Below are 115,343 nucleotides of genomic sequence, written 5' to 3' on the forward strand. Positions count from 1 at the left end.
ATCATTTCGCTTGTCATAAACCTCCCCGTTATAGTTGAGCCGGTAATAATAACGTTGGTAGAGGTTGGTGATGGTTATTTTGAGGGAGTCGGGTTGCAGGTTGGCAAGGGTGCCTGAGGATATGGCCGTGGTATAGGTACCGGTATTTGCGAAAAAGGTATCGTTGGAGGAGGTCTGGTTTTTGATAAAACCCTGCTCAATAACTTCAAAATCCTTGTTGGTCTGCAATTCGGTCTGCAACGCCTCCAGATTCCTCAGTTTCTCAGATTGGTAGGTAATGATGCTATCCAGTTGTCCAAGGTCGTTTTTGAGATCGCTAAAGAGGTTATTAAGAAATACGATCTGTTCCCTTTCGTTCTTCCTGTGCTCATTCCAATTATTTACCTGTAGGGCGATAAGAATACCGATAACGACCAGCGCGATCTCTCCCAGGGCATAGAGCACGTATTTACTGAATCGTTGTTTGTCCAGTAACTTTCGGCGAATACTTCTTAGAAATGTGATCATTGGTCCGCAGGAAGGGTTCCCGGTGGTTTCATCAATGGGTTATACGCAGAAGTCATACGTTAATTGTATGTTTCGTTCTTTACCCGCGTAGAATGCATCATATCCAGTTTCCATCCCTCTTCGGTACGGATGGCAGTGGCACTTTCCAGCCAATAGGCTTTTCTTACTACCTTACCCTCTGCACTAATTGTTGCCCGGTTATGGTAGGCTACCCAGGCGTGGTCTCCGAAAACCTTCACTTCGATGATCTTGATGTTGTTTACCCTTTCCGGAAGGGGGGATCGTTTTGAAGCCCTGTCCATATACCGTGCAATAGTGTCATTATTCCAGACCTCCCCGTGTTCCAGTAACAGAAAGTCGTCGGTCTGGTATTTTTGGATGTTTTCCGGGTTCAGGTCAGACCAGATCCCGTTAAAAACATCATTGATGAGCTGTTCAATTTTCTCTTCTTCCTGGAGGCTTGTGTTTTGCCCCAGGGCAGGAAGGGAGCACAGACATATACAAAGTAAGGTGTAAAAGATTCTCATTTTTTATAGTTTTACCCTACTAATCTATGAAAATTGCCTCAATAATTGGTTGTTAAAGCCTTGTATATGAGTAAGTATGTGTTTTCAGGCAGAAAAACTGCCAGCCCCAATCAGTTTTGCCAGGTAAACGATTACCACAGCGAGTGCTGATCGGTCCTGACCGGTTACTTTCTCCTGCTGATTTGTTCTTCCAAATGGCGCATCCTGACCAGGGTATGCATTTCGTTGTCAATACACTCCTGGTAAGCTTTGAGAAGTTCCCTGGCCTTTTCTTCAGACCCGGCAAGTTGTATCACCCCGTTCCACCATCTGGTTTCAATTTCCGCATTTTCATTTTCCAATTGGTCAGGGCCGTCCTGAAGGTGTAAATAGGCAATATGGTCCCATGGTCCCGAATCTGATTCGAAGGTAAGTACCAGCCTGCCTGAGATCTCATTGGCTTTATACAGGAAATCATGAAGTAATGCCCTGGCTTCGTTGACCTTTCCGGGTTTGAATTTTACGTATTTGGCCTGAAACCAGTCGTAATTGTCTAAGCCTTCCCCGGTCTGGGAAAAACCCTGAAAAATAAACAGAAGGAGCGCAGATAATGTAAAAATGAGTTTTCTCATCATCGGGTGGGTTAAGGATGGATTCTTTGGGATATCAATGTAAGAAAATATTGTCGTGTAGTTCCTTAGGGTAAATTTAATTTAATGGTGGCCAGGAATGCCGGCTGTATTTTACCAACTTCTCCATTTGCCGTTCCTCCGCTTTTTCCATCCCATTCGATAGCGCATAGATCCGGGCAAGAACGTACCTTCGTACCCCCGTACCCCAGACACCTACCTCGCAAAGGCAACTAACCTCTCCCCACATACCATTAACGCTTTATTTTCCCCGGAAGGGTAAACTCGTAGCGCTTTCCTAACCACCGGGTATTCATGTACCGGTCGGTGCGGCGCAGGGCCAGAAATAATTTCCATATGAATTTATCTTCCCGGTAATACTTTTCAATTTCCTTTTCGGTTATCGGTTGATGTTCCAGGAACTCTGCCCCGGTTTTGTTAACGAGATCGGTAAGGCCAGGGATGAGGTCATGGCGTTGTTCTTTATACAGGTTGGCCAGCAGGTCGGTACACACCAGGCGAAAGTTGTAGTATCGGTTCATGATATCGTCAAGGAAAAACCTGCTGAGGATCCATCGCATGGGTTTTGGAGCACTTTGTAAAAAGAGGTGAGCATTCATTTGCTCCACTCCGTTTTCGCGAATAAGCGGGGTACTGGTATCGATAAAATAAAGCCGGCTTTCTTCCGAAATGGGAGCCGCGGCATCAAAATCCCTGATAGCCCAGTTGGAGATCTGGGCATCAAGTCCCAGGAGTAGTTCCGGGTTCTGTGTGTTGAGTTTCCAGAGGTGAGCCAGCTTCCTGACCACCAACCGGAAGAGAATTTCGATTTCGGCATCGGTACGGGTGTGCAGGAGTTTATTTGCAATGGATTGGCCTTCCAGGCGTTCCTGGCTCAGGTAGGCAACATAAATACCGTTATGCCCCTTTACGCAAAAGGCATCCCCGGGGGGAGTTTCAATACCCGCGCTAATCAGTTTTTTGTTGTATTCCAGGTAGAGCCTGCAATAGTTTTCGGCTTCCTTTTCGGAAGTGAACAAAGGCAGTCTTTTAAAGGCGCGATCCCTGTATCCGGGTACATTAAAAGCGATCACCGTACTGATTTCTCCATAGCCCAACAGGGTAACGGGTACCTTGGATGTAGCTACTCGAACCGGGTCAAAACCGTTTTCGAACTCCTGCAGAAATTGCCGGGTGGTTTCAGACGTATGCTTAGGGCGGGTGGTGGGTTGTGTCATAGTACCTGAACTATTTTCCAAATATGTTCTTTAGGGATTCCCTGGCGCTGTAGGTTGCGCTGTACAACCTGAGTTTGCCTATGGCCTTGTCTGTTTTCTCAATGATCTCTTCCACCTGCTCCCTGGTAATGATCAACGGAGGCAGAAGTTGACAAACCCTTCGGTCATTATTGGCATAAAGGGAAAACATTCCGCTCTCATAGGCAGCCTTGGTAAAGAGCAATCCATGATCTTCCTTATAGAATTCAATACCGGTCATCAGTCCGAGTTGGCGAAATCCGGCGATGTATTTTTTATGCTTATTCCTTAGCATTTCATACCCTTCTGCAAGACGGCCGGCCATTTTGTTCACGTGTTCCAGGAAATGAGGGTCTGCACTAATTTCGAGGACTTTCAGCGCTACCTCGGCTCCGATCTCTGATCCGCCGAAGGTGCTCACGTGTATGAACGGATGTTCTTTGAAAAAGGCTTCAAAGGGTTCGCGAAACACCGTAGCGGTAATGGGGTAGATCCCACCGGAAAGTCCTTTCCCGAGTATAACCATATCGGGAATAATGTCGTAATGTTCAAAAGCCCATAACTTACCGGTTCTGCCCAGTCCGGTTTGAACCTCGTCGATAATGAAAAGGGTGCCGGTTTGTGTGCAGTGTTCCCGGAGGGCTTTCATATAGGCTTTGTCGGGTACCGTAATCCCCAGGGTTGCCGGAACAGTTTCCATGATAAAGGCTGCGGTACTACGGGTAATGGATTTGCGTGCCGCCTCTATATCGCCGAAAGGAACCTGTTTAAACTGAGGAACGTTATCTCCGAAAGGCTCCCTGTACTGTTCGTCCCCCGCAGCAAGGGCAAGACCCGTATGACCGTGATACCCCCCTTGGAGACTCACGATCTCCGCTCGTCCGGTATAGCCCCTGGCCAGTTTTATGGCCAGGTCTACCGCCTCTCCGCCACTAACACCAAAAACGGTGTAATTAAGGTCTCCGGGCATGAGTTCAGCAAGCCTTTTCCCGAGGCGTGCCCGCTGGGTGCTGATAAAGTGATGGTTGCCGATATCAAAGTTTTGAGTGGCATTCACCATGGCTTCAATAACCTGCGGATTGCGATGGCCGAGGTTAAAGACACCCCCATTGCTATGGCAGTTGATCAGGGTTTTCCTGCCCGTTACATCGGTTATATAAGCCCCTTCGCGCTTGCCAATAATAAAATCCATCCCGTATTTCTTAAATGTGGCAACCTTGCCGGAAGAAACGTGGTGCTTGAAATCGCTGATGATCTGTTTTTTATCTGAAGTATCCATTTCGGCCAATGTCGTTATTTTGTTGCCAGGGAATCCATTTGTTGAAGGTATTCCTGTTCTTTAGCGTAGCATGTGTTGCAATCTGCGATAAGTTCTTCCCGGGTTTTGTTCTCAAGCCCTTTATATATAATATCGAGGAACTCCCTTTGAAGGGCATCCCTTATTGTTTTATGATACGCGTGAAATTCCTTGTTGTTTCTGAGCATTTCTTCGGCCATCGCCCTGTTGCCCATGAAATATTCCAGGGAGGTTTCGAGCGATGAAAATTGCGGGAAGGCCTCCGGATACTCCGTAAGCAGCAAGGGCTTGAAAAGGGATACACACGGATTCGGGGAACTGGTTACCCATACGAGGGTATGCTTCCCGTAATAATCGACCACCATGCTCGAAGTGGTCTCCGATTTTACGATTGTTCCCGGGTGAACACAGATGGAGCCCATCCCTTTTTTAAAATTCTTGCCCGGATCGATATGAGAGCGGAGAATGTCGAAAACCCCCTCAATACCCTTATCCCTGTCCGCGATCTGCTGTTCGGTATAGCGGTGCCGCATATCGCCCCTGGAGAAAAAGGTATAAAACCGGTTTTCCATGGTCTTTTTCAGGGCAATATCCTTAAATGGGCTGCTGGCCCGGGAATGGTCGGTGTTGATGGTGTAGCAATTGCTTATGGAAGCGAAATCCGTGATGTCCTTCCGAACCCAGTTCTTTCCGGAAGTCTCTATAACAATGGCTTTTTCTGCATCCTTGATCAGAAAACTGTTGTGGTACATCAGGGTGCCCGAGTAACTTCCATTCCCTCCCTGGCCATAAGTTTCCAGGAGGTGGGTAATGATATCGAAGGCCTGTTCTGCCGAGTCGGCATTGTGCAGGGCAATACGCAGGATGTCCATCCCCAGCAATCCGTCGGCCAGGGTTTTTTCTTTGGAAAAGATGGCCTCATTTCCAATAGACACTCCTTTCTCATTAATGCCCATTTCTGCCCCCCAGATCCAGGTGGGTCTTGAAATAATGGCGCTATAGGGATGTTCAAACTCCGGAAAAACCTTTTTTAGAACTTCCAGTTGCCTTTGGTATTTTGGCAGGTGTTCCTTCAGGAATGCAGATTTAAAGTCCTGTTTTGCATCCTGTATCATTTCGATTACCTGGGGTTCTCCCGGATCCCGGTCGGAGTTCTTGGCAAAAAACGACCGTTCCCTATTTGCTGTGCTGAAAAATGTAAACGTATCACACATTACGGTACCTTATTGGCGGTTGATCTCTTTAAGGGTAGTTCTGTTTGTTGATAAAATCTATTTCTGTCCATAAGCCGGTTGCCCTTTCCTATCCAACAGGTCCGCCTTCCTGATTAATGAGAAGGTTATGCTTATATGGGCCAGGTAATACGTGGGTAAAATAAGAAAATTTAATGCGTCATATCCCAGGAACTCTTTTAACGAGATAATGGTATCTGAAAAAAGAATTAAAAAGATGCCAAAAGTATAGGCCCATCTTACTACCGGATCACTTTTCATGCCAACTGCAGCCCCCAGGGATAAACAGGAAACGGTTAGATATATCAGGGTAGCTGATAAAAGGATCTGATCGTTAATGGCAGGGTAGAGCATAAGATAGAAAAACGCCAGAAATCCAAACAGAAGTATACTGGTAAACGTTCGGTTGATCCGGCCATTAGACAAAGCAAAGACCAGGTAACCAATATGGGCGAGGAAAAACATGGCGATCCCTTTGCTGAACATTATCGTATCGCCTGCCATATTGGATAGATGCCAATCGCCTAAAATTGAAAACAAAAAGGCACTAATGATATACCAGGTTTCCCTGGATGCATGGTCATTGCTGAAATTCAGGATTAACAGTATGATCATCCCAATTCCTGCGGTTCCCGAGCCCCATATGAAATTAGAAGTGGCCAGGGCCATGATGGCCGATACAAAGGAAACTCCCAAAAGCCAATAACTTAACCTGGTTTTATTACTTAACATAGTTCCTGCAGGCTTTATTTAACGGCTTTGACAAATGTTTCCAATCCTCCCACAACCGGCAAGGTAAGGGAAGTTCCCGCAAGGTCGACCGTTAACCCGGTTCCCGGTTTCGGATGCAGGGTAAACTCCTGGTCGCTGGAAAAGATCATGAGTCCTACTTGCTGTCCGGCCTTGATGACCTGGTCGTCGGGATTCAGGTCGAAAGACACTTCATAGAATTCGCCGGGCTTCAGAGGTTCACTCTCGGTCAGGGAGCTGTGATTCTGAGGGTCTGCCCATCCTCGTGTAATGATATTATCGGTGATACTCCCTGCTTCCTTGTTCCACGGCAGGGATACCAGCCAGACGGAAAGGTTTGCGGCGGGTTTGCTGCTGGCAACTCTTATGGTTACTCTTGGGGTGCCCGAAATGTGCAGGGCTTCTTTCAGTACAGGTGTTGTATAGATCAGACGATGTTCTGACCGGGCTGCCATGGCCAGTTCGGCACCGGAAAGGGTGTAGTCGTCTGTCAGGGATTCCCGGGTATTATCGCCTTTTTCGGATGGGGTGAGTCCGCCGGCCTCATTCCCGCCGGAAGTCAGATAAAAGGTAACTTCCGCCGCATCCGGATGCGGGTAGTCAGGGTAGGCAGTAGGAGCATTCATTTTATCATTTTCCCGGACGATCCAGGCTTTGGGATCATTCTCCACGCCATTTTCAATGCCGTGAAGGTACCGGGTGAACCATCGGTTCATAAGCGTGATGGGAGGCGGACCGCCATGGCCCTGCTGGTGGTAATAGATCTGTGCCGGGATTCCCATTTCCTTGGCTTTTTTATAGATCCTGTAACTGTGTTCGGGCATCACATTCCAGTCATTGAACCCATGCGACATGAGTAAGGCTGCCTTCATGGGCTCCATTTCGTTCAGGTAATCGCGACCGGCCCAGAAGTCGTTGTAATCGCCGGTGATACGGTCCATCCCGTTCTTCATGATCGAATCTCTGATGCGGGCGTTATTAGCGGCTCTTTTGGATTCGTCTCCGCTATGGATAAAATCGTAGAGCACATCAATATCTTCCCCTAAATACCCTCCGGGAGAGCGAACCAGACCGTTAGACCGGTAATAATGGTAGTAAGAAGTATTGGGCGCAATGGGAATAATGGCTTCCAGGCCTTCCACCCCTGTGGTGGCTGCTGCCAGGGGGATGGTGCCGTTATAGGAAGTACCGGTCATCCCTACCTTCCCGGTAGACCAGAATGCTTCCACAACATCGCCTCCATAAGGTTCGGTATATCCCTTAGCGCGGCCGCATAACCAGTCGATCACGGCCTTGGGGGCCAGAGATTCGTTATCGCCGCCAACGGTAGGTGCCCCCTGGGACAATCCCGTACCTGGAGAGGAAGAGTGTACAACGATATACCCGCGCGGCACCCATTTCTCAATATGGGAATTCGATATAAATGGCCGTTCGATACGCTCCACATCCGGGTGTACCGGTCCTTCCACGCTTTCCCCGAGTTCGTGTTCTACACTCCAGAACAACTCGCGTCCGCCCTGTGCCACCCCGGCAAAATACGGGCTGGAAACATAGATCACCGGAAGTTTTAAGCCTTCCGTTTCTGTTTGTGCGGGCCGGGTAACGGCCACATGCATACGATCGGGTTTCCCGTCCTTATCACTGTCAAAGGTGGTTTCTACCCATAATTCCTGGCGGATCCAGTCTTCCGGCGAACTAAAAGCTTCGACGATCTGGGCCTGCCCGTCTTTAAATACTGGCTGGGCTTTGACTTTGGGTTGAGCGACCATAGAGGAAATGGACGTAAGCAATACCCCCATGGCGATATAAAGGGATCGGTGTTTTATCATGGTTTTGGAGTTTAGGTTGGTTATCGGTTAAAGCTAAGAATTTTTTTGAAAGGGGGAAGTGGGGAAGGAGGGAGGAGGGAATTATGAATGGTGAATTATGAATGGTGAATTGTGAATTGTGAATTGTGAATTGTGAATTGTGAATGAAATAGTGTCGGATCTTGCCATCTTGACTCGTGGCTCTTAAAAATTTATTTCTTCAAACCGCTTCACCGCATTATTCGTTCAAATACTTCAGTCCGTAATATAAGGCCGGCAAGGGTACAGAGCGGTGGTTTTCCTCTTCAAAATATTCGAGTTTCACCCGGGCTTCCCCGGCAGACTTTTCCTGTAATAACGAAAAGAAAAGGTCATGTCGCTTTTTATTGCGACCTTCTTTGGCTTCTCCCTGGTTGGCTGTCGCGATATACAATTTTTTCTGAAAGGAGGCAGGAGAGATGGTATCTACCTTCGTGCCTGTCAATTGCTCATCCCACCAGAGGCTTGGGTCCACGGCGAGATAGCTGTCGAACAGACTACCCTTATCCATATAGGCATTTATGGTGAGCAATCCGCCAAGGGAGTGCCCGGCCAGGGTCCTGTGAGAAGTGGTTCTGTAATTCGTATCGATATAGGGGATAAGTTCGTCCTGTATAAACTTCAAAAAGTCTTTGCCGCCGCCCATGGTATTGGGGCGAGCAGTTTTTATTTTGGTTACGGTAAGGTCTTTTTCCCGGTCCGGACTTTCAATGGCTACGATAATGGTTTCCGGCATTAAATGATTCCCGGCGCGAGGAGAACTCATAAAATGGGTAACCCCGATGGCGGTCTTAAAATGAACGGCACCGTCCAGCAGGATAAGCACGGGATAATCCCGGCCTTCTTCAGAAGTATCATCATAAGAATCCGGAAGGCTAACCAGGCACACCCGGTCTTCATTTAAAATGGCAGAGTGGAGGATGAGTTTTTGCTCCGATTCAGCGGCAATCTGCTTTTTACAGGAACTGAATGGTATGCAGGTAAAGAGGATGTAAAGAATTGTCAGGGTATGTTTCATGAGTGGTTTAAATGAAGGGGGTCTTTAGGAATCTTTTTTGAACTTTTTAGAATTGGTTCGAATCAGCAAATATGGAAGTCCGATGATTACAGCCAGTATCAGGGCATACATTTTTATCTTTTCTGAAGCCAACCAGTTTCCTGCCAGGTATCCTGCGAAAACCATAAAAGCCATCCCAAACATAACATTCCTGAATACAGTGGCAATACCTTCAATGTCATATTTATCTTTTTCTTCTTTGGATAGGGTATTATATCCCGCTATAAGCTGGTGCATCCTGCCATGTTTAACCATGATACCCAGGGCGATAAAAATTAAGGCTGTGATCCACATTGGGTTTTAACGCTAATAGCTAAGGTATCCAGGGCTTAAATTAAGAAAAAATCGATCAGGATAATTTTAAATGACAGGCTTTATGGCTCTATGGCCACTTCCAATACCCGGTTCGCGAACAGGTCTATCTGGTCAGAAACTTCCTTTTCGGGTTTGTCCCGGGAGATCCAGGTATGCAATTCCCCGAGGTAGTTCATGCTTAAATAGGCTGCACTGAGCTGAAAAGGGATGAAAAACCCAGGGTGCTGTGTGGCATCAGACCCGCAGGAAACGGCCAGCATATTCATGCCCCTGAGCTTTCTGCCCGTTTGTTTGTGTACTTTTAAACAGTCGGTGATCCGGTCAAAAAAGTTTTTCATGATGCCGCTCATGGAATACCAGTACACCGGGGTGATAAAGACAATGGTGTCATAGTGAACGATCTCCTCCAGCGTCGGGAGAAAATCATCATCCGTATGATGATGTTCGTAACTGTAAGGGTGGATCTTTTTTTCGGCCAGGTTGATGATAGGGGCATCAAATTTTTCCTGAAACATTTTTGCTATCTGATAGGAGTTTCCATCGACCCTGGAGCTCCCTTGTACAATTATGGTTTTCATTTCGCGGTTGGTTTGAAAGGCCAAAATAGGTTATTGACAAAGATCTGGTGGTCCGGGATGATCTTTATTTCAATACTAAAACCTTATAGGCTCATAGAATTTTTTCATATTAATCCTCCGGAAGGAAATCACCGGCCAGGTCTTTGGTAAGTATGGGTTTCGGTCTTTTCAGGATACGCGACTGGTACTCATAGGCCAGGAGGCCGGATAGCGGGATCACTGCCAACCAGATCCAGAACCCGCCGAAAACAGTATTCAGGAGGCTGGCTGTTAACAGGGCAAACAGCGGAACTCCGACCATAACACAGATAAAATTCACGGAGGCGATGAAATGCGGATCTTTAACGAGCTTCTTAAGTACGAGTTTAACGGTAATGATCCATCCGAGATTCAGGACCACTCCAAGCAGCCAGAACGGGAAGCCTGCCAGAAGCAGGAGGGTACGTAAGATTCTTTTTCGGGGTTTAGGCGTATCAGCTCCGAGGGGCTTTGAAGCTGCGAGGGTATCGACAAGCTCCTTATCGTTTAAGAACCGCCGGGTTAGTGATGGTGATACCGTTCTTTGGGTCTGCCAGGCGTATTCCAGATAGTCATAGTGCTCTTTCGGACGGATATCGATCATCAATTCGCTGAGTTGATGAGCCAGCTCTTCTCTTAACTCCTTTAAGGCGGCGGCCTCAGGTTTTTCCTGACCTTCAATGAAGCTTTTAACTGAAATCGGGCTGCCAAAATTCAATAGAAGATCGGTACGCATCCGGGTGGGATGTTCGTAATTGATGCCTACCGGAACGATCATCACATCCCGCTCTGGATGGTCTTTTAGGGCCTCTGCAGCTCTTAAGGCAATGCGTCCGATCCCCTTTTTGAGAGGGGTGCGCAATCGCTTTTGCATGCCGTGGTTACCTTCCGGAAAAATTAGAATGGATCTCCCGTCGAGAAGCACCTCCTGGCAAAATTTAAAGGTACTGTTGTTCGCTGTTTTCAGATCGACCATATCCCGTGGGCGGTATACCGGAACCATATGCATGATCTTTAACAGGGATTTTACCAAATCCCCTTTAAAAACACTGGCCCTGGTGAGGAACCACGGATCGCGATCGGTGTTAACGGCAATAACAATGGGGTCAAGGAAGGCACTCTGATGGTTGGGAGCAAAAATCACTGAAGCCCCTTTCGGAATTTTTTCTTTATGGGTTACAGCGATCTTTCGGAAATAAAAGAAAGTGGTGATACGTGCCCATATTTTCACAAACCGGTATACAATCATGGTCCTGTATTTAGGCATTCACACTTATGAGTCCCCACTTTTTGTACAATTGAGAGACAAGGAGTCCCGCAATGATGTTCCAGATACCCCACCAGGCAACCAGGAGTACGAGTCCGCCCCTGGGTTCAAAGAAGGTAAATACCAGGGCAAGGGCCAGTCCGGCATTCTGCACCCCGGTTTCTATGGAAATGGTTTTTGTGTCTTCGGTATTTCGGGAAGTAAACCGTCCCAGAAGATAACCACTTAGCAGGGCTACCAGGTTTTGAGCAAAAACAAGAAAAACGAAATGGGGCCAGTATTTCATAAAAATATGGCCGTTTCCGTAGAAGGCAAAAACGATGAAGGCGATTAGTATCAGGATACTCAGCCGTTGCAGGGGGGAGGATATCCTCTGGCTCAGTACTGGAAATCTCGAGGTAAACCAGATCCCGATTACCAGCGGAACTACAAGGATCTGAAGTACCGTCAGACTGAGATCGGTATAGTTCAGGGCTATCCCGTTAAACACAGGCTGTAAGTAGGGGAGTTTGGTGGTCCAGAACTCAAAATTTAAAGGGGTCATCAATGGGGCCAGTAAGGTGGCTATAATGGTAAGGCTTACACTCAGCGCTACATTGCCTCCGCATTGCATCGAAAAGAAATTGGAAATATTCCCTCCGGGACAGGCCGCAATAAGAAGCATCCCCACGGCTAACCCGGCCTCTGGCTTGAGCAGCCATACCAAAAGAAAACTCACAGCCGGTAAAACCAGGTATTGAGACAGCACCCCCGTGGCCACGGAGGCCGGGGTGCGCATGATCTCCTTTAAGTCACTGATCTTAACCGACAAGGCCACGCTGAACATAATGATCGACAAACAAATGTTGATCAACCAGATATTGTTATCACTAAAGGCGATACTGACGTCTTGCAGTTCTGTAGAGGGGTTATAAAGCATGGCGGCAAAGTAATAAAAAAAGCTGTGAACTCCCTTTATTTTATAATTCCCCGCGGTATCGATATGGCCAATCTGATGGTAATTGCAAGAAGTTAGGGTATGATAATGACAGCCTCCTGGCACGTAGTTCATTGATCATAAGTTATTTGTTCAGGATTAAGGGGGCATGCAGCATCCTTATAACTATTAGGCTTGCATTTGGTTGAAAATTCTGTTAGGTCCTTTTGATATGTAAATGAATACCTCACACTAATAATTGTACCGAGCTTTTTTTAATTCTTTATCATTTGGCCGCTACCCCATAAATCCTTTTTAATCCGTACGACCTTAGGGGGCACTACCCTAAGGAGAAGTGTCGCTGTTATTTAAGGACCACTTCCCGATGGAAAAAGGTTTAGAGATACGCACGTATCTCCCTTCCGGTTCCTTGAAAAATTAAACAACAGGGTATGTTCCTGAGACGATCTCAGGGATTAAAGGGTTTAATCCTGTAGCCGAATATTGGCTTTTAGCGATTGCTCCTGCAACCTGGCTCAGTCATCAGAAAGTTTCTGTTGCTCTCCTTTTTCGGTAAAAATTTTCATGAACTTTTTCGGAAGCGCATCCTTTATGCAGATGTGTTCGTTGGAAAAGGGATGTTGAAATTCCAGGGAGCAGGCGTGCAGATACAAACCTTTGCCTCTTAAAATGAATCCATCAATGGCATACTCCTTATCTCCCAATATCGGATGGCCGATCCCGTATAAATGTTTTCTTAATTGATGCCTTCGGCCGGTTTTGGGACGCAATCGAACCAGATTAAGGCTTCCGAATCTGGGTGATGCCACAGAGGCAGTTACCTGGTAATGGGTTTGTGCTTTTTTTCCATCGACAGGAGCGGTAATGAGGCCTTCGTTTTGCATTTTTCCAATGGTAATGGCGAAGTATTCCTTTGCAATGGCTTTGTCGGCAAACATTTTGTTTAAAACGCGAATGCTGTCATGCGTTTTCCCTACCAGCAGCGCCCCCGTTGTGAGGTAATCCAAGCGGTGCACAGGCTGCGGGTTTGTGGCATCCGAAAGCGTACCCGGTTTGAGGTTCTGTGCCAAAGCATTAGCAATGGTTCTGTGTTTATTGCCACTTACAACGATCCCGGATGGTTTATGGATCACTGCCAGGTAATCATCCTCGAACAGCGTTTTAAGAGGGAAATCCAACCGGGTTTGCTTCCTGTTTTTTTCCGGGACCGTAAGTGCGATGGTCTCTCCTCCTTGAAGCAGTTTCCCAGTACCTGCTACTTCCCCGTTTACAGTGATGTACCGTTTTTTAATAGCCTTCTTTAGCGCCGATTTGGTAGCGGTAGCCCTGAAAATTCCCACCCCATAATCCTGTAAGCGGATGATGGATGGTAAATTGGGAACAATATGGATTTCAGTTTCCGGAATGCTTAGGTAAAATTTAAATCAATTGGTCTCAGACAATAAAGGTACGCTTGTTATTGAATTAAAGGTGTATTTCAGGTATTAAGAGTTGTTATGCGAAAAAGAAGGCATGTAGGTTTGTTAGAGCATGAGCGGGCCATAACAGGGTTTGTGCCCTGACACGTGCTTCAGACTACAAGACGTTCTTGCTGCCCGTGTGGCTCATCTTTTCATTTTAGGAGACTATTGCCGTTCGTCCATCGTTACCTTGTCTCTTAATAACCAGGTTCCGTTCTCCCGGGTCATGATATAAGTCGTGTTGATCTTCCGTACAGGGGTTACCTTATCATTGATCTTTTGGCCTTCCCTTTCGTGATATTGATGCACCACAGCCACATCCGGTCTTAAGAACCGGATCTCGGGAGCACCTGCGTTGATTCGTTTCGATACCCGGTATCCCGGATCGGCATGGAGCTTTTTGATAAAATTGTTTATGGTATCCCTTCCGTGAAAAACGCGACCAAAAGCCTGCAGCCAACGTCCGTCTTCTGCCCAGATGCTTTTACGTTCTTCAGGAGTTCCCATGGTTTGTATGTTTACAATATTAAAAATGGCAAGGGTATCCCTTGCTGTAACGGTGGGAGCAGCTTCGGCAATACTATCCGGACGGGCCTGATTTTCCTCAGGTTTACAACCCAAAAGGAGTAGGGCGATTAAGACAAGTGTTACTCTCATGTCAGGAATTTTATGTTAAGATATGGAAAACGGGAACAGACATTTTAAAAATAATTTTTCGCCGGGTGTTGTATCATAGGGGAAGGCCGACAGGAGGGCCGGTCTTTTTGGAGAGCGATCGCAGTCTTTAATTTGATTTACGGCCTGATCCTGCCTTAAGCGCATCTACCCGGTTCTGGATCCCGGGTGACCACTTTAGACTGTAATTTGGGTTAATTTCTCTGCGCTTTATTTTTGATCAATTCCAGTATTCTGGCATGTTTTTCATTGAGGTCTTCCAGCTTGTCAGGGTATTTAATCCTGGCCAGTTTGATACTGTTTTCGATAGCGGTAAGGGCCATATCATATTTTTCTAATTCAATACAGGCATCCGAGAGACTGTCCCAGGCATTGGCCGAGGTTGGATACAGCCGGGTGGCAAGTTCAAAGGCAGCCAGGGCATCATCCGGCGATTCGAAAAGGAGCATATAACCCAGATCGTTCAATACGGCTTCCGGTATCTTTTCGGGGGCCCCGATTTCTCCTTTTACAGAATCATAATGTTGAATAACGGCATCCAGTCCATCAAACATGACTGCTTCAGAGACCTTGTATCCATTGTACAGGGAGCGCAGGGCCCTTATGCTACCCATCATGGGAATGCTGGCATGGGTTTCGTCCGGCAGTGGATCGTAGACCCATCGAAGGTGATTTGGGGCGTGGTTTTCCAACATGGAGGCCATACTTCCAAAAAAGTTCTGACCGGGGTCGATGGCCGTACGGAGGTAACTGCTGTTGAAATACAGAAAACTTTTCCCGGAAGCTCCGGAAGTCAGGAATTTTTGCAACAAGCGTTCACTTACCTGGTCATCCCAGTCAAGGGAACCGTCGTTTACCAGGTGGGCATCGAAAAGGCCCGGAGCGGCATACAGGGTATACATCGCAAACAGGCCTGCGGCGGAGTGCCCCCAAATAATCCGGGTTGTATTTTTTACCCGGTATGTCTTTTCTAAATGCGGTAATAATTCGGTTTTAAGGAACTCCAGAAATTCTTTTCCCCCACCATCGCCCTCCCAGTATGGGGAGTCTGTCGGGGAGTAATCCCGCAGGCGATTCCCGGAGTCCAGGGCCACAATAAGGTGTTCAGGAATTTCATCAATCCCGGAGAGAAAGGTAGCATTGGTAGCCACCAGGTCCCCATACCTTTGTCCGTCCAGAAGCAGTAATAAAGGATACTGCTTTTCGGGAGTTTCGCTATACCCGGATGGGAGCATAACCCGATAGGGACGAGGTTCATCTAAAATTTCAGATGCATAAGCCATTGGGATTTGCCATTTAAGGGTACTTTGTGCAGCAATTCCAATAGAAAAAAGACAAAGAAGCAGGGAACTGAAAAGTGTTCTGATCATTTTATATGGGTAGTCGATGTAACTTTTAATTCGCAGGTTAAGGCTGCTGCAATTTATTAATTAAAAAGGATGAACTGAATTTTACCGATCACTTACCAACTCGTTAAGCTTGCTTTGTGAGGTAGTATACCCCAATTCGATAGCTTTTTTATAACTGGAGATGGCTTCTTCCGTCATATTGTTCGACTTGTATCCGTCTCCAAGGGAGTCCCATAGGTTCCCGTCTTGAGGATAAATTTCAACATTTTTTTTAAACAGCTCCAGTGCCCAATCTATGTGTTGATCTCTGCCAAGCAGGAAATTGCCAATAGTATTTAAAAGGCTGGAATTCGAAAATTCTTCCGGGTACTCTTCCCTGAGCAAGCTGAAAAGCTCGTCTCTATGGTCTGCCGGGTATTGCTTTATGTAGTCTATGGTAAAGGCATAGACATTATTTTTTATAGGGGCAGGGACGTAACTGTCGTCCAAAACCATTTTTTCTACCTCATAACCAAGACCTTCGACCCTGGAGCTGTTGGCATTGGTAGCATACACGATATAGAGGTCCTCTTCCGGGTACCAGATCATAGTATGGGAGAAGGTCCCGTTGGAACCGTTGTGGGAAATTCTTAAGGTATTTTCATTGGTGGTTCTCACCACCCATCCATAGCCGTAACTGTAGTTGCCTTCGGGTGCGGAAATATAAGGTGTGGTTAACTTTTTAAACGATTCGGGAGTCAGGATGGTATTACCCTTTAATGCTTTATACCAAAGTAACAGATCTTTTTGTGAAGCATTGATCCCTCCATTTGCGTTGAGATGCCAGCTTATATCCCCGGAGGCTCTGTACCGGGTAACGGGTGAGCCAGTCTCGAGTACATTCCTGTTGTAACCATGGGCCAGTTTTGTTGTGTCCCAGTCGGGAAGGAGGTACCCGGTTTGTTTCATTCCGGCCGGGGTAAAGAGATATTGGTTCAGAAAGGCCTCGTAGGGTTGTTCAGATGTGATTTCTATGATCCGTCCTAAAACGCTGTACCCGATGTTGGAGTAGGAGTATTTCGTGCCGGGTTCATGTAATAATTCGGTTGCGAATAGCTGCTTAAAGAATTCCTCCCGGGTGATCTCATCAAAGTCATTACCTATCGCGTCCGGCAGGCCGGCCGTATGAGTAAGCAATTGATGGATGGTGATATTTTGTTTGTCGGCAGGAAGGTTTTTGAAATACTTACTGACAGGATCATCAAGGTTGAGTTTTCCTTGTTCTGCAAGTTTTAAGATGGCCGTAGCGGTAAATTGCTTGGTGTTCGAACCAATATCAAAAATGGTGTTGGGGGTATTTGCGGTCTGGGTGTCCTTATTCGCAAGTCCGTACCCCTTGTTAATGATGGTCTCTCCGTTTTTAACCACGGCAATGGCCCCGGAAAATCCATTTTCTGATCCGGCTGACAGGTAGGAATCTATTCTTGAATTCAGGGGAGCAGCGGCAGATGGTTGTTGGGCGAAGGTGTTTACCACAGTAAAAGTAATGGCAAGAAAAAGGCCTAAAGGGTGGTTCATCTTTTGGTTTGTTTACACAGTAAGACGAACAGAAACCATTAAAAGTTACATTTTTATGTGAGTTTTATTTTGGGTTTTAAATTCAATTGAAGATTAGTGTTCTCCCACCGGGCACCTGCTGAATTCTGTCTTTTAAACCACGTATTTGGAGCGGTATTCCAAGAGGAAGTATACTTCTCAATCGCCTAATCCCTGTATCCCCGTTTCCCTGCATCCCTGTCTCCCTGCATCCCCGTTTCCCTGCATCCCCGTTTCCCTGAATCCCCGTTTCCCTGCATCCCCGCATAAAACCCTATTCCTATACCAACCCCGAGTAGGGCGACAGAACAATTGGGTAGTCTTCAAGTGTTCCTCTGTGTGCATATCAAATTGGATTTGATTTTAAGGTTAAGTGATTTTCTGATCAGAATCTGTCCCGTATTACCCTGATTGTGCTGCTATTTTCTTATTTATATTGACTTTTAAAGGAAAGGCTAAAGGGAGGTATGGCTTGTTTAAGCCAAGGATGTAAATCCCGAAGGAATACCCACTTACGTTCTCTTGTAATTGTCGGCTTGCATATTTTTATGTATTTCCCGTCCTTCAAATGGTTTTCCTCAGGTGGAGTTCGGCAGGGTTGATGACATAAAGAAAAAGGCAGAATTAAAAACCGGGATTAACTCCCCTTTAAAATGTGCTATACTTCTGATTTTGTGTACATTATATTAATCGTATTCTTATCTTTAGGGTACACTTTTACAAACTACTATGATGTTACGCTGGCTTTTATGTACAGGGTTGTTGATATTATTTCTGCCTGGAAGAGCATCCGACGGAATTCCCGAAGCGACTCCTGTCTGGGTATATCCCGAACACAGGGAGATCACGGCCCTGGCCATTAATAATTTAGATCCCGACCAGAGAACTATCCTTGAGCAGATGTGGGCCGAGGTTCGTATTGGGTATGAGACCCGGTTGTCTGCTTCAGCTGTTGATCCCGAACATGGGTTAGATTCGGAAGTACTGGACCTGGCTTCCTGGCCGGCTATCGCCGGCGACCATAGTTGTTCTCCGGTGCAATTAATGGATATTATACTTTTGAGCGACTGGATATTGAACGTAGACCGGATCGCTACACGATTGCGGAATGATCTCGACGAGGCAGAACGGGAGGATCAGATCATCAATGCGATACGAAATTCTGATATACGATTGCAACGGGCAGATCTGGACTATGCGACAAGGGCAGGGGCTAACAACGTGCACTTTCTTTTAGAAAGGAATGCTGTTGACGAGACGGCTGAAGATTATATGAAACGGTCGCTGCAGGCAGGGGCTCCCCTCAATGCCCTGGGGGCCTATGCGTTTTTCCATACCAAGGCATTGGAAAAAGTTACTCAATCTAAATTACCCAACCTGAGACAGGAGCAACGATCGGCCATCCTGAGGGCGGCATTGGCCAATGAAGCCTTTGCCCTCCACTTTATCGAGGACGTGTTTGCTGCCGGGCATACGGCGGGAACCTGGGGTGTTGCGGCGCAGCGAAAAGGAACACACGATCACTATAATGAGGCCGGACTAGAGGTGGAAACCTGGGATAATGAGCCCCTGGTGCTTACCGGAGACGCTTATATGCGGCCGGAGGATGCCATGGTAGCTGCCAAAGCGGTTCAAATAAGCCTGGAGCAGTTGGTATCAGCAATGACAGCAGGAGCAGGCCACCTCCCTGTACCCTCAGGAAATCTCGAATTCTCTCCCGAAACATTCGATGTATGCACAAATAGCGAGATGCCCAAAGTCGAATTTGACCTGGAGCTGCTCGACACGGTGTTGATGAGTACCCCAAAACCAGGGCTCTCTGAGGGATTGGGGCAATTGAATCGTTTTCGCACCGAATTAGGCCCTTTCATTGGCGTATCATCATCATTGGAGACCAGCTCCCTCGATGGGGGGTTCGGTACCGATCAAAATGAAGCCGCCCTGATCGGAACTATTGAAGCCAACCTGATCTTTGGTCTCGGCCTGGACGGGGTGATGAACCAGGCGGGAGACGGACTGACATTCTTCCAGGTGGGCTGGCGACAGGATTCGGCGACCACCAGCCAGTTTACCGATCCGGAGTCCACCTACCAGGGGAGCTCCATAACCTCTACCATCCCGGGGCGTTCTGCCTTCAACCTGCGCATGCGCATGCCTTTCTGGCTTATCCCCGGCGATCTCATCCTGGTGGCACCTATTCTTTCATGGGCCTCGCCCAAAACCTTCCAGCGCATGGCCGTTACTGCAGGTAATGGAGGGGTTATTCCATGGCAATCGGGTATATCCACCCCGATCGGGCGCTTCCAGTTCGTCCTGGGCAGGGAAGTAGGGGTAACCCTGTACGGAAGGGGTCGGATCAGGGAATCCCTGATTATTCCCACCAATAATTTTAGCGATCCCTACCTGGTAACTTATAGGTCCACCAAATGGGACTTTCCGTTTTTAGAGTATCAGCCCACGAGAATTTTCTCCAACACCCAAAGTGCGATATTGAAGCTTCAGTTTTCTGTAGGGGTGGACGTGCCCTCCAGGGAGCAGGTCCTGGCGCCGGAAGCCGCAACCGATATTGAGCTTGGAAATGTGTGGTATTTGGGCATAAGAACAGTATTTCACTGGAGGCGTTATCTCTGATCCTTTTCGCGACCGGAATCTTGCATGCAGCATAGCATTCAGCAGGAAATGCGGTGCCGTCACAGGAACGGGTTCCCAGATCATGTCAGGATATACCGTGTAATAAAAATATAAATCAGGATCAAGACGATTTGGAATCTATGGACTTAAATTCTTATAAACTTTCACGTCATGTCACGGTGCGGTAGACCACCATAAGGAGTCCGACAAAAAAAATGGTAGTAAAGATGACCTTATTATGTTTAGCCAGCCAATTGGGTAAAAAAATATCAAAATTATCTTTCTGAGAGTCCGAATAGTTACGTGCAACAACGGTTAACGGACAGGACATCTTAAACAATACTAAAATAAGCCCTTCCGCAATGATAAGACCTATACCTATCCAGGTGTAAATCGTTACAGTGTTGGTAATTCCCGCGTACAAAATGTAAAAGATAACCGCTACGAAAAACCCCCAGATGAGGGTATGAAGAACCTTAATAGCAAGGAGTTTATGAGTTGGTTTCATACGATGTTTTTCCTGTAGGGTACACCAGGGTAAGACGATGCTCCCCCCGGGATTGGTTCAGATGTTTCATCTGTTGGTTACCTAAGCCCCTGTTGAGACATTAAATTAATGGATTTTAAGTAAAGAAGCCAGCACAATTGTCTGTCATCCTGGTTGTGAGCATGCATCTATTATTTTAGCGGATGATGTAGTTGGGTACCTGTCGGCCGGTTAATACCAGGTAGGAAGGTCATAACCAGGGTTGTGCTTTTGTTATTTCTTTTTGATACCGGAGCAGGACTTTTAACAGTTCGCTGCATTCATCAGATACATTTTCTACAGATCTTAATCTTCCATTCGCAAAATTTTTTCTGATGGTATTAGCCACTTTGGGTTCCCTTAACAATAGTTTTATTTCCTCACCGGAGGAAGAGTTAATGTTTTTCAGTCTTTCTTTAGCCATAGTAAATATTTCACGTGTCGCTTCCCTGTACAAATTCTCATCCTGTAGAAAGAGGTCATAGGTGTAATAGATACCTACTATTTTTTTTCTGAGAACATCATCTTTAATGATATCCAGATTGCTACTGCTTTTCATTTCGTCAATAGTAGAAGTGCTTGGAGAAAAAATTTTGTAGGGATTCCATTGGTATAGAAAATACCTGGGAAGGGAATCCATTGAAAGTTCAGGATGGTTTAATAATTTAACTATGGAATCTTTGGCATTGGAAGTTAGGGTAGCCTCTGCATAAACACTTTGAAGATTCGTAGAATCTTTTCTCAGATCACTTATGATATCGGTAATGTATCTAACCTCAAGATTTCTGTTTTGAATTTCATGCTGCCGGTTATTAATGGAAAGTGCAATGAGAATACCTATGACCACGAGAAAAATTTCTCCAAAGGCATATTTTAAATAGTTTACGATCTTACCTTCCTTTAAATTCGTCTTGCGAATATTTCTGAAAAATTTTATCATCGGTTATAAGTTGGTCATGTGGGAGTTCATAGGTAAGGCTTTGCGCTCTTGCTATCCTTGACCGAGGTAGGCGTGGAGGCCGGTAACCCGTAAAGAAGCCTTTTCTTTTTGTAATTAGTTCTCCATGAAGATAAAGAAAATAGTCTGATTCTTACAGAATTGGAGCGCTACGATATTGTAAAGGTTTCAGGCTGATCTTAGACCAGCCTGAAACCTGTCGCAGCCCTGATTTCCCGCAGATCACTCCGTTTAGTTATGTATAACCTCTTCTTTACAGTATTCTTATATGCTTTTCCTCTTCACCACTTGAATTGCCAAGGTGATTCATGGCTATCGTAAAGAGTGAAATCCCACATAGTCTTTGTTGTAAAAAGGATAGCCTATTGCACTTTGGCAACCTTATGATTAACAAATTTCTTAGTGCTGAGAACGCCCCGGAACAACACAATACTCCCTGTTACCAGCATGAATAACAGCACAAGGGTATTCAGGGTGTTCGCCTCTCGCAGTACGTCCGGGGAAAAATACAACAGTAAAAAGCTAATCATATCTACCAGGAAATGAGCCATAATAACCACCCCTGTAGATCTTAAGTGGTCTGCAACATAACTAAACAGAACAGAAACCAACAGGTAGGGTATCAAGAGTGGCAAGGGTAGAAAGTGAAGCGCAGCGAAGATAAGTCCGGTCAGGGCAAAACCTATCCACCTTCCATAACTTCTCACCAATACATTTTGAATATGGGCCCGGTACACTATTTCTTCTATTAACCCTGCTGAAAAGGCCAGCACAATGAGCATAGGCACTGCAGTGGTGGCTTTTAAAGCCGTAAAGCTTTGTATGTAGACCAATTGCTCGGTACTCTGTATATCAAATGCATAAGAAAAAAGAGTGATGATGGATGGGAGAATCAGGATAATGGCCAGAATAAATGACCAGTTTAAAGGGCTTTTATAATCAAAACAAAATGATAACCGGACATCCGATTCCTTATCAAATTGTGTATATCGTTTATTGAGTTTATAGAAGAAATACAAGAAGAGGGAGACCAGGGGAACAGACCACGGCCATTCATTTCCATATTGGGCATTGATACCGATCAAACCCTGAATAGCAATAATTATCGGGTAAAGCAGCACAATGTTCAGAAGGATGGCTTTTACCCAGGCAGGCATTTTTTTCCAAAGTGTTTTCATTGTTATAGATTTTAATTACAATGCAAACATGTTCAAATAAAGCCGTTTAGACGTCCATTTAAGATTAAACGGACTTATTTATGTGTACTTCTGTACTGTTTAGGGGTAAGGCCGGTTTTTTCCTTGAAAATTTTATTAAAGGTAGATTTACTTTTAAAGCCATTTTGGTAGGCCAGGACGATGATCTGTTCCTCGGTTTCGATCAACTCTTTTTTTACGCCTTCTATTCTGTAGTGGTTGACCAGGTCATAAAAATTATCGAATTCACTCCACTTGATCAGGTCGGTTAATTGAGCCGATTTTATATCCATATGCCGGGCTAATTTCTTTAAGGTTAATTCTTCATCCAGATAGTATTTTTCTTTTTGTAGCCCTTCTTTTAATTTTTTCAGGAGATCAACCTGGCTTTCGTCCGGATGTGTTTTTTGAGGATTTGCCGACTTTGATTTTCTGCCCAATGATTTTGTGGGTACATACGTCTGGTTTAATAATTTAAAACTAAAGAATACACTAAATCCAACCAATGCAATGAGCACAGCCCCGGCTATATAAAATGAGGGGAAAAAGGGATAGATATATAAAATGAAATAGATTAGAACAGGAATAAAAAACAGTCCGACCCATAAACGGTGAAAAGTGATGATCCAGGTGGCTGTTCGATTGTCGATGGAGGAATAATGGTCAAATAAACGTTGATTGTACAATCTAGCGATCCTCGCGGCTTTATAAATGTAAACCAGGCTTATTCCAAGTACGATAAGAATGTATACACTATCATAAATATCAGCCATGGCCTTACCGTCGAGCATATTACGGACGGCGGATTGATATTCCGCCATGATCGCATTGGGAGCATACATCAATAAATAGGTGGAATAAACAAAAAGTAGCAGGAATGGAACAAAGTGTAACCAATCGGTTCTTTTAAATCCTTTTGGATCCACCAGTGATCGGGTATACAACCAAAACAGGGGGCCGTCCAGTAAGAGCAGGGTTTGATCATAAATGATGTAAAAAGCCGGAGGGGTTTGGTTCACATCAAGTTTTACGTAGATCAGCAAAAACCGTATCAGCCAGAGCAATAACAGCAAAAGGCCAAATTTCTTGGAACTTTTATTGAGTACATCCTTATTGATAATTTGTACACCAACAAATACCAAAATTCCAATAATGCCGGCAATTAAAAGTCTCATTAGTTGATATTAGCTGTTTTTGATGGGGGAATTAGTGAGGTGTAAATTTAGATAAATGGAACAGATTAACAGACCGTTACCAATCAGGCTATGTGCTTTTATACGCGTCCGCTACCCCGGGTACCGGGAATCCAGATAGTTGCGTTATAGCCATTGCCAGGTATAGTTATTCCAGTTTCAAAAATCTGGCGGCATTGTTATAGAAAATATCTTCCCTTTCTTTCTCAGTAAGGAAATCCAGCCCATTAAGAAAATCAATCGATTTTTCAATGGCATACGGCCAAACCATTTGGTCAGAACCAAACATCACCCTATCCAGGTAGCCGGCCTCTTTAATGTCTTTTAGAAATTGCTTTACATATCGCTGTGTGTTGGGCTCTACCCAAAGCAAAACAGCGATATCCGTATAGAGCTGAGGGTAATAGGCCATAAGCCGAATGGCGTGTTCCGGCCAATCTTCTCCACCGGCATGCATCAAATAAATCCTGAGTTTAGGATATTTTACCAATACATCTTCTATCAGATAGGGATCTCCAAGAGCGAGCCTTGCTTTCGGCGCCCAGGAGTAGGTGCCTCCGGGATCTCCTCCACCGGTATGTACGGCTACGGGAATGTCATATTTTTCGCAGATCCGGAGGTACGGCTGCCAGATGTCATCACTTAACGTAGTCCCCCCATAATAGGGACCCAATTCACCAAAGATCGTGATCTTCTTTTCCCTGACCAGTTGTTCAAATTTGATGCTATCCATTTCATAATCCTTCGGATCAAACATAAGAATACCCCTGATAATACGGTTGTCCTGATCTTCCCGGGCCCAATGCGCTACGCTTTCAGGACTTCCGCTCACTGCAGCTTTAACAATGTTAAACTTTTTAAATGCAGCAAAGCATTCCTGCATATGGGTTTGAGCATCGGGGGATCCTTTTACCCCGTAAAAATCGGTTGCAGGCTCCCTTACCCCAAAGTCATCCTCTGAATAGGAGTGGACATGCATGTCAATGATCCGGGTTTGCGCACTTACCAACCAAGATTGGGTAAGAATAATTAATGTAACTAAAAGAATTCTTTTCATATCATGCCATTTAATTGTACCTGATGGTAAGGCCATGCACACCCGACATCCCTTTTCGGCAGGAAATCCAACAGGGGTTAAGGCAGGCAGGGTATGCGGCAATTTTAACGCTGTTCCCGGCGGAAACCGAAAGCCTGGTTGTGTTTATGAATTTATAACATTTTGTGGTAAGAAACCAGCTATTTGTCTGCCTGTTGTAAGCAGGTAGATGCACTACCCGCAGTAAGGTAAATAGTTTTGTTATTATCCGGTTATTTCGACAAGTACGGTGTCTTTATGTATTGTTTTTCCGAGCGCATACCGCGATAGATCACTCCCTGTAAAAAACAGCAAGCGGAGTTATAGCCGGGAATAGTGCATATCCAACTAAAAATTTCCTTAGGACCAGGAAACTAATCCAACACATCCTTGATTTGATCCATCTGTTGCAGCAGCTCGTTGTACCTGTCGTAGGCATCCTTACCTGGCAGCTGATCTGCCCTGTTGAGCATACTGTACAAATAGGATATCTGGTCAGTCAGTTGGGGCTGCATATAAATGCCTTCCGCGGTTTGCAGTTTATTCAGTACCTCCTGCAATTCTTTTGATTTCGTCTTGTCTTCAGTGTTTTTTATTTCTTTTTCCAGGGAATCTTCCAATTTTCTTGATGTTTCCAATAGAGACAACACCTTTTCCTGTAACCTGGCTTGCTCGGTTATATCCTCTAAAGAAACACCCACATCTTTTAATCTTGGATCGATCCATAGTTCGAATTCCCGGGTAGCCTTCCATGATCCGGCGGTGAGGGTTACTGTGTACGTTCCGGGGGGTACTATCGGTCCGTTTTTGTATCGTCTGTTGGGCTCTTTATGCCAGGCTCCTGTACTTACAAAATCCCATTCAAAACGGTTCATGCCTTTATTCGTCGACAAACTTTTATTTGTGATAAACCTGATATCTTCCGTAGACATATCTCTTACAGTTGTTGGTTTCTCTTTTAGTTGCGTAGTATCGCTCACTATGTAATACACCACCTTTCCCTTTTCGTCTTTAATTTCAAGGCTAATAGGTTGTTCCGGTTGTTCCGGGAAATGGTAATCAATTTTAACCGAGGGCCTCGGATATTCCGGGCTCGAACTGTTCGATGCACCTGAAGGCATGCGATACTTAAAGGTGTTTTTCGGTTTGAATAAAATATTTTCACCCGTTTTTTCAGGCGTATATTGTCTAAGGGTGGTAATATTATCCAGGATCCAGAAGCCTCTTCCCATGGTGCTCAATACAATATCATCCCGATGAATCTTGAGGTCGGTTACGGTAGTAACGGGTAAATTTTGCTGAAAAGGTTTCCATGTCTTTCCATCATCGAAAGAGACAAACACACCATATTCAGTGCCTGCGTACAGCAAACCTTCTTTTTTAGGGTCTTCACGGATAACCCTGGTAGGGTAATCCATTGGGATGCCATTTTCTCCATCGGTAAGGAGTTCCCATGATTTCCCGTAGTTCGACGTTTTAAAAATATAGGGTTTGGGATCCCCTAACTGCTGCCTTATTACGCTTACATATGCTTTTGCCGGGTTATGTGGTGAAGGTTCCACCGCATCCACCCTTCCTCCGGAAGGCAGTTTTTTAGGAGTTACTTTAGCCCATGTTTTACCTCCATCCTGAGTAACGTGAACCGGCCCATCGTTAGCTCCAACCCAAATTACCCCTTGTTTTACGGGCGATTCCCGAATGGCATAGATGGTACTGTAAAATTCCTCTCCGGTAATATCCCGGGTAATCGGGGCCCCTGATATCACTTGTTTATCGGCTTCAAAGGCAGTTAAGTCAGGTGAGATCGTCTCCCAGGTTTTGCCTTCATCGGTTGTTTTGTGAACGAACTGGCTGCAATGATACACCACAGAAGGATCGTGAGGAGATACGTGAATGGGGGATACCCGTTGAAACCTGTACTCAAGGTCCTTCGGATTATGCCCATACATGAAGGAAGCACCCACATAATACTGCATTTCCATGCCGGTTTCTTTATTAAACACGCCAAACCTGCCCTTGCAATTGGAATAAACAATATTGGGGTTCCCAGGCTTAGGTACTGCCGGACCGGTCTCACAGCCCCCTGTATTGATGATATACCCCGTTCCGGGGGTTTGTACGGCGTAGGGCGCCTGGGTGGGTACAGCAATGGTACTGTAGTTATCCTGCTGTCCGCCATATACCCAGTACGGATACTGGTCGTCTGCTTCTACCTGGTAAATTTCGGCAGTAGGCTGGTTAAACTGGCTTGACCACGAGGCACCGCCATTTAGGGTTACATTGGCCCCACCATCATTGGACTGAATAAAAATGTCCGGATTGTCGGGGTTCATCCACATATCATGATTATCTCCGTGAGGAGAGGAGATCTCCTTCCAGGTTTTACCTCCGTCTACCGATTTATAATAATTGGTAGCCAGGGAATACACTACCTCAGGATTTTTCGGATCTACTCTTAGATTGGTGTAATAAAAGGGTCGTGTTCGTATGCCTTCATCGCTGGAAACCTGCTTGAACGATTGCCCTTGGTCAACCGATTTGTACAATCCACCCTCATCCCCGGGGGCCTCAACCAATGCATAGACGAGTTTTTAATCGGCCTGAGTTACCGCCAGGTCGATCTTGCCGACCAGCTCCTCTGGCAGGCCTTTAGTGATTTTGTCCCAACTCTTTCCACCATCAACTGATTTGTAAATACCCCCTTCCGAAGGAGTTCCTCCACTAATGATGGACCAGGGTTTACGTTCGGCTTTCCACGCTGTGGCAAACAGTATTTCCGGATTTGATGGTAAAAATTCAATATCATAAACCCCGGTCTCTTCAGAGATCGACAACACTTTCTCCCAGGTTTTACCTCCGTTCGTCGTTTTGTAAACCCCACGTTCCGGATTGGACCTGAAGGCCTTTCCAATTGCCGCTACATATACGATATTATGGTTATCCGGGTGAATTCTCACCGCCCCGATTTGTCCGACGTCCGGCAATCCAATAAAATCCCAGGTGGTACCCCCATCAATGGATTTATACATTCCGCGGCCTTCAATGACGTTGCTTCTTAATCCATCGCTACCCGTGCCCACATATACGATATTCGGATCGTTTTGCACCACTGCTATGGCGCCAATGGAAGGTGTTGAAAAGAATCCATCAGAAACGTTCTTCCAATTCTTCCCATAGTCATCGGTTTTCCATACCCCACCTCCTGTTGCTCCCAGATAAAAGGTGGATGGAGCCACCCGGACACCGGCAACGGCAGTAACCCTGCCACCCCGATAGGGGCCTAGGTTTCGGTATTGCAATGCATCGAAGTCTTGTGCAATGGTAGCGCTCGTCATGAGCAGCGCAGCAAAAAAGAATAGAAATCGTAACATGGAATTGATTTTGGTTGGCAAAATATATTTTTAGTGCTCAATAACTTACATCGGTCCTGCTAAACAGCCCTGCCATTCCTTCGGGAGGGGCCAGCAGCGATACTCCTGCCGCTTCAGAAGCAAGGACCGGCACAGCAAGTCATCTGCATTGGTTTTTAATCCTGATCAAGATAAAGAAAATAGTCTGATTCTTACAGTAAAGTAAGCGCTCCTGCCATTCCTTTGGGAGGAAATCCTGCCCGAAGACAGGTGGGTACAGGCAGTGTTAGGATTAGTTGATGATCCATTGAATTGCATTTTCAGACATCTTCCTGTAGTCGTGACCAATATTATTAATTGTGTCGATTTCCCATTTAAATGGCCATTCATTTTGTCCTGCTAGCGTCTTGTTTCTTTGATAGTAATTGGTTCCCCGTTCAAGCCTGTGAGCTCCCTGTTGCATCGCCAATTCTGTAGTTCTAAATGTTCCTAAGGCAGGATCGTTATCTAATGCGCCGAGTAAGATGATTAGTTTTTTATCGTATGCATTTTGTAATTTGTGTTTTTGACTGACTTCAGTATTCTTAAGTCCATAGGGGTATTTAAGATTTTCATCCGGCAGTGTATAAAGTCCGGCATTTGCAGCTATGGCTGTGGTAATCCGGGATTCAGGCATTAGCATGATCATTCTATGAACGAACTGGGCTCCTGCCGAATGACCGAAAATGTAGTAATGGCTATTTGTAATTTCGTTGACGGATTTTATGTGATCGAAGATATTTTCAACTACAGAAAAGGCCCATTCATGTTTTGGGTTATTAGTTCCGAAAAAGGTGAATAAATTACCCTCTTGGTAATCGTTAGTGGTGATATTTGAAAAATTGTTTTCGAATTCCGGGGCAACAATTAACAGGTTATGTGTGTCCGCTAATTCAATCCAGGCATCCAGGTAGTCGGCTGCATTTCTTCCGCCTCCGTGCATTACAAAAACTATTTTGTTTTGGTCTTTCCAATGTTCAGGCTTGTAAGTCCATACCTTAATAGATTTTCTCTCACTATTATTATAAGCATGCATAACAAAAGAGTCTGTTCCAATGTTCAATGTTTTGACCGCGGTAATTTCAGGTCCCTTGGGAAGTACATAGAGATAGGTGTAACCGGCAATAGTTAGTAGAACGAAGAAGGTGAACGCATAGAAAAATACCTTCTTTATTGTGCTAAATGTTTTTTTCATTTTAATTCCAGATTGCATACTTAAATTGATCCTGAATATCAATGTATGACTTGTTTCGGTTAAGCAGGTCAGGCTTATTCACCCTTGCTTTTGGCACTGACAGAGCCATAGTCGCTATGACGGGTTGATTCATCCAGGTTTTGAAACCTAATCTAAGAAAATATTCTAAATGAAGTAGGATGAATTCAATGGCTTGATACACATTGTTGAAGCCGTTAATTTATTATTTCGTTCAGTTTCATGAATTGCATTTTTTGTTCTTTAGAAAGTTTAAGCAACTCAATTATTTTTTCTTTCCTGGGGAATAATAATACCATTGCTATTAATGGTATGATTGCACACATTAAGAATAGTGGATTTGAACTATCTGGGTTAGTTATGATACAATAAAATGCAGCTCCTTCTAAAATCGCAAACCTTATTAGGTAACTCGTAAATAGTTGTCCCATTTTTTCTTTAAGACTGTTTGTGCGATCGTATTTACTGATATACTGTTTAAATAGAATTTCTGAGGCTATTAAACTTCCAGTGCTTATTAATACTGGTATTAAATGACTAATCTCAAAATTTTCAGAAAATTGAAAACTCCATTCCTCTGGAACTTCTAATAAAAATATCATGCTTATTACAGGACCTGCAATTAATGCAAGATGAATAATTGTGAATGTCTGCAGGTAGCTTTTTGGTGTTGCTTGGGATTGTTCTGATTGGTTCATATGGGTGTTATTAATGGGCTACAACGTTAAGGATATGCACCGTGGGGGGGGGGAAGCTGAATCCGACGGAGAAGGAGAGCCTGGTTGTGTTCATGAATTTATTGTTTTTTGGAGTAAGAACCTGGCCACTTGTCTGCCTGTTAAAAACAGGTAGGTAAGTAATAGGCAATGTCGGATACCGGTTTTATCCGTTTAATTCGTTTATTAATTTTCTGGAAACCACGGTGTCGTAAATAATTTTCAGCGTCTTTATTTTGTTTTCAACGTCAAGTTCAATAATATCCACAACATCGAACGCTACTTTCTGATTATTTTTTAAAGTCCACTTATAAGTAAAATAAAGCGCCAGACTATTCGAATCATGCTGTTCAAAAATTCCTTTAAGAATAAGTTCTGAATTTGAGGTGTCATTATTTAATTCCCGGTAAAACACATCGGCTTTTTTAATTCCATAGATAGGCGATTCAACAGTTCCATCATCATTAAACAGATCAATTACCTTTTCCATAGCTCCATTTTCGAGATACCTCAAATATGTTTTTGCGATTTCAGTTTTATTCATCACTTTATTTTTAAAAGTTTACGTACCACATTCAGGCGATGCAATCCCACCTGACACCAGGCACGCAGAAGCAAACCGGACAGTTTTTTTGTTCTGGAATTCAATATAAGAAAATAGGGGCAACATGTAGTAAAAGAATGGTAGATGAAGGCCCGAACCCCTGACGTGTGTCTTTGTTCTTTTCTCTGATACCGTCGTACGGGATATGGAAATGGCAGGTATTTCCCGGAGCGGTTCCTTTGCAGATGTTCAGAAAAAAGCAAGTGGCTTAAAGTGCAGCCCGGGTTAAACCCTTATTCATTATGAACATCGTGCAGGGAGGAATCGGTTGGATGATAAATTTGGGGATTAGTTGTTCTGACCAAACCTGTAGTTTAATGAAAATACGACCTTGCTATTAGATTGGTAGTCCGGAATATACGGGTCATCTTCTTTAAAAATATACATGACATTAATTCCAAGTTGTGGAGTTATCAGGGCTTCGGCAGAAATATAATTTGTATCCAGGTTCAAAATACGGCCATATCTCAAACTATAGTTGTCACTGATGCCGAAACCGCTACCAATGCTCGCGCGTGCAAACACCGTAGGAAATGCAGAAGGGTGGAGGAACCCGTAATTAAAATCGGCATCCAGGTATTTCTTTGGACCTAATCTTAAGTACAGTTCAGGAAGAAAAGTGTTGGTATTTACAGCGTTTTCAAAGTTACTTGCCTCAATTCTTTCTTCATTATTAGAGGGTATCTGACCCAACTGAAATCCAATACCCGCACCGTACCATTTTCTATCGGCTTTCACAAATGGATTCACCGCAAAAATAAATTTGGAACCACTGAACTCTGTGGTTAATCCGCTGCTGCTAACTTGTCCGGCTGAAATATTTGCACCATAGGTGAATTTGGTTTTTTCTTTTTCCACGATTTGGGAATATCCTCCTCCTGCAACCCAATAGGTTGACTCAAAATATTGACCGCTATAGCTGGTTCCGCATTCTGTTGACCTGGGATTATACAATACCTCGTTACTGAAATTCCCAAAGGAACCCCCAACATCGACGCGATGGTATTTATTAATCACCTGTTTTTGGTCGGGAATGGTTTGTGCCAGCACATAGAATGGCAGTAATACGATCATACTTGTAACCCAGCGGTAGGGCTGTAACCGTTTGTCTGTATAAAAATAGTAGAGCGAAAGGAGGATCGCAGGAAGGAATTTGATCCAGATAACGATATTTTCATAGAATGAGAAAAGATCCTTAAATGCAAATAATAAGGCGGAAATAAAAACTATATATATAGCGTCGGCGTGAAGATATGGACCGTTCTGCCGGCCTTTAATCCAGTCTATTTGAAGAAACTTTTCATAAAACAGGAAGACAGCTGTCATTAGAATCCCGCCGCCTAACATACTCCATTGATACAGGTTCAAACCGAAGTAATAGACCTGATTGAATTGCAGACTATCGGGATCTCTAAAGAACATAAGGCTAAAGCGCATGATCAGGAACAAAACAGTCACCAGAAGAATGGAACTGAGGTTTTTGTTCCAGTGTTTATGCGTTCGGAAAATGATAAAGCCAATGAAAAAAAGTGCCATGCTTTCATAAAGCTGAACAGGGTGAACGGGTACCGACATGGCCATACCCGGTTCCATTACACCTTCAGACCAATGATTAAAATGTGCAGGCGTCCCCGTAGGATATCGAACACCCCAAAGTGCCTCGGTACCCCTTCCGTAACAACATCCATTAAGGAAGCATCCTAATTTTATGATTCCCAATACAATGGGGCCTAACCAGGCATACAGGTCAAGTATTGGCCGGTTAAATCCAAATATGCGCTGGGATATGATTAATCCGGTAACAGCAAGGATCAAAGCCCCTACGGCAGATCGGTTAGTGAATACATGTGAATTTGCCTGAAGCGCATAGACCCATTCGGTAACCGGGATGGTAAATAATTTTGAGCCGAGTACGGTGCACAAGGTTGTGGTGGTTAACATTAAAAGCACTGATCTCAAATGGAATCCCCATCTGATGCTTTTATAGATAACCATCACATAGACAAAAGCAAAGGCGAGTACATAAAACAAGCTGAAGAAGGACCCCGGATTTTCAATAGCTATATCCATGATGGAAGTTCCGAATTACAATAATTATTTTCGGGTGGGTGCTATAAATCAAGTGTTTATATCGGGGAGAGTCTTTTAAAGATACGTAATTATTTCGAAATGATCTGCAAGATAACAGGAGCCACTTTCTGTAACAGGTAAAGAAACATTCCCGGGTTTTGTGTTACCAGGTGAATTTAGTTTCGACAGCAATGGTAAGCCTATGGATCCCTGCCATTCTTTTCCCGGAGGAACTCCTGAATGGCGCCAGGAAGGCTATCGGGTGTTTTAAAGTTGTTTCCGGCAGTGAAGGAAAGTCTGGTTAGGCTTATAAATTTTTATTTTATGTAGCAGTACCCAGAACACTTGTCTGCATGTTGAAAACTGGTAGATTAGTTAGCGCCGTAAAGGGTGTCCGAGCTGTTCATAACCAACGATACCATTTCAGATTTGCCCTTAATCATTTTTGTTTTCAGAAGACTCCTGAACTATTTTCTCATAAGCTGCGTTTGTGTAACTGCCCTGTGATCTGGTAATAAGCCCGTTTTCGATTTGCATTACTTCGTAACCTGTCATTTTTATTTTAACACCTCTTGTGTTAGTTCCTTTAAGTGTCCAGTGGAACTCAATACCATTAGCTGTATCTGCCATGCTGTCAAGACTCACAATCATATCTGGAATTTCCTCATGAAATATTTTCGAAATGTATGCAATGGAATCCCTTCCGGTAACAGATATTCCGTCACCATCGAGTAAAATCCCGTTTGTTGAATAAAAATTAGCCAGGTCCATAGGATCTTTACTTGACCAGGCACCTGCATACATTTTTCCAAAATTTGTGAGACTGTCTTGTACAATATTCTGATTGGTTTGGACACTTTCGTCTGGTGGAGTAACAGCAGATTTTTCATGCTTACAACCCATTAAAATGACTAATGCCAGGGTACAAATAAGGCAGGTAAAAGGGTATTGCTTATGTTTCATATCGTTTATTTTTTACCACATATGAAGTTATTTGATTTTTTGACATCCTTTTAAATAATTGCCTGGTTTTCAGTTGATTCATTTCAATTCAGACTGGGGCCCGGTACATTCCTTGTTCAAGGTGCGGCTGCCATGTCATGCCAAATAAGAAAGGTGGCCTGCAGTTTCAATATTGCTCCCCAAAGAGAGCAGAAAGCTGGGGAGCGTTTATGAATGTAATGTTTTTGGGGTAAGAAACTGGGCCCATGTTTGCCTGTTCTATACAGGAAGATGAGTTATAGGCCATGAAATACATTTGTTATTAATAGAATTCTACTATAATTCATTTAAATTTTCATGAGTGCTGTAGTGGAAATTTTTTAAATAACTTATTTGTATGCCAAAATGGTTTCGTCAAGTATAGGAAGAATCTCTTGAATCTCCCTGGCCCCAGTCTTCAAGGCTTCTAATGTGCTTTCTGAGTTTTTGACGTTTAGCATTAAACAGGTAAGAAAATATTTATCAGACTTTAGTTGTTCATAATCTGCAGGTACGCCTCGTTTACTAAAATCCCAATCGAGAAAATGGTTGCGAACATAGGGAAGGAAGACCGTTATGAATTCGTGTTCGTCATCTGCGGTATCATCCATTATATTTTTTACCGAATGGGTATAGTAGTTTATCAGTTCATTTCTTAGTTCTTGATTCTTTAAACGCTCTAATCCGAATTTTTTCATCAATTGATACCCATTGTCGACAAAAACGATTCGTCTTGCGATCATGACCCTCCCAAGATGATACTCGATAGAGTCGTAAGGAATATTGCGATTTTTTAATGCATGGATCACCGTGGACTGGATTTCGATATCCTCCGATTTATCCAAACGAGTTTGACGAATATTTAAACTATCGCTGATTAGATTACTGCGAATCTCGGTCAGGGCTTTCACGATTTCTCCGTCAACTTTCCTTTGTTCATTCCAATTATTTATTTGAAGAGCAATTAAAATCCCCAAAACTACCAGGATAATCTCGCCAATGGCATATTTGATATAGTTTGTCGTTTTACCTTCCATTAATAATTTTTTGCGGACATTTCTAAAAATTTTTATCATGTGTATTCTTGTATATCAATGCAGTACAACGGTAAGAAAATAACTTATGTACGTGGGGAACAATTTATTTCCCTACAGCAATGGAAGGCCTGGTTGGGTTCATGAATTTATTATTTTCTTTGGAGGTGTTGTTCTTGGCTAGTTTATTCCTTCTCCAGTTCAATTATTAGTTTACCAATGCTTAGTCTCATTTTGTTGTTTTGATCGGTTCGGAAATAATAAGTTCGTAATAAAGCTAGTGCCCTATTGTTAAACAATCTGTATTGTTCCGATTTTAAATCAAACCTCCAGTCATTTAGGTTTTTATATTCACTCGTAGGGTGATCTATAAAAGAGAGCATATCAGAAACCTTTTCAAATTCAAGATCACTTAAAACCCATTTTTGCACCACCTCAGCCCTGTTTATATCATAAAATTCCTGAATGGCCTTAAATTCTAAAATGGCATGTTTGATCTCTTTATTAAATAGTTCCAGGTTTCCCGTATTAATAATATCATCAATGGTATAGGCAATACTTTGAAAGAAGTCACCATAATAATTTACCTTATCCATTTCATGAATTACTTCCCCAATTTCCTTATCCGGCTTTTTGAAAATGGAGAGATAATTATTAATGTCTTCCTGCTTTTTATGGCATAGAGTATCTAACTGATTTAATCTTATTAAATCAGCTTTAAGCTCAGTAATTAAGGTGTTTTTATAGTTTTTTACTTTTTGTTCCTGTTTTGAGATTTCATTCGCATTGTTGATTTGCAGTGCAATCAGGATTCCAATAACAACCAGTATAATCTCACCAATTACATAAATCAGATATTTAGAGAATTTGTTTTCGGTGAGTAAACCTAGCCGAATTTTTCTGAAGAATTTTATCATTGGTTAGTATTTTGACTTAATGCAGCACAAAGGTAGGGCTAGCCAAACCTGAAATCCCTTTTCGGAAGGCAATCCTGCCTGGCGCCAGGGTGGCAGGGGTAGCTGGCCTGGTCCCGCCTGCCCCTTGAGCCGTTTTAGGGTCATATTAGGGTGGCGCCGGCCGTTATCCCGACGCTTCGGGAGCAAGTGACAGGGGATCGCTTTGGGTTTTAATGCTGTTCAAGATAAAGAAAATAGTCTGATTCTTACAGAATGATGGTGCTACTAAACAGGTTATTTTTCACTTATTTTTTCATAATCTACGCTGGCCTTTGCTTTTCCTTGTGCAATGGGATCAGGGTATAATTCATACCCTTTTAACGGTTTTATAGTTTTCAATTTCTTTTCTCAAATGGTCATTTATTTTCTTGTAACTATCGAGGTTCCTAAATATGAAATCACTTTGCTTAAGCATTCGGGTTAAAATATTAATTGCCCATTTGGAACGCACTAATTCATTATAATTCGTTTGAAATTTTTTGTTGGTTATACCCCAATTGGGAATTGCATTGTTTCTGTTTAGTTGGATAAGCCCGTCTTGAGCATTGTAAAATTCACTATGGTTGTAATCTATGGATTCTAAGATGTTTTCGTAGATTTCTGTTGACCAGGTAAGATATGGACTTTCGTAATATCTTATTATCTCATTCACTAAGTCTTTATTGTTCACCTTATTTATGAACCCATCATTTATCAGGGAAAGATAGTTGCTTTTTTTATTTGAAAATTTTTTGTACTCAAGTACTGAGTTAAACATTTTTCCTAATTCATCATTCGATACATTGGTGTTCTGATCACTGGAGGTAAGTAAATGTTGAATGGAATTGGTTTTGTTTGAATAGAAAGCATACAGGCTATCCATTCGCTCGTAGTCCTGGTATAATTCAGAATATAGACCATCCATATATTTCATCACTTCAGCATGCTCTTCAGCTTCTGTTTTCCATGCGTTGAGTTGTATGGCTATCAAAATTCCAATGACTACGAGGAAAATTTCTCCCATGGCATAAAGAAGGTAGTTTCTGAATCTATTTTCAGAGAGCATTTTTTGTCTAATTCTTCTAAAGAATTTTATCATTGGTTTTTGTTTGTTTAATGAAGGTCAACTGTAAGGCGATGCATCCCTGTTATCCTTTTCCGGGAGGAAATCCAGCCTGACGGCAGGCTGGGGCTGTTATCCCAAAACTTGGCGAGGCAGGATCAGGACCGCGGGATACCTGAAATTGATTTGGTTATTGAAATGAAGATATACAAGATAGTCAATACTGGCAGGATATAGCCATGGAGGTTTAGCCGCTGTTCGTTTGTGTTTTTTTAATCACTTATGCTGCCTGAATAACCAATTCATCATCATCGGATCGCTGTATGCCGCGATCCACGCGAAATGCCCTGTTTCAGGGTACTGGGTAAATCCAGGATGCGCCCCAAGGTTGGTTAAGGCTTTAAACATGTCCTGAACATATTCCGGACTTACGGCCGAGTCCAATGCTCCATGAAAAATCCAGAGGGGAATATGAGCGATGGTCTGTGAAGACGAAATGTTTGCTGCTCCGCAAACAGGTACTGCAGCAGCAAATCTGTTTGGAAACAAGGATATCGCTTCAAAAGTTCCGATACCACCCATCGATAGCCCCGTAATATAAATTCGATCCGGGTCAATAGGCAAGTCTGCAATTAAGTTGTCGATTAATTCCATTACAAGTTTTAAGGGCTTTGTGGGCTTCGAGTTTGATTCCGACAATCCTGCCTTGTCCAAATTAAAATTGCCCCAACGCATATCTTTCGGACATTGTGGTGCAATAACTATGGGCCGATAAGTTTTCATAATGTCATCCTTGGCAAAATTCATTACCCCCCATTTTAATTGAGCTTCATTGTCATCGCCGCGTTCGCCAGAACCGTGTAAAAAAACCACAAGCGGATGTAGGCTAATCGTATCGGCATCAGAAACAAGTAGTCTGTAATTTAGGGTCTCGCCATTTGCATTAATGTATTTTTCATGACTGAATAATGAGGATTGTGCTAATAACCTGTTTACTCCTCCGGGGAAATAAAGCGCCATCATTACCATGACCAAATTAATATGTAATGTCTTCATAGTTGTTTATTAGTGGCAACGGCCAGGCTATGTATGCCTGCCTTTCGGCAGGGGCAGAGGCCAGCAACCTGGGCGGGACCTTTTTTATTATTCAGTACTGAATATCAAGATAAAGAAAATAGTCTGATTATTGTAGAAGGGGAGTGCTCCTGCCATCCCCTTCCGGGAGGAAATCCTGCCGGCAGGCAGGTGGGTACAGGCAGTTTGACGGCCAGTGTTTTTTATTTTTCTTTTATCGATTTCAAATTGTAGTAGATTATCGGAAGTAGTGGTGTTATTAAAATCAGGATCATTAACCATGAACCGAATCCTTTTGAATTTTCTTCTGTATAATTTATTGTCTTTATTGCTATAATTAAGAAGGTAGCCAGAATGATCAAATTTAATACCCGGATCATTCTTGTCATTAATGCATATTGTTTCCGGGCGTTATCCGGAGTTATCTTTTTCGGGTAGTTTAAGATATGAGGAAATCTATTCAAAAGGAATAGACCCAGGTACAAAAAGGTTGCAATAACTGGAATTATGAATATGCTGTTCTTACTGCCAAAAGCGTCTGCTTCTCCATGAAAATTGTAATGTGTTGGTATTTTATCCGGAAGCTCTTGATAGTTAATTAAAATATACACCCACATCCCAAAAAGAAGAATTAAAGAACTTAGTTCAATAAGCTTATCGGTTAATTTAAGCTCGGGTTTTATTTTGGGTTTAACGGGCATTTAATTTTACCTGGTTATTTTTCGACATGGGCTACGGTTGGGCTATGAGCAGAAAGGCTTTAGAAGCGCTTTCCTGTATGCATTGACCGAAGTTAGTTAATAGTTTTAATATCTCGTTTTATCACTGTCCATCGGGTTGCTTATAGGTTTTGTTACCTACAGTTGTTTTTCTTTATTTCCTTTTTTATACTTCAATTCCATAAGCTTGTTCAAAAGTTGAATCAATGTATTAATTAGATTTTTGTTGACCCTGATTTTTTCTTTCACGAATTCTTCCTATCATACCTAATATTATAAAACTATTCGCTACCATTCGAAGCCAAAATCCTAAATCCATTTCATCTGAATTGAAAGTGAGATCCAGAATTATTAAGATCAAACAAATGGTGATTAATATGAATGGTAGGTGTTCTTTTTTCATCAAGTTAGTTTTTATCAATTGTAGGTAACGGTAAGGCTATGCACAGGCGCGGCTAGGGCCGCTGGCCGACCTTTTGGCCTTTGGCGTTGGCGGAGGCCAGCAACCTGGGCGGGACCTTTTTTGGTTATTTAGTATTGGAGTTCAATATAAGAAAATAGTCTAATTCCTACAGAAATGTAGCGCTTGGGTATAGCCAGTGTTAGCATACGTACCTTTTTTATTTTAATACTGATTTCCATTTTTCAGTTTCAGCAAATTCTTTGATTACCTCATTCCTCTTCTCTAATAAATCTTTCATGTATCTCTTTAAGAATATAGAATTAGCTAATTGCCCAAGAATACCCATTGGAGATTGGAATTCAAAGATATCTGTCATTAGTACCCCATCATCTTTACTCTCAAATATATGCTGATGCTTAAATGATTTAAAAGCCCCTTCAACCATTTCGTCGGTAAAGGAATTTGGAGGATTGAATTCAGTGATTTTAGAGGTGAGTAATTGTGTTATTCCAAGATGTTTGGCTTTCCAGGTTACTGACTCATTTAAATTTATCAAACCTTCAGTTTTACCAGCAATAGCTTCCTCTTTTGTGTGTTCAGTTGAAATTTTGTGTAGATCAATACTTCGAGCGAGATCAAATACGACTTTAATCTCTGATTTGATGTAGGTTGTTAATTCTATTACGGGCATTTTTTGGTATGTATGCTAACGGTCAGTGTATGAACCGTTGCGGTTGAGCGGATCAGGCTGCGCGTGGGCCGTTACCTTTTGGCAAAAGCCTGAGCCGCTGTGACGGGCTGGTTCATTTTAGTTCTGAAGTCTAATCTAAGAAAATATTCTAAATGAAGTAGGAAGGGAGCAATGGCTTTATACACATATGTTATACGGCGTTTACTGCTGGACTCCCCGGGAAATTGCAAGTACACCCCCGCAAGGCGTGGAGATTGTTAAGGTTGTAAGGGAGAGGAAGCCTTGCGGCTTTTAACCTGGTAAGCTTTGCCCAAGCAATGGCTATTTTATTTTTTGAGTGACCAAAGAAGTGCTTGCCATTTTCCAAACACACCAAGGTTTTAAGACAGTGGCTTTTTTTTAGTAAATGACGTATAACGGTCAGGCTATGGCTCGTGGCGGACGGTTTTAATGCTGGTTCCGACAGCGATGGAAAGCCTGGTTGAGTTCATGAATTTATTAGTTTTTGAGGTAAGAAACTAGCCATGAGCTATAGCCAATGTTATGCGTATTTGTTAAATAAAATTGCAAGAATAATGGGAGCAACAAAAAATCCTAGGACCATCGGAAGTATATGTACCGTAACATCTAGCCAGTTTTGTTTGCGGCCCTCCTCTTTGTCATACCATGAAAATCTATTATAGGTGGGTTCAACTTTATATAATTTTTTATACAACATTCTCAAAAGCGAATAGGACGATAAATACACAAAGGGAGCAATTAGAAATTCTGCCCCGTTACCATTAATCGTTTCAGTTTTTACACCACTTATAAGCATTCCCCAAAGACCAACTACGAGTGATATAGGAGTTAGAATTAGCAAAATTCTATTTGAGCGCAACAACTTCATAAAACCTAATACTACGAGTATTCCTGTTAGGACAAGACTTAATATTAATATTTGTTTTTCTGTTAGTGTCATTTTCAATTACGCATAACGGTCGGGCTATGCACAGGCGTGGGTGGCTGGCCTGGCTGACCTTTGGGCCTTTTGCTTTGGAGGAGGCCAGGGCAGCGAGCACATAGCTTTGGGTTTGTTCTGGTTTTGAAGATAAGTAATATAGTCGAAACTTGTAAGAATGTTAGCGCTTGGGTATAGCCTCATGTTGTGTTTAGTGTCTTTTGTTTTTTAAGATGAAATTAGTTTTGATTCCTGTGTAAATAAGTAATAGAAACAGGGTTATTTCTATAGCCCAAAGGATGTAGTAGGTGTTTTTCCATGCTCGGATGTTGATGAAATTTTTAGTTGTTTCTCCTTTTATACTATGTCTAATTTCAAATGGAACTTCAAAAAAGGTATTAATCCTAGCAATTAGAATCGCAATTACAACGCCCAAGATTAAATTCGCAATTATAAAAATTAGGTTTGTTGTTAAGTTTTTAAAGTTCTGTACTAGCTCCCTTATAAAATAAATAGAAAACAGTACGACCCCAGTATGAAGTAGTATTCGAAGCCATTTTTCAATGAAAATGGTTTTGTCAAAGATTTGAATTACAGAATAGGTATGATTAGCCAGATCACTTGTTAGAAGCGGGTAATTAATCATTACAGTTAAAATGATAGCGAGGATTAACCAGATTAATTCTTTTCTATTCAATTGACGCTTCTTTAGACATTAAACACAACGGTAAGGCTATGGCTCGTGGCGGGCGGTTGCAATGCTGTGTCCGACGGAGATGGAAGGCCTGGTTGAGTTCATGAATTTATTATTTTTTGGAGTAAGAAACTAGCCATGAGATATAGCCAGTGTTGTACGCTGGCTTTTATTAGATTTTTTTAATGAAAAATATAAGTACCGGGAGGCACAGTGAAAATGATGTGTATGTAAAAGCCAAAAATCCAGTATACAAAGAGTAAAAACATGAACAGGAAGCTTTTGAAATTTATAAACACTCTTTCCTTCCTATTTAAAGAATAGAATTTGGCTTCGTAATATTTTGAAATACCCTTAATCTCTCTAATGTAGTAATCGAGTCCAATAAGAATGGCAACGATAAATAATTTTAAATAAATGGAAGTGTCTAGAAAGGTTAGTCCAGTTAATACATCAATTAGTGCGTAAGTGCTGAAAAAAGTTCCGAAAATTAGCACAATAAAAATTCCTGAAGAATATATTTCAAAATAGTAAGAACTTAGATTCGTCCGATTGTAATTTTTCAAATTCTCAATAGAACTTTTGTCTTCAACCTTATTAAAATCTGCACTCCAAAAGGCATAATTAGCAAGAAACCAACGGACAGAAATGTGGATGTATATATAAGTAGCGAATAGTTTCTTTAACATTTTTAGAATTTGATCTAGATTTTAGCTTGCGTACAACGGTCCGGCTATGCACAGGCGTGGTTGGCTGGCCTGGCTGACCTTTGGGCCTTTTGCTTTGGCGGAGGCCAGGACAGCGAGTCACATAGCATTTGGTTTGTTCTGGTTTTGAAGATAAGTAATATAGTCGAAACTTGTAGGAATGATAGCGCTTGGGTATAGCCTAATGTTATGTGCTGTCTGCTTTTATTTTTTCTTTTTAAAGCTAATTATGAAGCTGATTGTTATCGTTATTATTCCGATTGCAATTAAGACTATTGCTTCAATTATTTCACCAAGGCCTCCAAGACCAGAGTCATTTTTTCTTAAAAATTCAAGCCCATTGTGATAACCATATTTATAGACCCCGATCATTAAAATTACTAGGCCGATCGTTCTTAAAGAATTTATTAATAGAGATCTAGTTTTTATCAATTGATTTCTTTTTTAAGAATTAAGAGATGCTCCAGATTGCACATAACGGTCAGGCTATGGCTCGTGGCGGGCGGTTTTAATGCTGGATCCGACGGAGATGGGAAGCCTGGTTGAGTTCATGAATTTATTATTTTTTGAAGTAAGAAACGAGCCATGAGATATAGCCAGTGTTAGCAAAAGTATTTTAAATTCAATTGTTTATATGCGAAAATTAAAATCGGTCCATAAATCATTAGATGATACATAAATGATACTCTAAAGTATTTTTCAATTTTAATTCTATAAACGTCTAATTTATTTAATTCAAAATAATCCGCTTTATGAGTTTTAAATTCTTTCGTGTCAATATTTGAGTGATTTTCGTGTTGTCTTAATACTATATCATATTTTTCTGATATTTCTTTAATTGACTCTTCTTCTTGTTGTTTGCTAATTAAAGTTGAAGTTTTAACCATTCTTAATTGGTTATATAGTTCAGCTATTTCTAATGAGCATTGATGAAATTTTTCCCCTTTAATTGAAAAGTTTTTTGCACTCTCAAATTGACTGTAAACCAAAATCAATATTGATAATGCAGTTGTCCAAAAACCTAATTCATTCTCAGGTAATTGTTTAAGAAAGGGGATTTTGTAAATATTTATAAGGTTAATTATTATTAAATATGCGGATAAATAACCAACTGTTTTGGAGGATAATTCGTTTAGTTTTTTATTCCTTTCGCTAGCAGAAAACCGAGCTCCTTTAGTAATCCATAATTTATAGTTTAATTCAACTCCAAAATCTTTTTTTAGATATGGAGGTTGTTTTCTTTTTAAACGTTTAATTCTTTTTGCACGCTTTACTTTTTTCAAGTAAAGCTTAATTTTTTCTAGCATTCTTGTTAATATTTTTGCTAACGGTCAGTGTATGAACCGTTGCGGCTGGGCGGATCAAGCTTTTGCGCGTTGGCCTTTGGCGCTGGCAAAGCTTGAGCCGCTGTGACGGGCTGGTTCATTTTGGTTCTGCAGACTAATCTAAGAAAATATTCTAAATGATGTAGGACGTGAGCAATGGCTTTATACACATATGTTATACGGCGTTTACTGCTGGACTCCCCGGAAAATGGCAAGTACACCCCCGCAAGGCGAGGAGATTTTTAAGCTTGTGATGGAGTGGAAGCCTTACGGTTTTAACCTGGTAAGCTTTGCCCAAGCAATGGCCATTTTTATTTTTTGAGTGACCAAAGAAGCGCTTGCCATTTTCCAAACAAACCCGACTTTTCTAGGAGAACTTTTTTCTGTAAATGACGTATAACGGTCGGGCTATGCACAGGCGCGGTTGGGGCCGCTGGCCGACCTTTTGGCCTTTGGCGTTGGCGGAGGCCAGCAACCTGGACGGGGTGCATTTTTTTCTTTTTTTGTTCTGGAGATTAAGATAAAGAAAATAGTCTAATTCTTGTAGGATCCCGCGCTTGGGTATAGCCTCATGTTGTGCATAGTGTTTTGCTTTTTTCTGTTCTTATTTCATTAAGTTTTATTTGATCCTTTTTTTATTATAAATGGCATTCCAATCCCAATTAGAATTATTAATGTCGAGTATAATAGAAATGGTTCACTTATAAAATATTGGGCTACTAGCGGGCTAGGTTTTCCAATATAAGTCAATATGTATAATCCTAGAAGCAATGAAAAGGTTACGAAAAGGAGTACGATTAAAATATCTTTTATCAAATCGGTTATTTTAAACTCTTTACGCTTTGAGTTTAAAAGCATTCCAAATACGGGAATAGATGAAATAATGAAATAGTCGAGGTTTGCAAAGGCGAGGCCAAAAAAGTATCCCGTTATCTGATGCACTGAATTATTAAGACCAAATGGATTAATTCTTCCAGAGAAGAACAGGATGAAAATTAGTGCAGAAATTGCCCAAATCACATATTTAATCTGATTAGGTATTTTATTCACTTGTTTGGGATTACGGGTTTTTTAAACATTATGCACAACGGTAGGGCTATGGCTCGTGGCGGGCGGGTTGGTTAATGCGTCCGATGGAAACGAATAGCCTGGTTGAGTTCATGAATATTTATTCTTTTTTAGAAGTACTACACTAGCCATGAGATATAGCCGATGTTGTGCTTTCGTTATTTTTAAAATTCATTATTACATACTTTACATATTATTTCGTTTTTACCTTAAACTAGTAATGTATCCTATTACATTTATGGCAGGAATACTTATTTTCCATTATTATTGAACATATACCTGTAAATCTTTAAATCCCCATTTTGATCGGGTTTTAATATCAGCAATCCTTTCACTTCAAAGTTTCCACTTTCAGCCGTCTTTGGATCTTTCCAGCTTCCTATATTTCTAGTTCGGGCGATACTATATTCACCTGCCGTGATTACTTCTTCAATGATGAACTGTTCAGCAAAGTCAAGGGATTCAAACCATTTGAAACTTTCTATGATTTCTTTACGGCCTTTAACAATTGGTTTCCCCTCCGGTAGGATCATCGCATCGTCGTGGAAGCAGTCTGCCATCTTTGAGAATGATTTACTGCCCACAGCACTCCCGTATTGATCAAGCACTTCCCTAACATCCTTTCCTAAGCTGCTTTCTTGCGCATGGGTTAAAGTTATTGATAAGAGGGAAAAAAAAGTTAAAAGTGTAAGTAGTTTTGTTTTCATGTTGAAAAATTTTGTGGTTTATTAAAACTATTCGAATTCTTTCTCAATGTAAGTTAAAAGCTCTCGGCTTATTGTTATTAAATGGCTCCAAAACATGATTTGGTTGATTGTAATGAAGCACAACGGTAAGGCTATGGCTCCCTGCCTACCTGCCGCTAGGCAGGCAGGGTGGCGGGCGGTTTTAGTGCTGTTGCCGACAGCGATGGAAAGCCTGGTTGCGTTCATGAATTTATTATTTTTTGGAGTAAGAAACTAGCCATGAGATATAGCCAGTGTTAGCACCTGTTTCTTATAGTTTTCTTGTTGATTTTACTTTTTCATTTTTAATGTCAAATACTATTTTCTTAGGGTTATTTCTTGGGCTGTTAATGGCTTTTAATTTTTCATTTTTAAACCCAGTGAATTGTAGTAGGTTAAAAGTTCTCTTGTATTGAATTACTTCTTTTTTCTTGACGTCTAAAATGGTAATGATCTGAACTGTACCTTTTAAAAATTTCTTAGTCCATTTTGGAATGGCGGCCATGGTGCCATCTTCATTCCATATTGCAGGACCACCAAAGTTGTCACCTAAGAAAGTTTTAATTTCATTTTCATCGATCCATTGACAGCTTCCTATTAAAGGTGAGCCCATTGCAATTTCTTTCAATCCAAAGTATTTAATTCTGTTATCCGTTGAATTCAATTCTTTAATACCGTTATGAAAATCCCATGGGTTTGGATAAGTTGTCATTGGGTTGCGATTTTTCAGAAATTGGTGCTAACGGTAAGGCTATGCACAGGCGTGGGTGGCTGGCCTGGCCCCGTGGCGTTGGCCGTTACCTCTGGCAAGGGCCAGGGCAGCAGGTACAATAGCTTTGGTTTTTAATGCTGATCAAGATAAAGAAAATAGTCTAATTCTTACAGAAATGTAGCGCTTGGGTATAGCCAGTGTTAGCAAACGGTTTTTTATTTTATTTGAGTCCATTGTCCTATCAGAATAAGAAATTCAGATAGCTCATAAAAAGCTAGAACTGTCAAAACAGAAAGTCCGTTTTCCGTTTTCCATTTTTTGATTAAAGTCCAGATGTAAATTCCTATTGGAAGGAGCATTAAGAATCTCAATTCTCCAATGAAAGGATATTGAAATAAGGGCCAAAAAAAAAGTAAAAATGAAAAAAGTCCAATTGCAAAATTTGGCCATTTTAGTTTTGTAGCTTGGTGGACTGAAAAGATTAAAGTTAGAATTCCAAAGCTGAAAAAAGATAAGTTGGTTAACAATTGATTCTTAAAAAGAGTCAGTACAAAACTAACTGTAAGACCTATCAAGATAACTTTGAGTAATTTCGGTTTCGTTTTTGGGTAAAGTAGTAGCCCAGCAAAAATTCCAATTCCGATTATAATTATGTGTTCTGTCATTCAACTGTTTGCTAACGGTAAGGCTATGGCTCGTGGCGGACTGGTTGTATGCTGCGTCCGATGGAAACGAATAGCCTGGTTGGGTTCATGAATATTTTTCTTTTTTAGAAGTACTACACTAGCCATGAGATATAGCCGATGTTAGCCACTGTTGTTTTTTTATTTTCTTTTTTTAGGCTTTAGAAACTTATTACTTCAATCCATTTTAGGAGCAGAATTATTAATGCTGTTATGCCCGTGCTCACGAAAATTGATCCCTGCCAGTAATATGTTTTCGTTACCCAATTATTGAAAAGCTTTTTGCCATATTCATTTTGGAAATGAACGTGCGTTAGTTTCCAAAAAAGGAAATTGGTAATCAAAAAGATTACAATTGCTATGATGATAGTTGTCTTCATTATTTCCTTTTTTTAACGGTTGTGTTTTACAATTGTGGCTAACGGTCAGGCTATGGCTCGTGGCGGGCGGTTTTAATGCTGTGTCCGACGGAGACGGAAAGCCTGGTTGAGTTCATGAATTTATTATTTTTTGGAGTAAGAAACTAGCCATGAGATATAGCCAGTGTTACCTGCTGGCTTTACTTTTTCAACATTAAATTTAACCCTTCCTTTTCAAATAAAATTCGGCCAACTTTTATATCTGACCAACCTTTTTTTAGTTGATAAGTAAAAGTTGGCTTATTTTCAATCAATTCACAATTGATGTCATAGTTTTCTATTTTCCCGTTTGAAACTTGTTTCAGGTCTTGAATATGAGTAGAAATGAAGAAGTATGAATTGTCGAATTTGGTCAATCCGTTTATTGTTGTTTTACAAATTTCAAAACCATCCTCTATATTAGTCCCACTAAAAAGCTCATCAAAAACAGCAAAGCATCTTTTTTCTCTTGATGCTTGTTCAACTACCCTTTTCAAGTTCAGAATTTCAGTCATAAAATGACTGTAACCATTTAAAATATCATCTCTTCTGTTTATCTCAATGGAAAAGCAATCACAAAAGGGGATCTCTCCTTTTGATGCAGGTATACCAATTCCTAAATGACCAAAATAGATACATAAAGCAACAGCCTTAAGAAAGGTTGATTTTCCAGACATATTCGGGCCGTTCAATACAATTACGTTACTACTCGTTTCAAGGTTATTTTTGACGGGATTCTCCAATAATGGATGATAGAATTTATGGAGCTTGATCTGTCCTTGTATAAAGGTTGGATATGAGAAATTGTGTTTTTTTATACCGACATTAATTGACAAGTAGGCTTCGAACAGAAAGAAATCTTCCCAAAAAGGTATTAGCAATTCCTTTTCCCTTATCGTATTGATTATTTGAGTTAGTTCAATTATGTGTCTGTCCTTTAATCCATTATCTCGGACAAGAGCCTCATATTTATGAAGTTTGAAATGAGATAAGAACTGCAATATTGCTTTAATACTTGAAGCGTATTCATTTGGGAAAGCCTCTAATTTTAACCTGGTAAAATACTTTGATTCCAGGCGATGGAAAAAAAGAATCAATTGATTGAACTTACTTACATATCTTGTTTTTGCTTGTTTTGATCCAAACAATATGTAACTAAGTTTTTTTTGCGAAAGATCATCTATTTCTTCCTCATTGAGGAAATAATAAACTTCATTTAAATATAAAACCGTGTAAGAGTAGTCCTTTAAGATTTCACTATTTAGGGCATACCCTTGTAATATATTTTGACGTTCAGTTATTTCTTCTGTCGACTTTAATGGTGTTTGAAGTATCTCAAGAATTTTATTTTTCGCAAATACGTTCAACGAAAAATCGAATAAGGGCAAAATTTCCTGGTTAATATTTAAGTCATTAAGATTATTCATTTCTTATTCGGGATGGTGTTTTCAAGCTTGCAGGTAACGGTAAGGCTATGACTCGTGGCGGTCGGTTTTAATGCTGGATCCGACAGCGATTGTGAGCCTGGTTGCGTTCATGAATTTATTATTTTTTGGAGTAGGAACCTAGCCATGAGTTATAGGCAGTGTTGGCAATATGTTTTACTACATTAATTCTGCAAGTGTTTCATTTTTAAATGCTTCAACATATTTTTTCATTTGACGATTTAATTTGAGATTATTTGATTTCTCAGAACAATATTCTATTAAGATCCCTGCAGCACCTAATTGAATTTCTTTGACATCTTTTTGTTCTCTAAAAACTTCACCAGGTATAGGTTTACAAGTTAAGAGCCGGTTGTGATTAAATTTTTGATTTAAAGCATAATTTACCAATGCGACACGGTAATAATATTTTTGATATTCCTTGTTGCTTAAATCTTCATAAAATGGACCAAATAAAGGAAACCCAAAATCGGTGGTATCATTCATCCATTTCCCTATTAATTTATTTGCATAAAAGTATTTCTCGGATTTATAATCAACAGGATTTTCGAATACGTAGTTAGAAGCCTCAAAAACGACTTTATCATATTTGGAATAGTCCACACTATCAGACGAAGTTATATTTTGAAAGGCTTCTTTAAATTGAGAAAAGGTAGAAGTTGAAAAGATTAAAAATCCAATAAGGAATAAGGTTTTTTTCATTTTATAAGGATGAGTAGATTAAAATAAAATTATTGCCAACGGTCAGGCTATGGCTCGTGGCGGGCGGTTTGTGAAAAGCGTCCGATGGAAACGAGTAGCCTGGTTGAGTTCATGAATATTTTTTCTTTTTTAGAAGTACTGCACTAGCCATGAGCTATAGCCGATGTTGGCAGCTGGTTTTATTTCTTGACTTCTATAGCTAGTCAATTCCAAGTCGTTTTTCCATTTCCTGCCATTGTTTTCCAAATTCGATACTTTCTAATGCAGCTTTTCTTTTTTCTTCTGGCAAACATTGAATACATGTTGGATATTGAATTCCTTTATACTCTTTTTTGCATTTTGGACATAATTCCAAGTTGTGCATGTCAAAATTAGTTGCACATTTTTTACAAGCCGTTATGGTATCTTCAAAGGAGAGATATTTAATATTGTCGTCTAGATAAAGTAAAAACGCCTCTTTTTCAATGGTTTCAGTGTCTTTGTTTTTTACTAATTCTCTTTGAAACCAATACTTGATGTTAGATAGGTTATGCTTATTTCTATATTGATCCTTCGAAACGAAGCATTTATCCCGAACTTCATAAGCATCCTCATTTTCGAAAAAGATAGAAATAAGTTCGTCTGCCTCCCTATAATTTGCTTCTTCAAATTCATGCTTACAATCAACGCAACGATATTTTGGAATTTTTCTTTTCCTTTCGTTGGGGTTTTTACTCATACATTTTGGGCACAAAGGAATCGCCTTATAAACATATTTATTTAATACATGATCCCTAAAAATTGGTTTTTTAAATTCAGAATTGTCATTTATGTATTCCCTGGTGTAAGCACTTGTAACCTCGCGTAAAAAATCTCCATATTTCCTTGGATGAGAAAGATGCTGAATAGTTAATGTTTTTTTACTCGAACATATTTCACATTTGTCTTTAATGATTTTTGCCCTTCTTTCTTTCCAGTCCTTTGTATGCCAAGACCGTTTGTCCTCATTGAAGTTTTTCCAATATTGTTCTTTGGCAATTTCTAATTCAATCTCATCATTTACGAGTTTGTCTCTTAATTCTATGATCTCATTATATGTTAACATCTCGATTTTTGATTTATCTATTTGCAAAAGGGTGTTTGTCAAACTTGCTGCCAACGGCAGGGCTATGCACTGGCGCGGGTGGGGGCAGCTGGCCGAGCTTTTGGCCTTTGGCGTTGGCGGAGGCCAGCAACCGAGACGTGGTGCATTTTTTTCTTTTTGTTCTGGATTTGAAGATAGAAAAAATACTCTAATTCTTACAAGAATCTAGCGCTTGTGTATAGCCGAAGTTGTACTGCGTTTATTTATTTTTTTCGTATTCATTAATTATCTTATGTATTAATTGATTTAGATGCACAATCGGTTGTTTTATGTTTCGATTGTGATATTGATTTTCTTCATCGAAATAAAAATCATAAAACTCTAAATTTTGACTCCCTTCTAAGGAGATTAGTTCGATTTTGTAGAAAGAATGATGAACTGCGTAATATTCAGTCATGAATTTTGAAGAAAAATAGTTGTCTTTGTTTGCATTTAATTCGTTCCAAAATTCGCTAATATCGATAGATTCAGGTTTGTGAGATTTACAACAATCAATTTTTAAAATTTCAGAATTGTTTATTGTTTTCCAGATGATATAAACAGATTTATAGCCTGAACTACATTCACATTCATCGGGGTCAATCGTTTCACAACCAATACAACCATGTGTATATATTAAGACTGAATCTACTTCAAGGCTGCTTAAAATTTCTAATGCTTTTTTGTTTGCAGTAGAATCAATTTTGTCAAAGGTGAATTCTTGAGCTTTTATTCCAGGAATAAAATATCCAATATTAAAAAGTAGGATATATAGAAAGTAGCGGTTTTTCATAAATGCAGTACAACGGTAAGTGTATGACCCGTTGTGGCTGGGCGTGCTCAAGCTGAGCGTTGGCCATTACCTCTGGCAGAGCTTGAGCCGCCAGGACGGATTGTTCACTTTTGTTCAGGAGTCTAATCTATGGAAATATTCGAAATTTAGTAGGATTTGAGCAATGGGTTATACACATTGTTGGCAATAGTTATTTATTTAGATATTTTTTTACAAATTTCAGATCCGATTGATTATCAATTTGGGTATTCGAAACGCATACACTTGTCCACAATTTTCCGTTTTCATCTAATCTTCCAAAGACTAAATATTTTTTGTTTTTTTCAAAAAAATAGTCACAAATGTTTTTCTCCTCCTTTTCCTCTATCAGTTTTTTATTTGGTAGTATATTAATTCCGCGATAAAATTTTATGGGTTCAAATTTCCCATGTCCAATATATTTCCCGTAAAAGATTACAGTCGAATTTTCGAAACTGTCTTCCAATTTTAGTTCCGATTGACTTTTGTCCTTAGTAATCGGATACGTTTTGCATTCACAAGCAAAGGATTGATTGAAAAAGGTCAAAAAAATGATGATTACTATCGATTTCATAATGTTTTAAATAATTATTGCCAACTTGTTTATATCGATTGCTTTATGGTTTATATGCCGTCATATTGGTGGGTAAACCGCAGGCAATTCGGTTGTATCGAATATAGGCTATAGATGGAGATCGTCAAAAGGATTTCGGATCTTTTGTAAACTCCGGGTGGTGCCATGGGTGTATAACATGGTGGTCTTCGGGTCGTTGTGGCCCAGTAGTTCCTGGATGTACCTGATGTCCGTACCGTTCTCCAGTAAATGAGTGGCATAACTGTGCCTTAAGGTATGGAGGGTGACTTTCTTGGTGATTCCCAATTCTTCCAGTAAACTTTTGAAAATACTCCTGGCACTGGATTGCGTATACTGTCCGCCTTTTTGACCTTCAAATAAATAATATTTTGGATGGTAAGTTCTGAGATATTCGTTCAGCTTCTCCAGGGTCTTGTCGCTTATAGGGATAAACCGGTCCTTAGCGCCCTTGGGATGCCTTATATGCATGAATTGACGATGAGTATCGATATCGGAAATTCTTAAATTCAAAGCCTCCCCGATACGTAAACCACAGGAGTAAATAAGACTGAAGAGGAAGCGATGCTTTATATTCTTCACAGCCGACAGGATACGGAACACTTCTTCCTTTGATAAAACCTCCGGTAGCTTCCTTTCTCTACGCGGACGTTCCAGGTTATAGGTGTCCAGTTTGCGATCGTGAAAACGCATGTAAAATAATTTTAAAGCACTGATGATCTGGTTCTGAAATACCCTGCTGTATCCCTTGGCAATAATATAAGCTTCGTTAAACCTTTCTACATCTGCCCGGTCGATGTCAATGGGATCCTTATCGCAGAAAAAATCAAAAAATACCCGTAATAGCCCTGTGTAGGTGTTAATGGTATTTTTACTGTAGCGCATCTGTTCCATCCAATGGCGATAATCCTCAAGTTCTATGGCCACCTTCCTTGCTATGGTCTCATCGGGGATCCTGTCCTTAGTATCATCAGCATCAGATAGTTCGGATTCAGATTCGAATCTCAATTTACTGTAATCTACATACCAGCCTTCCGAACGGAAATGCTGGAAAATAGCGTTTAAATGAAAACGGGAGTAGGGCATAAGATAGGCCCGTTGTTCATGTGACCAATGCAGCCCGTTGTATGCGCGGATGAGTGTCCTGAAATCCGGATCGTCTATTACTTCAATTCGTATGTGATGCTGCCCTTCATGCATAAACGGCAGTAAGGTGACTGTTTTCATGATGTAAGTAAAACACAAATATAGAAAATAATCTACATAGTTGCTCCTTTAGGAAAACTTTGATAGCGACCATTGCACTCGTTCAAAGCTTACAATTTCTTTGCTTATCATGAGAATACTTCCTAGCCGGTTTCATCCGTATGCTCTCCGGATAACCTCGCAGAATACCCAATATGCGGTGAATCAAAAATTACTCAACTATAGGGAAGTGGGGAGGTAGGGAAATGGGGAGACAGGGAAGTGGGGATATAGGGATATTGGGTAATGGAGGGTAATTATATTATACTATGTTAGATTCTTAGTCTTTTCTCCTTCGTCCCGGGTCTTTAATTCCGGGGCTATCCTATCCCAAAAAAAACCGCCCGGTTTCCCGGACGGCTTATCAACAAACAACTAAATTCTAAAACCCTATGTCAAGAGTAAAAAAAGGGAATTAAAAGCAATACTTATTCTCTGCCGTTACTTTCTCGGCAATCATATCTCTTAGTGCAATAACGTTTGGCAGGTTGGTGTACTTGGTGAAACGTTTAAGTCCCATTAGCATCATACGCTGCTCGTCTCCTTCGCTGATGGCTGCAATACCTTCTTTCCCGCTGGTATTGATCTTTTCCACCGCGTTGTAGAGGTAGAGTTTCGCCATGGCGATCTGCTCTTTCTGGCTTTCCTCACCAAAACGTTTTGCATTCTTTTCTGTTCTCAGAATGGCCGACTCTGCCATGTAGATCTCAATAAGGATATCGGCAGCCGCCATTAACAATTGCTGGTGCTCTTCCAGTTGTGGTCCGTACTTCTGCACCGCAGCTCCGGCTACCATAAGGAATACTTTCTTGAGTTTCCCCAGCATTTCTTTTTCTTCAGCAAACAGCTCGGAATAATCCGGAGTATCAAAAGATGGAATGCTCATCAACTCATCCTTAACCTTCATGGCAGGTCCAAGAAGATCTACCTGGCCTTTCATGGCTTTTTTGATCAGCATACCCACCGAAAGCATTCTGTTGATCTCGTTGGTTCCTTCGTAGATCCTTGAGATCCTTGCGTCTCTCCATGCCGATTCCATAGGAGTATCGGCAGAGAAGCCCATACCTCCGAAGATCTGTATCCCTTCGTCGGTTACGAACTGGCAATCTTCAGAAACGGCTACTTTTAAAATCGAACACTCAATGGCGTATTCCTCGACACCTTTTAGTTCTGCCTCCGAATGGGAAGCACCTTCCGCTTTTCTAATAGCGATGCGGTCTTCAATATCCTTGGCAGCCCTGTAGCTTGCACTTTCGTCTACATAAGCACTGGTGGCCATTTCGGCGATCTTGGCCTTGATTGCTCCAAACTTGGCGATCGGTGTCTTGAACTGGATACGCTCGTTCGCATATTTTACCGCTTCCGTAATCACTCTTCGCTCTGCATCCAGACAGGCAGCAGCCAGCTTGATACGTCCTACGTTCAGGGCGTTCATTGCGATCTTAAAGCCCATTCCACGCTCGGCCAGCATGTTCTCAACTGGAACCTTGGTTTCGTTAAAGAAAACCTGTCGGGTGGAGGAGGAGTGGATACCCAGCTTCTTCTCTTCATCCCCGAGGGTGATCCCGTTCTCAGGATCCATTTCTACGATAAACCCGGTGATGTTCTTATCGTCTTCTATACGGGCAAAAACGATAAACAGGTTGGCAAATCCCGCATTGGAGATCCACATTTTTTGTCCGCTGATCAGGTAGTGCTTTCCGTCTTCAGAAAGAACCGCTTTGGTTTTTCCGCTGTTGGCATCAGACCCTGCTCCGGGCTCCGTCAAACAGTAGGCCCCGAACCACTCTCCGGTAGCCAGCCTGGGCACATACTTCTTTTTCTGCTCTTCGGTTCCATACATTACAATAGGCATGGTTCCAATCCCGGTGTGGGCACCGAAAGCGGTAGCCAAACTACCGGTGGCTCCTGAAATATAATCGCATACCAGCATGGTGGTTACGAAATCCATTCCCAGTCCGTCGTATTCTTCCGGTACCGCAATCCCCAGTAATCCGAGCTCTCCTGCCTTGCGCATGATCTCTTCGGTAAGGGCGTAATTTTTCTTTTCGAATTCCTCTTTTTTAGGCCACACTTCTCTGTCGACAAATTCCTTTACCGACTCCTTCATCATTTGCTGCTCCTCAGTAAAATCCTCCGGGGTAAATACATCCTCCGCCTTGGTCTCTTTTACCAGAAACTGCCCGCCACGGGTAAGTTCTCTCTTTATAGTTTCCATTTCAATTTCTTTTGGGTTAATGCTTTCTTTTTATTCGTATGTTGTATACGGTTTGTTCTTCACAGGTAACTCATCACGCATCACGCATCACGCATCACGCTTCACGCTTCACGCTTAACTAAGGAATTCATAAACTCCCGCAGCTCCCTGGCCGGTACCTACACACATGGTTACCATCCCGTATTTGCTGTTTCTTCTTCGCATCTCGTCAAAGAGCTGAACCGAAAGCTTGGCTCCTGTACATCCCAGAGGGTGGCCAAGGGCGATAGCACCTCCGTTTACGTTTACGATCTCAGGGTTGAGTCCGAGTTCGCGAATCACAGCCAGCGATTGGGATGCGAAGGCTTCGTTCAGCTCTACCAGGTCAAGCTGATCCTGCTTTAATCCGGCTTGTGCCAATGCCTTCGGAATGGCCTTTACCGGGCCTATTCCCATAATTCGGGGTTCTACCCCTACAGCGGCATAAGAAACAAGTCGTGCAATAGGCTCCAGGTTGAGCTCTTTTACCATTTCCTCGCTCATCACAAGGGCAAAGGCTGCACCATCACTCATTTGTGAAGAGTTTCCGGCTGTAACGCTGCCTCCCTGGGCAAATACAGGGCGTAATCTGGCAAGCGCCTCTACGTTGGTGTCGGCTCTTGGGCCCTCATCCTGCTTTACTGTATAATTGCGGGTTTCCTTCTTGCTTTTTGCGTTTACAAAAGTTTCTTCTATGTCTATGGGAACGATCTGGTCACTAAACTTGCCTTCCTCCAGAGCCTTCAGGGCCTTCATGTGGGAGTTGTAGGCAAATTCGTCCTGGTCGTCACGGGAAACCTTGAATTGGTTCGCTACCGCTTCTGCAGTAAGTCCCATACCCCAGTAATAATCTTCATTGCCTTCTTTGGCTACCTTGTAATCGGGTACCGGTTTGTAACCTCCCATTGGGATGAAACTCATACTCTCGGCTCCCCCGGCTATGATACAATCGGCCATTCCCGACTGGATCTTGGCAGTTGCCATGGCAATGGTTTCCAAACCGGAAGCACAGTAACGGTTTACCGTTACCCCCGGTACTTCTTCGGTCTTAAGTCCCATCAGGGAGATAAGCCGCCCCATGTTCAGGCCCTGTTCGGCCTCCGGCATGGCATTCCCCACGATCACGTCATCAATGCGGTTCTTATCCAGCTGCGGAACCTGCTGCATCAGGTACTCAATGGTCTCTGCTGCCAGTTCATCCGGTCTTTTAAATCGGAACAGGCCTCTCGGGGCTTTCCCAACAGCCGTTCTGTATGCTTTTACTATATATGCGGTTCTCGTTTTCATTTTAATTGATGTTAGAGTCAAGAGCCAGGAATAAAGACTTGTTATTCTGAGCTCTTTGGTTGAATTATTTTCTTTTTAAATCCGAATATCATTTTCTGAAGGTCCAATAATCGATTGTGGAAAGAATGGTATGAACTCTCGTCGATATAACCTTCCTTTCTGGCAATTTCGAGCTGCGTTTCCAGTTCGAATGCTGATCCTAAACTGTGCTCCAGGTAACGGTGAAAGTCTTTGTCAGAACTTTTACTGGTTCCCTCTGCGATATTTGACGGTATAGAAACAGCAGATCTGTTCATTTGCGAAACAAGCCCATAACGTTCAAATTCAGGAAACCCTTTGGTCAATCGATAGGTACTGGAGGTAATCTCCATACCATCTATCCAAATATTTAGCTTTCTGAAATTGTGCATCTTTTGATTTTTAAGTATTCAAAAACTATGGTCTTTGCTCTTGGTTCTTGATTCGTCTTTTTTACTTAGTTACGAAGCGGCTTCCCCGTCTTCAACATATGCTGTATCCTCTCCAGGGTCTTTCGCTCTGTACACAACGAGAGGAAAGCTTCTCTCTCGATATCCAGGAGGTATTGCTCACTTACGTAATTAGGCTCCGAAAGGTCGCCTCCGGCCATTACCCAGGCCAGTTTGTTGGCGATCTTTTTGTCGTGCTCCGAGATGTAATTTCCGGCTTCCATAGAATCTGTTCCCACCAGGAACATACCCAGGGCCTGCTTTCCGAGTACCTTGATATCCTTGCGTTTTGGTGGCTGGGTGTATCCGGCCTCTGCGATAAGCAAGGCGTGCTTTTTAGCCTCTGCCAGCTGACGGTCCTTGTTGACCACCACAACATCTTTTCCTTTTTGCAGTAATCCCAGGTCAAAGGCTTCATAGGCTGAGGTCGATACCTTGGCCATACCAATGTTCAGGAAGTATTCCCGGAGTACATTCAGCTCTACATCGTCTTTTCTGAAGGTGTCAGCAGCTCTCAGCGCCATTTCCTTGGATCCTCCACCGCCGGGGATCACCCCAACGCCGAATTCAACCAGTCCCATGTAGGTCTCTGCCGCAGCAACTACCTTATCGGCGTGGAGCGATAGCTCGCAACCTCCACCGAGGGTCATGCCGTGTGGGGCAGAAATGGTTGGGATGGCCGAATAACGCATCCGCATCATGGTGTCCTGGAACATCTTGATGGCCATGTTCAGTTCGTCGTATTCCTGCTCTACAGCCATCATAAAGATCATTCCGATATTGGCTCCCACGGAGAAATTTGCCCCCTGGTTACCTACGATAAGCCCCTGGAAGTCTTTTTCTGCCAGGTCGATACCTTTATTGATACCGGCCAGTACGTCTCCTCCAATGGTGTTCATCTTAGAGCGGAACTCCACATTGAGAATACCATCTCCAAGATCTTCAATTACTACCCCGCTGTTCTTCCATACCTCTTTCGATTTCCTGATATTGTCAAGAATGATAAAGGCATCCTGTCCGGGTTTTTTGATATGTTTTTTCTGTGGAATGTCATAGTAGAACGTGGCGCCGTCCTTTACCGTGTAGAAGGAGGTAATTCCGGCATCCAGCATTTCCTTAACCCAGGCTGCAGGCTCGTGGCCCTCGGCCTTCATCATCTCGATCGCCTTTTGTACCCCAATGGCATCCCAGATCTCGAACGGACCGTTCTCCCATCCAAATCCTGCCTTCATGGCGTCGTCAATACGGTACAATTCGTCTGAGATCTCAGGGATCCTGTTCTGTACATACGCAAAGAGAGCGGCAAAGTTCTTTCTGTAAAATGCACCTGCCTTGTCTTTTCCGCCAACAAGAACGGGGAAACGCTCGATCACATTGTCGATGGTCTTGGTGAGCTCCAGGGTGGCGAAAGACGCCTTTTTCGACTTGCGGTATTCCATGGTGTCCAGGTCTAATGCCAGGATCTCACTTTTACCATTGTCGCCTGTTACTTTCTTATAAAATCCCTGACCGGTCTTGCTTCCCAGCCATTTGTTGTCCATCATGGTCTGGATAAAATCCGGCAGCTTGAACAACTCATGCGCCTCATCGTCAGGGCAATTGTCATAAATTCCATTGGCTACGTGTACCAGGGTGTCTAACCCTACCACGTCTACGGTTCTGAAGGTAGCCGATTTTGGACGGCCAATAACCGGGCCGGTAAGTTTATCAACCTCTTCAACGGTAAGTCCCAGTTCCTTTACCTGGTGGAAAAGACTCTGGATCCCGAAGATCCCGATACGGTTTCCGATAAAGGCAGGCGTATCTTTGGCCATTACCGAAGTTTTGCCAAGAAACTTATCGCCGTATTCCATCAGGAAATCGGTAACTTCCTGCTTACAGTTAGGTCCGGGGATCACCTCGAATAATTTCAGGTATCGCGGTGGATTAAAAAAGTGGGTAATGGCAAAATGCTGCTGGAAATCCTCACTTCGGCCTTCGTTCATAAAAGCGATCGGGATACCCGAAGTATTCGACGTGATCAGGGTTCCCGGAGTACGGTACTTCTCGATCTTTTCAAATACCTGCTTTTTGATGTCAAGGCGCTCTACCACCACCTCAATGATCCAGTCTACATCAGACAGTTTAGAAAGATCATCCTCCATGTTCCCGGTGGAGATCCTGTCTGCAAATTTTTGATTGTAAATAGGGGAAGGCTTGGATTTCAGGGCCGACTTCAGGTTGTCGTTTACGATCCTGTTTCTAACAGCCGGACTGTCCAGGGTTAATCCTTTTGCCTTTTCGGTATCATTGAGTTCTCTCGGTGCAATATCAAGTAAGAGCACTTCGGCACCGATGTTGGCAAAATGGCATGCGATCCCGCTTCCCATGATACCCGATCCGATAACTGCTACTTTTCTAATACGTCGTTTCATATGGTTGTTAATGAATTTTATTTTTAGTCTTTGTTCAGATAAATCTTTCGCTCTGCAATGAGTTCGTGAATGGTTTGCGCAACATTGTAAAATCCTTTCAGATCCTGCTCGCTGACATTGGCGCGTATGGTATCGTTAAACCGCAATACCACCTCCCTGGAAACATCCCGTTTCTCTTTTCCTAAAGGAGTGAGTTTAATGATCACCCCACGGCCATCATCCGGATTCGGGGTCCGAAAGATCAGTCCCTTACTCTCCATGCTCTTTAAGATCCGCGATAAACTGGTGGCCTCCATCCCCATTCTCGGACCCAGGGTGGTGGAAGGAGATCCTTTCTCCGGGTCGATACTCAAAAGGGTGAAGCCTGTGGCCATCGTACTGTCAAATTTGTTTGCCTCCTCATTATACATACGAGTAACAGCCTGCCAGGTAGATCTCAAAACATAATCAATGGTCTTATCTTTCATACTTTTTGGAGTGATGCGATCAAATATATAAAAATTTTACTATGCATGCATAATAAAAAGTGGTGAAATCCCTGAATTAGATAAACTGCTGATTTTTGGGCATAAAAAAAGCTCCCGTAAACAGGAGCTTTATAGAACAGGTTGGTTGGTTATCAGGACCTGTCGTAGATCTTATTGTATAAGTCCATGTATTTTTCCTTGATCACCTTGCGCTTTAATTTCATAGTAGGCGTAAGGTGCCCCTCATCGATACTCCAGGTATCCGGGGTAAGTTCGAATTTTTTAATGCGTTCCCATTTCCCGAAACGCTCGTTATACATGTCAATTTCTTCCTGTATACGATCGATCACCTTTTGATTGGTAACCAGGCTGTTGTTATCACCATTTAATTGTACCTGGTGACGACGGGCCCATTCTCTTACGAAATCAAAGTTTGGCTGTATAAGCGCTGCCGGCATTTTTTCGCCTTCTCCTACCACCATGATCTGCTCGATGAAGCGGGATTGCTTCATGTCGTTTTCTATAAGCTGAGGTGCCACGTATTTTCCGCCCGAGGTTTTGAACATTTCCTTTTTACGGTCGGTGATCTTCAGGAAGCCGTCACTGTCGATCTCCCCGATATCCCCGGTGTGAAAATAGTCTCCGGTCATGACCTCGGCAGTACGCTCCTTATCCTTGAAATACCCCATCATTACATTTGGTCCCTTACAAAGTATTTCTCCGTCTTCTGCGATCTTTACTTCAATTCCGGGCATAACCCTTCCTACAGTTCCGATCTTCCACCCTCTGTTATTCTGGTCGTTCACCGCGATTACAGGAGAGGTTTCTGTGAGACCGTAACCCTCCATTACAGGCATTCCCGCTGCTCCGAAAACACGGGCAAGGGTGGGTTGCAAGGCAGCACTCCCCGATACCAGTATCTTCAGGTTACCACCAAGGCCCTCCTGCCATTTGCTGAAAATGAGTTTTCGCGCAATATTAAGCTGGAATTCATACCAGGCCCCGTTGGCATTATACGGCTCGAATTTTTTACCGAGCTCAATAGCCCAGAAAAATAATTTCTTTTTAACTCCTGTAAGCTCTGCTCCCTTTGCGTAGATCTTGTCGTATACCTTTTCCAGCAGTCGGGGTACTACGGTCATTACCTCCGGTTTTACTTCCTTGAGGTTGTCGCTGATCTTTTCTATAGATTCGGCAAAATAAATGCTGATGCCGCAATACTGGTACAGGTAGGTAACCATGCGTTCAAAAATATGGCATATGGGCAGAAAGCTCAGGGCAGAATCTCCGTGACTAAGCGGTACCCGCTCTTCACTGGAGATCACGTTAGACACGATGTTATGATGCGAAAGCATCACTCCTTTAGGCCTTCCTGTGGTACCTGAAGTATAAATGATCGTGGCCAGGTCTTCCGGTTTTACCTTCTCCTTGGTTTCTTCCAGTGCCTTCTGATTGCTCTCGTTCTTCCCGCTTTCCAGAATTTCCTTATAATTCCGGGCTCCTTCGATCTCATCAAAGGTGTAGATTTCTTTCAGGGTGGGAACCTGGTCCCGAATGCTGCTTACCTTATCGAGTAACTCCTTATCTGATACAAAACAATAGGTACTCTCAGAGTGGTTCAGGATGTAAGCGTAATCTTCTTCTGAAATGGTAGGGTAGATGGGAACGTTAACAGCTCCGGTTTGTAAAACGCCTATATCTGCGATATGCCACTCGGTTCGGTTGTTGGTGGATATCAGGGCGATCTTATCATTTGGTTTTACCCCCATGTTCAGCAATCCGCGACTAAACTGATCGGTAAGTCTTATGAATTCTTTGGTGGATGTTTTCACCCACTTATCTCCGTATTTAGTGCAAAATGCGGTATCCAGGTTAAATTTATCCAGTTGGTACTGTGGAAAATCAAATAAACGGGTAACGTTGGTCATTAGTAGTGCTTTTTTCAGTCTTGCAAATTATAAAAATTTGGGGATAAAAAATCAAATTCATAAAAAAAGGAGTTGCCGTTTAGCAACTCCTTAATATTAAGCGTGTTTTCTTGCTGATTATTTTTTCTCCAGCCATTTTCTGGCATTGACAAAGGCCTCGATCCATGGCGAAACTTCGTCTTTGCGCCCTTCCGGGTAGTATCCCCAGTTCCATGGGAAGGTGGAGCGTTCCAGGTGCGGCATCATAACCAGGTGCCTGCCCGTGTCGTCAGTGAGCATGGCCGTATTGAAGTCAGATCCGTTCGGATTCGCAGGATACCCTTCATAACCATATTTTCCTACGATGTTGTATCGCTGCTCTGCATAAGGGAAACTGAACTTCCCTTCTCCGTGTGCTGCCCAGATACCCAGGGTGGTTCCGGCAAGACTGGAAAGCATGACCGAGTGGTTCTCCTCAATTTTTACCGAGGTAAAATTACATTCGAACTTATGTGAATCGTTATGAAGCATCTTGGGTTTGTCTTCATGGTCCGGATTGATCAGTCCCAGTTCTATGAACAACTGACATCCGTTACATACTCCGAGTGACAGGGTATCTTCTCTTTCAAAGAAGTTTTTAAGGCTCGTGTTGGCCTGTTCGTTATACAGGAAGGCACCTGCCCATCCCTTTGCACTTCCCAGTACATCAGAATTCGAGAAACCACCCACGGCTGCTATAAAACGGATGTCCTCGAGGGTTTCCCTTCCGCTGATCAGGTCGGTCATGTGAACGTCCTTAACGTCAAAACCGGCCAGGTACATGGCGTTTGCCATCTCCCGTTCAGAATTACTTCCCTTTTCCCTTATAATAGCAGCTTTGATGCGTTTGTTTGCTGCAACAGGTTCCGGTTTTTTTCCGGTGAATTGTGCCGGGAAGGTATATTCAAGAGGTTGATTCTTGTAATTGATATAACGCTCTTCCGCTTTGCTCTTACCACTTTGTTTCTGGTCGAGCAGGTACGAGGTTTTGTACCAGATGTCTCTGAGCTGGGGTATGTTAAAGTTGAATTCCTCCTCGCCGTTGGTGATGTGAAGTTCTTCTCCGGCGGTTACCGCTCCGATCTTTACAAAGTCCACGCCTCGGGAACTCAGAAGAGCCTCAACTTCCTTATCATCCTTAGCCTGGATAACCACGGCAACATTTTCATTGAACAATGCTTTAACAGAATCGGCCGCTCCCAGGGCTGTAAGGTTGAGGTCAGCTCCGACAGCGTTGTCTGCAAAACACATCTCAAGAAGGGTGGTAATTAGTCCGCCGCTGGCCACGTCGTGTCCTGCCAGTACCTGCTCGTTTCTTATCAGGTCCTGTATGGCGTTAAAGGCGGTTTCCAGGTAGGCAGCCTCATGCACGCCGGCACCCTGGTTGCCTACGGTGTTCAGGATCTGGGCAAAGGACGTACCTCCCAGTTCCAGGGAAGCTCCCGAAAGGTTCAGGTAGTACATACTGCCTCCGTCTTTCTGAAGTACCGGGGTTACCACCTTGGTGATGTCGTTGCAGTTTCCTGCTGCAGAAATGATCACTGTACCCGGTGCGATCACCTCGTCATCAGGATATTTTTGTTTCATGGATAGCGAATCCTTACCGGTAGGAATGTTGATCCCGAGGTCTATGGCAAACTGGGAACACCCTTCCACGGCCTCGTAAAGACGGGCATCTTCTCCTTCGTTCTTACAGGGCCACATCCAGTTGGCAGACAAAGACACCGATTTGAGACCGTCTTTCATAGGCGCCCAGACAATGTTGGTAAGCGCCTCTGCAATGGCTACACGGCTTCCGGCAACCGGATCAATAAGGGCCAGTACTGGAGCGTGACCGATGGAGGTGGCGATACCTTCCTTACCCTGGTAATCCAGGGCCATAACCCCGCAGTTGCTCAATGGCAATTGCAGTGGGCCTACACATTGCTGGCGGGCCACCTTTCCGGTTACACAGCGGTCTACTTTATTGGTGAGCCAGTCTTTACAGGCTACTGCTTCCAGTTGAAGAACCCGCTCCAGGTAGGCAGGGATCTCTTCAGTTTTATAATCCGGAGACTGGTAGTTTCTTTCTATTTTGCGATCGTTCATGATCGTCTTAGGAGAGCTTCCGAACATATCGGCCATGTCCAGGTCCATAGGTTTGGCTCCGGTTTTTCCCGACGCGAAGGTAAAGCGATGATCACCGGTCACTTCTCCAACCTCATACATGGGCGAGCGTTCCCGCTCGGCGATCCTTCTTAGTTTCTCCTTATGTTCCTCGGCGATCACCAGTCCCATTCGCTCCTGGCTTTCGTTTCCGATAAGTTCTTTGAGCGATAGGGTAGGGTCTCCTATAGGTAATTTGTCAGTATCAATGGTGCCTCCGGTCTCTTCTACGAGCTCAGAAAGACAATTCAGGTGGCCTCCGGCCCCGTGATCGTGTATAGAGACGATCTCGTTGATATCGCTTTCTACCATACCCCGCACCGCGTTGGCAACCCTTTTCTGCATTTCAGGGTTCGATCGCTGGATGGCGTTAAGTTCGATACCGCTGGAAAATTCTCCGGTATCAGCAGAAGAAACCGCAGCTCCTCCCATCCCGATACGGTAGTTATCTCCGCCAAGTACCACGATCTTGTCACTCTTCTTCGGCGTTTCTTTTTTGGCTTGCGATTCCTTGCCGTATCCGATTCCACCGGCGAGCATGATCACCTTGTCAAAACCGAGTTTTCGCGCCTCTTCTTCATGTTCGAAGGTAAGTACAGAACCCGCAATAAGGGGTTGCCCGAACTTATTACCAAAGTCAGAAGCTCCGTTGGAGGCCTTGATCAGGATGTCCATAGGGGTCTGGTAAAGCCATTCCCTTTCCTTCATTTTCTGCTCCCATGGACGGTTTTCTTCCAGCCTGGAGTACGAGGTCATGTAAACGGCAGTTCCGGCCATCGGAATTGAACCCTGTCCTCCCGCGAGACGGTCTCTGATCTCTCCTCCCGACCCGGTGGCAGCCCCGTTAAAAGGTTCTACCGTTGTAGGGAAATTGTGAGTTTCGGCTTTCAGGGAGATCACAGAATCAAAATCCTTGATCTCGTAATAATCGGGTTTTTCCGGACTTTTAGGAGCAAACTGCTGCACCCTTGGCCCCTTAAGAAAAGCTACATTATCCTTGTAGGCCGAAACGATCCCGTTGGGATGAGCCTCTGAGGTCTTACGGATCATTTTGAACAGGGAAACCGGTTTCTCTTCTCCGTCAATAACAAAGGTGCCGTTAAAGATCTTGTGCCTGCAGTGTTCAGAATTGATCTGTGCAAATCCGTAAACCTCGGCATCCGTTAGTTTTCTGCCCAGTCGGCTGGAAAGGTTCTCGAGATAAGTGATCTCTTCTTCGCTTAAGGCTAACCCTTCCTTTTGGTTATACCCTGAGATATCGTCGATCGCTTCAATGGGTTTGGGGTCGAGGTGAATATCAAAGATATCCTGATCAAGCCGCGTGTATTTCTGGCTTAACATAGGGTCGTAGTCCTTATCGTCTGCAGAAGAGGCTACAAATTCCTCGATTCGCACCAAACCTTCAATACCCATGTTCTGGGTGATCTCTACGGCGTTGGTGCTCCATGGGGTTACCATGGCTGCTCTGGGGCCTATGAAATAATGGTTGATGGTTTCCAGCCCGGTTTCGGGTTGATTTCCAAACAGCCATGTGAGTTTTGAAATATCTTCTTTAGAGAGTGGGTGGGTGGTTTCTACTGCAAAAACCTTCTCTTTTGGATTCCCGAAGAAAACGATCATAAACGCTTTTTTAAGGTCCGTTCTTAATGACGGACAAGTGAATGATTTTGAAAGCGCAAAAATACAATTTTCCGTACAATTAATCAGACTAATTTTGGCATATCCTCAGGGTCTGAAAAAGCATAAAAACCGGAGGTTTGTAAGGAATACAATCTCTTGGTGCTCAGATGGGATTATGCCAGGTCAATGTGGAAGGGGAGGGTAGGGTGGGAGAAGGATATGCTGTTCTGCTGTGGTTTCTCAGCAGCATCGTCATCCTTGGTGTTTTCGCAATACGCCATAAGCAGGGCTAAAATTATGCCCAGTAATACTGCCAGCTTTATAGTTCTGGGTTTCATGTTGGTGAAATTAGTAGTCTAAGGAATAAACGAGATTCCCCGAAGTTTATTGTACTGTAAAATACAATAAATAATTGATAGTTAACCCATTAGAAGTTGAACGACAGGTATGTACGACTACTTTTTATTTTCAAGCAGGGCCAGGTAAAATCCGTCAAAGCCTGATCCGGAAGCCAGGATCTTACGATCTTTAACCAGCGAAAAGTTTTTGCCTTCTTCGCTATCCAGGAATTTGGCAACCTGTTCCTGGTTTTCTGATGGCAGAACAGAACAGGTAGCATAGACCAGTTTTCCGCCTTCTTTCACCATTTTGGAATACTCCCTCAGGATTTCTTGCTGGGTTTTCCGGATCTCATCCAGGAATTCCGGCTGTAGCTTCCATTTGGCGTCCGGGTTCCTTCTTAGAACGCCCAAACCGCTACAGGGCGCGTCGATGAGTACCCGGTCTGCTTTTCCATGCAGTTTCTTAAGAGCTTTGGAAGAATCGATCACCCGGGTTTCCACATTGTGGGCGCCGTTTCTACGGGCTCTCCTCTTGAGTTCCTTTAGTTTATTGCCGTAGATGTCCATGGCAATGATCTGCCCCTTGTTCTCCATCAGGCTTGCCAGGTGAAGTGTTTTTCCTCCTGCGCCTGCGCAGGCATCAACCACGCGCATCCCCGGTTCTACCTGCAGAAAGGGTGCCACCAGTTGAGAGGAGGCATCCTGAACTTCGAACCATCCTTTTTGAAAGGCTTCGGTTTTGAATACATTGGCGCGTTCTTCCAGAACCAGGGCGTCCGGATATCCCTTGAGGTCCAGGCAGTGGATGTGGTCTTCCTCCAGCGCCTTTTTAAGAGCGTTCTTGGTGGTGTTCAGCGTGTTTACCCGAAGGATCACTGCGGCCTGCTCGTTAAGAGCAGCAAGTTCTTTTTCCCAAACGGCCTCGCCCAGTTCTTTAACCCCGAGCTCATCCAGCCAGTCCGGAACCGATTCCCGGTACTTGCGAATCTGACTCAGTTCATCAAATTTTCCTTTGATCCTGCGTACAGGAGTCCCCTCAAGTTGCTTCCAGTCAGGGAGTCTGATACCGCGAAGCACCGCCCAAACCGCAAAGACCCGCCAGAGATTTTCCCTGCTGTAAGGAGGGTTTACCCCGGCAATAACCGTGTAGAGTCGTTTCCAGCGAACGATCTCGTACAGCGTTTCAGCAATGAATGCACGATCCCTGGCTCCCCAGCGCTTATCGCGCTTGAGAAGTTGTTCCACTACTTTGTCAGCATATTCCTTATCGTTGAAGATCTTATCCAGTCCGTCTATAACAGCGTAAACCAGGTTTCTGTGTAGTCTCATTGCTTAAAATAAATTGTTTGCAAAGGTATTGCTTTGTAAGCGATTAAACTTAATTTTAGCCTCAAATTAATGGTATGATCCGATATTTCTTTCTCTTGCTGCTGCTGGCTTCCTGTGCTGCAGAACCCGAGTTTATCCCCAGAAATTTTAACCGGGTAGAGGTCCGGGAAGTGTTTTCAGATTCTGTAAGTATCAGGGCGATAACGCTTATGGGGCAGAATCTGGCTTTTTCCGGTTCGAACAACACCTATGGGTTCTACAACAGTGCAACCGGTGCAGCCCGATCTTCAAGGATCAGGATCGACAGTGTGAATACCGAATTCAGAGCTGTGGCCGCCACTTCTGCCGATTTCTTTATGCTTAGCACAGGGAATCCTGCGCTGATGTTCAAAACGGGTAATAGTGGTGAAATGGAACTGGCATATATGGAAGAACACGAGCAGGTGTTCTACGATGCCATGGCCTTTTGGAACGACCAGGAAGGGATCGCCATGGGAGACCCTACAGAAGGATGTATTTCTGTGATCATTACCCGTAACGGCGGACGAAGCTGGAAGAAATTATCCTGTGATGAGCTTCCGTCTGCTGCTGCCGGAGAGGCGGCATTCGCAGCAAGTGACACCAATATTGCGATCATTGGCGATCATACCTGGATCGCTACCGGAGGTGCGCGTTCCAGAATACTCTATTCTCCTGATAAGGGAATGACCTGGGAAGTTTTTGATACCCCCGTAATTCAGGGGACGTCTACCCAGGGGATCTATTCCATTGACTTTTATGATGAAAAGACCGGTTTTGCCATCGGAGGCGATTATACCCAACCGGAACAAAATGCAGCGAACAAGGCGGTCACCACCGATGGGGGTAAAACCTGGTCCCTGGTAGGTGTCGGGAAAGCTCCGGGATACCTTTCATGCGTGCAGTACATTCCGGGGAGAAAGGGAAAAGAACTGGTGGCAGTAGGTTTTCAGGGTATATGGTTTTCCAGTGACGGCGGAGCAAACTTCTCCAAAATCTCGGACGAGCCTTTTTACACCCTGAGATTCAACAGTGATTCCACGGCCTTTGCGGCAGGTAAGAATCGTATTGCTGTACTTACTTTTGAAGAGAACCCTTAGTGGTCGTTCCGGGCTGCTCTTCTCGCCTGCAGCCTTTTCAGGAGTTCCTTTTTGAACAATTCTTCATGAATGTCCAGAAGAAGCGCCTTCCTGGCGCCAAGTAGCTCGGGAGTTTCTTTGCGGAAAAGCGATTCCGTTCTGGCGATCTCATCCTTTAGACCGGAGATTTCTTCCAGGGTCGAAAGGGCTTCGGCCTTGGACATCGTATTCATATCACCCCTCACAACCGTTTGCTGTAAGGTGTTTAAAGTAGATTTTAGCTCGAAAAGTGTATCGTCATACTGGTTGTATCGGGGCCAGAAAATGGCAGCTTCATCCGGAAGTAATTCGAGTTTTTCCGTGAGGTAGGCCACTTTGAGCGATTTTATGCGTTCTCTTCTGCTCTCCTGGGCATTTACCTGAAAAGAGAAGAACACTAAGGCAGTTAAAATAAAAATTCGTTTCATCGTAAGGAGGATTGTTGTATTTCTTATTCTGTTAAATCGTAAATATCCAGTTCGTCCAGGAGGTAGGACTCCAGGGCGTTGGGCTCTATGGTGTTTCCGCTAAAGTTGATCGCGGAGATATCGGCCATAACCGGGTTTTCCATCAGGTAGCTTTCGGGAATCTCCAGCATCCCGCTGTCGAGCAGCCATTCAATATCAGAGGTTTTCAATTCAGAAAAAACCGGGGTGGAGCGGACATCTAATGTGAAAAGGGTGCTGATCAGGATTAAGCACACCGCAGCTGCAGCATAATACCCATACTTGCGGTACGTTTGCAGAAAGTGCAGTACTGGCGTTTGGCCCCTCATTCTTTTACGAAGGTGAACTTCGAAACCTGCAAAATACTGTTCAGGAACCTCAAACCCTTCTTCATCTGGTATCGCTTCCTTAAAAGCAGCAGCGGACTTTGCGCGGGCTTCGAGCCCTTCAAAATACCCCTGAGGGAACTTAAATCCTTCGTCTTTGCTGTTATGTGAGTGTTTGCTTTTCATGGGTTACCCGTTTTGTTTAAGGTATTCCTGTATCTTTTTTACGGCATGATGGTAGGAGGCCTTTAACGCCCCTACAGAGGTATCTGTAACAGCGGAGATCTCTTCGTACTTCATCTCCTCATAATACCTCATGTTAAATACAGCCAGTTGTTTTTCCGGGAGCGTAGCCAATGCCTTTTGCAGTTTTAACTGTATGGCATCTCCATCAAAATAGGGGTCAGAAACCAGGTTATTAACCAGCTGTGCTCTTAATTCTTCGTTCGATATCCGGTACTTATTGGCCTGCTTTTGCAGGAAGTTGATCGCTTCATTGGTTGCAATACGGTACATCCATGAATAAACTGCGCTGTCTCCCCTGAAGGTGTCTATATTCTTATACACCTTGATAAAGGTGTTCTGAAGAACATCGTCCGTATCGTCGTGGTTTAACACCATACGCCTGATGTGCCAGTAGAGTCTTTCCTGGTAATCCCTGACCAGCTCGCTGAAAGCGCGTTCCCGGGTTTCAGGGTGCTGTAGTTCTTTAAGTAGGGTTTCCTTTTCCAATCAGGCGGGTTTTCCTTTTTGACAGGAATAAATATAGAAGGTTTAATCTGATGCAAAAAAAATCCCGGTTTCCCGGGATGTGCTCTAATCGAAAGATTGCATGTCGACCAGTTTTTTATACATGTTCCTGGCATCGAGGAGCTCCTCATGTGTTCCTTGCTCTACGATCTTCCCTTTTTGCATCACCACGATCTTGTCTGCATTCTGAATGGTGGATAACCGGTGGGCGATCACTATGGAGGTTCTGTTCTTCATCATGTTTTCCAGGGCGGTCTGTACCAGTTTCTCACTTTCGGTATCCAGGGCAGAGGTGGCCTCATCCAGGATCATAATGGGTGGGTTTTTAAGCACAGCCCTCGCAATGGAAAGGCGTTGTTTTTGTCCACCGCTTAATTTGCCACCGGCATCCCCGATATTGGTTTCAAACTGCTTTGGAAGCTCCATAATAAAATCATAGGCATTGGCGATTTTAGCCGCTTCCACGACCTCTTCCATGGAGGCATCAGGCTTGCCCAGTTTGATGTTATTGGCTACGGTATCGTTAAAGAGAATGCTCTCCTGGGTTACGATACCCATAAGTGATCTCAGGCTTTTCAGACTCAGTTCCCGGATATCGGTACCATCGATCAGAATGGAGCCCTCGTTCACATCGTAGAACCGGGTAACCAGATTGGCGATGGTGCTTTTTCCGCTTCCCGATTGCCCTACAAGAGCTACAGTAGTGCCTTTAGGGATGTCCAGGGTGAAATTGGTGAGTACCGGATCGTCTTCGTACTGGAAATTCACGCCTTCCAGGTGAATGGAATGATCAAAGCTTTCCTTTTTAACTGCGTTCGGAGCGTCCTTGATGATGTTTTCGGTCTCCAGGATCTCCAGTACCCTTTCGGCAGCAGCATTTCCTTTCTTTACCCCGTAAGAAGCCTTGCTTATGGCTTTTGCAGGGGTTAGGATATTGTAGGCCAATCCCATATAGGCAATAAAAGAGGAGGCATCAAGGGTCTTGTCTACCAGTACCATCTTCCCTCCGAACCAGAGCAGGATCCCGATCACCAGGATCCCCAGGAATTCACTGGTGGGGGAGGCCAGGTTTTGCCGGTTGAGCAGGCTGTTGGAATAGCGGAAAAAACGGTCTGTCGATTCGTTAAACCGCTCGTTGAACTTGCCTTCTGCATTAAAGGCCTTTATGACCCGTAATCCACCCAGGGTTTCTTCGATGATCGATAGAAAATGGCCCTGTTCCTTTTGTACCTTGTCTGATTTTTTCTTCAGAGATTTCCCAATCCTCGAAATAAGCATGCCCGAAATAGGGATGAATACAAATACAAAGAGGGTGAGTTTTGTACTGATACCGAACATGACAATGATGGTAAAAACGATCGTAAGGGGTTCTCTGACGATGAGTTCCAGGATAGAGAGGAAAGAATGCTGTATCTCCAGAACGTCTGAGGTGATACGCGCGATAACATCTCCCTTTCGCTTTTCGGTAAAGAATGATATGGGCAGGTCGGTGATCTTTTTGTACATGGCATCCCGTACATCCCGAAGTACCCCGTTTCTGAGATATGCGATAAAATACATGGCCGCATAATTGAAAAAGTTCTTCATCAGGAAAAGGGCGATCACCAGGGAGATCACCAGGATAAGGGCGATCATTTGGTCGTCTCCGGCCACCTGGGTGACCTGGTAATTCAGATAGTCTTGCAGGTAGTCCTTGGCATTGCTGATTCCGGTGTATTCCGGTTTCGTATACACCCTGTCGCTCTCCTTGAATAAAACATCGAGCATCGGGATCAGGGCCACAAAAGACAGGGCACTGAACAAGGCATACAGGATATTAAAGAAAATGTTTAAGAATCCGTACTTCTTGTACGGTTTGGCAAAGCGTAATATTTTTTTGAAATAGTTCATTAGCAGTTATAGCTCTATTGAAAAAGACCCGCCGGAAAGGCGGGTAGCTTATTTTTATGCGAGGTCCAGTTGCCGGATAATGGTGTCCAGTTTTTGATCCAGTTCCGATTCTTTTTTCCGGAAATCTTCCGGGGATGCAATGGAAGTGTTCGCACTAAAGTAAAATTTGATCTTTGGTTCCGTGCCACTTGGCCGGGCAGCCATTTTGGTACCCTTGTCGGTGTAGTATATCAGGACATTGGACTTTGGAATGTCCATTTTTTCCTCTTTGCCGTTGCTGAGATTACGGGCTACTGAAGTGGCGTAGTCTTCGATGCGAATTACCTTCTCGCCCCCAAGTTCTGCAATAGGTTGTTCCCTCAGGTCGATCATGATCTGTTTTATTTCTGCCGCACCACTGATCCCTTTTTTGGTTAAGGAAACCAGTTTCTCTTTAAAGAGTCCGAATTCGGTGTAGCACTTTAGTAACTCTTCGTAAAAGGAGCTTCCGGAGGCTTTGGCCTCAGCGGCGATCTCACATGCCAGTAAAGAAGCGGTTACCGCATCTTTGTCCCGTACAAAATCGCCTACCATATATCCGAAGCTTTCCTCTCCGCCACCGATAAATTCCAGGTCAGGAAAATCCTTGATCATTTTGGCGATCCATTTAAATCCGGTGAGTCCTTCCTTGTACGTTACCCCGTATCCTTTTGCCAGCTCTGCCATCATCGGTGTGGAAACAATGGTGGAGGCGATAAACTGATTACCGTTCAGTTTTCCCTGAGTTTTCCACAACTCCAGTAAAAAACGGGTCATAAGCACCATGGTCTGATTTCCGTTTAAAAGGGTCATCTTCCCATCGGTATCCCGAACTGCGATCCCCAGCCGATCACTGTCAGGGTCCGTGCCTATCACAATATCAGCCTGTAATTCCTCAGCCTTTTGCATGGCCAGGGTTAGGGCCTCCGGCTCTTCAGGATTTGGCGATTTTACGGTTGGGAAATCCCCGTCTGGGGTGGCTTGTTCCTCCACAATAAAAACCTGGGTATAACCTGCCCGTTTCAACACCTCCGGAATGGCCTTAATGGAAGTTCCGTGAAGGGAGGTGAAAACTATTTTCAGGGCTTCCCTGCCTTTTGCATCGATGCTTCCGTTTGCCACAGAAGCTTTAAAAAAGGCTTCGTCCACTGCCTCGTCTATGAGTTCAATAAGGGAATCCTGCGCCTGGAAATTGATGTCTTTGAAGTCCAGGGCGTTGATCTCTTCGATGATCTCCTTGTCCTCTGGCGGAACGATCTGTCCGCCATCGGTCCAGTAGACCTTGTATCCGTTGTATTCCGGTGGATTGTGGGAGGCAGTAAGTACCACCCCGCAATGGCAGTTGAGGTGTTTTACCGCAAAGGACAGTTCCGGGGTAGGCCGCAGCTCCGAAAAAAGAAACACCCTGATGCCGTTTGCAGAAAATACCTCGGCCACTACCCGGGCAAGCGTGTCGCTGTTATGGCGGCAATCATAGGCGATCGCTACCCTGAGGTCTTCTCCGGGATAGGTTTTTTTTAAGTAATTGCTTAAACCCTGGGTGTTCTTGCCAAGGGTGTACCTGTTGATCCGGTTAGTGCCAACACCCATGGTGCCGCGCATGCCTCCGGTTCCGAATTCCAGGTCTTTATAAAAGGATTCTTTTAATTCTTCGGTGTTGTTGTCCAGCAAGTTCTGGACTTTGTTGCGGGTGGTTTCGTCAAAAAAGGCATCTTTCCATGCCCCTGCTTTCTCCCTGATTTTTTCGATGGTGATCTCCATGAATAAAAATTTTTTCAAAGGTAGTAAGAATGGTGGCTATGTACTATTTTTTTCGACCTATTCAAGGTTGATACGCTGAGCGATCTTGTAACGGGCCTCTTCCCTGCGGTACCGCAGGATGAGTTCTCCCAGGAATCCAGCAATAAAAAGCTGTGTTCCTATGATCATGGCTGTTAGCGCAATAAAGAATTGCGGTCGCTGGGTGATCAGTCTGCCATAGGGGTTAATAAAGAGTTTGTCGATACCCAGATAAGCGGCAAAACCCGATCCGATGATAAACATCAAAACGCCCAGAGCCCCGAATAAATGCATTGGCTGCCGTCCGAATTTAGAGATGAACCAAATCGTGATAAGGTCCAGAAACCCATTGATAAACCTCTCCATTCCAAATTTGGTCTTTCCGTATTTCCGGGCCTGGTGTTGCACCACTTTCTCGGTAATTTTCGGAAACCCGGCGTTTTTAGCCAGTACCGGAATGTAGCGGTGCATCTCCCCGTGAACATCTATGTTTTTAATGACTTCCTGCTTGTAGGCCTTGAGTCCGCAATTAAAGTCGTGAAGCTTTACTCCGGAGGTTTTCCGGGCCGCCCAGTTAAATAATTTCGAAGGGAGGTTCTTGGAGATCACCGAATCGTAACGCTTTTTCTTCCAGCCGGAAACCAGGTCGTAATGCTGATGAACGATCAGGTCAAAAAGCTCCGGGATCTCTTCCGGGTTGTCCTGAAGGTCGGCATCCATGGTGATCACCACCTGCCCGTTCGCCTCAGCAAATCCTGCGTGCAGGGCCTGTGATTTTCCGTAGTTGCGTAGAAACCGAATCCCTTTAACTTCATTGTGTTTTGAAGAGAGCTCCGAAATGACCTGCCAGGAATCATCGGTGCTGCCGTCGTCTATAAAAAGAACTTCATATGAAAAATGATTGGACCGCATAACGCCTGCGATCCAATCGTATAATTCGTTTAAAGATTCCTTTTCGTTAAGTAGTGGTATAACTACTGAAATGTCCATAATCAGGGTAGGTGTAAGGCCCAAAGATAGGAATTAGTAATCACTTTGTTCTTTTCTCATGATCAGGCCAATAACCAGGGAAACGATGAACCCGACGAACAGGTTGAAGATGATCAGGATAGGGTAGGTTACCCAGAAAAAATCCCTTTGGCTCTGTACCGCATTCTCGATCTGTTCCGTAGTCAGGTCGGGATTGTCATTACGCAGGGTGCTGCGCATCATCTCTCCGGAACGTTCCAGGAAGTCGGGCTCAATAACATTGGCATATAGCATGGTGTATAATGCAGAAATGATTCCGCCTACAAGAGCAGCGCCAATACCCACCTTTAAGGCATCGGTAAGCGAGAGGTAGCCGCCATTTGCTTTTTTATATTGGTAGATCGCCGTAATGAGAATGCCCAGGATAATGGCAATTCCCACTACAGAATTGGCTGCGCTTTGGGTGTACTGCAAGTCCATGAAATGGAGCATGAGGCTGAAGGTTATCCCCAGCGCGCCCATGAGCAGTCCGAATCTTAAGGCAAATTGCCCTGTTTTTGGTTTTTGTTGTTCCATAATTGAATAATTGCTTAATTTTGCAGAGTTAGTAAGTGTAACGGCGTATTTGTTACATCAGCGAATTTAGGAATTACTTTTAAATTTTTGCCGGGATATAGTTGGTATTCTAAAATTAATATCTAAATTTGCACCTCGAAAAAATTCTGAAGTTTAAAGTACACGACGATGAAAAAAGGTATACATCCGGAAAATTATAGATTGGTAGCATTTAAAGATATGTCTAATGAAGATGTCTTCATTACGAAGTCTACTGCCGAGACCAGAGAAACGATTGAGGTTGATGGTGTTGAGTACCCATTGATTAAGCTTGAGATCTCGAGATCGTCGCACCCATATTATACTGGAAAATCGAAACTGGTGGATACTGCCGGACGTATCGATAAGTTTAAAAACAAATATGCCAAGTTCAAGAAGAACTAATTGCGGTATTTACCATATTGAAAAACCTCTGATTCGCTTCAGGGGTTTTTTTGTGCCTGCATATCAGAAACGATTCGTCGTTCAGAACATTAACTATATCTTATTGAATGGCTTACGTTTCTGAAATAGGTTATCTTTAGTTTACTAAACCAACTGCAAATGAATTTCATTCTCTTTGATGGCCCGGTAAGAAACAGTTTGTTGCCATTTACCTTTACCCGTCCCGTGGCAGATATCCGCATCGGTATTCTCACCATTCGCGAGAAGTGGGAGCACTACCTGGGGTATACCACCACCACGGTAACAGAAGATTACCTTACAGATCTTTTTCCCATGGTGGAAATGGAGGAAAATATCCTGATCAATGCTTCCTTTTTACCGAATGAAGAGCTGGTTGCCCTGATCTCTGATCTGAAGGAGGGTGAGGCGATATTCTCAGGAGAGGAGGTCGTGGCATTCTTTACCTCAGATACCCAGGAAGAGGTGGATCTGGATTCCTATAAGGCCATCGAATACGAGGGTGATTGTATCCGGGTGAAAAATACCTGGGATATCTTCTCTAAAAACGGGGAGGCTATCGAGGAAGATTTTAACCTGATCACCCGGAATCGGAAAAGTATGCCCATCCCGGGAAGCAACCGGGTTATTGCCCCCGAAAATATATTCATAGAAGAAGGTGCTGTAGTGGAATGCTGTATCCTGAATGCTACTCATGGGCCGATCTATATAGGAAGGGATGCCCTGGTGATGGAGGGTAGTGCCATTCGCGGAGGTTTTGCACTCGGTGAAAACGGGGTGGTTAAAATGGGCGCAAAGATCTACGGTCCTACCACAGCGGGCCCGTCCTCTAAAATTGGGGGGGAGATCAGTAACGTGGTGATCTTCGGTTACTCCAACAAGGGCCATGATGGCTACCTGGGAAATGCAGTGATCGGGGAATGGTGTAATATCGGAGCCGATTCCAATAACTCCAACCTGAAGAATAATTATGCCCCGGTGCGTATATGGGATTATGAATCCGAACGGTTCGCGCATACCGGATTGCAGTTTTGTGGACTCATGATGGGCGATCATAGTAAGTGTGGTATTAATACCATGTTTAACACCGGTACGGTGGTGGGAGTGAGTGCCAATATTTTCGGGAGTGGGTTTCCGAGAAATTTTATCCCCAGTTTCTCCTGGGGTGGTGCAGCCGGTTTCACCTCCTTTAAACCGGAGAAAGCCTTTGAAATGGCCGATGCGATGATGAACAGAAAGGGACTCAAACTGTCGGAGAAGGAAAAGGCAGTTCTTCAGGAAGTTTTTGAACAAACCTCGAAGTGGCGAAAGGGATAAGACTCCTGCAGCTTCTTTGGTTTACAGGTTGCATATTTAGTTAGAGAAAAATTTTCTTACAATTTTATCGGTTGTTTCATAGCCGATAATCGAAAAATCGAACAGCCTTTACAGCTGTCTGCCTTGTCTTTGTATCTTTAAAAGATACTCTTTATTAGCAACCTCAATGCAAACCTTTCTGCAATCGTCCAAATGGTTTACTGCAGTTTTTGTGGTGATCCTTTTCTTCGATATTATTCTAAGTAATATGGAAGGATTGTTGTATTTCAGTCTGGTCACCAAGATACTGCTGCTTGGGGTGTTACTTAATTATTTTATGCTGCGCAGCCGGGGGCAAAATGCTGCAGAACGGGTGTTCGTTATTCTGGCTATCGTCTCTTTTAGTCTTGGGGAATTGTTTATGATGATCACCAATAACCTCAATATAATCGTAGCGGGTTTCCTGTTGCTGCTGGCGGCAAAATTGCTTTACAGTTGCGCCTTTGTTTTTAAGGTTAAGCTCGACATCGACCGGCTGTTGCCTTATCTTGTATTTGTTACCCTTTACTCCCTGACCATCATTTATTTTCTGTATGAAGTTCCCGAACACGTGCCGGCCTATATCTTTTTGGTGATCACGCTTATCATGTTGAAACTGGCATATCTGAGATATGAGCGGGTAGACTGGAATAGTTTTATTACCGTTCTGGCGGGGGCAGGGCTCATTTTAGCTTCGGAGACCATCCTGGTTTTTGATCGTTCCTTTAGTACGAGTCAGTTAAGCGGGGTGATGATCGTACTGCTTTACGGCTTGTCTCAATACCTTATGGTTCAGGGACTCATCCTGGAACCCGGTGCCAGGAATGCAGCCTAGCTGTTGTTTTTCTGTTTTCTAACAGCCTGAAAATCATAAAGACTCATACAGGTGAGATTTTACAGGAGTATACCTGCGTATAAGCTGTTGTTTTAAAAGGATTTAAAGGAGGTTTCCTATTTCTTCAGGAAAGAATAAGTTGGTATATTTGTACGCTTTTTTAAAATGCGGGTGAAGGCAAGGGCTCGATCGCTTTATCCTTCATCGGTAAAAAGGGAATACAGGATACTGTTTATGAGAGAAAATAAAAAGGTAGCGTTCTATACACTGGGGTGTAAACTGAATTTTTCGGAGACTTCCACCATTGCCAGATCCTTCGAATCGGAAGGGTTTGACAGGGTCGAATTTGATCAGGAAGCAGATATTTATGTGATCAATACCTGCTCGGTAACCGAGAATGCAGATAAGCGCTTCAAATCCATAGTTAAGCAGGCCCGTAAGGTTAATGAAGATGCCTTTATTGCGGCGGTGGGATGTTATGCCCAGTTAAAGCCTGAGGAGCTCGCTTCAGTTGAAGGGGTGGACCTGGTGCTTGGTGCTACTGAAAAATTCAAGATAACCGATTACCTGAACGACCTCAGTAAAAATGATTTCGGGGAAGTGCACAGCTGCGAGATCCAGGAGGCAGACTTCTATGTGGGGAGTTACTCCATTGGCGACAGAACCCGGGCATTTCTAAAGGTTCAGGACGGATGCGATTATAAATGTACCTACTGCACCATTCCTCTTGCCAGGGGGATCTCTCGAAGTGATACCCTGGAAAATGTCCTTAAGAACGCAGCAGAGATCGCTGCCCAGGATATTAAAGAGATCGTTCTCACCGGAGTAAATATCGGGGACTACGGAAAGGGTGAATTCGGTAATAAAAAACACGAGCACACATTCTTTGAGCTGGTAGAGGCTTTAGATCGGGTAGAAGGTATTGAGCGCTTGCGAATTTCTTCTATTGAACCTAACCTGCTTAAAAACGAAACCATTGATTTTGTGGCCCAAAGCAAGGCTTTTGTTCCGCATTTTCACATTCCCCTTCAGAGTGGCAGTAATGAGATCCTTGGATTGATGCGCAGACGATACCGAAGGGAGTTATACACAGACAGGGTTGCACGCATCAAATCAGCCATGCCTCATGCTTGTATCGGTGTCGATGTCATCGTTGGTTTTCCCGGTGAAACCGAAGAGCACTTTTTGGAAACCTATCATTTCCTGAACGAGCTCGATATTTCCTATTTGCATGTATTTACCTATTCAGAGCGCGATAACACCCTTGCTGCTGATATGGAAGGGATTGTTCCGAAACGCGTGCGGGCAAAGCGCAGCAAGATGCTGCGCGGACTTTCAGCCAAAAAGCGACGTGCTTTTTACGAAGGGGAGATCGGGCAGCTGCGAACGGTATTGTTTGAAGGTGAGAATAAAGAGGGGTATATCCATGGCTTTACGGAAAATTATGTAAAGGTGAAGGCTCCCTGGGATCCCGCACTGGTAAATACCCTTCATCAGGTACGGCTTACCCGGATTGACGAGGATGGGATGGTGCGCTTTGAATTTACAGGAGAAAAGGCGTTAACAGCATAAAAAAATACCCCGCAAATGCGAGGCTATTTTTTTTTAGATTCTAATCCCAACCGGAAGCAGATCCTTAAATTCCTTGTGTTTTCTCAGGAATCGTGCAATGTGCGGACTGGTGGGAACCACACTCAGGTTGCGCTCTTCGATCTGCTTTAATACTGCGGTGATGAACTGGTCTTTGAAAGCAGGGTCGTCTACCTCTTCCGGAATCGTAAGCTTCGTCAGGAAAACTTTCCGCTCCTGGGAGGCGTATTCGATTTTGGCCAGTTTCCCGTTAACCTGGGTTTCGAACTGACGCAAGAACTCATTGTCATTAATAACTACTTCATCCATTACTTCTTGATTTAACGCACTATTTTTATTCTCGGAACTATCTTTGTTGGTCAGCATATAACAGGGAGGTTTAAGCTGAATTTGTCTTGCAGGACATTTCAGGGTATTCCCTCGAATTGAAATTTTTTGTTTGATTAATTTTTTGTAATATCAAAGTTACGAAAAATAAGCTAAACCCTTAGATTACAATGCCTGAATCTGCCTCAGGGAAATCTCTGATCCCAGTCTATATGATGCCGGGTATGGCGGCCAATCCATCCATTTTTGAACACGTTAAACTGCCGGAAGACAGGTATGAGGTGATCTGGTTGCACTGGAAGCTTCCGCGGGAGAAGGAAACCCTGGTGCATTATGCGCAACGCATGTGTAAGGAGGTGAAACATAAGAATCCCGTGCTTATGGGCGTGTCCTTCGGGGGTATACTCGTGCAGGAAATGTCAAAATTAATCCCGGTGCGTAAGCTCATTGTGATCTCCAGTGTAAAATGCCGGGATGAATTGCCCTATTCCATGCGGGTGGCTAGAAAGACCTATTTGCATAAACTCCTGCCCACCTCCCTGGTCAATAATGTGGAAGTCCTGGCGAAATATGCCTTTGGAGAATCCGTAGTAAAGCGCTTAAAGCTTTACGAGCGCTATTTGTCGGTAAGAGATAAGCGCTACCTGGACTGGGCCATAGACCAGGTCGTTAACTGGGAGCAGGAAAAACCCATTCCCGGGACCATCCATATACAGGGCGACCGGGATCCCGTATTCCCGGCAGATCGCATTAAAGATTGTATCTGGATCAAGGGTGGCACCCATATTATGATCATTAATCGGTTCAAGTGGTTTAACGAACATTTGCCGGAATTAATTTCAGGCAAGTAATCCCCGATTTTGTATATTTAACCAAACTTATGTAATGTAATGATGAAGAACATGAAGAACTATTTATTTGCTGGTGGTGTGGCGGTACTGGCCGCTGTTTTTATTAATGCGGTCCAGGCGGATGGAGCAACTGCAAAGGTGGAAAGGCCTGTTGCGGAAAAGGGAATGATTACCGATCCTTACGAAGTGAAAGCACTGGACATTCCGGAGAAGATCAATTTCGCGGGAGAAGATGTGCCACTGGAAGATCCCGATGTACTGGAGCGTCTCGATCGTGAATTGCTTGTGAATACCTACTGGCAGTCCAATGCCTTATTGATAATCAAGCGCGCGAATAAATATTTTCCGGTGATCGAACCTATTTTAAAAGAGCAGGGCGTGCCGGATGATTTTAAATACCTGGCTGTGATCGAGAGTGGACTTACCAATGCCGTTTCTCCTGCAGGGGCACGCGGATTCTGGCAGATCCTACAGGGGACAGCCCGCGAATATGGCCTTGAAGTTAACGATAACGTAGACGAGAGATATCACCTGGAAAAAGCGACCCTCGCCGCCTGTGAATACCTTAAAAAATCGAAAGAGCGTTTCGGGTCATGGACCATGGCTGCAGCAGCATACAACGCAGGTCAGTACGGGATGCACAAGCAGTTGGAGCGTCAGAAGGTGGAAAGCTATTACGATGTTTTGCTCGGAGAGGAAACAGGGCGTTATGTTTTCCGTATCCTCGCCCTTAAAGAGATCCTGTCTGATCCGGACAAATATGGATTTAAATTTGACCAGGACGATCTCTATCAAAACATTCCAACCAGGAAACTCCCTGTTGATACCGCAGTCACTGACTTTGCAGATTTCGCGAAAAGCTTCAACATCAATTATAAGATCCTGAAGATTCACAACCCATGGTTGCGTGAAGCCCACCTGAATAATAAATCCAGGAAGCAATATTATATCGAGATCCCCGAAGAGGGATATTATCCGCAATCAAAGTAAATGTGGGATTTTATTTCTGAAAATTTATGGAAGCTGCTCATAGGGCTCAATTACATTCTGGCCCTGGGAGCAGCTTTTACTATAGCCCTTCGCAATACCAATCCCAACAGAACCCTTTCCTATGTGCTGGCCCTGGTGCTCGTGCCCTTTGTAGGCTTACTGTTTTACGTATTCTTTGGCCAGGAATACCGCAGGTCCAGGATATTCCGAAAGAAGAATGTGCTGAACCAGACCAATATTCAAAAGTGGCAGCAGTCTCTTGTTCTGGATGAAAACCAGGTAAACCTTTTAAAAGACCGGTCGGTTGAGAATAAGGAGAAGTTGGTACGGCTTATGCGGGACAATGAGAAATCGCCCCTCACCCTTCACAATAAGGTGGAAATCCTCATCAACGGGGAAGAGAAATTTAAACGCCTTTTTGAAGATATTCGGGCCGCAAAAAGTTCCATCCACCTGGAGTATTATATCTTTCGCGATGACACGATCGGAACCGAGCTCGTAGACCTCTTGTGCCAAAAGGCAGATCAGGGTGTCGATATCCGGATCAATTACGATTACGTGGCCAGTAGTATCAGCAATGAAGGCCGGCAAAAATTAAAAAGGGCCGGGGTGGAGTTCTATCCTTTCCTGCCGGTTTATTTTCCGCGATTTGCCAGTAAACTCAATTACCGGAACCACAGAAAGATAGCCGTTATCGACGGAAAGTTCGGGTACGTTGGCGGGATCAACGTGGGAGATGAATATGTAAATGCCCATGGAAAACGCTACTGGCGCGATACCCACCTGCGTATCGAGGGAGAGTCTGTTGGGGTGCTCCAGCTGTTTTTTATGCTGAACTGGGATTTTGTGAGCGAGGAGGATGTACAAATAAAAGATGAATGGTTCCTCCCCTCCGAGGTCAAAACAGAAACCCCGGTGCAAATGGTACTCTCCGGTCCGGATACCGATTGGGCACGGATTATGGAAGCCATGTTCGTTGCTATTAATTCTGCCGAGAAATACCTCTACCTGACCACCCCTTATTTTATTCCGAACGACGAGATCATGATGTCCCTTGTAGCGGCTGCAAGAAGCGGGGTAGAGGTCAAGGTACTCATCCCGGGTCAAAGTGACTCCTGGGCCGCTAAATATGCGAGTTTCTCCTATATAGAACGTATGCTGAGGGCAGGCATTGAGGTCTATCTCTATCAGAAAGGAGTTATTCATGCCAAGACGATGGTCGTTGACGGGGTGTTTTCTACCGTGGGAACCTCCAATATCGATTACCGGAGCTTTAATATCAATTTTGAGATCAATGCTCTCATCTATGATGAAAAAATAGCAGCGAAGATGGAAAACAGCTTTTTTAATGACCTTCAGGAAAGTAAACGCCTGGATCCGGAAACATGGTATGATCGCCCGCTGAAACAAAAAATCAAAGAATCTTTTTGTCGCCTTTGGGCACCGTTGTTATAAGTTACGAGGGTACGTAGCTCAGGTTTTCACGACTCTTCAATCCTTACCTCTTCTGATTTACCTGGGTTAAACCTTTTTCAATAAAAAAGCCGGATCTCCTCCGGCTCTTTCTTATGCTGTTCTGTTTGGATTTTCGGGTGATCAGTATGTCCACGGTTTACTTATTTTCAGGTAATGCATAGCGTAATAATTACTCCGTACCTCCGTACCTCCGTACCTCTATACCTACGTACCTGCGTACCTACGTACCTCTGTACCTCCTTACCCCCGTACCTTTTAAATCCGCTTCATTTGCTGTTGCATCATCTTGATCTGATCCTTCAGCATGTTCTGCTTGTCAAGTTTCTTGGCTTCATTTAGCAGGGTGGTAGCCTCTCGTTTTCTCCTTTTCTGCATGGCGATACCGGCCAGGCTCAATTTAGCCATGGCAACGTCATAATCCATAGTAAGCCCCAGCTTCAGTGCTTTTTTGAAGTACTTCTCGGCTTCGGTCAGATTGGTCTGAGACGACATGATCCCGTGCAGGTAGTTGTAATACCCCTGTTGTTTGGTGGTCAGGGCCGCCTCAGGGTTTTTGATCTTGGTCAACCATTTCTTAGTGCCTTCAAAATCCTGTTTCCTCATCCTTAGAAAGGCCATCAGGATCATCTCGTTTCGGAAATAAAGGAAGACAAAGATCAGGGACAGCAGTACCAGGAAAATGCCATTTCCAATTTCTCCTTCTACAAATTGATATACTGCAAGGGCAAAAACCACTACAGCCAGAATAATTTTTATATTTTTGTTGAACATTACAGGTGTTTTGAATTGCTGGGCAAAGGTAATAAAAACAATGAAAAATATTTTTCACAGCTTATTTGCCAAAGTGAAAACTCTTTGTATATTTGCCCCGCGATTTTGTGAAGCAAATTACAACGCCTTAGTTATAGATTTACCAAGTAGATAAAGATATTTTAAAATGAAAAGAACGTTTCAGCCCTCAAAAAGAAAAAGGAAGAATAAGCACGGTTTCAGACAGCGTATGGCTACTGCTAATGGTAGAAAGGTGCTTGCTAGCAGAAGAGCTAAAGGAAGGAAGAAATTATCTGTTTCCTCAGAACCAAGACATAAAAAATAATGTTTTTAGGAATATAAAAATATTAGGTGTTACTTTTATCGGTAGCACCTTTTTTTTGCCCTCTTGTATCATCAATACCCTTCATTATAAAGAATAAAAATGCCGAAAAGAAACGACTTAAAATGCATCTTAATTATCGGGTCAGGACCCATCGTAATTGGTCAGGCCTGTGAATTCGATTATTCAGGTTCTCAATCGCTCAGATCTCTGCGGGAAGACGGGATAGAAACCGTGCTTATCAACAGCAACCCTGCTACGATCATGACCGACCCCTCTATGGCCGATCATGTGTACCTGAAGCCGCTTACCACTAAATCGATCATTGAGATACTTAAGAAACACCCGAACATTGATGCAGTACTTCCTACCATGGGTGGGCAAACGGCATTAAACCTGGCTATTGAGGCTGACGAAAAGGGAATTTGGGAAGAATACGGAGTCGAACTCATCGGGGTGGATATTGATGCTATCAATATTACGGAAGACCGCGAGCAATTCCGCGAACTGATGACCAAGATCGGTGTGCCGATGGCACCGCAGGCCACAGCTACTTCCTTCCTGAAAGGAAAAGAGATCGCTCAGAAATTTGGTTTTCCGCTGGTAATCCGTGCCTCCTACACCCTTGGTGGAGCCGGGGCATCCATCGTTTATAAGAAGGAAGATTTTGATGAGCATTTGAGCCGCGGTCTAGAAATATCACCTATCCATGAGGTGATGATCGATAAGGCGATGATGGGATGGAAGGAATACGAGCTGGAATTGCTCAGGGACAAGAATGATAACGTGGTTATTATCTGTACCATCGAAAATATGGACCCTATGGGGATCCATACCGGAGATTCCATTACGGTAGCACCGGCAATGACACTTTCAGACAGGACCTTCCAGAAAATGAGGGATATGGCCATCAAAATGATGCGCAGTATCGGAGATTTTGCTGGAGGATGTAATGTGCAGTTTGCTGTGAGTCCCGATGAGAAGGAGGAGATCATAGCCATTGAGATCAACCCAAGGGTTTCCCGTTCTTCGGCCCTGGCATCAAAAGCTACCGGGTATCCAATCGCAAAGATCGCCACCAAGCTGGCCATGGGGTATACCCTTGACGAACTGGATAACCAGATCACCAAGTCTACTTCAGCCCTTTTTGAGCCTACCCTGGATTACGTGATCGTAAAGATCCCGCGCTGGAACTTCGATAAATTCGAGGGGGCCGACCGCGAACTTGGACTTGCGATGAAGAGTGTAGGGGAAGTGATGGGTATCGGGCGTTCTTTCCAGGAAGCCCTGCATAAAGCCACCCAATCCCTCGAGATCAAACGCAACGGTTTGGGAGCAGACGGGAAAGGCTATAAAGATTACGATGTGATCATTAGCAAGCTTACCCATGCGAGCTGGGACAGGGTCTTTGTGATCTATGACGCCATCCAGATGGGGATCCCGCTAAGCAGAATTCACGAGATCACCAAGATCGATATGTGGTTCCTCAAGCAATACGAAGAGCTGTATCACCTGGAAAAGGAGATCTCTACTTATAACATAGAAACCATTCAGAAAGACCTGCTTCTGGAAGCCAAGCAAAAAGGATATGGAGATCGTCAGATCGCACATATGCTTGGATGCTGGGAGAGTGAGGTATATAAAAAGCGGGAAGAGCTGGGGGTAAAAAGAGTTTACAAGCTCGTGGACACCTGTGCTGCAGAATTTCAGGCGGTAACCCCGTACTACTATTCCACCTTTGAGGATGTGATGGAAACCGCAGACGGAACCCAGATCTCTGCCAATGAGAGTGTGGTTACTGAAAAGAAGAAAATTGTGGTACTCGGGTCAGGACCTAACCGGATCGGACAGGGAATTGAATTTGATTACAGCTGTGTGCACGGGGTGCTGGCAGCAGCCGAGTGCGGTTATGAGACCATCATGATCAACTGTAACCCGGAAACGGTATCCACAGATTTTGATACGGCAGATAAGCTTTATTTCGAGCCGGTATTCTGGGAGCATATCTATGATATCATCCAGCATGAGCAGCCGGAAGGCGTCATCGTTCAGCTAGGGGGACAAACAGCCCTTAAGCTTGCGGAAAAACTGGATAAGTACGGTATTAAGATCATAGGAACAAGTTTTGAATCCCTGGATCTGGCAGAAGACAGGGGTAGCTTCTCCAAACTGCTTAAAGAGAACAACATCCCTTATCCTGAATTCGGGGTCGCAGAAACAGCAGAAGAAGCACTTGAGCTGGCCGATGAGCTCGACTTCCCGATCTTGGTGCGTCCGTCCTATGTACTGGGAGGGCAAGGGATGAAGATCGTGATCAATAAGGAAGAACTGGAAGAGCACGTGGTAGACCTGCTCCGAAAGATTCCAAACAACAAACTGCTGCTGGACCATTACCTGGACGGGGCTATTGAAGCCGAGGCTGATGCGATCTGCGATGGGGAAGATGTATACATCATCGGAATCATGGAGCATATTGAACCCTGTGGTATCCACTCGGGCGACTCGAATGCTACCCTGCCTCCGTTTAACCTGGGAGATCTGATCCTTGAGCAGATCAAGGACCATACGAAAAAGATCGCCCTGGCACTGAATACCGTAGGGCTTATCAATATCCAGTTTGCCATTAAAGATGATAAAGTATTTATCATTGAGGCAAACCCAAGAGCCTCGAGAACCGTTCCTTTCATTGCTAAAGCGTATAAGGAGCCCTATGTAAATTATGCGACCAAGGTGATGCTCGGCCATAACAAAGTAAAAGACTTTACTTTTAATCCGCAGTTGGAAGGGTATGCGATCAAACAGCCAGTATTCTCTTTTAATAAATTCCCGAAGGTGAATAAGAACCTTGGCCCGGAAATGAAGAGTACCGGAGAGAGTATCCTGTTTATTGACAGCCTTAAGGATGATGCATTCTATGAGCTGTACCACAGAAGAAGCATGTACCTGAGCAAGTAATTGCAATAGATACTATATAAGCACAGCGGAGAGGAACATATCGTTCTTCTCCGCTTTTTTTTGCGTCACAACTAATTTAATGCATTGATTAGCAGGTAGTTGTATAGTTGTGTTTAACTTTAAGAGAAAAGCATGGCAAGATTTTTACTTATACTCGCACTCGGTTTGTTATTTACCCCGGGTTGGTCCCAGCACGATACCCAAAAAGATAAGGATACGGAAGGTACGCTGATGTGGAAACCTGTAAAACCCGAGAAACTTAAATCTTCTGAATTAATGATCCTGCCCTCTTCCAGGTTTCTGAGACTAAATCTTGAGGAAGACCTGGGATTTACAAAGGTGATCATCCAGGACCTTAACGGAATTACGCTGATTGAAAACCCTTTCGATCCGAACAGGGATATCGACATTTCCATACTTAAACCAGGTAACTATCTCATAAAGGTGATCTCTGCCAACAAGGTGTTGCAAGGTAAGTTTGGAAAGAGGAGGTTGTAATATAGAGAGGAAAAGATTATCAGGTTGCAGGGTTGTGAGTGATGAGCAGTACAATCTATCATCCATCATTCATAATTCATCATTCACCATTGATAATGATCCCGTACCCATATAATTTCAACCGATGACACCGCCGCTTCTCTCAAGATGAAATTCGCAAGGAGGTTCCGTTTACCCATACTTAATACCTCAGTACCTTCGTACCTTTAAAGGAGAGATCGCTACCGTATGCTCTGTAAACTTCGCGAAGTCAAACCACTTACTATTCTCCACTCTCCACTCTTCACTCTACTCCCCACTTTCAATCTCCTCCAGTTGTTCTTCACTGGCTCTTTTCAGCCATTTCTCATCGATCTGTTTGCTGGCCTTCGCGCCCAGCTTTTTTAGTTTCTCTACCCGGGTCAGCAAATTGCCTTTCCCGGTAAGTTTCGTCATAGAAGAGGAATAGGTATTCTGTACCGTCTGGAGCTGTTTCCCTACTTTTTCCAGATCGTCCAGCAATCCTTTAAACTGGTCGTAAAGTCGGCCGGCATGCGTGGCAATGTCTATGGCGTACTTGTGTTGCTTGTCATTTTGCCACATGCTGTCTATGGTGCGCAGGGTAGCTAAAAGGGTTGTGGGGGTAACGATAACGATATTCTTTTCGAAAGCGCTGTTATAAAGTTGCGGATTGTGAGCACTGGCCAAGGCAAAGGCCGGTTCCAGTGGAATGAACAGCAATACAAAATCCGGGCTTTCCATCTCGTAGATCTGATGATAGCTCTTGGCAGATAATTGTTCCACATGCCTGTTAATGGCGTTGATGTGTTCTTTTAGCAATACAGCCTGCTCTTCCTCATTTTCGGCGTTTACATAACGCTCATAGGCTACCAGAGATACCTTGGAGTCAATGATCATCTTTTTGTTGTCGGGAAGATTGATGATCACATCCGGCATAACACGCTTTCCGTCTTCTTTGGTAAAACTGTTCTGCACAAAGTATTCACTGTCTTTCTGTAAACCCGATTTTTCAAGTACCCTTTCCAGTACCAGCTCTCCCCAGTTACCCTGCATCTTGGTGTCTCCCTTGAGGGCGCGGGTAAGATTCGAGGCCTCCCTGGTGATCTTCTCGTTTAATTCCCTCAGGTTTTTAAGCTGCTCTGTAAGGGAGGAATGACGCATAAGGCTTTTCTCATTGCTCTCTTCCACTTTTTTCTCAAAATGCTTGATCTTTTCCTGTAAGGGTTCTAAAATATTTTTCAGGTTTTCCTGGTTCTGTGTGGTAAATTTCTGTGACTTCTCTTCCAGGATTTTGTTCGCCAGTACCTGGAACTCTTTATTGAATTTCTCCTGTAACTGATTTAATTCATCTTTTTGCTCTTCGTGTTTGCGCAGGAGATTGTCCATATCGGCCTCCCTGCGAGAGAGTCTTACCGCATAGTTCTCCTTTTCCGATCGAAGTGTTTCATTTTGCTCTCTTTCATTGTGGAAATTCTTTTTAAGATCCTCCAGTTGATTTCTGAACTCCTGTTCTCTTGCTTCTGAAGCACTTTTGAGGCTTTGGTATTTCAATCGCTGTATATAATTGCCAAGGAAGAATCCGAGGATCAGGGTAATGGCACTGACAATGATCAAAAGAAGCGTCTCATTCATGAGTCTGACAATTTGAGGATTAAAAATAGAAGATACCATTTCGTGGTATGGGGATAAAGATAGTATTATTTGTATTATTTTAATACGAACGAAACCCTTATGACGTTCTTAACAGATGTCTTCTTATTTTTAAAATGAATCTCTTAATGTGAAACCTTATGCGATCTGTTCTTCTTTTTATCCTCACCTTATTTTGCGGACATCTGCTCTCTGCTCAGAAAATTCTGAAAGACCCTGTTTACAATAATATCAACAGGTTAACCATGACCTATGCAGATACGCTCAAGACCGATATTTATTACGCCCCCGGTTCGCGGTCGGTGCACAAATCCCCTTTGGTGTTGCTGGTACATGGGGGTGGGTTTTACACCGGGAAACGCAATGGCGAACTGGAAACGGCATTTGCGATGGATCTTGCCGGCAGGGGATATGTAGTGGCTTCCATGGAATACCATCTCAGCAGGAAGGGTAAAAAGGAAGGTTTTGGTTGCAACTGTCCGGCAGGAGAAAAGCGGGAAACTTTCAGGCAGGCTGTGGTGAACATCGATGAGGCCCTGGATTACCTGTTGAAATTTTCAAAGGAGTTTAATTTTGATCCTGAGAAGGTGATCCTTGCAGGAAGTTCTGCCGGTGCGGAGGCTATTCTGCATGCGGCCTATGCGGGGAATCATGAATCGTTCAAGGACATAATGGATAACCACAACAGTATAGCTGCGGTGATCTCCTTCGCGGGTGCTTTGATCAGCGAGGTAGAGATTGATAAAGTGCATTCGGTACCCGCATTTCTTGTGCATGGAACAGACGATAAATTGGTGCCTTATCACACCGCTCCCCATCATTATTGCGGAGAGGATGCCCCCGGTTATCTTTCCCTGGATGGATCTGCTTCCATTGCAGAGGAGCTAAAAGAACATAATACGCCATACGTATTTATCACTGCCGAAGGCGGGGGACATGAATGGGCGAACAAAGGCTATGCCCTTACCGACGAGATCAGCGCATTTTTGTATGACCTGCTCATCAGGGAAAATGCGGGGCAGGTGAACCAGACCATTCCTTCCCAGCCCTGAATCCCGGGTGATCACTTTTGGATCCTGAAACTTCCGGTTTGGGTATCAAAGGTGATCAGGTCTGAAGGGAATAGCGATTTGAAACTGCCTTTTTCGATAAGCGTACATGGGTCTCCAAAGTCGCAATGATCTTGTTGCATGACCAGAATTTTATCGCAAAGCTGTATGGCGAGGTCGATTTCATGGGAAGAGAATAAGATGGCTTTGGAGGTTTCGTGGGCTATGGTTCGAAGCAATTTGAAAATGGAAGCCTTATGGTAAATGTCCAGATGACTGGTGGGCTCGTCCAGGATAATGAGCTCTGTGTCCTGTGCCAGGGCCCTTCCGATCATGACCCGTTGTAGTTGCCCGTCACTCATCTCATAACAGGACTTGTCTTTTATGGATTCCAGATCAAGGCTTTTGATAACATCGGAGATCACGGTGAGATCGTTGTCCGAGAGGGTGCCGATCCAGTTGGTATAGGGCTGTCTGCCAAGAGCGATCAGTTCACTGGCGGTCAGGTTACCGGCTGGTATCTTTTCTGTAAGCACGATGCTCAGGTGCGATGCAAGTGCTTTTGCAGAGAGGGAATTCAGTTTCTTCTGGTTGAGTAAGATGGTTCCTGAAAGAGGAGATTGTACTCCGGCCAGGGTTCTTAATAAGGTGGATTTGCCCACCCCGTTAGGTCCGATAACCGCAACGAGTTCCCCCGTGTTCAGCTCGAAATCAACAAGACCTGACACCACTGCGGTTCCTTTTTTAGACTGGTAACCCAGTTGTAATTCCTGGGTTTTTAGTACAGGGAAGGTGCCTTGTTTCATAACCGGATCATTAATCTTTTGTCAAAGATATTAAAACATCATTCGTTTTTTGCGTACCAGGAGCCAGATCACAACAGGGGCTCCAACAATAGAGGTGATTGCATTTACAGGAAGGGAAAATGCATACCCTGGCAATTGCGCAAGGGTATCACAAATTAGCATGAGAATGGCGCCGCAAAGTAAAACTGCAGGTACCAGGATTCGGTGATTGGGCGTCCTGAAAACCTGCCGGGTAAGGTGCGGGACCGCAAGTCCGATAAAGGCAATGGGACCGGCAAAAGCAGTGACACTCCCGGCGAGAATACTGGTAATAAATATGAGTGCATACCGGATTCTCGTAACATTCATTCCAAGACTTTTGGCGTAATTCTCCCCCAAAAGCAGGGTATTTAAGGATTTGATGGCTATGATACTCATTATAATCCCAATGGAAATGATAATGATGAATATTCTCAGTTCCTCCCAACTCAGGTCGCCCATGCTTCCGAATGACCAGAAAATGTATTGCTGAAGGCTTTCCATTCTTGCGAAATACGATAAAACACTTACCGTGGCAGAGGTAATGCTGCCAAACATCAGCCCGATGATGAGCAGCGCCATGGTGTCTCTCACCCGGGTTGCTACCACCATGATGGAGAGCAGGACAAGGAAGCTACCGGTGCTTGCCGCGATTGCAAGACTGGCCCCGGAGGTAACCGCGCTTATTCCCCCGATTACACTCCCGCCTAAAAGCAGCAGCGCTACCCCAAGGCTGGCTCCGGAACTGATCCCCAAAACAAAGGGGCCGGCCAGGGGGTTTCGGAAAAAGGTTTGCATGATGAGTCCGCTAAGTGACAGGGCCGCACCTACAAGGATGGCGGTAAGGGCCTTAGGAAGCCGGTATTGGGTTATGATGTATTCCTGGGTGGGATTATCGGTTGCTCCCCCGCTGAGGATCGAGAGGATATTTTCAAAAGGAATATGCACAGACCCCAGGCTTACATTAAGGGTTAGTGCTCCCAGGAACAGCATAGAAAGTATAGCGAAGTATATCGGGTATGAAGTGTTATTTTTCAAATGGGTCCAATGGTTTATAGAATACCGGATCGTGATCAGGTAACAGTTCAGGGTGCAAAATATGGATCATATCTTTAAGGACGATATCGGGCCTGTTCGGGGCCAGTTCGTAAAACAGAACCCCACCTTCTTCCCCGGTGGTTTTACTGATGGTGAAAATCTTTCGCTCGTTAAAGGCCTTGAACTTTTGATAGTGCTTATTTGAACCTAGCAGCTGGTCGTAAGCAGTGAATTGAGCGGCGCCCAACCAGATATCAGCTTCGGCAGCTTTGGCCAGTACACTTTCAAAACTAAGACTCAGGCTTCCTGTACCCCTTGTATCGTTCCATAAATACTCGCCGTTGGCATCCTTAATAAATTGTGCCGCCCAGCTTTCTCCTGCCGGCAAGTACCATACATCCCGGTACATGGCCCCGCTCAGAACCGTAGGGCGACTGCCAGCTTTTGACGCCAGCGATCTGGCACTTTCATATGCTCCGGCAATTTGGTGGTAGATGCTGTCTGCAAGTTCCTCTTTCTGGAAAAGCACACCAAAAAAGCGGATCCACTCTGCCTTGCCAAGCGGGTGACGCTCCACCCAATCCCCGTTATAGACAATGGGAATACCTGCTCTTTCCAGTACATCGTAGGAGGCGTTCTGGTCGTTTATGCTAAAACCAATGATGAGCTCCGGATGTAATTCGAGTACACTTTCGGTGTTCATCGCCTCGTTAACTCCAACATCCTTGATATGGCCCTTTGCAATCATGGTCCTGGCCTTGGGAGAAGAAATATACCGGGTATCCGGAAATCCCTTCAGTGTGTTTAATTCCCCAAGTGCTTCCAGGGCCGGAATATGAGTGGTGGAAGTCGCAATAATCGACGCTACCGGGGTTAGAATGATCGCATCATAGGCATCGCGGTCCAGGGTGGTTCTGGCAGCTGCCTCCCGATCCAGAAATGCATACCTGAAAGGAGTCCTGGCATCGGGCCAGGGGGTATGAACCACTACCTCTGTAAGGTTCGGGGAAACTTTGTGGATACTAAATCCCGTTGCCGTACCTGTTGGGGTGGAAGGGGAAGATTGTGAAGGGGTCTCCCGGCAACCCGTTACAAATGACAGCCCGCAAATAAAGAACAGGATCCTAAAATAGTAAACACCAATTCGTGGTCTCATGAAGAATAAATGAATTCCTGACAAAATTAAGATTATTTATTTTTTAGTTGGCCAAGCCATCGCTTTGTTTATTTTTGTCTCAGATTTTGGTTTCAAAGCTGTTATCACAGCGGCGAATTAAAAGGGAATCCGGTATAGTCATTCAGGATGAATCCGGAGCTGTTCCCGCAACTGTATGCTTAGCCTGACAAAGGTGCAGAGTTACTTCAAAGCCACTGTTCGTTTAGAATGGGAAGGCCAACTCTGAAAAAAGCGAGCCAGGAGACCTGCCCGGATCTGCAAGTTAATGTCAAACTTTCGGGATAAGAGTTTGCGTATGGGTAAGCTCATACTTTTTTCCCTTTTTAAACCAATTTAATGAAAAAGCAAACCTGGCTTTTAAGCCTGTGCGTGCTCTCTGCCGTTTCATTGACGGCACAGCAAAAGGAAACTAGTGTTCAAAAGGACAAAGTGCTTGACCTCGAGGAGGTCGTTGTAAGTGACAGCCGCTTTGCACTGAAACGAGAACAATCGGGTAAAACGGTCATCAGTATTACCAGGGAGGACCTGGAAAAACAACCCGGAAATTCTCTGGCTTCCATCATCAATAATTACAGCGGTATAGAGATTAACGGGAGCAGGAGCAATGCTGGTCAAAACCTGAATTATTATATCCGTGGAGGAAGTAACCGACAGGTACTTATCATGGTAGACGGCATACAGATGAACGATCCTTCCCAGATCTCCGGAGATTACGATCTGCGTTTAATAGATGTATCCCAGGTAGAATCTGTAGAGATCATTAAAGGGGCAGCCAGTACACTTTATGGGAATGCTGCTGCAACCGCGGTGATCCGCATCTCCACCAGGAAGGAAACCCAAAGAAAACTCGCTGCTACCCTGAATTCTGCAATAGGGACAAACCAGAACAGTGAAGACCAGAATTATGGATTACGTGATTTTAACAACAATCTGAGCCTCGGGGGAGTTCTGGGAAACCTGGATTACACTGTTGCCCTGGGTCATAGTTATACCGACGGGCTGTCTTCGGTAGAAGGGGATGAAAGGGATCCTTTCGAGCGCCTGAATTCACGGGTGCAGCTGGGATACCGGTTTTCCGAAAAGTTTAAGGTAAAACTGGGGGCTTCCTATGATGATTTCAAGGCCGATTTTGACAGCGCTTTCCCTTTGGAAGACGCCGATTATTTTTCGGAAAGCCGGCAGCGAAGAATCCAATTGTCCCCGGAGTATAACTATGGTAAAGGACAGATTTTTATGAATGCTTCCTATTACGCCATCGACAGGGATTTTCAAAGTGCTTTTCCATCGTCATATAAGGCCGAAAACCTGGTGGCAGACATCTATCACAAGTACATACTCAATGAACGCTTCTATACCATTCTCGGGTTTAACCATATTAGCAGTAAGGCCGATCTTGGGCTGGGGATGTATGAAAGCTTTTCTATAAACGACCCCTATGCCAATGTGGTTTATGTATCAGATTTCGGGTTCCATTTGAATACCGGGGTTCGATGGAACAATCACAGTACTTACGGGTCCAATTTTACCTATAGTTTTAACCCCAGTTATACCATTCGGTTTGAGGAGGATTACCTGAAGTTCATGTCGTCATACGCCAGTTCTTTTATAGCCCCTACCTTATCCCAATTGTACGGGGCTTTTGGTGCCAACCCAGACCTGGAACCGGAAGAGAATCAAACCTTTGAGGCAGGTGTGGAGTATAAGGCAGGTTTTTTCAGGGTTAGCGCTTTGTATTTCAACCGGTCGGAAAAGAATTTTATTGATTACCGTACGATCGACTTTGATACTTTTGAAGGGGAGTATTATAACGTGGATGAATCGTTCAGGGTAGAGGGGGTAGAGCTCGAATTTAAATCGAACATTAGCAAGACCCTTTTACTTAACGGGAATTATACCTTTACAGAGATCCGGGGACGTCAGGCTCTGAGAATTCCCAGGCACAAGATCAATGCTAACCTTAACTACGTGTTGGCAAGTTCGACTTCCATTGACCTTCATTATCAGTTTACAGGAGAAAGGGAGGATATCAATTTCGCAACATTTGAAAATGAAGTGTTAAAAGCATTTAATGTGGTTGATCTCGGGGTATCCCATGGTTTTAATTCGCATTTGAGGGCCACACTCAGTGTAAATAATATATTTAATGAGGATTACCGTGAGCTCATTGGTTACCCAACTCGGGGGCGCAATATTACAGCAGGTATCAAAGTGATGTTATAACGTTTACGGTAAAATATAAAAGCCTGTCTGCAAAGACAGGCTTTTTGTTTTATTGGGGCAGCTCCTGGTACATATTGTCTTTTAATATGGTGTTCCAACCGCTGCCCGGAATTTCTGATCCCGGAATGGGTGTTCCCGGGAGCAATTTGGCGGCGTAAGACGGATCTATCTGCGCGAGCGCACTCCTGAGTAATGGTTCTTCGGGATTCCCCAGTTCGCCAAGATTTCCGTAATCTTCCTTTATGGAAACCTCAGGTGTGAACCCTGCGGTATAGTCAGAAAAGCCATCTGCATTTTCATTTCTCGAGATCAGCGGCTGCATTGCCCAGGTATGATTGGGATTAAGGCCTTCATCGTCAAAGCGAAAGGATGGAGAATCGTAAAGGGTTACCGAAGCCTCGTTCTTTCCTGTGGTGGTATCTCCTACCTGTATGACTGCTATATAGGGGTCCAGGCCGTTAATAATGAGTTCACTCGCAGAAGCAGTGCTCTGAGTGGTAATAACGAACACCCTGTCAAGTCTTAGGTGATTTATGGAATTTCCTGAAATGGTGCTCCTGAAATTGTAATCGGTAGTAGATTGTCCTAAAATAGCTTCCAGTTTACTGTTGTAGCGTAGTTTGGTGAATAACTGATTGCCGAATTGACCGGTGATCATACTGGCCAGGTTAGCCGCCGAATTTACCGAACCTCCCGGGTTATACCTCAGGTCCAGGATTAGATCAGTGATCCCCGAAGCGCGTAACTGCCCCACCGCTGCGTTGAGTTCCGGGTCAAAGTTCGCTGTGAATCGATTATACATCAGGTAGCCAACCCTGCTGCCATTGTTAAGGTCCAGCACCCTGGAAATGAAAACAGGGTTTTCTGTTATAGGAGATTTTATGAGTTCAACACTATTGCCATTGGGGATAAATGCGCCGGAGGCGTCCAAAGAAGCCATATTCAGGGTGTACTGGCCGGAGGCCGGACCGTAAAGCAGGTCGAAGTAGTTATCCCGGTCCAGGGAAGTACCGTTAACGCCTGTGAACAAGTCTCCCCGTTTAATACCCTTCAGGTCTGCATCAGATCCTTCGAGAACATACCTCACATAGCCATTCACTTTGTTGTTGCTGCTATACCCGATGAGCCCGAAGGCCATCCCGTTAGAATCGAAGTTTCCTTCTCTGGCATCCTGAAGTTCTATGTAATTGTCTGTGATATAGCTAAAGCGATCTTCCGGAGACAAGAGGGCGTAAAAAAGATCTGCCGGGTCTGTATAGTTCCCCAGGAATTCTTCATAGGCGGCCTGGGTACTGAACCTGTTATCCTGAAGGTCGGCAACATCATCCTGCCAGAAATAATAAAGGTTAAGTCCCTTCCAGATGAAGTCCTGAATTTCGAGGCTTGGGTCGGGAACAAAAATGTTGTCGTCCTGATCTGTACAGGCAACCAGAAAAAGAACTATAAGTGTCAAAAGGTAGGGAGCCTTTTTTTTCATGGTTTGAGGTTTTAGTGATATCTAAAATACAAAAAAAACGCCCCTGGAAAGGGGCGCTTGTTTGAATGCTTTTTATTTTAAATTTTTAAAGGGAGTGAGCTCTCCTGGTAAAATGTACATTTCCTTTTGGAAAGGCCTCTCCTGAGGTGTTGCCACCTTAAAGGCTGCTGTGCCGGAGTCTAAGGCGGCAGACTTCGCACTAAGCCCTGTGATGTAATTAAGTGCGGTTCTTAACTGCTGGTCGTTAGGATCCCCAAAGGGTTTTATCCCTTCCAGGTTGCTGTATTCAAGGAATTCCACATCTGGCGGGAAGCCATCTCCATAGTTACTCTGTCCCTGTCCGTTAAAAGTCCTGCTCACAATGGGCTGAAGCCCTACATTATGACCGGGGTTCCGGTTTTCTACATCGGTCCAGGCCTCTTCCGGGTTCGTATCCGGGGCATCCACCAAGGTAATGGAAGCTTCATTTTTTCCTGTGGTTTTGTCTCCAACAGTAACCACTTCCATTCCTACACCGCGCAATCCGTTAATGATAAGTTCGCTGGCAGAGGCCGTTCTTGAGGTGGTAAGCACTATCAGTCTCGAAAGGTTGTCAAGACGGTTCATGGGTTCTTCCTGGCCTTCCAGGTAACTCCCGGTGATTTTATCGTAAAGGTATACCTCATCAAAGAAAGGGAACTCCAATCCGTTTTCCGGATTTCTCTTTTCATTATATCGCAGGTCTGCGAAGATGGCATTGGACTGCAGGGCAGGCTGACTTCCATCGATCATACTTCCTAATAGAGCAGAGGTGAGCACACTTCCTCCACCATTGTATCTTAGGTCCAGAATAAGCTCGTCGATGCCTGCAGCTTTGAACTCCCCGAATACCGCGTTGAGCTCGCTGTGATAGGTTCCTCTGAAGCCATTGTAGACCAGGTACCCGATTTTCTTTCCGGCCTCTTCGATCACACTGGAGTAATGAACCGGGTTTTCGCTAAGCTGGATCGAAGAAATAGTTACATCTTCGGGTTTTGCAGTGAAAGCGCCATTTTCTATGGTTCCTAAACCAAGAGAAATAGTTTGCTGTTGGAATAACTTGTTTATGATACGGTAATTGCTGTCGTTCATGACTTCTCCGTCAACCTTATAGATGAGGTCTCCCCTTGAAATGCCGGCATCGGCAGCTGGTGATCCAGGAACGGTGTAGGCTACAATAGCATATATTCCGTCATTATAACGAACCAGGGTGGAGATCTCAATACCATAGGAAGTGGTGATGCCTCTGAATGCATTCAACTGGGTGTCGATATCATCAATATACCATGAGAAATCGTCGGCGCCGAATTTCAGAGAATTGAAAAGACTCTCAGGAGAGCTGAAACCATTGAGGTAATTCACATAGGCCTCCCGGTCGTCATCCCTGGTGTCTGCCAGGCTGTTAACACTGGACTGCCAAAAATACCAGTTGTTCATGGCTTTCCATACAAAATCGCTGATCTCGTTTTCGGGTTCCAGGGCTGATACATCTGCAGGATTATCCTGGGTTACTTCAACATCGTCGCTACTACATCCAATGGCCAGGACCGAAAGGGTTACTAATGTTAATTTTTTTAAGTAATTCTTCATAGTTTTTTTATCTGATCTTTCCTTTTAGTGCAAGATTCACAATATTACTTACATTTTACTAAATATAAAATTTCTTGTAACAAAATGTAACCTGCTTCGTCTTCCTAGTACAAAGCCGTTATTAAGCAGGTTTTGAAACCAACCAAAACAAATGCGACAGAGTGAATTTTTAAATATTGTGACTCCTTTTAAGGATAAGCTTTTCAGACTGGCTAAACGTTTGTTGGTTTCAACGGAAGAAGCGGAAGATGCCACCCAGGAGATCCTGATGAAATTGTGGAGTAATAATGAAAAGATTGCCTCCTATAACAACGTGGAAGCTTTTGCCATGACAATGACTAAAAATTATTGTCTTGACAGGTTGAAATCAAAACAGGCCGGTAACCTGAAACTGGTGCACAGTAATTACACGGATGAGAATACCTCCTTACAGCGACAGATCGAGGTTAAAGACAGTCTGAACTGGATGACCAGGATACTGAATACCCTTCCGGAACAACAGCGAATGGTGTTGCAACTGAGGGATGTGGAACAATACGAATACGATGAGATCGCGGAGATGCTCGATATGAAGCCCACCGCCATAAGGGTGGCCTTGTCAAGAGCAAGAAAAGCGGTAAGAGAAGAACTTATAAAAAAACACAACTATGGAATCGGTTAAAAATATAGAAAAATTACTGGAAAGGTATCTCGAGGCAGAGACCACCGTGGCTGAGGAAGCCAGACTTCAGGAATACTTTTTACAAGAAGATATCCCTGCACACCTGGAGTCCTACAGGCCCATGTTCCAGTACTTTAAAGTTGCCAAACAAGAAAGGTATACCAAAGAGGTCCCATTAAAACCTGGAAGAAATACATCTTATTATTTGCGATGGGTATCCGTAGCGGCGGTAGCAGTTTTGTTGGTTGGCGTTTATTTCAATCAACAGCCTTTGACATCTTCTACAGATCAGTTTGCTTCTCTTGAAGAGGAGTATACCCCTGAAGAGATCGAATCGGCTCAAATGGCCCTGGCCATGTTTTCAAAGAACTTCAATAAGGGTACCGAAGGAGTAGCCTACCTGAAGGAATTTGAAAAGACTACCAATAAATTTTTAGTGAACGAGTAAAATTCAAAAACAATCATGAAAAAGTTAATCTTAATTTTAGCCTTAGCGGTATTACCCTTTACCGGTTTCTCACAGACGATCTTTGATAAGTATGAGAACAGTGGAGATGTGTCATTTGTAACTATGCAGCCCAAAATGTTTCAGTTGCTGGCAAAGATGAGTGTAAATGCCGAAGACCCTGAAGCCCAGGAATTCTTTAACCTGGTAAAAAGCATAGAAAGCTTTAAAGTACTCACCACCGACAAGGAGAGTATCTCCAATGACATCAGTAAGTGGGTAACCGACCACCTGAAGTCGTCTTCCATGGAAGAGCTGATGCGGGTGAGAGATGGAGATACCAATGTAAAGTTCTATGTAAAAGAAGGTAAGGACGCCAATCACGTTAGAGAGCTGTTGATGTTCGTAACCGGAATCGATGAGCAGGATGTAGAGGTGAATGGGAAAAAGCTCGAAACCGTACTGCTTTCCCTTACAGGAAACATCGACCTTACCCAGATATCCAAGCTTACAGATAAGATGGACCTCCCGGGAGGAGATCAGCTTGGAAAAGCAGAGCAGAAAAAGACCAATAAATAAATCCAAAACCTGACACCCTTTCAAGGGGTGTCGGGTTAATTGAAATACCATATTATGAAAACCATCAGAAATTTTATAGCACTGTTCGTTGCTGCATTTGCGTTGTATTCGTGTAATACTTCGCCTTCCTTGCAACAGTACTATGTGGATAATGCGGAGAACCCGAATTTTATAAGTGTCGATATCCCGGCTAGTATTCTTAAAGTGTCGGAAATAGACATGACTCCTGAGCAGAAGTCGGCATATGAATCTTTGAAAAAATTCAATGTGCTGGCCTTCAGGTTAACCGAGGAAAACAAATCGGAGTTTGACGGAGAAAAGGAAAAGGTGAGCCAGATCCTTAAAAATGACGTCTATGAAGAGCTAATGCGTATCAATACAGGGAATTCCAGAGGAGTGGTTAAAATCCTTGGAGATGAAGAAAGTATTGATGAGGTGATCCTTTACGGGAATGATGACGAAATGGGCTTTGCCCTGGTCAGGGTTCTTGGAGAAGATATGCGTCCGGAAAACATCATGCAATTGATGGAAGTCATTCAGAAGGGAAACCTGGATGAAAACGGACTGGAACCGTTAAAAGGCTTTTTCAATAAATAACAGCAATTGCTGACATTCATCAATCATCATAAAAAAAGCGCTGAGATCTTCTCAGCGCTTTTTTTTTGTGTATCCAAAATTAAATTCCGGTGTAATTTGAAGGTGTTATCTGCTTGAGCTCCTCTTTGATAGCTTCAGAAACATCCAGCGTATCTATAAATTCTGCTATACTGTTCTGGTTGATCTTTGTATTGGTCCGTGTTAACCCTTTGAGGGCTTCATAAGGATTAGGGTAGGCTTCCCTTCTGAGAATAGTTTGGATGGCCTCGGCTACCACGGCCCAGTTATTATCAAGGTCCAGTTCAAATTTTTCTTTATTGAGCAATAACTTGCTCAGTCCCTTCAGGGTAGCTTTTAAACCGATTATGGTGTGTCCGAAAGGAACGCCGACATTTCTTAAAACCGTACTGTCGGTAAGGTCACGCTGCATTCTGGATATAGGGAGTTTAGAGGAAAGATGCTCAAAGATGGCATTGGCGATCCCCAGGTTTCCTTCCGAATTTTCAAAATCAATAGGGTTTACCTTATGCGGCATGGCAGAGGAACCTACCTCGCCTTTTTTTATCTTTTGCTTGAAATAATCCATGGAAATATAGGTCCAGATATCCCGGTCCAGATCAATCAGAATGGTGTTGATCCTTTTCATGGCGTCGAACAAGGCCGCCATATGATCGTAATGTTCGATCTGGGTGGTTGGGAAGGAGTGGGTAAGCCCTAATTTGTCTTCCACGAAATCTTCTCCAAACTTTCTCCAGTCGGTATTGGGGTAGGCTACTTTATGAGCGTTGTAATTTCCGGTTGCTCCGCCAAATTTTGCCGCATGGGGTACGATCTCCAGTACTTTTAATTGTTCCTCAATACGTTTGACGAAAACTTCGATCTCCTTACCCAGCCTGGTTGGAGAAGCTGGTTGTCCATGTGTTCTGGCCAGCATGGCTATGTCTTTCCAGTCTATAGACAATTCCCTGAGCTTTTGAACCACTTCAATAAGAGAAGGCAGGTAAACGGCATTCACTGCTTCCTTGATGGAAAGCGGGATGGAGGTGTTGTTAATATCCTGGGAAGTGAGCCCGAAATGGATGAACTCCTTGTATTTTTCAAGGCCAAGGGTATCAAACTTTTTCTTTATAAAATATTCAACAGCCTTTACATCGTGGTTGGTTACCTTTTCAATTTCTTTAACCGCTTCGGCATCTTCACTGCTGAAATCCTCGTAGATCCCTCGAAGGGTTCCGAAATTGTTCTGGTCAAAACTTTTCAGTTGCGGAAGCGGAAGCTCACACAGGGCGATGAAATATTCGATCTCTACCAATACCCTGTAACGGATAAGGGCTTCTTCAGAAAAATATCCGGAAAGGGCTTCAACTTTGTTTCTGTATCTGCCGTCTATTGGCGAAATGGCATTTAGCGGAGTTAGCTGCATGTTGTTTTATTTAGAAGCAACAAATTTAACCCTGTTTCATGAAATAACTAAAACAGATCCTGTTTTTTTGGATAAGTTAGCCCCGAATAGGTGGCAATAGTGTTATTGTCACAGAGAATTATCCCAGAATACCCAGGATCTTCCTTGCCCGGGCCCTGAATGCGGGACTGGAAACTGGATACATCCTGACCAGTTGGTCCTTGAGCTCCCGGTGAACCCATGTTTGTTCCCTGCCAAGGTGCAGTAGTGCTTCCATGCTGAAAACCTTTATGGCTACCGGATGATCTGCCAGCAGCCAGTTGAAGCAGAGACTAACCAATATGTCTGCCTCGTCTTTGGTAATAGTAGGGGTAGATTCTGTTCCCTTAGACAGGAAAGATTCGCTCCAGAAAGCGATGATCTTTGCAAGGGGGCGTATCGCAGAAGCATCAGTTGTTTCCTGGAAAACCCTGAATAATTCTTCCCTGTCGGTCCTGAGCAGCTCCGGGGTGTTTAGGATAACCGTTTCAAGCACCCAGCAGGCTTTTTTCGAAATTTCGGGGTCCTTGGCTAATGCACATTGTAAAAGTGCAGCATACCTTTCGGCATTTGACCCTATATATTGTGCAGTTCTGTCCCTGTCCGCTCGCAGGGCTGAGGTTTTATCTAAAAGATGCTGAATCCGGGATGCCACAGAAGAGAATTTATTATTTTAGCCGTATTAAAAATACAATCCCTGATGAAAATACTTAAGACTTCCCTGGTAATTCTGCTGTTTATCTTAATTGGAATGCAGTTTTTCAGACCTGAAAAAAACACTTCAGACCAGGTTCCGGAAACCGATCTTATTGTTTCTGAGAATCCCGGTGAAGAAATAGCCCTTACCCTGAAGAATGCGTGTTACGACTGTCATTCCAATAATACCAAATATCCATGGTATGCAGAGGTGGCACCGCTTTCTTACTGGATCGCAGATCATGTGGAAGAAGGAACAGAGCATTTGGATTTTTCCCAATGGATGGCCTATTCTCCTAAGAAGAAAGCGCATAAGATGGAGGAACTTATAGAGGAGGTGGAAGAGCATGAAATGCCGTTGGAATCCTATACCTGGCTGCACGGAGAAGCCCGGCTGTCTGAAGATCAGATTACGGCACTAACCGATTGGGCCAAAATGCTAAGGGCTAAGTACGAGTTAGACGCTCAAGTGCAATAGGCACTCCCGTAGTTGCATTTTCACTGATAATCTCAAGACCCGATCTCAGGCTATGCCCGAGGTTGGGTTTTGGATCTACAAAGAATACCCGGCAGTGCGACGGGGCATATTGCATGAGGCTTGCTGCCGGATAAACGGTCATACTGGTTCCCACAATGAGCAGGTGATCTGTATCCATAACCATACGTATGGCCTCTTCCATTAATGGTACCGGTTCTCCAAACCATACCACATCTGGACGTAACTGATGATTATCTTCACAAAGGTCTCCCGGTTTAATATCATCCTCCCAGGCATACACCAGATCGGGATTTCCTGAGCTGCGCGCCTTCATGAGTTCCCCGTGGATATGGATCACCCTGGAACTTCCGGCCCTTTCGTGGAGGTCGTCAATGTTCTGGGTGATCACGACCACCTCGTAGTGCGCTTCAGCTTCAGCAATGGCAAGGTGCGCCTTATTCGGGGAGGCCGTTTTTAACTGCCTGCGCCTTTCATTGTAAAATTGCAGAACGAGTTCCTGGTCTGCATTCCATCCCTCAGGGGAGGCCACTTGCATGACGTCATGTCCTTCCCACAGTCCTCCGGCATCCCTGAACGTTTTTAGACCGCTTTCGGCACTTACTCCTGCTCCGGTTAGTACAACGAGTTTCTGCATGGTTAAATTGATTTTTTAGTGTTTTCAAGATGGAGGGTATAGCCTGAGCTAAAAGTCTGAATTTATTTAAAATTATTTAGATTAGTCCTCAAATTTTCGATTATGTCACAGGAATTGATGCAATATCTTGAAGGTTTCGTTACTCCCGAGCGGTTGGAGCGCTTTGAAGAGATCCTTCGGTACCGTACCCGTTATTTTACGGTGGCCATCGAAGATGTATTCCAGGTGCATAATACCAGTGCAGTAATCAGAAGCTGTGATATTTTCGGAATCCAGGATGCCCATGTCATAGAGGAGCGGTATGGAAAACGGCTCGACAAGAACATTGCCATGGGCGCTCAGAAATGGGTGGATGTACACCGCTATAACAGTACCCGGGAGTGTATAGCTGCGCTTCGGGATAAGGGGTACAGGATCGTGGCTACCACCCCCCATGATGCAACATGTGACCTTTTTGACCTGGATATTGATACCCCTTCTGCCTTCTTTTTCGGAACGGAAAAAGAGGGGTTGAGCCAGGAGGTGATCAAGCAGGCAGATCAGCGTGTTCGTATTCCCATGTATGGATTTACGGAGAGTCTTAATATTTCAGTCTCTGCGGCCATTATTCTTCAGCATATTACTACAAGGCTGCGAACCTCCGGGATCGATTGGAGGTTGAAGGAAGAGGAGCTCTTTGAAAAGCGCCTGGACTGGACTAAAAAATCGATCAGAAGTATCGAATCGGTGCTGCAAAGGTTTCCCCGGAAGGATGTATAGAAAACAATCGGATTTTTTAGTAAATTCACTGTAAACCAATCAGTAAATACCAGTATGGAAATTGTGTTTTATATCCTGTTGGGCATTGCTTTGCTTATCATGGTGCTCAATTTTATGGCTCCTAAAACGTATCATGTCAGCAGAAGCATTGACATACGCAGGCCTGCCGATGAGGTTTTTACCTATATCAAATATTTGAAAAATCAGGAGGAATGGTCGCCCTGGGCAGAAAAAGACCCTGAGATGGAAACCTCCTTTTTCGGTACAGACGGAGAAGTTGGGGCTAAAAGTACATGGAAAGGGAATAAACAGGTGGGAGAAGGCGAGCAGGAAATTACCAGGATCTCAGACGGTGAGATCATGGAATCCAGGCTTCGGTTTTATAAACCTTTTAAATCGGAATCGGATGCTTATATTAAGGTGACCTCTGTAAACGAGAACCGAAGCAGGGTGACCTGGGGCTTTTCAGGAGAGAATGGTTTCCCGGTCCGCATTTTTATGTTATTTATGAATATGGATAAGGCCATCGGGAAGGATTTCGAGTACGGTCTCCAAAATCTGAAAAATCAACTTGAAATAAAATAATTATGGTAGCCTGGTTTGAGATTCCCGTGACCCAGATGGAACGGGCACAACAATTTTATGAAACGGTTTTGGAGATCAGCATCAACTTGTACAATATCAATGGGTTAAAGATGGGCTGGTTTCCCGGTGATGGGGAGGGAGCGCCTCCGTCCGGAGCCTTGATCCAGCACGAGTCGTACATACCGTCAAAGGAAGGAGTGCTCATTTATTTCAGTTGTCCGGATATAGAAAAGGCCCTTTCCAAAGTGGAAAAGGCCGGGGGTGAAATTTATCAACCCAAAACCATGATCTCAGATGAATATGGTTTTATGGGGGTGTTTATCGATTCGGAAGGCAACAGGGTTGCTCTTCATTCTTCTTCCTGATTCTTAATACAATAGCACCAGGGTGTAAGGGGTGTCAATGCGAACCATGCCGTGCTCTACCTTCGCCTTTTTTCCGGAATAGTGATCGGTAACAACAGTTCCCTGTTCAAAGGCATTCCCAATAGTAAGGGTTTTCAGCCCCGGTTTAAGGTCGAGACCGATGACTACTCTTTCCTTGAAACTATCTGTTTTGAGGGTTCTTGAAAAGATATAGGGAGTTGTTGAGATCATTTGATGTTTTCCGGCTCCTACTGCGGGGTGATCCCTTCTGAAGGTGCCTAGTTTTTGCCAGTGCGCATGCAGCTTCTGAACTTCCTTGTTGTTTTGCAATTCGTTCCAGTTCATGAACGAACGCAGATGTGCGTCGCCGCTTGCACCGTCAATTTGTAATTTACGCGCAGTTTCATCCCCGTAATACACCTGTGAGGCCCCTGGGCTCAGCAATAACTTGGTTGCAGATTCGAAGGTTCTTTTTCGCGCTTTATCAAAAGGTGCGCCATCATCATGGGAGGTGAGATAGTTTAGCACACTTTTGTTTTTAAGTTTGGTACTTAACAGGGAGTCATATTTGGTAAAAATGTCCTCATAGTCCTTATTGGCGTCGTGTTTGAACTCAAAATTGATCAGGCTTTTAAAGCCGTGGTCAAAAAAGTCAACTTTCCTGTCTCCATAATCGAACCATCTGCCGGAGGAGATGTTGTAATTGTATACTTCTCCTACCATGTAAAAGGGGGTGTCGTCCAGTACCGATTCCGGATGTTTCTTTTTCCAGGTCTCAAATGCCGACGAGGCTATGGCATAGAGCTCCGACCAAACATATCCCTCGGTATGCTTTACCGTATCGGCCCTGAACCCATCGACACCGTATTTTTTAACAAAATCGGTGATCCATTTCATGATGTAAAATCGCGGAGCTCTGGGGTGTCCCGTAGCTTCAAAAAAAGCGTTGAGCTCTTCTGTTTCCTCTTCATACCTGCCTTCCTGCTTCCATTTGTCGGTCAGAAATTGGGGTAGGGCAACCTCTTTATTACTGTCGGTCAGGATATCCGGAAGATTGTCGACCAGGGTACAGCTTGTGGTACCCTCGTAGTCCTTGAAATTACAGGTAGGGCCGGTTCTAACCCAGTCTGATCCCCATACAGGATCTTTTTCGGTAACGGGGCCGGTATGATTCACCACTACGTCAAGAAGGACACGGATTCCCTTGCTGTGAGCAAGTTCAATCAGGTAGGCCAGGTCTTCTTCGGTTCCGAAGTTCGGGTCAAGGGCCGTCCAGTCCTTGGCCCAATACCCGTGATAGGCATAGGTGGGTCCGGTACCCTCATCCACGATCCCGTGAATTTGCTCAACCACCGGGGTAAACCAAATGGCGTTGATGCCGAGTTTTTCGAAATAACCTGCTTCAAGTTTCTGAATGATCCCTTTGATATCTCCTCCCTCGAAACCTCTATGAGTTGCTGTCTCCTCAGTTCTTTCAAAATTAACGTCGTTGGAAGGGTCTCCGTTGTTGAAGCGGTCGGTTAACAGGAAGTAAATGTTAGCTGCCTCCCATAAGAATGGGGTTTTCTCTTTCTCCGGAGAAACGGAATTTTTATGTTCTGGTTTACAGCTCAAACTTAGAATGGAGATTAATGAGAGGGCGAAATTCTTGAGGCTCATAATTAAGATTGGAAATATGAGGCAATAACGTGCCGGGTTATTCTAATTATTTCGGTTTAATACTTTGTATTCTTCGTAACACTGGCTGATGGCATCGAGGATCTGAAGGTCGTTTGCCGTCTTGATAAAACTGTCGGAATAACTGCAGTTTCTCAGGATGTCTTCAATTTCATTGGTATCGACCTGAAGCAATGCTGCCAGGGTTTGTCGGTCAAACTTGGAAGCGAGAAGATTTCGGATCTCATCATCTTCCTTCATTTTACGCAGCTTCTTCATTTGCTGGGGTTTATTGCCGAAAAGATTGTAGAGCAGGTCTGCGGGATTAAATATCGATCCCATTGCCTTGGCAAAGGCCCCCGGGTTATTATCTCCGGCTTCGTATCCGAGGTCCAGTCCCGAGATGCTGTATCGTCTTGAGGTGTTTACCGGAATGTTCTTGGAGTCGATCTCCAGGTATCCCGTAAGTTGGAACGGACTTACCACCACCTGTTCCAGGGCATAGGCAAGCTCGGTTAGCTGTACCTCTGTGTTCTGAAACTTAAGCATGTCGTTGGTTACACGAATTTGAATGGTCTTAAAGCCGATAAAAGAGAAATACAAGGTATCGTTAGGTTGGGCGGAAATCTCGAAATTTCCTCCCTCATTGGTGATGGTTCCCACCACCTGGTTCAGGTTTACAATGTGAACATTATTGAGGGGTACGCCATTCTCTGCGTTAACCACCTTACCCTTCAGGGTTTCCGGAAGCGGCTCTGTTTCCTGGGCAGTGGTTAATCCGAAGAGGAGAATTGCGAATACAAAAAGATATCTTTTCATTAAAACCTGGTTTACACTTTCATCGCCTTTCAGCAGCTTCAGCTTAGCATAGCTGCTGATGGTAAGATCTGGTACGAAAATAAAAAAAGAAAGCCATACCCAATGGAAATGCCTTCAGACAATTTGATTTTTCCATTGTGCAGGCTTTCTTAAGGAGCCTAAAAGTAATAAACTCCTTCAGATCTGAAAGAGGTTTAAGAGCAATTTAAGTTATTATGCCCTTTGGAAATTTACCAACGACTTTTTTTTTGACGTTGTTTCCCTCCTTTATTTTTGGAGCCGAAGCCTTTTGGATTTTTTCTCTCGAAACTGTTTCCTGATCTTCTGGAACCTTCCCGTCTTTTCTTGCGTTCTTTTCCGCGGCCACCGGCGTTACTGGAAACCTCCACATTGATAAAGCGACCGTCCATTTTAAATTCAGAGAAAATTTGAAGGATCTCTTCGGCATGGGTCGTGTCGGTATTGAAGAAGGAGAAACTATCCTTAACATCTACCTTATACACATCATCTCGTTCCAGTCCGGTCTGTGCCTTCAGGAAATCTTTCAGGGATTTCCAGTCATATCCGTCCTTGGCTCCGACATTGATAAAATATCTTGTACTGCCGTCATTTCCGCTGCTTTGACCATTGGCCGAAGGCTGATCCAGATCACTGGTTCGGTTGTAGTAGTTTGCGAATCTGCTGAATTCTACAGAAACCATTTTTTTGATGAGTTCTTCCCTGTCCAGTCCTTCCAGAACATCCATCACCGCAGGCAGATAGCCCTCAACTTCTTTGTGCACGGTAGTGTTTTTGATATTACTGGCAAGATGGTAAAGTTGGATCTCGCAGATCTCTTCAGCGTTGGGTATCTTCTTAGGCTCAAATTCCTGTTGTATGATACGCTCGAGTGACTTGATCTTTTTAAGTTCGCTCTTGGTGATGATCACCATGGAGATCCCGGATTTCCCGGCTCTTCCCGTACGTCCGCTTCGGTGCGTATACGTTTCGGTCTCATCGGGTAACTGGTAGTTGATCACGTGGGTTACATCATCCACATCGATACCTCTGGCGGCCACATCAGTGGCAACAAGCATCTGGATCTGTCGGTTTCTGAAAGACTTCATCACGATATCACGCTGATTCTGGCTCAGGTCTCCGTGCAGGGCTCCGGCATTATAGCCATCCTCGATAAGTTTTTCGGCCACCTTCTGCGTATCTCTCTTGGTTCGGCAAAATACCACCGAAAAGATATCCGGATTGGCATCTGCAAGACGTTTCAGTGCAGGATAACGGTCACGTCCCGATACCAGGTAATATTCATGTTGTACATTTTGAGCGCCGGAATTCTTGCTGCCAACGGTTATTTCAACCGGGGAAGTCATGAATTTCTTTGCGATTCTTGCTACTTCTTTTGGCATGGTAGCAGAGAAGAGCCAGGTGGATTTTTCCTCTGGCGTGTGAGACAGAATGTCTGTGATATCCTCGTAAAAACCCATGTTAAGCATCTCATCCGCCTCATCAAGTACGCAATACTCAATGTTGGTAATGTCTACCATTCCGCGACTGATCATGTCTTTCATACGCCCTGGAGTGGCCACTACAATCTGTGCCCCTCTTTTGATTTCTGAAGCCTGGCTGCTAATGCTGGCCCCTCCGTAGATGGCCGCTACATTAATCCGCTTCATATATTTGGAATACAATTTCAGTTCCTGTGCGATCTGCAGGCATAATTCCCGGGTGGGAGAAAGTATGAGGCCCTGTGTCCTCTTGCTTTGAACATCGATCTTTTGGATCATAGGAAAGCCGAAAGCTGCGGTTTTTCCTGTTCCGGTCTGTGCCAGGGCCACCATGTCGGTGTCCTGCTCTAATAGGACCGGGATAGCCTTTTCCTGTACTTCTGAGGGGTCAACAAACCCCATGTCGGCTATGGCATTTAACAGCGCTTCGTTCAGTCCTAATTGTTCGAATTTATTCATACGGTAATTTAAAATTGGCCGCAAAGGTAGTCTTTAAATATGGATAATGGGGTTTAATTCAAAATTAAATTACACTGATTATGAGTTGGTTATGAATCTGATAGTGTTCAGGGCAGGGGGGGTGAAGCTAAAAAAAGTTAAATTCTCCATTGTTGGCACCTATTTAAAGTAGTCTATAAGTTGTTGCATGGCCTTCGCACGGTGGGAGATCTTGTTTTTTTCCGAAAGGGGTAATTCGGCAAAGGTCTGGTCGTATTGTGAAGGCTTAAAGACAGGGTCGTAACCGAAACCGCTGTCTCCGCGGGGGGTTTCAACGATCGTGCCCTCTGCGATCCCCTGGAATAAGATCTTTTCATTTTCCAGGTTCAGGGCAATAACGGTTTTAAAACGTGCACTCCGGTCTTTCTTTCCATCCAATTCGTTCAGCAGTTTTTCTATATTCTTAAGATCGCTCTTCTCGGCTCCGGCATACCTGGCGGAATATACCCCGGGGGCCCCGTTCAGGGCAGTGACTTCCAGCCCGGTGTCGTCTGCAAAACAATCGTATCCGTAGGTGTTCTTTACATAATTGGCCTTGCCAATAGCATTTTCTTCAATGGTATCCGCCTCCTCCGGAATTTCTTCGGTGCATCCGATATCATCCAGGCTTAGCAGTTCAATGTGCTTTGGCAGTAACGCCTTGACCTCTTTAAGCTTATTCAAGTTGTGGGTGGCAAATACCAGTTTCATATGTTTAGTTTTTGTGCAGGTGTTATCGGTGATGATAGGGTTCGTTTCTCAGGATGGTAAATGCCCTGTACAGCTGTTCTATGAAAAATACCCGAACCATCTGGTGAGAAAATGTCATTTTACTCAGGGCAAGCTTTCCCTGGGCCTTTTGGTAAACTTCTGCCGAGAAGCCATATGGCCCTCCGATTACAAATACCAATTGTTTTAATCCGGAGTTCATTTCTTTCTGCAGGTAGGAGGAGAATCCCTCAGAGGTATATTCCTTGCCCTTTTCATCAAGAAGTACCAGTTTATCTGTGGGTTGAACTTCCTTCAGAATAAGCTGTCCTTCCTTTTCTTTTTGCAGTTCTTCGGTAAGCTTTCGTGTGTTCTTGATATCAGGTATGATCACCTCGCTAAAATTGATGTAATGGCCAAGCCTTTTGATGTACACCTCTTTGATCTCCTTTAGCGCAGGATGGTCTGTTTTACCTATGGCAATAAGCTTGATATTCATGGTAACAAAGGTATTAAGTAATAAAGGAAAAATGCATATTCGTTGTAGGTAAAAAGTTGTGGGAAACCTTTGGAAGGTTCGCATCAAATTTTAATAACTTAGCAAAAAAGTTCCTGTATGATTTCAAAAGAACAATTTGAAAAGGAAATCGAACTCATTATCACTAATGCCCTGAGGGAGGATGTAGGAGATGGAGATCACAGTTCGCTGGCCTGTATTCCTGATGATGCCAAAGGGGTGGCTAAGCTATTGGTGAAGGATAAAGGGGTTATTGCAGGAGTTGAATTTGCAAGGCAGGTTTTTTATGCTGTTGATAAGGAGCTGGTAATGAAAACCCTGATTACGGATGGGCAGGAGGTCAAGTTTGGCGATATAGTATTTTATGTAGAAGGCAGATCGCAGTCCATTCTTAAAGCAGAACGTCTGGTATTAAATGCCATGCAGCGCATGAGTGCTATTGCAACCAAGACCGCCAGGTACGTTAAATTATTGGAGGGTACCCAGACCAGGATTCTCGATACCCGTAAAACCACTCCCGGAATACGAGCTCTTGAAAAATGGGCGGTTAAGATAGGGGGAGGGGAGAATCACCGTTTTGCGCTTTATGACATGATCATGTTAAAAGATAATCATATCGATTTTGCCGGCGGAATTACACAGGCCATTGCAAAAACACAAGAATATCTCAAGCGCAATAATAAAGACCTGAAAATTATTGTGGAGGCCAGAAACATGGAGGAGGTGAGGGAAATTTTACGTTCCGATGGCGTGCACAGAATTTTACTGGATAATTTCAGTTTTGAGGAAACCCGCACGGCTGTGGCTCTTATTGGAGACCGTTGCCAGACAGAGTCTTCCGGCGGGATTAATGAACAAACGCTCAGGAAATATGCAGAGTGTGGGGTTGGGTTTATTTCTTCCGGAGCACTAACGCATTCCGTATATAATATAGACCTGAGTCTAAAAGCAGTCTGATATGTCGGGTAAACTAGAGGAAAAGTTCCTGGAGCTGCCCGTGGTAAGCTGGGTTGTTGATCTGTTTCAGCGGATCGAGTTGCCCGGTTTTGAAGGCCTCACCTTATTTGACCTGATGGAGATGTATATCAGGGGTATTGTTAAGGGAGCGGTAACCTACAGGGCCAGTGCTATTTCTTTTAGCTTTTTCATGGCACTATTTCCATTCCTGCTCTTTATTCTTAATCTATTACCCTATGTGCCTATCGATAATTTTCAGGCCGATTTTTTAAATCTGATAGAGAGCCTTCTCCCGCCAAAAACCGTAAATTATTTTGATAATATTATTGAGGATATAGTTAACAACCAAAGAGGTGGTTTGCTGTCTTCCGTTTTCTTCCTTTCTGTCTTTTTAATGGCTAATGGTATAAATGCCATATTTGATGGATTTGAATCGTCTTATCATGTGGATATCAACAGAAAGATGGTGAGGCAGTACCTGGTTTCCATGGGGGTGGCTGTGTTGTTGTCTTTTATCATCCTCATCGCGGTTGTTGTTTTTATTTACTTGCAGTATCTCCGGATCGTGGAAGTCGAAGATACCGATGGAGGAGTGGTGGGTATCCAGTTAGGTAAGGCTTTTTTCTTTGTTTTTATCTCCTATATAATTACGGCAACCCTGTATTATTTTGGTACGGCAGAGGGTAAAAAGACCCGGTTTTTCTCTCCGGGAGCCTTACTGACAACGGTCTTGCTGGTGATTACCACCTACCTGTTTGGAATTTACATAGAGAACTTCGCCCTTTACAATGAATTGTACGGTTCTATCGGGGGCTTACTTATTTTAATGCTATATATTTGGTTAAATTCGAATCTGCTTTTGCTGGGCTTTGAGCTTAATGCTGCCCTGAGAAGTTTGAAGCGAAAGAATTAAAAAAAATGTCAATCATGAAAAGAACAATTTTTTCAAGTTTTTTATTCCTGTTACTATTTGTTGGTGGAACTTCGGAGGTGTTTTCACAGTCGGTGTTCGGAAAGTGGCGAACCATTGATGATGAAACCGGAGAGCCCAAGTCTATTGTAGAGATCTATGAGGCGAACGGAAAAATTTACGGAAAGATCGTGGAGATCCTGAACAAAAACAAACAGGATGCCAAGTGTACCGAATGTGAAGGGGAAAGGAAAGATGAACCCATATTGGGGATGGTGATCATCGAAGGCCTGGAGCAGGAAGATGATGTATATGAGGGAGGTACTATTCTCGATCCTAATAAGGGTAAGGAATACCGATGTAAGATCTGGGTAGACGAGGATAATAGTAATAAGCTGAATGTAAGAGGATACATCGCATTTCTTTTCCGCACCCAGGAATGGTTCCGTGCAGAATAAAATTATAGAACAGCCCCCGCGCTGATCCCAAACACTATCGTTCAAATGAATTCCTGGTATACCGATGTTATCCTTCCGATTCCTTTAGCGCATACCTTTACTTATGAACTCACCTCAGATCAGGCTACTTTACTAAAGCCGGGGTTCAGGGTTGCCGTGCCTTTTGGGAAAAATAAGATCTATACCGGGTTGGTGTATAAAGTGCACCGGAAAATGCCTGTGCGTTATGAGGCCAAACCTATAGACCAGGTTCTGGACGATGGTCCTGTGGTTACGGGGGAGCAACTAAAGCACTGGGAATGGATCGCAGATTATTATATGTGTAGTCTGGGAGAAGTTTTCAGGGCTGCCATTCCTCCGGCATTGTTGCTGGAAAGTGAAACCCTGGTGGTTAGAAATGACAGCTTTGATGGCGATGAATCAACTTTGAAGGATGAAGACTGGCTGGTATATGAGGCGTTACAATATCAGTCTGTGCTCAAGGTCCATGAGGTCGCATCCATTATAGATCGTAAGCATGTTTTACCCGTGTTAAAACGACTCATAAGTCAGGGGGTTATCAAGGTGCAGGAAGAGGTTTTTGAGCAATATAAGCCAAAACTTGTGCGCTATGTAAAGCTTAAGGAAGCGTACAATTCTGATGAGGCTTTGCAGGCACTGCTGGAAACGCTCCATCGCGCCCACAAGCAGAAAAAAGTCGTGCTTACCTTGTTTCAGCTGCTGGCCGGGGCAGAGGAACAGGTAGCCTTGAAAACCCTTGAAGAGAAATCAGGGGTTTCTCCTTCTGTAGTAAAATCCTTGCTTGATAAGGGAATTCTGGAGGATTATTATCTTAAGGAAGACCGTATCGGGTTTGATGGTGGAACTACTGAATCTTCCAAACAATTAAACCCATACCAGGAGCAGGCTCTTGAAGAAATAAAAGATCATTTCAGGTCGAAGGATGTAGTGTTGCTTCACGGGGTGACTGCCTCCGGGAAAACAGAGGTGTATGTGAAACTTATAGAGGACGCACTGCAAAGGAACGAGCAGGTACTCTACCTCCTTCCGGAGATCGCCCTGACTACGCAACTCATATCCAGGCTCAGGATGTATTTCGGAGAACAGGTGGCTGTTTACCATTCCAGGTATAACGCCAATGAGCGTGTCGAGGTGTGGCAGCACATCCTGGATGCCGGAGAAAAAGCACAGGTGGTTTTAGGCGCGCGCTCAGCGATGCTTTTGCCTTTTTCCAGGCTTGGGCTTATTATTGTGGATGAAGAACATGAAAGTTCCTTCAAGCAGTTTGATCCTGCCCCGAGGTATCACGCCAGGGATGCGGCTATTGTCCTGGGAATGATGCATGGGGCGAAGGTTTTACTTGGGTCTGCCACCCCGGCCCTGGAAAGCTATTACAATGCAAAAACGGGAAAATACGGTTTGGTAGAGATTACCCGAAGACATGGTAACGTGCTTATGCCCGATATCGAACTTGTGGATATCAAGGAGAAGCATCGCAAGAAACGAATGAAAGGTCATTTTTCTGACCGGTTACTGGAAGAGATCGAAGCGTGTCTTGAAGAACAGGGGCAGGTGATCCTGTTTCAGAACAGAAGAGGATTTGCTCCCATCCTGGAATGTCAAACCTGCG

107 protein-coding genes and 1 riboswitch (2 of these 108 running past the window's edge) are annotated in these 115,343 nt (G+C 44.0%); of the genes, 26 read left to right on the forward strand and 81 right to left on the reverse strand.

Annotated features, from left to right (window positions below; all coding sequences use genetic code 11):
• The 18 genes from K7R11_RS11705 to K7R11_RS11790 all read right to left on the reverse strand — a co-directional run.
• Positions 1 to 507 carry the 5' portion of a DUF6090 family protein gene (locus tag K7R11_RS11705; RefSeq protein ID WP_224490926.1) on the reverse strand. 201 nt of this gene lie to the left of the window's left edge, so 507 of the gene's 708 nt are visible here — the first part of the coding sequence; the start codon lies at positions 505 to 507; its stop codon lies beyond the left edge, outside the window.
• Positions 508 to 566: 59 nt separating this feature from the next.
• Positions 567 to 1,034 carry a nuclear transport factor 2 family protein gene (locus tag K7R11_RS11710; RefSeq protein WP_224490927.1) on the reverse strand — a complete coding sequence of 156 codons (468 nt, stop codon included), beginning with the start codon at positions 1,032 to 1,034 and terminating at the stop codon, positions 567 to 569.
• Positions 1,035 to 1,198: 164 nt separating this feature from the next.
• On the reverse strand, positions 1,199 to 1,645 hold the full coding sequence (locus K7R11_RS11715; protein WP_224490928.1) for a hypothetical protein: 447 nt from the start codon (positions 1,643 to 1,645) through the stop codon (positions 1,199 to 1,201).
• 76 nt (positions 1,646 to 1,721) lie between these two features.
• Positions 1,722 to 1,892: a hypothetical protein gene (locus K7R11_RS11720; RefSeq protein ID WP_224490929.1), complete on the reverse strand. Its 171-nt coding sequence runs from the start codon at positions 1,890 to 1,892 to the stop codon at positions 1,722 to 1,724.
• Between the two features lie 4 nt (positions 1,893 to 1,896).
• Positions 1,897 to 2,880 (reverse strand): DUF6206 family protein, encoded by a 984-nt coding sequence (locus K7R11_RS11725; protein ID WP_224490930.1) that lies wholly within the window; start codon positions 2,878 to 2,880, stop codon positions 1,897 to 1,899.
• Between the two features lie 10 nt (positions 2,881 to 2,890).
• Positions 2,891 to 4,177: an aspartate aminotransferase family protein gene (locus K7R11_RS11730; RefSeq protein ID WP_224490931.1), complete on the reverse strand. Its 1,287-nt coding sequence runs from the start codon at positions 4,175 to 4,177 to the stop codon at positions 2,891 to 2,893.
• A 14-nt stretch (positions 4,178 to 4,191) separates the two neighbouring features.
• Positions 4,192 to 5,409 carry a carcinine hydrolase/isopenicillin-N N-acyltransferase family protein gene (locus tag K7R11_RS11735; protein ID WP_224490932.1) on the reverse strand — a complete coding sequence of 406 codons (1,218 nt, stop codon included), beginning with the start codon at positions 5,407 to 5,409 and terminating at the stop codon, positions 4,192 to 4,194.
• 57 nt (positions 5,410 to 5,466) lie between these two features.
• Entirely contained in the window at positions 5,467 to 6,159 is a 693-nt protein-coding gene (locus tag K7R11_RS11740; protein WP_224490933.1) for a lysoplasmalogenase, read from the reverse strand.
• A 14-nt stretch (positions 6,160 to 6,173) separates the two neighbouring features.
• Complete coding sequence (locus tag K7R11_RS11745) at positions 6,174 to 7,976, reverse strand: Xaa-Pro dipeptidyl-peptidase (protein WP_410528199.1); 1,803 nt, start codon at positions 7,974 to 7,976, stop codon at positions 6,174 to 6,176.
• 247 nt (positions 7,977 to 8,223) lie between these two features.
• A complete protein-coding gene (locus K7R11_RS11750) occupies positions 8,224 to 9,042 on the reverse strand; it encodes an alpha/beta hydrolase (protein ID WP_224490935.1) in 819 nt (272 codons plus the stop codon).
• Positions 9,043 to 9,066: 24 nt separating this feature from the next.
• On the reverse strand, positions 9,067 to 9,375 hold the full coding sequence (locus tag K7R11_RS11755) for a DUF3784 domain-containing protein (protein ID WP_224490936.1): 309 nt from the start codon (positions 9,373 to 9,375) through the stop codon (positions 9,067 to 9,069).
• Positions 9,376 to 9,455: 80 nt separating this feature from the next.
• Positions 9,456 to 9,974, reverse strand: a complete 519-nt coding sequence (locus K7R11_RS11760) for a flavodoxin family protein (protein WP_224490937.1) — start codon at positions 9,972 to 9,974, stop codon at positions 9,456 to 9,458.
• A 109-nt stretch (positions 9,975 to 10,083) separates the two neighbouring features.
• Positions 10,084 to 11,241, reverse strand: coding sequence for a lysophospholipid acyltransferase family protein (locus K7R11_RS11765; protein WP_224490938.1), 1,158 nt, complete (start codon positions 11,239 to 11,241; stop codon positions 10,084 to 10,086).
• Between the two features lie 10 nt (positions 11,242 to 11,251).
• Complete coding sequence (locus tag K7R11_RS11770) at positions 11,252 to 12,310, reverse strand: bile acid:sodium symporter family protein (RefSeq protein WP_224490939.1); 1,059 nt, start codon at positions 12,308 to 12,310, stop codon at positions 11,252 to 11,254.
• A gap of 401 nt (positions 12,311 to 12,711) precedes the next feature.
• Positions 12,712 to 13,536 carry an RluA family pseudouridine synthase gene (locus K7R11_RS11775; protein WP_224490940.1) on the reverse strand — a complete coding sequence of 275 codons (825 nt, stop codon included), beginning with the start codon at positions 13,534 to 13,536 and terminating at the stop codon, positions 12,712 to 12,714.
• A gap of 285 nt (positions 13,537 to 13,821) precedes the next feature.
• Positions 13,822 to 14,313, reverse strand: a complete 492-nt coding sequence (locus K7R11_RS11780) for a DUF4440 domain-containing protein (RefSeq protein ID WP_224490941.1) — start codon at positions 14,311 to 14,313, stop codon at positions 13,822 to 13,824.
• Between the two features lie 212 nt (positions 14,314 to 14,525).
• Positions 14,526 to 15,701 carry an alpha/beta hydrolase gene (locus K7R11_RS11785; RefSeq protein ID WP_224490942.1) on the reverse strand — a complete coding sequence of 392 codons (1,176 nt, stop codon included), beginning with the start codon at positions 15,699 to 15,701 and terminating at the stop codon, positions 14,526 to 14,528.
• Between the two features lie 81 nt (positions 15,702 to 15,782).
• The gene (locus K7R11_RS11790) at positions 15,783 to 17,237 is read right to left on the reverse strand and encodes a serine hydrolase domain-containing protein (RefSeq protein WP_224490943.1); all 1,455 of its coding nucleotides are present in this window, start codon (positions 17,235 to 17,237) and stop codon (positions 15,783 to 15,785) included.
• Positions 17,238 to 17,987: 750 nt separating this feature from the next.
• Here K7R11_RS11790 and K7R11_RS11795 point away from each other — a divergent pair.
• Complete coding sequence (locus K7R11_RS11795) at positions 17,988 to 19,886, forward strand: hypothetical protein (protein WP_224490944.1); 1,899 nt, start codon at positions 17,988 to 17,990, stop codon at positions 19,884 to 19,886.
• 169 nt (positions 19,887 to 20,055) lie between these two features.
• Here K7R11_RS11795 and K7R11_RS11800 read toward each other — a convergent pair whose 3' ends face one another.
• The 40 genes from K7R11_RS11800 to K7R11_RS11995 all read right to left on the reverse strand — a co-directional run bounded on the left by K7R11_RS11800 (position 20,056) and on the right by K7R11_RS11995 (position 67,127).
• Positions 20,056 to 20,394, reverse strand: a complete 339-nt coding sequence (locus K7R11_RS11800) for a hypothetical protein (RefSeq protein WP_224490945.1) — start codon at positions 20,392 to 20,394, stop codon at positions 20,056 to 20,058.
• Between the two features lie 229 nt (positions 20,395 to 20,623).
• Positions 20,624 to 21,352 (reverse strand): hypothetical protein, encoded by a 729-nt coding sequence (locus K7R11_RS11805; RefSeq protein ID WP_224490946.1) that lies wholly within the window; start codon positions 21,350 to 21,352, stop codon positions 20,624 to 20,626.
• Positions 21,353 to 21,732: 380 nt separating this feature from the next.
• A complete protein-coding gene (locus K7R11_RS11810) occupies positions 21,733 to 22,548 on the reverse strand; it encodes a CPBP family intramembrane glutamic endopeptidase (protein WP_224490947.1) in 816 nt (271 codons plus the stop codon).
• A 74-nt stretch (positions 22,549 to 22,622) separates the two neighbouring features.
• Positions 22,623 to 23,741 carry a helix-turn-helix domain-containing protein gene (locus tag K7R11_RS11815; RefSeq protein WP_224490948.1) on the reverse strand — a complete coding sequence of 373 codons (1,119 nt, stop codon included), beginning with the start codon at positions 23,739 to 23,741 and terminating at the stop codon, positions 22,623 to 22,625.
• Positions 23,742 to 23,907: 166 nt separating this feature from the next.
• Positions 23,908 to 24,816, reverse strand: coding sequence for an amidohydrolase family protein (locus K7R11_RS11820; protein WP_224490949.1), 909 nt, complete (start codon positions 24,814 to 24,816; stop codon positions 23,908 to 23,910).
• A gap of 392 nt (positions 24,817 to 25,208) precedes the next feature.
• Positions 25,209 to 27,410 (reverse strand): hypothetical protein, encoded by a 2,202-nt coding sequence (locus K7R11_RS11825; protein ID WP_224490950.1) that lies wholly within the window; start codon positions 27,408 to 27,410, stop codon positions 25,209 to 25,211.
• A gap of 15 nt (positions 27,411 to 27,425) precedes the next feature.
• Positions 27,426 to 28,205, reverse strand: a complete 780-nt coding sequence (locus tag K7R11_RS11830; protein ID WP_224490951.1) for a WD40/YVTN/BNR-like repeat-containing protein — start codon at positions 28,203 to 28,205, stop codon at positions 27,426 to 27,428.
• Between the two features lie 271 nt (positions 28,206 to 28,476).
• Positions 28,477 to 29,418: an alpha/beta hydrolase family protein gene (locus K7R11_RS11835; protein ID WP_224490952.1), complete on the reverse strand. Its 942-nt coding sequence runs from the start codon at positions 29,416 to 29,418 to the stop codon at positions 28,477 to 28,479.
• A gap of 215 nt (positions 29,419 to 29,633) precedes the next feature.
• On the reverse strand, positions 29,634 to 30,134 hold the full coding sequence (locus K7R11_RS11840; RefSeq protein ID WP_224490953.1) for a hypothetical protein: 501 nt from the start codon (positions 30,132 to 30,134) through the stop codon (positions 29,634 to 29,636).
• A gap of 184 nt (positions 30,135 to 30,318) precedes the next feature.
• A complete protein-coding gene (locus K7R11_RS11845) occupies positions 30,319 to 30,696 on the reverse strand; it encodes a nuclear transport factor 2 family protein (RefSeq protein ID WP_224490954.1) in 378 nt (125 codons plus the stop codon).
• Positions 30,697 to 31,044: 348 nt separating this feature from the next.
• Positions 31,045 to 32,826: a prolipoprotein diacylglyceryl transferase gene (locus K7R11_RS11850; protein WP_224490955.1), complete on the reverse strand. Its 1,782-nt coding sequence runs from the start codon at positions 32,824 to 32,826 to the stop codon at positions 31,045 to 31,047.
• Between the two features lie 435 nt (positions 32,827 to 33,261).
• A complete protein-coding gene (locus tag K7R11_RS11855; RefSeq protein ID WP_224490956.1) occupies positions 33,262 to 33,789 on the reverse strand; it encodes a nuclear transport factor 2 family protein in 528 nt (175 codons plus the stop codon).
• A 368-nt stretch (positions 33,790 to 34,157) separates the two neighbouring features.
• Complete coding sequence (locus tag K7R11_RS11860) at positions 34,158 to 34,883, reverse strand: DUF6090 family protein (RefSeq protein WP_224490957.1); 726 nt, start codon at positions 34,881 to 34,883, stop codon at positions 34,158 to 34,160.
• Positions 34,884 to 35,026: 143 nt separating this feature from the next.
• Positions 35,027 to 35,758, reverse strand: coding sequence for a DUF6090 family protein (locus tag K7R11_RS11865; RefSeq protein ID WP_224490958.1), 732 nt, complete (start codon positions 35,756 to 35,758; stop codon positions 35,027 to 35,029).
• A 346-nt stretch (positions 35,759 to 36,104) separates the two neighbouring features.
• Entirely contained in the window at positions 36,105 to 36,875 is a 771-nt protein-coding gene (locus tag K7R11_RS11870) for a DUF6090 family protein (RefSeq protein ID WP_224490959.1), read from the reverse strand.
• 240 nt (positions 36,876 to 37,115) lie between these two features.
• Positions 37,116 to 37,895: a carboxylesterase family protein gene (locus tag K7R11_RS11875; protein WP_224490960.1), complete on the reverse strand. Its 780-nt coding sequence runs from the start codon at positions 37,893 to 37,895 to the stop codon at positions 37,116 to 37,118.
• A gap of 221 nt (positions 37,896 to 38,116) precedes the next feature.
• On the reverse strand, positions 38,117 to 38,614 hold the full coding sequence (locus tag K7R11_RS11880; RefSeq protein WP_224490961.1) for a DUF1648 domain-containing protein: 498 nt from the start codon (positions 38,612 to 38,614) through the stop codon (positions 38,117 to 38,119).
• A gap of 229 nt (positions 38,615 to 38,843) precedes the next feature.
• The gene (locus K7R11_RS11885; protein WP_224490962.1) at positions 38,844 to 39,035 is read right to left on the reverse strand and encodes a hypothetical protein; all 192 of its coding nucleotides are present in this window, start codon (positions 39,033 to 39,035) and stop codon (positions 38,844 to 38,846) included.
• 217 nt (positions 39,036 to 39,252) lie between these two features.
• Positions 39,253 to 39,726, reverse strand: a complete 474-nt coding sequence (locus tag K7R11_RS11890) for an SRPBCC family protein (protein ID WP_224490963.1) — start codon at positions 39,724 to 39,726, stop codon at positions 39,253 to 39,255.
• A 541-nt stretch (positions 39,727 to 40,267) separates the two neighbouring features.
• Positions 40,268 to 40,687: a hypothetical protein gene (locus tag K7R11_RS11895; protein WP_224490964.1), complete on the reverse strand. Its 420-nt coding sequence runs from the start codon at positions 40,685 to 40,687 to the stop codon at positions 40,268 to 40,270.
• 1,584 nt (positions 40,688 to 42,271) lie between these two features.
• Positions 42,272 to 42,499: a hypothetical protein gene (locus K7R11_RS11900; RefSeq protein ID WP_224490965.1), complete on the reverse strand. Its 228-nt coding sequence runs from the start codon at positions 42,497 to 42,499 to the stop codon at positions 42,272 to 42,274.
• Between the two features lie 170 nt (positions 42,500 to 42,669).
• Positions 42,670 to 43,374 (reverse strand): SLATT domain-containing protein, encoded by a 705-nt coding sequence (locus K7R11_RS11905; protein ID WP_224490966.1) that lies wholly within the window; start codon positions 43,372 to 43,374, stop codon positions 42,670 to 42,672.
• Positions 43,375 to 44,004: 630 nt separating this feature from the next.
• A complete protein-coding gene (locus tag K7R11_RS11910) occupies positions 44,005 to 44,442 on the reverse strand; it encodes a hypothetical protein (RefSeq protein WP_224490967.1) in 438 nt (145 codons plus the stop codon).
• 269 nt (positions 44,443 to 44,711) lie between these two features.
• Positions 44,712 to 45,167: a YybH family protein gene (locus K7R11_RS11915; RefSeq protein WP_062052783.1), complete on the reverse strand. Its 456-nt coding sequence runs from the start codon at positions 45,165 to 45,167 to the stop codon at positions 44,712 to 44,714.
• 289 nt (positions 45,168 to 45,456) lie between these two features.
• Entirely contained in the window at positions 45,457 to 45,897 is a 441-nt protein-coding gene (locus K7R11_RS11920; RefSeq protein WP_224490968.1) for a hypothetical protein, read from the reverse strand.
• Between the two features lie 1,242 nt (positions 45,898 to 47,139).
• The gene (locus K7R11_RS11925) at positions 47,140 to 48,405 is read right to left on the reverse strand and encodes a MutS-related protein (protein WP_224490969.1); all 1,266 of its coding nucleotides are present in this window, start codon (positions 48,403 to 48,405) and stop codon (positions 47,140 to 47,142) included.
• 177 nt (positions 48,406 to 48,582) lie between these two features.
• Positions 48,583 to 49,125, reverse strand: coding sequence for a hypothetical protein (locus K7R11_RS11930; protein WP_224490970.1), 543 nt, complete (start codon positions 49,123 to 49,125; stop codon positions 48,583 to 48,585).
• A gap of 199 nt (positions 49,126 to 49,324) precedes the next feature.
• Positions 49,325 to 50,209 carry a hypothetical protein gene (locus K7R11_RS11935; RefSeq protein WP_224490971.1) on the reverse strand — a complete coding sequence of 295 codons (885 nt, stop codon included), beginning with the start codon at positions 50,207 to 50,209 and terminating at the stop codon, positions 49,325 to 49,327.
• Positions 50,210 to 50,447: 238 nt separating this feature from the next.
• A complete protein-coding gene (locus K7R11_RS11940) occupies positions 50,448 to 51,020 on the reverse strand; it encodes a hypothetical protein (RefSeq protein ID WP_224490972.1) in 573 nt (190 codons plus the stop codon).
• A 190-nt stretch (positions 51,021 to 51,210) separates the two neighbouring features.
• Positions 51,211 to 51,612: a hypothetical protein gene (locus K7R11_RS11945; RefSeq protein WP_224490973.1), complete on the reverse strand. Its 402-nt coding sequence runs from the start codon at positions 51,610 to 51,612 to the stop codon at positions 51,211 to 51,213.
• A 108-nt stretch (positions 51,613 to 51,720) separates the two neighbouring features.
• Entirely contained in the window at positions 51,721 to 52,857 is a 1,137-nt protein-coding gene (gene xerA, locus K7R11_RS11950) for a site-specific tyrosine recombinase/integron integrase (RefSeq protein ID WP_224490974.1), read from the reverse strand.
• Between the two features lie 433 nt (positions 52,858 to 53,290).
• On the reverse strand, positions 53,291 to 55,093 hold the full coding sequence (locus K7R11_RS11955; protein ID WP_224490975.1) for an acyl-CoA dehydrogenase family protein: 1,803 nt from the start codon (positions 55,091 to 55,093) through the stop codon (positions 53,291 to 53,293).
• 114 nt (positions 55,094 to 55,207) lie between these two features.
• On the reverse strand, positions 55,208 to 56,398 hold the full coding sequence (locus K7R11_RS11960; protein WP_224490976.1) for an acetyl-CoA C-acyltransferase: 1,191 nt from the start codon (positions 56,396 to 56,398) through the stop codon (positions 55,208 to 55,210).
• Between the two features lie 41 nt (positions 56,399 to 56,439).
• Entirely contained in the window at positions 56,440 to 56,808 is a 369-nt protein-coding gene (locus K7R11_RS11965; protein WP_224490977.1) for a four helix bundle protein, read from the reverse strand.
• Positions 56,809 to 56,873: 65 nt separating this feature from the next.
• Positions 56,874 to 59,279: a 3-hydroxyacyl-CoA dehydrogenase/enoyl-CoA hydratase family protein gene (locus K7R11_RS11970; RefSeq protein ID WP_224490978.1), complete on the reverse strand. Its 2,406-nt coding sequence runs from the start codon at positions 59,277 to 59,279 to the stop codon at positions 56,874 to 56,876.
• A gap of 23 nt (positions 59,280 to 59,302) precedes the next feature.
• On the reverse strand, positions 59,303 to 59,746 hold the full coding sequence (locus K7R11_RS11975) for a MarR family winged helix-turn-helix transcriptional regulator (protein WP_224490979.1): 444 nt from the start codon (positions 59,744 to 59,746) through the stop codon (positions 59,303 to 59,305).
• Between the two features lie 152 nt (positions 59,747 to 59,898).
• Complete coding sequence (locus K7R11_RS11980) at positions 59,899 to 61,674, reverse strand: AMP-dependent synthetase/ligase (RefSeq protein WP_224490980.1); 1,776 nt, start codon at positions 61,672 to 61,674, stop codon at positions 59,899 to 59,901.
• Positions 61,675 to 61,791: 117 nt separating this feature from the next.
• Positions 61,792 to 65,457 (reverse strand): phosphoribosylformylglycinamidine synthase, encoded by a 3,666-nt coding sequence (gene purL / locus K7R11_RS11985; RefSeq protein WP_224490981.1) that lies wholly within the window; start codon positions 65,455 to 65,457, stop codon positions 61,792 to 61,794.
• A 173-nt stretch (positions 65,458 to 65,630) separates the two neighbouring features.
• On the reverse strand, positions 65,631 to 65,795 hold the full coding sequence (locus K7R11_RS11990; RefSeq protein ID WP_224490982.1) for a hypothetical protein: 165 nt from the start codon (positions 65,793 to 65,795) through the stop codon (positions 65,631 to 65,633).
• A gap of 117 nt (positions 65,796 to 65,912) precedes the next feature.
• Positions 65,913 to 67,127, reverse strand: coding sequence for an RsmB/NOP family class I SAM-dependent RNA methyltransferase (locus K7R11_RS11995; RefSeq protein WP_224490983.1), 1,215 nt, complete (start codon positions 67,125 to 67,127; stop codon positions 65,913 to 65,915).
• Between the two features lie 74 nt (positions 67,128 to 67,201).
• Here K7R11_RS11995 and K7R11_RS12000 point away from each other — a divergent pair, with 74 nt between their 5' ends.
• Entirely contained in the window at positions 67,202 to 68,245 is a 1,044-nt protein-coding gene (locus K7R11_RS12000; RefSeq protein ID WP_224490984.1) for a WD40/YVTN/BNR-like repeat-containing protein, read from the forward strand.
• Here K7R11_RS12000 and K7R11_RS12005 read toward each other — a convergent pair.
• From K7R11_RS12005 to K7R11_RS12035, 7 genes are all read right to left on the reverse strand, one after another.
• Positions 68,242 to 68,691, reverse strand: a complete 450-nt coding sequence (locus K7R11_RS12005; RefSeq protein WP_224490985.1) for a hypothetical protein — start codon at positions 68,689 to 68,691, stop codon at positions 68,242 to 68,244. The two genes, K7R11_RS12000 and K7R11_RS12005, sit on opposite strands and share 4 nt — an antisense overlap.
• Before the next feature lie 23 nt (positions 68,692 to 68,714).
• Complete coding sequence (locus K7R11_RS12010) at positions 68,715 to 69,221, reverse strand: hypothetical protein (RefSeq protein ID WP_224490986.1); 507 nt, start codon at positions 69,219 to 69,221, stop codon at positions 68,715 to 68,717.
• 3 nt (positions 69,222 to 69,224) lie between these two features.
• Positions 69,225 to 69,767 carry an RNA polymerase sigma factor gene (locus K7R11_RS12015; RefSeq protein WP_224490987.1) on the reverse strand — a complete coding sequence of 181 codons (543 nt, stop codon included), beginning with the start codon at positions 69,765 to 69,767 and terminating at the stop codon, positions 69,225 to 69,227.
• Between the two features lie 84 nt (positions 69,768 to 69,851).
• A complete protein-coding gene (locus K7R11_RS12020; protein WP_224490988.1) occupies positions 69,852 to 71,675 on the reverse strand; it encodes an ABC transporter ATP-binding protein in 1,824 nt (607 codons plus the stop codon).
• 54 nt (positions 71,676 to 71,729) lie between these two features.
• Complete coding sequence (locus K7R11_RS12025; protein ID WP_224490989.1) at positions 71,730 to 73,454, reverse strand: phospho-sugar mutase; 1,725 nt, start codon at positions 73,452 to 73,454, stop codon at positions 71,730 to 71,732.
• A 57-nt stretch (positions 73,455 to 73,511) separates the two neighbouring features.
• Positions 73,512 to 74,462, reverse strand: a complete 951-nt coding sequence (locus K7R11_RS12030) for a glycosyltransferase family 2 protein (RefSeq protein ID WP_224490990.1) — start codon at positions 74,460 to 74,462, stop codon at positions 73,512 to 73,514.
• Between the two features lie 33 nt (positions 74,463 to 74,495).
• The gene (locus K7R11_RS12035; protein WP_224490991.1) at positions 74,496 to 75,017 is read right to left on the reverse strand and encodes a DUF4199 domain-containing protein; all 522 of its coding nucleotides are present in this window, start codon (positions 75,015 to 75,017) and stop codon (positions 74,496 to 74,498) included.
• A gap of 168 nt (positions 75,018 to 75,185) precedes the next feature.
• Here K7R11_RS12035 and K7R11_RS12040 point away from each other — a divergent pair, with 168 nt between their 5' ends.
• The 4 genes from K7R11_RS12040 (at position 75,186) to mtaB (ending at position 79,200) form a co-directional block, all read left to right on the forward strand.
• Complete coding sequence (locus K7R11_RS12040) at positions 75,186 to 75,440, forward strand: type B 50S ribosomal protein L31 (RefSeq protein WP_224490992.1); 255 nt, start codon at positions 75,186 to 75,188, stop codon at positions 75,438 to 75,440.
• A 159-nt stretch (positions 75,441 to 75,599) separates the two neighbouring features.
• Positions 75,600 to 76,775 (forward strand): GlmU family protein, encoded by a 1,176-nt coding sequence (locus tag K7R11_RS12045; RefSeq protein ID WP_224490993.1) that lies wholly within the window; start codon positions 75,600 to 75,602, stop codon positions 76,773 to 76,775.
• 166 nt (positions 76,776 to 76,941) lie between these two features.
• Positions 76,942 to 77,628, forward strand: a complete 687-nt coding sequence (locus K7R11_RS12050) for a lysoplasmalogenase family protein (RefSeq protein ID WP_224490994.1) — start codon at positions 76,942 to 76,944, stop codon at positions 77,626 to 77,628.
• Between the two features lie 234 nt (positions 77,629 to 77,862).
• Positions 77,863 to 79,200 carry a tRNA (N(6)-L-threonylcarbamoyladenosine(37)-C(2))-methylthiotransferase MtaB gene (gene mtaB / locus K7R11_RS12055; protein WP_224490995.1) on the forward strand — a complete coding sequence of 446 codons (1,338 nt, stop codon included), beginning with the start codon at positions 77,863 to 77,865 and terminating at the stop codon, positions 79,198 to 79,200.
• Positions 79,201 to 79,233: 33 nt separating this feature from the next.
• Here the strand turns inward: mtaB and K7R11_RS12060 are convergent, their stop codons facing one another.
• On the reverse strand, positions 79,234 to 79,527 hold the full coding sequence (locus K7R11_RS12060) for a GNAT family N-acetyltransferase (RefSeq protein WP_224490996.1): 294 nt from the start codon (positions 79,525 to 79,527) through the stop codon (positions 79,234 to 79,236).
• A 188-nt stretch (positions 79,528 to 79,715) separates the two neighbouring features.
• Here K7R11_RS12060 and K7R11_RS12065 point away from each other — a divergent pair, with 188 nt between their 5' ends.
• From K7R11_RS12065 to cls, 3 genes are read left to right on the forward strand one after another with little or no spacing between them, the layout of a single operon-like run.
• Positions 79,716 to 80,396, forward strand: coding sequence for an alpha/beta fold hydrolase (locus tag K7R11_RS12065; RefSeq protein ID WP_224490997.1), 681 nt, complete (start codon positions 79,716 to 79,718; stop codon positions 80,394 to 80,396).
• Positions 80,397 to 80,438: 42 nt separating this feature from the next.
• The gene (locus K7R11_RS12070) at positions 80,439 to 81,386 is read left to right on the forward strand and encodes a lytic transglycosylase domain-containing protein (RefSeq protein ID WP_224491203.1); all 948 of its coding nucleotides are present in this window, start codon (positions 80,439 to 80,441) and stop codon (positions 81,384 to 81,386) included.
• On the forward strand, positions 81,387 to 82,841 hold the full coding sequence (cls, locus tag K7R11_RS12075) for a cardiolipin synthase (RefSeq protein ID WP_224490998.1): 1,455 nt from the start codon (positions 81,387 to 81,389) through the stop codon (positions 82,839 to 82,841).
• A 276-nt stretch (positions 82,842 to 83,117) separates the two neighbouring features.
• Here cls and K7R11_RS12080 read toward each other — a convergent pair whose 3' ends face one another.
• The gene (locus K7R11_RS12080; RefSeq protein WP_224490999.1) at positions 83,118 to 83,633 is read right to left on the reverse strand and encodes a DUF2892 domain-containing protein; all 516 of its coding nucleotides are present in this window, start codon (positions 83,631 to 83,633) and stop codon (positions 83,118 to 83,120) included.
• 166 nt (positions 83,634 to 83,799) lie between these two features.
• Here K7R11_RS12080 and rpmH point away from each other — a divergent pair, with 166 nt between their 5' ends.
• The 3 genes from rpmH to K7R11_RS12095 all read left to right on the forward strand — a co-directional run bounded on the left by rpmH (position 83,800) and on the right by K7R11_RS12095 (position 87,408).
• Positions 83,800 to 83,958: a 50S ribosomal protein L34 gene (gene rpmH / locus K7R11_RS12085; protein ID WP_224491000.1), complete on the forward strand. Its 159-nt coding sequence runs from the start codon at positions 83,800 to 83,802 to the stop codon at positions 83,956 to 83,958.
• 99 nt (positions 83,959 to 84,057) lie between these two features.
• Positions 84,058 to 86,910, forward strand: a complete 2,853-nt coding sequence (gene carB / locus K7R11_RS12090) for a carbamoyl-phosphate synthase large subunit (protein WP_224491001.1) — start codon at positions 84,058 to 84,060, stop codon at positions 86,908 to 86,910.
• Positions 86,911 to 87,042: 132 nt separating this feature from the next.
• Positions 87,043 to 87,408, forward strand: coding sequence for a T9SS type A sorting domain-containing protein (locus K7R11_RS12095; RefSeq protein WP_224491002.1), 366 nt, complete (start codon positions 87,043 to 87,045; stop codon positions 87,406 to 87,408).
• A 288-nt stretch (positions 87,409 to 87,696) separates the two neighbouring features.
• On the opposite strand, the gene K7R11_RS12100 is transcribed toward K7R11_RS12095, so the two are convergent.
• Positions 87,697 to 89,040 carry a DNA recombination protein RmuC gene (locus K7R11_RS12100; RefSeq protein WP_224491003.1) on the reverse strand — a complete coding sequence of 448 codons (1,344 nt, stop codon included), beginning with the start codon at positions 89,038 to 89,040 and terminating at the stop codon, positions 87,697 to 87,699.
• Between the two features lie 158 nt (positions 89,041 to 89,198).
• Here K7R11_RS12100 and K7R11_RS12105 point away from each other — a divergent pair, with 158 nt between their 5' ends.
• The gene (locus K7R11_RS12105; RefSeq protein WP_224491004.1) at positions 89,199 to 90,110 is read left to right on the forward strand and encodes an alpha/beta hydrolase; all 912 of its coding nucleotides are present in this window, start codon (positions 89,199 to 89,201) and stop codon (positions 90,108 to 90,110) included.
• 11 nt (positions 90,111 to 90,121) lie between these two features.
• Here K7R11_RS12105 and K7R11_RS12110 read toward each other — a convergent pair whose 3' ends face one another.
• Genes K7R11_RS12110 through K7R11_RS12120 form a run of 3 tightly spaced genes read right to left on the reverse strand, consistent with a single transcriptional unit; the run spans position 90,122 to position 93,125 of the window.
• On the reverse strand, positions 90,122 to 90,913 hold the full coding sequence (locus K7R11_RS12110; RefSeq protein WP_224491005.1) for an ABC transporter ATP-binding protein: 792 nt from the start codon (positions 90,911 to 90,913) through the stop codon (positions 90,122 to 90,124).
• Between the two features lie 30 nt (positions 90,914 to 90,943).
• Positions 90,944 to 91,969: an iron ABC transporter permease gene (locus K7R11_RS12115; protein ID WP_224491006.1), complete on the reverse strand. Its 1,026-nt coding sequence runs from the start codon at positions 91,967 to 91,969 to the stop codon at positions 90,944 to 90,946.
• Positions 91,959 to 93,125, reverse strand: coding sequence for an ABC transporter substrate-binding protein (locus tag K7R11_RS12120; RefSeq protein ID WP_224491007.1), 1,167 nt, complete (start codon positions 93,123 to 93,125; stop codon positions 91,959 to 91,961). Before K7R11_RS12120 ends, K7R11_RS12115 begins: the two co-directional genes overlap by 11 nt.
• Before the next feature lie 70 nt (positions 93,126 to 93,195).
• A riboswitch (cobalamin riboswitch) is annotated at positions 93,196 to 93,413 on the forward strand.
• A 69-nt stretch (positions 93,414 to 93,482) separates the two neighbouring features.
• On the opposite strand from K7R11_RS12120, the gene K7R11_RS12125 reads away from it, so the two are divergent.
• Positions 93,483 to 95,366: a TonB-dependent receptor plug domain-containing protein gene (locus K7R11_RS12125; protein WP_224491008.1), complete on the forward strand. Its 1,884-nt coding sequence runs from the start codon at positions 93,483 to 93,485 to the stop codon at positions 95,364 to 95,366.
• Between the two features lie 49 nt (positions 95,367 to 95,415).
• Here K7R11_RS12125 and K7R11_RS12130 read toward each other — a convergent pair whose 3' ends face one another.
• Positions 95,416 to 96,843 carry a S41 family peptidase gene (locus K7R11_RS12130; protein WP_224491009.1) on the reverse strand — a complete coding sequence of 476 codons (1,428 nt, stop codon included), beginning with the start codon at positions 96,841 to 96,843 and terminating at the stop codon, positions 95,416 to 95,418.
• Positions 96,844 to 96,915: 72 nt separating this feature from the next.
• Positions 96,916 to 98,451, reverse strand: a complete 1,536-nt coding sequence (locus tag K7R11_RS12135) for a S41 family peptidase (RefSeq protein WP_224491010.1) — start codon at positions 98,449 to 98,451, stop codon at positions 96,916 to 96,918.
• A gap of 151 nt (positions 98,452 to 98,602) precedes the next feature.
• On the opposite strand from K7R11_RS12135, the gene K7R11_RS12140 reads away from it, so the two are divergent.
• From K7R11_RS12140 to K7R11_RS12155, 4 genes are read left to right on the forward strand one after another with little or no spacing between them, the layout of a single operon-like run.
• A complete protein-coding gene (locus K7R11_RS12140; protein ID WP_224491011.1) occupies positions 98,603 to 99,112 on the forward strand; it encodes an RNA polymerase sigma factor in 510 nt (169 codons plus the stop codon).
• Positions 99,099 to 99,560, forward strand: coding sequence for a hypothetical protein (locus tag K7R11_RS12145; protein WP_224491012.1), 462 nt, complete (start codon positions 99,099 to 99,101; stop codon positions 99,558 to 99,560). Before K7R11_RS12140 ends, K7R11_RS12145 begins: the two co-directional genes overlap by 14 nt.
• A 15-nt stretch (positions 99,561 to 99,575) precedes the next feature.
• Positions 99,576 to 100,136 (forward strand): DUF4252 domain-containing protein, encoded by a 561-nt coding sequence (locus K7R11_RS12150; protein WP_224491013.1) that lies wholly within the window; start codon positions 99,576 to 99,578, stop codon positions 100,134 to 100,136.
• Between the two features lie 54 nt (positions 100,137 to 100,190).
• The gene (locus tag K7R11_RS12155; protein WP_224491014.1) at positions 100,191 to 100,733 is read left to right on the forward strand and encodes a DUF4252 domain-containing protein; all 543 of its coding nucleotides are present in this window, start codon (positions 100,191 to 100,193) and stop codon (positions 100,731 to 100,733) included.
• Between the two features lie 79 nt (positions 100,734 to 100,812).
• Here the strand turns inward: K7R11_RS12155 and purB are convergent, their stop codons facing one another.
• Both purB and K7R11_RS12165 read right to left on the reverse strand, forming a co-directional pair.
• Positions 100,813 to 102,156 (reverse strand): adenylosuccinate lyase, encoded by a 1,344-nt coding sequence (gene purB / locus K7R11_RS12160; RefSeq protein WP_224491015.1) that lies wholly within the window; start codon positions 102,154 to 102,156, stop codon positions 100,813 to 100,815.
• 118 nt (positions 102,157 to 102,274) lie between these two features.
• Entirely contained in the window at positions 102,275 to 102,829 is a 555-nt protein-coding gene (locus K7R11_RS12165) for a hypothetical protein (protein ID WP_224491016.1), read from the reverse strand.
• Between the two features lie 45 nt (positions 102,830 to 102,874).
• Between K7R11_RS12165 and K7R11_RS12170 the strand changes: the two genes are divergently transcribed.
• Positions 102,875 to 103,348, forward strand: a complete 474-nt coding sequence (locus K7R11_RS12170; RefSeq protein ID WP_224491017.1) for a heme-binding domain-containing protein — start codon at positions 102,875 to 102,877, stop codon at positions 103,346 to 103,348.
• Here K7R11_RS12170 and K7R11_RS12175 read toward each other — a convergent pair.
• The gene (locus tag K7R11_RS12175; RefSeq protein ID WP_224491018.1) at positions 103,317 to 104,003 is read right to left on the reverse strand and encodes an SIR2 family NAD-dependent protein deacylase; all 687 of its coding nucleotides are present in this window, start codon (positions 104,001 to 104,003) and stop codon (positions 103,317 to 103,319) included. The two genes, K7R11_RS12170 and K7R11_RS12175, sit on opposite strands and share 32 nt — an antisense overlap.
• A 102-nt stretch (positions 104,004 to 104,105) precedes the next feature.
• On the opposite strand from K7R11_RS12175, the gene K7R11_RS12180 reads away from it, so the two are divergent.
• From K7R11_RS12180 to K7R11_RS12190, 3 genes are read left to right on the forward strand one after another with little or no spacing between them, the layout of a single operon-like run.
• A complete protein-coding gene (locus K7R11_RS12180) occupies positions 104,106 to 104,762 on the forward strand; it encodes a TrmH family RNA methyltransferase (RefSeq protein ID WP_224491019.1) in 657 nt (218 codons plus the stop codon).
• Between the two features lie 54 nt (positions 104,763 to 104,816).
• Positions 104,817 to 105,347 carry an SRPBCC family protein gene (locus tag K7R11_RS12185; protein ID WP_224491020.1) on the forward strand — a complete coding sequence of 177 codons (531 nt, stop codon included), beginning with the start codon at positions 104,817 to 104,819 and terminating at the stop codon, positions 105,345 to 105,347.
• A gap of 2 nt (positions 105,348 to 105,349) precedes the next feature.
• Positions 105,350 to 105,712, forward strand: coding sequence for a VOC family protein (locus K7R11_RS12190; RefSeq protein WP_224491021.1), 363 nt, complete (start codon positions 105,350 to 105,352; stop codon positions 105,710 to 105,712).
• 3 nt (positions 105,713 to 105,715) lie between these two features.
• Here the strand turns inward: K7R11_RS12190 and K7R11_RS12195 are convergent, their stop codons facing one another.
• From K7R11_RS12195 to rlmH, 5 genes are all read right to left on the reverse strand, one after another.
• Complete coding sequence (locus tag K7R11_RS12195; RefSeq protein WP_224491022.1) at positions 105,716 to 107,371, reverse strand: alpha-amylase family glycosyl hydrolase; 1,656 nt, start codon at positions 107,369 to 107,371, stop codon at positions 105,716 to 105,718.
• 42 nt (positions 107,372 to 107,413) lie between these two features.
• Positions 107,414 to 108,187 carry a carboxypeptidase-like regulatory domain-containing protein gene (locus tag K7R11_RS12200; protein WP_224491023.1) on the reverse strand — a complete coding sequence of 258 codons (774 nt, stop codon included), beginning with the start codon at positions 108,185 to 108,187 and terminating at the stop codon, positions 107,414 to 107,416.
• A gap of 230 nt (positions 108,188 to 108,417) precedes the next feature.
• Positions 108,418 to 110,145, reverse strand: a complete 1,728-nt coding sequence (locus K7R11_RS12205; RefSeq protein ID WP_224491024.1) for a DEAD/DEAH box helicase — start codon at positions 110,143 to 110,145, stop codon at positions 108,418 to 108,420.
• Between the two features lie 159 nt (positions 110,146 to 110,304).
• Complete coding sequence (locus K7R11_RS12210; protein ID WP_224491025.1) at positions 110,305 to 110,874, reverse strand: non-canonical purine NTP diphosphatase; 570 nt, start codon at positions 110,872 to 110,874, stop codon at positions 110,305 to 110,307.
• Between the two features lie 22 nt (positions 110,875 to 110,896).
• Entirely contained in the window at positions 110,897 to 111,370 is a 474-nt protein-coding gene (rlmH, locus tag K7R11_RS12215; protein WP_224491026.1) for a 23S rRNA (pseudouridine(1915)-N(3))-methyltransferase RlmH, read from the reverse strand.
• Between the two features lie 117 nt (positions 111,371 to 111,487).
• Between rlmH and nadC the strand changes: the two genes are divergently transcribed.
• The 4 genes in view from nadC to priA are tightly spaced (at most 45 nt apart) and all read left to right on the forward strand, a layout consistent with a single transcriptional unit that may run on beyond the window.
• A complete protein-coding gene (nadC, locus tag K7R11_RS12220; RefSeq protein ID WP_224491027.1) occupies positions 111,488 to 112,345 on the forward strand; it encodes a carboxylating nicotinate-nucleotide diphosphorylase in 858 nt (285 codons plus the stop codon).
• Position 112,346: 1 nt separating this feature from the next.
• Entirely contained in the window at positions 112,347 to 113,258 is a 912-nt protein-coding gene (locus K7R11_RS12225) for a YihY/virulence factor BrkB family protein (RefSeq protein ID WP_224491028.1), read from the forward strand.
• Positions 113,259 to 113,272: 14 nt separating this feature from the next.
• Positions 113,273 to 113,713, forward strand: coding sequence for a DUF2147 domain-containing protein (locus K7R11_RS12230; protein ID WP_224491029.1), 441 nt, complete (start codon positions 113,273 to 113,275; stop codon positions 113,711 to 113,713).
• A 45-nt stretch (positions 113,714 to 113,758) separates the two neighbouring features.
• Positions 113,759 to 115,343, forward strand: the 5' portion of a protein-coding gene (gene priA, locus K7R11_RS12235; protein ID WP_224491030.1) for a replication restart helicase PriA. It continues 881 nt past the right edge of the window; only the first 1,585 of its 2,466 coding nucleotides appear in the window; its start codon is at positions 113,759 to 113,761; the stop codon falls past the right edge of the window.

Source organism: Robertkochia flava, from assembly GCF_020166515.1.
GTDB classification, from domain to species: Bacteria; Bacteroidota; Bacteroidia; order Flavobacteriales; family Flavobacteriaceae; genus Robertkochia; species Robertkochia flava.

Coding starts and splice junctions, on each gene's coding strand:
- K7R11_RS11710 (WP_224490927.1), bottom strand. CDS start 1,034: ATGAGAATCTTTTACACCTTACTTTGTATATGTCTGTGCTCCCTTCCT.
- K7R11_RS11715 (WP_224490928.1), bottom strand. CDS start 1,645: ATGAGAAAACTCATTTTTACATTATCTGCGCTCCTTCTGTTTATTTTT.
- K7R11_RS11720 (WP_224490929.1), bottom strand. CDS start 1,892: ATGTGGGGAGAGGTTAGTTGCCTTTGCGAGGTAGGTGTCTGGGGTACG.
- K7R11_RS11725 (WP_224490930.1), bottom strand. CDS start 2,880: ATGACACAACCCACCACCCGCCCTAAGCATACGTCTGAAACCACCCGG.
- K7R11_RS11730 (WP_224490931.1), bottom strand. CDS start 4,177: ATGGATACTTCAGATAAAAAACAGATCATCAGCGATTTCAAGCACCAC.
- K7R11_RS11735 (WP_224490932.1), bottom strand. CDS start 5,409: ATGTGTGATACGTTTACATTTTTCAGCACAGCAAATAGGGAACGGTCG.
- K7R11_RS11740 (WP_224490933.1), bottom strand. CDS start 6,159: ATGTTAAGTAATAAAACCAGGTTAAGTTATTGGCTTTTGGGAGTTTCC.
- K7R11_RS11745 (WP_410528199.1), bottom strand. CDS start 7,976: ATGGGGGTATTGCTTACGTCCATTTCCTCTATGGTCGCTCAACCCAAA.
- K7R11_RS11750 (WP_224490935.1), bottom strand. CDS start 9,042: ATGAAACATACCCTGACAATTCTTTACATCCTCTTTACCTGCATACCA.
- K7R11_RS11755 (WP_224490936.1), bottom strand. CDS start 9,375: ATGTGGATCACAGCCTTAATTTTTATCGCCCTGGGTATCATGGTTAAA.
- K7R11_RS11760 (WP_224490937.1), bottom strand. CDS start 9,974: ATGAAAACCATAATTGTACAAGGGAGCTCCAGGGTCGATGGAAACTCC.
- K7R11_RS11765 (WP_224490938.1), bottom strand. CDS start 11,241: ATGATTGTATACCGGTTTGTGAAAATATGGGCACGTATCACCACTTTC.
- K7R11_RS11770 (WP_224490939.1), bottom strand. CDS start 12,310: ATGAACTACGTGCCAGGAGGCTGTCATTATCATACCCTAACTTCTTGC.
- K7R11_RS11780 (WP_224490941.1), bottom strand. CDS start 14,313: ATGAGAGTAACACTTGTCTTAATCGCCCTACTCCTTTTGGGTTGTAAA.
- K7R11_RS11785 (WP_224490942.1), bottom strand. CDS start 15,701: ATGATCAGAACACTTTTCAGTTCCCTGCTTCTTTGTCTTTTTTCTATT.
- K7R11_RS11790 (WP_224490943.1), bottom strand. CDS start 17,237: ATGAACCACCCTTTAGGCCTTTTTCTTGCCATTACTTTTACTGTGGTA.
- K7R11_RS11795 (WP_224490944.1), top strand. CDS start 17,988: ATGTTACGCTGGCTTTTATGTACAGGGTTGTTGATATTATTTCTGCCT.
- K7R11_RS11800 (WP_224490945.1), bottom strand. CDS start 20,394: ATGAAACCAACTCATAAACTCCTTGCTATTAAGGTTCTTCATACCCTC.
- K7R11_RS11805 (WP_224490946.1), bottom strand. CDS start 21,352: ATGATAAAATTTTTCAGAAATATTCGCAAGACGAATTTAAAGGAAGGT.
- K7R11_RS11810 (WP_224490947.1), bottom strand. CDS start 22,548: ATGAAAACACTTTGGAAAAAAATGCCTGCCTGGGTAAAAGCCATCCTT.
- K7R11_RS11815 (WP_224490948.1), bottom strand. CDS start 23,741: ATGAGACTTTTAATTGCCGGCATTATTGGAATTTTGGTATTTGTTGGT.
- K7R11_RS11820 (WP_224490949.1), bottom strand. CDS start 24,816: ATGAAAAGAATTCTTTTAGTTACATTAATTATTCTTACCCAATCTTGG.
- K7R11_RS11830 (WP_224490951.1), bottom strand. CDS start 28,205: ATGTTACGATTTCTATTCTTTTTTGCTGCGCTGCTCATGACGAGCGCT.
- K7R11_RS11835 (WP_224490952.1), bottom strand. CDS start 29,418: ATGAAAAAAACATTTAGCACAATAAAGAAGGTATTTTTCTATGCGTTC.
- K7R11_RS11840 (WP_224490953.1), bottom strand. CDS start 30,134: ATGAACCAATCAGAACAATCCCAAGCAACACCAAAAAGCTACCTGCAG.
- K7R11_RS11845 (WP_224490954.1), bottom strand. CDS start 30,696: ATGAATAAAACTGAAATCGCAAAAACATATTTGAGGTATCTCGAAAAT.
- K7R11_RS11850 (WP_224490955.1), bottom strand. CDS start 32,826: ATGGATATAGCTATTGAAAATCCGGGGTCCTTCTTCAGCTTGTTTTAT.
- K7R11_RS11855 (WP_224490956.1), bottom strand. CDS start 33,789: ATGAAACATAAGCAATACCCTTTTACCTGCCTTATTTGTACCCTGGCA.
- K7R11_RS11860 (WP_224490957.1), bottom strand. CDS start 34,883: ATGATAAAAATTTTTAGAAATGTCCGCAAAAAATTATTAATGGAAGGT.
- K7R11_RS11865 (WP_224490958.1), bottom strand. CDS start 35,758: ATGATAAAATTCTTCAGAAAAATTCGGCTAGGTTTACTCACCGAAAAC.
- K7R11_RS11870 (WP_224490959.1), bottom strand. CDS start 36,875: ATGATAAAATTCTTTAGAAGAATTAGACAAAAAATGCTCTCTGAAAAT.
- K7R11_RS11875 (WP_224490960.1), bottom strand. CDS start 37,895: ATGAAGACATTACATATTAATTTGGTCATGGTAATGATGGCGCTTTAT.
- K7R11_RS11880 (WP_224490961.1), bottom strand. CDS start 38,614: ATGCCCGTTAAACCCAAAATAAAACCCGAGCTTAAATTAACCGATAAG.
- K7R11_RS11885 (WP_224490962.1), bottom strand. CDS start 39,035: ATGAAAAAAGAACACCTACCATTCATATTAATCACCATTTGTTTGATC.
- K7R11_RS11890 (WP_224490963.1), bottom strand. CDS start 39,726: ATGCCCGTAATAGAATTAACAACCTACATCAAATCAGAGATTAAAGTC.
- K7R11_RS11895 (WP_224490964.1), bottom strand. CDS start 40,687: ATGACACTAACAGAAAAACAAATATTAATATTAAGTCTTGTCCTAACA.
- K7R11_RS11905 (WP_224490966.1), bottom strand. CDS start 43,374: ATGCTAGAAAAAATTAAGCTTTACTTGAAAAAAGTAAAGCGTGCAAAA.
- K7R11_RS11915 (WP_062052783.1), bottom strand. CDS start 45,167: ATGAAAACAAAACTACTTACACTTTTAACTTTTTTTTCCCTCTTATCA.
- K7R11_RS11920 (WP_224490968.1), bottom strand. CDS start 45,897: ATGACAACTTATCCAAACCCATGGGATTTTCATAACGGTATTAAAGAA.
- K7R11_RS11925 (WP_224490969.1), bottom strand. CDS start 48,405: ATGAATAATCTTAATGACTTAAATATTAACCAGGAAATTTTGCCCTTA.
- K7R11_RS11930 (WP_224490970.1), bottom strand. CDS start 49,125: ATGAAAAAAACCTTATTCCTTATTGGATTTTTAATCTTTTCAACTTCT.
- K7R11_RS11935 (WP_224490971.1), bottom strand. CDS start 50,209: ATGTTAACATATAATGAGATCATAGAATTAAGAGACAAACTCGTAAAT.
- K7R11_RS11940 (WP_224490972.1), bottom strand. CDS start 51,020: ATGAAAAACCGCTACTTTCTATATATCCTACTTTTTAATATTGGATAT.
- K7R11_RS11945 (WP_224490973.1), bottom strand. CDS start 51,612: ATGAAATCGATAGTAATCATCATTTTTTTGACCTTTTTCAATCAATCC.
- xerA (WP_224490974.1), bottom strand. CDS start 52,857: ATGAAAACAGTCACCTTACTGCCGTTTATGCATGAAGGGCAGCATCAC.
- K7R11_RS11955 (WP_224490975.1), bottom strand. CDS start 55,093: ATGGAAACTATAAAGAGAGAACTTACCCGTGGCGGGCAGTTTCTGGTA.
- K7R11_RS11960 (WP_224490976.1), bottom strand. CDS start 56,398: ATGAAAACGAGAACCGCATATATAGTAAAAGCATACAGAACGGCTGTT.
- K7R11_RS11965 (WP_224490977.1), bottom strand. CDS start 56,808: ATGCACAATTTCAGAAAGCTAAATATTTGGATAGATGGTATGGAGATT.
- K7R11_RS11970 (WP_224490978.1), bottom strand. CDS start 59,279: ATGAAACGACGTATTAGAAAAGTAGCAGTTATCGGATCGGGTATCATG.
- K7R11_RS11975 (WP_224490979.1), bottom strand. CDS start 59,746: ATGAAAGATAAGACCATTGATTATGTTTTGAGATCTACCTGGCAGGCT.
- K7R11_RS11980 (WP_224490980.1), bottom strand. CDS start 61,674: ATGACCAACGTTACCCGTTTATTTGATTTTCCACAGTACCAACTGGAT.
- purL (WP_224490981.1), bottom strand. CDS start 65,457: ATGATCGTTTTCTTCGGGAATCCAAAAGAGAAGGTTTTTGCAGTAGAA.
- K7R11_RS11990 (WP_224490982.1), bottom strand. CDS start 65,795: ATGAAACCCAGAACTATAAAGCTGGCAGTATTACTGGGCATAATTTTA.
- K7R11_RS11995 (WP_224490983.1), bottom strand. CDS start 67,127: ATGAGACTACACAGAAACCTGGTTTACGCTGTTATAGACGGACTGGAT.
- K7R11_RS12000 (WP_224490984.1), top strand. CDS start 67,202: ATGATCCGATATTTCTTTCTCTTGCTGCTGCTGGCTTCCTGTGCTGCA.
- K7R11_RS12005 (WP_224490985.1), bottom strand. CDS start 68,691: ATGAAACGAATTTTTATTTTAACTGCCTTAGTGTTCTTCTCTTTTCAG.
- K7R11_RS12010 (WP_224490986.1), bottom strand. CDS start 69,221: ATGAAAAGCAAACACTCACATAACAGCAAAGACGAAGGATTTAAGTTC.
- K7R11_RS12020 (WP_224490988.1), bottom strand. CDS start 71,675: ATGAACTATTTCAAAAAAATATTACGCTTTGCCAAACCGTACAAGAAG.
- K7R11_RS12025 (WP_224490989.1), bottom strand. CDS start 73,454: ATGGAGATCACCATCGAAAAAATCAGGGAGAAAGCAGGGGCATGGAAA.
- K7R11_RS12030 (WP_224490990.1), bottom strand. CDS start 74,462: ATGGACATTTCAGTAGTTATACCACTACTTAACGAAAAGGAATCTTTA.
- K7R11_RS12035 (WP_224490991.1), bottom strand. CDS start 75,017: ATGGAACAACAAAAACCAAAAACAGGGCAATTTGCCTTAAGATTCGGA.
- K7R11_RS12040 (WP_224490992.1), top strand. CDS start 75,186: ATGAAAAAAGGTATACATCCGGAAAATTATAGATTGGTAGCATTTAAA.
- K7R11_RS12045 (WP_224490993.1), top strand. CDS start 75,600: ATGAATTTCATTCTCTTTGATGGCCCGGTAAGAAACAGTTTGTTGCCA.
- K7R11_RS12050 (WP_224490994.1), top strand. CDS start 76,942: ATGCAAACCTTTCTGCAATCGTCCAAATGGTTTACTGCAGTTTTTGTG.
- mtaB (WP_224490995.1), top strand. CDS start 77,863: ATGAGAGAAAATAAAAAGGTAGCGTTCTATACACTGGGGTGTAAACTG.
- K7R11_RS12060 (WP_224490996.1), bottom strand. CDS start 79,527: ATGGATGAAGTAGTTATTAATGACAATGAGTTCTTGCGTCAGTTCGAA.
- K7R11_RS12065 (WP_224490997.1), top strand. CDS start 79,716: ATGCCTGAATCTGCCTCAGGGAAATCTCTGATCCCAGTCTATATGATG.
- K7R11_RS12070 (WP_224491203.1), top strand. CDS start 80,439: ATGAAGAACATGAAGAACTATTTATTTGCTGGTGGTGTGGCGGTACTG.
- cls (WP_224490998.1), top strand. CDS start 81,387: ATGTGGGATTTTATTTCTGAAAATTTATGGAAGCTGCTCATAGGGCTC.
- K7R11_RS12080 (WP_224490999.1), bottom strand. CDS start 83,633: ATGTTCAACAAAAATATAAAAATTATTCTGGCTGTAGTGGTTTTTGCC.
- rpmH (WP_224491000.1), top strand. CDS start 83,800: ATGAAAAGAACGTTTCAGCCCTCAAAAAGAAAAAGGAAGAATAAGCAC.
- carB (WP_224491001.1), top strand. CDS start 84,058: ATGCCGAAAAGAAACGACTTAAAATGCATCTTAATTATCGGGTCAGGA.
- K7R11_RS12095 (WP_224491002.1), top strand. CDS start 87,043: ATGGCAAGATTTTTACTTATACTCGCACTCGGTTTGTTATTTACCCCG.
- K7R11_RS12100 (WP_224491003.1), bottom strand. CDS start 89,040: ATGAATGAGACGCTTCTTTTGATCATTGTCAGTGCCATTACCCTGATC.
- K7R11_RS12105 (WP_224491004.1), top strand. CDS start 89,199: ATGCGATCTGTTCTTCTTTTTATCCTCACCTTATTTTGCGGACATCTG.
- K7R11_RS12110 (WP_224491005.1), bottom strand. CDS start 90,913: ATGAAACAAGGCACCTTCCCTGTACTAAAAACCCAGGAATTACAACTG.
- K7R11_RS12120 (WP_224491007.1), bottom strand. CDS start 93,125: ATGAGACCACGAATTGGTGTTTACTATTTTAGGATCCTGTTCTTTATT.
- K7R11_RS12125 (WP_224491008.1), top strand. CDS start 93,483: ATGAAAAAGCAAACCTGGCTTTTAAGCCTGTGCGTGCTCTCTGCCGTT.
- K7R11_RS12130 (WP_224491009.1), bottom strand. CDS start 96,843: ATGAAAAAAAAGGCTCCCTACCTTTTGACACTTATAGTTCTTTTTCTG.
- K7R11_RS12135 (WP_224491010.1), bottom strand. CDS start 98,451: ATGAAGAATTACTTAAAAAAATTAACATTAGTAACCCTTTCGGTCCTG.
- K7R11_RS12140 (WP_224491011.1), top strand. CDS start 98,603: ATGCGACAGAGTGAATTTTTAAATATTGTGACTCCTTTTAAGGATAAG.
- K7R11_RS12145 (WP_224491012.1), top strand. CDS start 99,099: ATGGAATCGGTTAAAAATATAGAAAAATTACTGGAAAGGTATCTCGAG.
- K7R11_RS12150 (WP_224491013.1), top strand. CDS start 99,576: ATGAAAAAGTTAATCTTAATTTTAGCCTTAGCGGTATTACCCTTTACC.
- K7R11_RS12155 (WP_224491014.1), top strand. CDS start 100,191: ATGAAAACCATCAGAAATTTTATAGCACTGTTCGTTGCTGCATTTGCG.
- purB (WP_224491015.1), bottom strand. CDS start 102,156: ATGCAGCTAACTCCGCTAAATGCCATTTCGCCAATAGACGGCAGATAC.
- K7R11_RS12170 (WP_224491017.1), top strand. CDS start 102,875: ATGAAAATACTTAAGACTTCCCTGGTAATTCTGCTGTTTATCTTAATT.
- K7R11_RS12175 (WP_224491018.1), bottom strand. CDS start 104,003: ATGCAGAAACTCGTTGTACTAACCGGAGCAGGAGTAAGTGCCGAAAGC.
- K7R11_RS12180 (WP_224491019.1), top strand. CDS start 104,106: ATGTCACAGGAATTGATGCAATATCTTGAAGGTTTCGTTACTCCCGAG.
- K7R11_RS12185 (WP_224491020.1), top strand. CDS start 104,817: ATGGAAATTGTGTTTTATATCCTGTTGGGCATTGCTTTGCTTATCATG.
- K7R11_RS12190 (WP_224491021.1), top strand. CDS start 105,350: ATGGTAGCCTGGTTTGAGATTCCCGTGACCCAGATGGAACGGGCACAA.
- K7R11_RS12195 (WP_224491022.1), bottom strand. CDS start 107,371: ATGAGCCTCAAGAATTTCGCCCTCTCATTAATCTCCATTCTAAGTTTG.
- K7R11_RS12200 (WP_224491023.1), bottom strand. CDS start 108,187: ATGAAAAGATATCTTTTTGTATTCGCAATTCTCCTCTTCGGATTAACC.
- K7R11_RS12205 (WP_224491024.1), bottom strand. CDS start 110,145: ATGAATAAATTCGAACAATTAGGACTGAACGAAGCGCTGTTAAATGCC.
- K7R11_RS12210 (WP_224491025.1), bottom strand. CDS start 110,874: ATGAAACTGGTATTTGCCACCCACAACTTGAATAAGCTTAAAGAGGTC.
- rlmH (WP_224491026.1), bottom strand. CDS start 111,370: ATGAATATCAAGCTTATTGCCATAGGTAAAACAGACCATCCTGCGCTA.
- nadC (WP_224491027.1), top strand. CDS start 111,488: ATGATTTCAAAAGAACAATTTGAAAAGGAAATCGAACTCATTATCACT.
- K7R11_RS12225 (WP_224491028.1), top strand. CDS start 112,347: ATGTCGGGTAAACTAGAGGAAAAGTTCCTGGAGCTGCCCGTGGTAAGC.
- K7R11_RS12230 (WP_224491029.1), top strand. CDS start 113,273: ATGAAAAGAACAATTTTTTCAAGTTTTTTATTCCTGTTACTATTTGTT.